The organism is Paenibacillus sp. J2TS4 (assembly GCF_018403245.1).
GTDB lineage: Bacteria > Bacillota > Bacilli > Paenibacillales > NBRC-103111 > Paenibacillus_L.
In genome coordinates this window covers 1-115343 of sequence record NZ_BOSH01000017.1, presented here as the reverse complement: position 1 = coordinate 115343, position 115343 = coordinate 1, and the positions used below count along the sequence as shown (strand labels likewise).

Here is a 115343-nt window from a genome sequence, read left to right as displayed (position 1 = left end):
CCGTCGTTCGGGAGGAGCGAATAAGACTGATCACCTCGTCCAGGTGATCAAGGGCAATCCGCAGCCCTTCCAGAATATGCGCACGAGCCTCTGCCTTGCGCAAGTCATACTCGGTACGACGGCGTATGACCTCTTGCTGATGAAGCAAGTAGTAATGGAGAACCTCTTTAAGATTTAAAATCTTAGGTTCTTTATTGACAATCGCCAGCATGATGATCCCGAAATTACTTTGCATGGCGGTATGCTTGTACAAATTGTTCAGCACGACATTCGGATTGACATCCTTGCGCAGCTCAATAACGATACGCATGCCGTTCCTGTCTGATTCATCCCGCAGATCGGTAATTCCGTCGATTTTTTTGTCGCGGACCAGCTCTGCAATATTGACGATCAACCGGGTTTTGATTACCTGATAGGGCAGCTCATTTACAATAATGCGGGCCTTCCCGTTATTTTCTTCTATGGTCGCCTTGGCACGCATAGTAACCGAGCCTCTTCCGGTAGAATAAGCTTGCCTGATTCCTTCTCTACCGAGAATATAGCCTCCCGTCGGGAAGTCGGGGCCTTTAATATACTCCATAAGCTCTAATGGCATAATATCCGGATTTTTAATGAGCGCCTGAACGCCTTCTATGACTTCACCGAGATTATGGGGAGGAATAGCGGTAGCCATTCCGACAGCGATTCCCGAGATGCCGTTAACCAGCAGGTTGGGAAAACGTGAAGGCAGCACGGCCGGCTCCTGCTCTTCCCCGTCATAGTTCGGTACAAAATCAATCGTTTCTTTGTTAATATCCCGCAGCAGTTCCATCGCTATTTTAGACAAGCGGGCTTCGGTATACCTCATGGCCGCTGCGGAGTCCCCGTCTATGGAGCCGAAGTTTCCGTGGCCATCGACCAACATATAGCGCAAGGAGAAATCCTGGGCCATCCGGACCATCGTCTCATATACAGCAGAATCTCCGTGGGGATGGTATTTACCGATAACCTCCCCAACAATTCTGGCCGATTTCTTATATGGTTTATCGGGCGACATGCCCAGTTCCGACATCGCGAACAAGATTCTGCGGTGAACCGGCTTCAACCCATCTCGAACATCGGGCAGCGCACGGCTGACGATGATACTCATCGCATAGTCCATGAACGATTCCCGCATTTCCGAGCCGATATCTCTTTCTTTAATTTGAGGTTGCATCTCTTCGGCCATCGTATACCTCCTGATCGTTCTACAAAAGCAGGCCAACAAAAGCTTCGCCCGATTTTATCCATCCATCCTATTATATTACTTTCGCCACTTTTGCACAATTAAACGCTTGAAGCCCCACCTTAGTATCCCTTAACGAAAGGCGGCTTTTATCTTAAAAAAGAAGGCTCCGTACAGACACAGAACCTTCCTTTCGGAATGAATCGGCATGGAGTTGTTAAACATCCAGATTGGTCACGTATTTAGCGTGCTCCTGAATGAAATCTCTCCGCGGCTCGACATTATCCCCCATTAGGGTGTCGAAGATACGGTCCGCTTCAATGGCATCCTGGATGTTCACTTGGAGCAATGTCCGGCTTTCAGGGTCCATCGTGGTCTCCCACAATTGGGAAGCGTTCATTTCGCCCAAACCTTTGTAGCGCTGAACGTTCACTTTGGCGCCTTCGCCAAATTCCTGCATGATTTCGTCCCGCTGCTTGTCATTGTATGCATAGCGGGCTGTCTTGCCGCGCTCCAGTTTGTATAAAGGCGGCTGAGCAATATAAACATAGCCGGCTTCTATCAACTTGCGCATGTAACGATAAAAGAAAGTGAGCAGAAGCGTCCGGATATGCGCCCCGTCGACATCGGCATCGGTCATAATAATCACTTTGTGATATCGCGCTTTGGTAATATCGAATTCCGTTCCAATCCCGGTTCCAAGAGCCGTTATGATCGCGCGAATTTCAGCATTGGACAGGATGCGATCCAATCGGGCCTTCTCGACGTTCAAAATTTTCCCGCGCAGCGGGAGAATAGCTTGAAAATGTCGGTCCCGACCCTGCTTGGCGGAGCCTCCGGCGGAATCGCCTTCGACGATAAAGATTTCGCTTATGGACGCATCCTTGGAGGAGCAATCCGCTAATTTTCCTGGCAAGGAGCTGACCTCAAGCGCACTCTTCCTCCGGGTCAATTCTCTCGCTTTACGCGCGGCTTCTCTGGCTCGGGCTGCCTGGATCCCCTTCTCCATAATTTTCTTGGATACGCCGGGATGCTCTTCCAGAAATTCCTGCAGCTTCTCCGAGAAGAGAGATTCCACAATCCCGCGCACCTCGCTGTTGCCCAGCTTGGTCTTGGTCTGTCCTTCAAATTGCGGCTCGGGGATTTTAACCGAAATAATCGCTGTTAATCCTTCACGGACGTCGTCCCCCGTCAAGTTGGAGTCATTCTCCTTAAGTGAACTCGACTTGCGTGCGTAATCGTTAAGAATTCGGGTTAAGGCGCTCTTGAACCCGGATTCGTGCGTTCCGCCTTCGTGAGTATTAATGTTATTGGCAAAAGAATATATATTTTCGACATAGCTGTCGTTGTACTGCAGCGCAATTTCCACCTGGATATTGTCTCGGGTTCCTTCCGTATAGATCGGCGGTTCATGCAGTGCTTCCCGGTTCCGGTTCAAATATTCGACGAATGAAATAATTCCCCCGTCATACTTGAATGTATTGGAGGCATCTGTCCGCTCATCGAACAGATTGATCTCGATCCCTTTATTAAGAAAAGCCAGCTCCCGAAGTCGCGATTGTAGTATTTCGTAATCATATTCGACGGTTTCCGTAAAAATTTCCGGATCGGGCAGGAAAGTAATCTTCGTTCCTGTTTCTTCCGTTTCTCCGACCACTTTGAGATCGTATTGGGGGATACCGCGTCTATATTCCTGCACATGAATTTTTCCTTTTGTTTTGACCTGAACCGTAAGATGAGTGGACAGGGCATTAACGACCGACACCCCGACTCCGTGCAATCCGCCAGATACTTTATATCCGGAATCGTCCCCGCCGAACTTACCGCCGGCGTGAAGCACCGTCAGCACAACCTCGACTGCGGGCTTCTTCATCTTGGCTTGTTCCCCTACAGGAATTCCGCGTCCATTGTCAGTCACTGAAATGCTGTTGTCTTTATGAACGGTAACATCAATTCGGGTACAGTAACCGGCCAAAGCTTCGTCAATACTGTTATCGACGACTTCCCATACCAAATGGTGAAGACCTCTGCTGCTGGTGGAACCGATGTACATCCCTGGACGTTTTCTGACCGCCTCCAGTCCTTCCAGTACCTGTATCTGATTCTCGTCATAAGTATTTGAATTCAATGACATTACCCTTCACCTACTTTTCTTATTTCCGGACAATAAAGGTTAATTAACCTGTAATTGACTTGCTCTTTTGTTTAAAGTAGCGGACGAAATAGGGGAATAATAAACTTTATAAGCGGTAACAACCAAGGATTTGCTTTCTTCCTCGCCGATCACTTCGATTTTTTTGGTTTTCATAGCGTGAGCGACAAATTGTTTGGAAATTTTAGAATTTTTTTCGATCGAGAGGTCAAAAATGGCTACTAGCTCAACCGCTCGAATAATCTTTTCCCCGCCCAAATGAATGAACATAACGATCAACCCCCATTCGGATAGTAATCGATGGAATAGGTTCATAACGTATCCGAGACAACCCCGTTCTTAACATGGAAAATAGCCGCATCCGACAGTTTGTCCATATTGACACTGTCCAGAGCCGTCGTCGTGATAAACGTCTGAACTTTATCCTGGAACGTCTCAATCAATTGCGTCTGCCGGTAAGGATCTAATTCCGACAGGACATCGTCCAGCAGCAGAATGGGGTATTCTCCAAGCTCTTCGCGTATCAGCTCGAGCTCGGCCAGCTTAAGGGAGAGAGCGGTCGTTCTTTGTTGCCCTTGCGAGCCGTACACTTGAACCTCTCTGCCGTTAATATAAAACCCCATATCATCACGATGAGGCCCGATCAACGTCGCGCCGCGCCTTATTTCCTGTTCTTTCATCTGTGATAACTTTATCATAAATCGGTCCAATAGAATAGTTTCCTCTTCCGGATCGTTAGCTTCTATCGAGGGCCGATACTCGATTTGCAGCTTTTCCACTCCATTCGTAATGCCCGAATGAATAAATTCCGCCCATTTTTGCAGTTTTTTTATAAAGCTTTGCCGTTTTTTAACAATTTTAGTACCATACTGCGCCAATTGCTCATTCCATATTTCCAGCATCGATTCGGAAACGTCCGGCTTGCCCCATAATTGCCTCAAGTAATTGTTTCGTTGGTTGAGAACTTTTTGATATTGATTCATCTCATGCAAATATCCAGGGTGTACCTGGCCGATTTCCATATCCATAAACCGGCGCCGGATTCCGGGAGCTCCCTTAACAATTTCCAAATCCTCAGGGGCAAACATAACTACATTCAGCGTACCGATAAAGCCGCTTAATTTTTTCTGCTCCAGTCCGTTTATTTTGGCTTTCTTCCCTTGAGACGTAACGGACAGGCTCAGCTTGCACAAGCCATACTTTTTGTCCACTTCAGCATACAATTGAGCGTATTCCTCATTCCAGCGGATCAGCTGCTTATCCTGATGGGTCCGATGGGATTTAGACAAAGCGAGCACATAGATCGCTTCCAGCAAATTCGTTTTGCCCTGGGCGTTCAGCCCCATAAAAATATTGACATTATGGGCCGTATTTAATTCGATTTCTGCGTAGTTTCTATAATTTTTAAGAGCCAGCTTTTTAAGAAGCAACTTTTTTCCTCCTAAGAGTTTTGCGGAACAAAACTCCGTTTCGTAAGGAAGAACGCTCCCTGATCCTTTCTTCCATTCTGAACGAAAGGGATACGGAGCGTAACTCTCACCTGTTTATACGTTGGGATGATTCAGGATCGGACGACTTGAAATGTGCCGCATCCGTCCACTTGGACGATATCGCCGGGAACGAGCTTTTTGCCTCTGCGGTTCTCCATTTCTTGGTTAACCCGTATTGTAGTCTCCTGGAGGAAGATTTTGGCGTGTCCTCCCGTGGATACACAATTCGCCAATTTTAGAAACTGTCCCAGAGTAATATAATCCGTCGTGATAGAAATTGACTTCATTCTTCCGCACTCCTTTAATTTGTAGTCCGGTAGGGAAGGATGAGCTGGAGAATCTTAGTGCCGTCCTCCGGCTGAATCACTATCGGATTCATAGGACCGGTAAATCCGATACAAACGTTTTCGCAATCGATCACCTTTAATGCATCCAGCATGTATTTGGAGTTAAACGATATTTTCAAATAATCGCCGGAGTGATTGCTGATCGGTAGAGACTCCTTGACTTTACCCAACTCAGAGGAACTGGAAGAAACCTCGATGGTGCTATCTTCGTTCATGACCACTTTGACAATGTTGGTCTTGTCTTCTCTGGAAAGCAGATAGGCCCGGTCGATCGCATCCATTAACGATTTGGCGCGAATCGTCATTTGGGTCTGGAACTGCTGAGGAATCAGCTTGCTTGTATCGGGATAAGCGCCTTCCAGCACACGGGTGTAGAACAATACGTGGTTCAGCTTGAACAACACTTGGGTCTCAGAAATGACGATATCGACCAAAGTGCTTTGATCCGGCAATATTTTATTAAGCTCGCTCAAGGTTTTACCCGAAATCACTACATTCTGGAACTGTTGTTCGGGTGGGGTTTCCATTCGGGTTTCCCGAGTTGCCAGCCGATGCCGATCACAACCGGTTAATTTCAGGTTATTTTCGGTCAAAGACCATAATACCCCGGTTAATACGGGAGTGGTTTCACTTGTCGAAACGGCAAAAGAGGTTTGTCGAATCATCGATTTCAGCAGATCGCTGGCCATTGAGATAACTTTATGCTCATCAATACGGGGGAGAAGAGGATATTCCTCCGGATCGAATCCGACTAATTGAACCTCGGCTGTACCCGAACGAATGGTCGTTTGATGATGTTCGCCGGCTTCAATTTCAATCTGGTCTGACGGCAACTTGCGTACCATCTCTATAAAAAATTTAGCGGGAAGAACAATGCTTCCGGTATTTATCAAATCGACAATCTGGATATCATCTTCCTCCAAAGGTACGAAAGATTGGATGGAAATATCCGTATCGCTTGCCGTGAACGTAACTCCCTTTGGTGTTGCGTCTATTTTAATTCCGCTGAGAATCGGTATGGTCGTTCGGCTGGATATCGCTTTGGACACATGCTGAATCGATTCATTCAGCTGGTCTCTTAAAATCGTCAGTTTCATAATTTCACTCCCGGGTTCTTAAATTAAGAAACGGCTCATATCTTGTATTATATCAAACTCGAAAAAAGCCGACATGATTTACGCAGCTTCGGAAATAGAACGAATGGTGCACATTTCTATATTAATTATATCTTTTTCTTAGTAGTAATAGTAGTAGGCGGGCTGAATATGTGGATATGTGCATAAAAAAGACAAGAATCAAGCCTATCCACATGTGTATAGATTGTGCATAGGCTTAGTCGTTATTAACTAGGATTTTTAATTTTCTCGGTCAGGTTCGTAATGATTTTACCCAGATCCGGATCCTGCTTCAGTGTCATCGATATTTTGTCATGGGCATGAATAACAGTTGTATGGTCTCTTCCGCCGAAGGCTTCGCCGATCTTGGGAAGGGAATAATCGGTTAATTCCCGTGATAAATACATCGCTACCTGCCTTGGAAAAGCGACAGCTTTCGTACGTTTCCTCGCTTTGAAGTCCTCGAGTTTCAGCCCGTAGAACTCCCCGACCTTTTGTTGAATATCTTGTATCGTGATCACTTTGGGACGGGAGGAAGGGATAATGTCCTTCAACGCATCGGCCGCCAGCGAAACCGAGATATCCTCGTTGATCAGAGAGGAATAAGCAACGACACGAATTAATGCGCCCTCCAGCTCGCGGATGTTCGTATCGACATGGTTGGCAATATAGACCATAGCTTCGTTAGGGATTTCGAGATTTTCGGCCTTGGCTTTTTTGCGCAAAATCGCGATCCGGGTTTCCAGATCAGGCGGTTGAATATCTGTAATCAATCCCCATTCAAAGCGGGAACGAAGCCTTTCCTCCAACGTCGGAATTTCCTTCGGCTGCCGGTCGCTTGAGATGATGATTTGCTTTCTTTCTTCGTGCAGGGCGTTGAAAGTATGGAAAAATTCTTCCTGCGTCTGCTCCTTCCCGGCCAGAAACTGAATATCGTCAATGAGCAGAACGTCGATGTTCCGGTATTTGTTGCGGAAGCTTTCTCCCCGGTTATCACGAATAGCGTTAATAAATTCGTTCGTAAATTTCTCTGAAGAAATATAAAGTACCCGGGCATGCGGGTTATGCTCGAGCACATAGTGCCCGATCGCATGCATGAGATGAGTCTTGCCAAGTCCCACTCCTCCATAGAGAAAAAGGGGATTATACGATTTGGCCGGCGCTTCGGCTACAGCTAGCGATGCCGCATGCGCAAACCGGTTACCCGCCCCGATAACAAACGTATCGAACGTATATTTGGGATTCATCATACTGGCATAAGACCATTCTTCCTGGACGATGACTTCCGGCTGAACGGGCTGCACGGCCTGAGTAGACTGAGCTTGCGGCGGGGATTCGTCTTCGATAACGACTTCGACGACCACTTCTTTCCCTAAACATTCGTATACGGTTGCGCTGATCATTTTTGCATATCGGGTTTCGAGCCATTCACGAGCAAAAGTGTTAGGGGCGCATATAACAAGGAGGGAATCGGTAAATACTTTAGCCTTGGTCGACTTTAGCCACGTATCAAAACTTGGCTTGCTTAGTTTGGTTTGAATCTCGGTAAGTACTTGTTGCCATAAGTTGTTGACATGGCTTTCCACAAACGGTCACTCCTTTAAAAAACGTGGCGGCAGCCATTAGATGTATTGTCGAATCAAAGAACAATATGTCAATTATCCACAATATTAAGGGAATTAAATGGGTTATTGGGAAGGGTAAGTTAAAATTGTTCACAATATTATCCACAGCATGTTGATAATTCAATTGAAACTCATACATATCCACAACGGAAAACAATTTAAATATATCAAAAAGAGGGAAGTGTTTCAATGGGATTCCGTTTTTTATCCACAATTTCATAAGCCTGTGAATAGTTTTGGTGCACAAACCTGCAAAATGTTTATAAATTGTTGATATTTCGACAGCGTTTTCCGAAATCCGTTCTTTTTTTATTCACAGCTGTTTGCGGATGAAAATCACGATAATGTTCAGTTGACTTTTGGTGTCTGAGATGCTTTAATTATTAGAGGTATTTTTGGGATGTAATTCCTCGAGGGAGGTGCGATAGATGAAACCGACATTTCAACCGAACGTCAGAAAGCGTAAGAAAGTACACGGTTTCCGTAAGCGTATGAGTACGAAGAGTGGCCGCAAGGTAATTCAAGCTCGTCGCCAAAAGGGCAGAAAAGTATTAACTGCTTAAGTTAGAGACCACTTGCGAGTGGTCTTTTTTCCTGTTTAGGGCCTTATTTCATTCGTCTTCCTGGTAAGAAGGACAGAGGTTTTAAATGGTAAAAAGATGTTAAGCCTAGAATTAGGTGTAAAAGAGCGAGGCCGGAGCTTGAATGGGGATGGAGGAGTGCAGCAAGCGCAAGCCTGACCGAATCAAGCCTAGGTTTTTGAAAACGGGACCAGACCAGGTTAATATTCCGCGATCATTGGGGAGTTTGCAGTGCATAAACAGAATCGTTTAGCGAAGAGGGAAGATTTCAATAAAGTCTATCGGTGGGGCAAGTCGACTGCCAATCATCAGTTCGTGCTCTATCGAAGGAATAAGAGCACTCCGGATCCTCTGAGAGTTGGGGTATCGGTTAGCAAGAAGGTCGGGAATGCGGTGGTCCGCAACCGGATTCGCAGGGTGGTCAAGGAAATTATCCGTTTGAACCTGGACCGGATCGAAGGAAATTCGGACATTATTTTTATTGCCCGGAAACCAGTGGCCGAAATGAATTATGATGAAATTCAAAAAAGCTTGATGCATGTTATGAGAAAAGCAAGTCTGTTAAAAAAGAAGTAACCAATAAATATTTATTTGTTTTACAAATTATGATATATTGTCTAAAGCGAAATGTTCTTTAACAATGGGCAAATTCCGTCTTGGAACGTGTCGATTATCTCGACATGCCCTAAGATGAACAAGCCTCATCCTTAATAATAAGGTTAGGATTACGCTTCTAGTCAGTATTTTTTTTATAATAGAAAGTTTTGGATTGGATAACGAACGAATGGCGGACGTATACGAGGCCGGGTTTGGATCCCACAAAACTTCCGGGAGGATTTGATATTGATTCGTCGCTTCTATAAGTTAACGCCGCTGCTACTGTTGGTGCTGCTGTTATCTGCCTGTAGTCCGACGCAGTTCAGTCCCATCGACCCGAATAACGGGGTTTGGGACAAGTATTTTGTATACCCATTATCTACTGTTCTTGATTGGTTCGCTGATTTAATGTGGGGTCAATACGGTCTATCTATTCTCGTTGTGACCGTCATTATCCGGTTCCTTGTTTTGCCGCTCACCTTGAAGCAATACCGCAGCTCGAAGAAAATGCAGGAAATTCAACCGGAATTGCTGAAAATTAAAGAAAAGTATAAGGATAACGCGCAAAAACAGCAGGAAGAGACGATGAAGCTTTTCCAAAAGAACAACGTCAACCCGCTGGCGGGATGCTTTCCTTTATTGATTCAGATGCCGATTCTGATTGCATTGTATAATGCGATCATGCGTAATGGAGAGATTTCTAACCACTCCTTTCTGTGGATGCAGCTTGGCACGCCGGACCCATTCTACGTTTTGCCTGTACTGGCTGCTCTGACCACTTATTTGCAGCAAAAAGTCATGTCCGTACAGATGAATTCGCAGATGCAAGCTCTTTTATTTATTTTCCCGGTGCTTATTTTCGTAATGGCTATGAATTTCCCATCGGCTTTGCCGTTGTACTGGGTATACAGCAACATTTTTACCATCGTTCAATCCTACATTCTTTACAGACCATCTAAAAAATAGGGGTGGCCATCTCTAATGAAGAAGATTGTGGTTTCTGGAAAAACGGTTGATGATGCCATTGAACAAGGGTTAGGACAGTGGGAAGTAGCCGAGGACCGAGTCAAGGTAACGGTACTTGAGCAGCCTTCCAGAGGACTGTTCGGGTGGATTGGCGCTAAAGACGCCAAGGTGGAGCTTGAATTGATCCCGGATCCGTTAGAAGAAGCCTTATTATTCTTGAAGGATGTTTTCCGGACGATGAATGTGCAGATGGATGTGGACGTTCAATCCGGAAAAGACTTGACGACGTTTAATTTGAGCGGAGAAGAGTTGGGGATATTAATCGGCAGGAGAGGGCAAACTTTAGATGCTCTCCAATACTTGGTAAATATTGTGGCCAATCGGTATTCCAACACCCATGTCAAAATTGTGCTGGACGCTGAAGATTTCAGGAACCGCAGAAGAAAAACATTAGAAGATCTCGCTATGCGATTGGCCTCTCGGGTTATGAGAAGCAAGAAGGAAGTCATTCTGGAGCCGATGTCTTCCCTCGAACGAAAAATTATCCATTCCAGACTGCAGGATCACCCTTCGGTGAAGACTTATAGTAAAGGGGAAGAGCCGAATCGCAGAGTGGTGATCGCCTTAAAGTAGGAACGGTGCAATGACTTCACGCTGAATAGGGAGTCATTGCTTTTTTTCTTTGCCCCAAGTTTTTCTTAAATTTACAGAGCGCATGGGGAAAGTTCGGACCGAAAGGTTGAACGCTGGTGCATTAGGAGGTGCAAGGACATGATTAACGATACAATTGCGGCTGTTGCTACTCCGCTCGGAGAAGGGGGCATCGCCGTTATTCGCGTAAGCGGACCGGAGTCGGTCCAAGGGGTGGAACAGGTATTTGCATCCAAATCCAAATTGTCTCAGGTGCCGACTCATACGGTACATTATGGTTATATTCAAGACCCGGATTCCCGGGAGCGTATAGACGAGGTATTGGTAACGGTCATGAGAGCTCCTCGTTCTTTTACAATGGAGGATGTAGTCGAAATTGGTTGCCACGGCGGGCTGGTTTCTGTCAAAAAAGTGCTGGATTTGCTATTGAGACATGGGATTCGTCTCGCGGATCCCGGGGAATTTACGAAGCGGGCTTTTTTAAACGGCCGAATTGATCTTTCTCAGGCAGAGGCGGTGATCGATCTCATTCGCTCTAAATCGGATCGGGCCTATAAAATCGCTATGAAGCAAGCGGAGGGATCTCTTTCCCAGCAGATTAAGAAGCTGAGGAATGAATTGGTAGAGCTTATGGCTCACATTGAGGTCAATATCGATTACCCGGAGCATGATGTCGAGGAGATGACCAGTGCCTTTATTGTTAAAAAGTGTACGGACTCGATCTCAAAAATTGACGAGCTGTTGAAAACGGCGGAACAAGGGAAAATTATACGCGAAGGAATCGTCACCGCCATCGTCGGTCGCCCTAATGTCGGCAAATCATCCTTATTAAATGCGCTCGCTCAAGAAAATAGAGCGATTGTTACCGATATTCCGGGAACGACTAGAGACGTCATTGAAGAATATGTTACGATTAACGGGATCCCGCTTAAGCTGTTGGATACTGCGGGAATTCGCGAAACGTCAGATATTGTCGAACAAATAGGCGTCGAAAAATCACGAAGCGCGCTGTCGGAAGCTGACCTCATTCTGCTGGTGCTTAATGCGAGCGAAGAGCTTCATGATGATGAAATTCAATTGCTGGAGCAGCTTAAAGACCGACAGGTCATTGTGATTATTAATAAAATCGACCTGCCTCGCCAATTAAACTCCACTCTGCTTGCATCTTTCCTGGCGGAAGAACGAATAGTGTCGATGTCTGTCCAGGAAGATAAAGGAATGGAAGAACTGGAGAAGGCGATTGCCGCTATATTTTTCAGCGGCCAGTTGGAGTCTAATGATGCGACATATGTCAGCAATGTTCGTCATATTCATTTGCTCAAGCAGGCTAGAGTTTCTTTAGTGGAAGCGATGACGGCGGCGGAGCAATTCGTGCCAATCGATATGATTCAAATAGATGTGCGTAATAGCTGGGAGCAACTAGGGGAAATTATCGGCGATTCCATAGGTGAGTCTTTAATTGATCAAATTTTCTCGCAATTTTGTCTAGGAAAGTAACCGGCGGATTCATCCGGGATTGCAATTTATAAGGAGGTTGAAGAAGATGGGGTATAATGCCGGCGAATTCGATGTAATCGTAATCGGTGCGGGCCATGCCGGCTGCGAAGCGGCGCTTGCATCTGCCCGAATGGGCTGCGAAACGTTGCTGTTGACTATTAATTTGGACATGATCGCATTTATGCCGTGTAATCCTTCTATCGGGGGACCGGCCAAAGGGCATGTCGTTAGGGAAATTGATGCGTTGGGCGGCGAAATGGGACGGAATATAGACCGGACTTATATTCAAATGAGAATGCTGAATACCGGTAAAGGACCGGCAGTTCATGCACTAAGGGCTCAAGCCGATAAATTTCTGTATCAACAGACGATGAAAGAAACTCTTGAAAAGCAGGAAAGATTAACGCTGCGCCAAGGGATGGTGGAAGAGCTCATTGTCGAGGATGGCGAATGTAAGGGAGTTATTACGAAAACAGGCGCTCAGTATTATGGCAAAGCCGTCGTTCTGACGACAGGAACCTATTTAAGAGGAAAAGTCATCATGGGCGAGCTGATCTATGAGAGCGGACCGAACAATCAGCAGCCTTCGTTGAAGCTGTCCGAAAGCTTGAGAACATTGGGCTTTGAATTAGCTCGTTTCAAAACGGGAACTCCTCCGCGGATTAACAAGGAGACTATTGACTTTTCTAAAATGGATATTCAACCGGGAGATGAAAATCCGAGCCATTTTTCCTATGAAACGACAGAGGCGATTGAAGATCAGCTTCCTTGTTGGCTAACTTATACTTCTCCCGAAACGCATAACATTATAAGCAATAATTTGCACCGGGCGCCCATGTTCTCTGGGGCGATAGAAGGAGTCGGCACTCGCTATTGTCCATCGATAGAGGATAAGATTGTGCGGTTTGCCGATAAGCCCAAGCATCAGATTTTTTTGGAGCCGGAAGGAAGACATACGTCGGAGTACTACATTCAGGGACTCTCGACCAGCATGCCGGAGGATATTCAGATCCAAATGATCCGTTCCGTGCCGGGATTGGAGAAGGCCGAGATGATGCGGACCGGCTATGCGATCGAATACGACGTTATTGTGCCAAGCCAGCTATGGCCGACATTGGAAACGAAGCTTGTTCGCTCGTTGTTTACAGCCGGACAGCTTAATGGAACATCAGGCTATGAGGAAGCCTCTGCGCAAGGGATTATGGCAGGAATTAATGCTGCCCGCAAAGTAAAAGGGGAGGACCCCGTTATTCTGGACCGTTCCCAGGGATATATCGGAGTATTGATTGACGACCTGATTACTAAAGGAACTAACGAGCCTTACCGTTTGCTGACTTCGAGAGCGGAATACCGTCTGCTTCTGCGGCATGATAACGCTGATTTGCGCCTCACCCCGGTAGGGTATGAAATAGGGCTGATCTCGGAAGAACGCTATGCCCGTTTTACTCGGAAGAAGGAGCTTATTAGGCAGGAAATGCAGCGGTTAAAGGAAACGAAAATCCGACCGGAGCCGCATATTCAACAAATTTTGAGAGAAGCGAATACCGTTGAGTTGAATAACGCGGTAGAATTGATCACTTTAATGCGCAGACCGGAAATTACGTATGGCCATATCGAGGCTATTTCACCAGCTCCCGTTGAATTGCCGCAGGACGTTAAAGAGCAGGTGGAAATCCAAATCAAATATTCAGGTTATATCGAGAAGCAGCTATTGCAGGTTGAAAAGCTGAAAAAAATGGAGAAGAAGAAAATCCCGGAAGACATTATTTATGACGAAATCCATGGCATTGCCATTGAAGCCCGGCAGAAGCTCGCCAAGATTCGACCCCTCTCCATTGGTCAGGCTAGTCGAATATCGGGGGTATCTCCGGCGGACATCTCCATTCTGCTGGTATATCTGGAACACTATAATCAGGTAACGGCAGCGAGGTCGCAATGACGCAATTAGTGGGAAAGTTATTTGAGGAGAGGCTGAGGTCTCAAGGAATTGAGCTCACTCCAATGCAGATGGAGCAATTTGCGATTTATTATAAGGAACTGGTAGCCTGGAATGAGAAAATGAACCTGACCGGGATTACTGAACAAGATCAGGTGTACAATAAACATTTTTACGACTCCCTATCTCTAGCTTTCTTCTTGCCGATCCAGGAAGTAAAAACAATGGCCGATATTGGAGCCGGTGCCGGATTTCCCAGCATTCCGTTAAAAATTGCTTTTCCCCACTTGCAAGTAACGATCATCGATTCTTTAAAAAAGCGGATTACCTTTTTGGAACATTTGGCCAGGGAGCTTACTTTGACTGGCGCCACGTTCATCCATGGGCGTGCAGAGGAGTGGGGAAGAAAGAGCGGTTATAGAGACCAGTATGATCTAGTTACAGCGAGAGCGGTGGCCAGATTAAATGTTTTAAATGAATTTTGCCTTCCCTTTGTGCGTAAAGGGGGCTGGTTTGCTGCGATGAAGGGGGCCGACCCTAAAGAAGAAGTGGATGAGGCTCGGTTCAGCATGACTCAATTAAAGGCTAAGCTGGATCAGGTACACCGCTTTGAATTACCGGTGGAGCAGGCGGAAAGACATATCATCATCCTGCAAAAGACGGAAGGTACACCGGCGAAGTATCCTCGAGCTGCAGGTACGCCGTTAAAAAAACCACTCATCGCGCCATAATTCCATGTATAATAAACATTAGGCGTGATAACTTGCGACCAAATTCAAATTGTTCCACGTGAAACAATAAAATCATTGTCTGTCAGGCAGGATATTTCTTGTCCGTGGAGAATTTATTTAATAAGTGTGAGTTCAAATAAGTCAACAGCCTATACAGCAAAGAGAAAATGATACGAAGCTGAGAGAGCTTGCTTTTAAACCCGGTTATCCGTGGAAAACGCCCGTACGCTATTAGATAATAGTTTTCCTTCCTGAAAAAGATAACATAATATACAAAAGAGGGAGATTCATTTCCCCTGAAAAATTTTATTCGGAAGAAACTTATTTTGTCTGGGCAGCAAAAGGGTAGGGGGAGTTTTGATTTCACTATCGCTTCTCGGCTCATTTATCTTCTATAGACTTTTTTGAACCAACTCTATTGTGAAAGAGTTAGGTGGGTAATGACAGGATGAGGGAACAAATATCTAAGCTCTTTGGTTTCACGGAAAAGACGGCTGCCGATGAAGTGAAGCAGATTCCCGTTCAGGATATTATGCCTAGTCCTTATCAACCAAGGACAATATTTGATGAAGAGAGAATCGATGAGCTTCTCCAGACGATTAAAACCCATGGGGTCATACAGCCCATTGTTGTTAGAGAGCGCGATGGCAAGTATGAAATCATTGCGGGGGAACGACGCTGGAGAGCTGTCACCAAACTAGGCCTCGATACGATTCCTGCTATTATACGGCAATTTAATGATGCGCAAGCAGCCTCTATTGCTCTGATTGAAAATCTGCAGAGAGAAGGGTTAACCGCTATTGAAGAAGCGGTCGCTTATCAGAAGCTGATGGAGCTGCATCAGTTAACACAGGAAAGCTTGGCTCAAAGACTGGGAAAAAGCCAATCGACGATTGCCAATAAAATAAGATTGTTGCAGCTCAGTGAGCCCATCAAGGAAGCTCTTATGGAAAGGAAGATATCTGAACGCCATGCCCGCGCTCTGTTATCCCTGGACAGTGAGGAGCTTCAGTTAAAGCTGCTGAATGAAATCCTTACGAAGGATTTAAACGTTAAACAGACGGAAGCCAGGGTCAGCTATTTCAAAGAAGCGAATAAAGCTAAAAAGAGAAAACGAGTTACTTATTCGAAAGATGTCAGATTGGCGCTTAATACAATCAGACAGTCCGTCGACATGATTTCCAGCTCGGGTATGAATATTAGAACGGATGAAAAAGACTTCGAAGATCACTACGAAATTATCATATCCATTCCTAAACAATAAGAGCGTATGTTTCGAATAAAACTGCGGCGAAGGCCGCTTTTTTTGTCGGACAATCGTGCCGCTGGCAGGTTCAGCCTGTGGATTCATTATTAATTCGGCGTGGTGTGAATAACGATATTGAGGTGAACCAATGTGTCAAAAATCATTGCCATTACTAATCAAAAAGGAGGAGTTGGCAAAACAACCACCTCAGTAAACCTTGGCGCCTCTTTATCGGCGTTAGGCAAAAGGGTGTTGTTAGTAGATATAGATCCTCAAGGGAATACGACTAGCGGGATAGGCGTCAACAAAGCCGATGTCGTTAATTGCATATATGACATCATCATCAATGATGTGCACCCGAAGGACGCAATCCTGGATACGAACCTGCCGAATTTAAAAGTTATACCGGCAACGATCCAGCTGGCCGGTGCGGAAATCGAACTAGTACCGACCATTTCCAGAGAGGTGCGTTTAAAGAAATCTTTGCAGCTGGTTCAACATATGTTTGATTATATTTTAATAGATTGTCCTCCGTCTCTGGGGATGCTTACTCTTAACTCTTTGACGGCAGCAGATTCGGTTATTATTCCTATTCAATGTGAGTACTATGCTTTGGAAGGATTAAGCCAGCTGTTAAATACGGTGCGCCTGGTGCAAAAGCATTTGAACACTTCATTACAGATCGAAGGGGTTCTCTTAACGATGTTTGACGCTAGAACCAATCTCGGCATCCAGGTCATCGAAGAGGTTAAGAAGTATTTTCAACAAAAGGTATATCGGACTATTATTCCTCGTAATGTACGTTTAAGCGAGGCACCGAGTCATGGACAATCTATTATATCCTATGATCCGCGTTCTAAAGGGGCGGAAGTGTACATGGAATTAGCGAAGGAAGTGATTGAACTTGAATAAAAGACTTGGACGAGGGTTGGATGCATTAATTCCTTCCTTAAATATTAGTGACGATGATAAAGTAACGGAAATTCCCCTTACACAGCTTCGGCCTAATCCGTATCAGCCCCGAAAAACGTTCGATGAAGAAAGCATTCAAGAGTTAGCAGCTTCCATTAAAGAGCATGGTGTTATTCAACCGATTATTGTAAGAGTCGTATTGAAGGGATATGAAATTATTGCAGGGGAGAGGCGATTTCGTGCTTCTCAGCTTTCCGGACAAACGACGATTCCTGCTGTAGTAAAAAAATTCTCGGATCAACAAGTGATGGAAATAGCGTTGATCGAAAATATTCAGAGAGAAGATTTGAATGCGATCGAGCTGGCGCAAGCTTATCAATCATTGGCCGAACAGTTCTCGCTTACGCAGGAAGAGCTATCGATGAAGGTTGGAAAAAGCCGTTCTCATGTTGCCAACTTTTTAAGGCTGCTGCAATTGCCTGAGGAAATTAAAAAATATGTTTCACGTGGAACATTGTCTATGGGCCATGCCAGAGCAATCGTCGGAATAAAAAATGATAAACTGAAAAAAGAATTCGCCGAAGTGACGATAAGGGAGCAGTGGAGCGTCCGAGAACTGGAAGAAGCGATTCAAAAGCATGAAGAAAAATCTAAAAGCGAGACAAAGGCAAAGGTGAATAAAAAGAGAGATCCTTATATTCACCAAGTAGAGGAAACGCTGAGGGATTTTTATAAAACAACCGTAAAGATAAAACACTCCAACGATAAAGGGAAAATTGAATTATTATATTATTCAAAAGAAGATTTGGAGCGATTATTGGAATTGTTACAAGGAAAAACGTCATAACGTTGAGTAGTTGAGAGCATACCGCGTGTTTCCTTAAGGGTGACCCGATGAGGTATGCTTTTCTTGACTTCATTAAATTAGAGTCGCCTGATGTCATTGCTGTTGAAAGATGACATCTGGGAAATATAAATCGGAGCAAAGCCTATGAAGCTTCAAACTTTTTATTGGAACGGAAGAACAGAGTGTCACCGATACATAAGTAAATCTCGATATTCAGGGAGTTCAGAAAAAATGGACAAACTAGCCAATTGGTGATGCAGTCGGTTGTATGGGATATTATAATGGAATGGTAGGCAAATGATAGGGTGAAAAGCGATGGCTTGTGAAGCTCGGAAGGATTTCCTTCGAAGAAGAATGGAAAAGAACAGTGAAAGGGGGAGGGAAGGAATGTCCATTATATACTTGGATCATGCGGCATCTTCCTGGCCGAAACCTCCTGAAGTCATTCAAGCGATGACTAGCTGCATTGAAGAGACGGGGGCAAATCCTGGAAGAGGGAGCCACAGTATGGCGGTTAAAGCCAGTCGCATTTTGTTCGAAGGCCGAAGCTTGCTGGCCAGATTGTTCGGGATCGACAACCCGATTGATGTGGTGTTTACCTCTAATGCTACAGCGTCGTTGAACTTGGCCATTAAAGGGTTTGTTCGGGAAAAGGATCATGTGATCTGTACGCCGATGGAGCATAATTCTGTAAGAAGGCCGTTGGAGTATTTACGAAAAGAAAAGAAGATAGAGCTTACCTATTTACAAGCGGACGAAAAGGGAGAAATTTGCCTCGATGAAGCTGTTCGGGCCTTCCGTTCCAACACCACTCTCTTTGTGTGCAGTCACAGCTCCAATCTTCTGGGCACTATTCAGCCTATAGATAAATTTGCAGAAATGTGCAGGCGCAATGGAGTTAAGCTTCTCGTCGATGCCGCCCAAACTGCCGGAACTGTCCCTATTGATGTCCAAACGATGGGAATAGACATGCTGGCCTTTCCTGGGCATAAAGGTCTTCTGGGTCCGCAGGGGACAGGAGGGCTATACATTTCGTCGGAGATCGAGTTGGAGCCGATATTACATGGGGGGACGGGAAGCAGGTCGGAAGATATCGATCAGCCTTCCGTTAGACCGGATCGTTATGAAGCGGGAACGCCCAATACGGTTGGGGTAGCCGGGCTAAGTGCAGCGGTTAAGCTTATTGTTAGAGAGACAGTAGAAGCTATTCATACAAAGGAATGGACTCTCACTCAACAAATGATGCAAGGATTGCTGGAAATCCCCGGAGTGCGCCTGCTGGGGCCTGATCTGGGAGTCGATAAGACCGGGATCGTATCCTTTGTATTGGAAGGAGCCGATTCATCAGAGATTGCCTTTCAGTTGGATCGTAACTATCAAATTGCGGTCCGTTCCGGCTTCCATTGTACGCCCCTTGGCCATCAAACCGCCGGCACGACAACAACGGGAGCAGTCAGAGCCAGTGTTGGGTATTATTCGACAGCAGATCAGGTGAATTATTTAATTCAGGCAATGAAAGAGATAAGCCAATCGTATAAGTAGGCGGCCATGCAGGTACACTATAAAAATAATTAAATTAAAAGCCATTCGGTGGCCGAATTTGACTTGGTGCAGAGTACTAACCTACAGAAGCAGGAGAAAACATGGAAGACACGCTAGCCTGAGGAGCTATATACTCGGCACTAAAGAATTCAAAGCTCATGAAGTGGAGAAAGAAAGATGCTTCCAGGGCGAGTTTTGGCTTTGTATTCCTACCACCCGACGGCCCATCCAATAAATAAGGAATCTGTTGTTTCGGGGTCCCCGAAAAGTACCTGGAATAGCTTCGAAGCCCATCTTCACTTTTTGGGGAAGGAGTTATCGGTTGTTTCGGGGTCCCCGAAAAGTAATCGGAATTCACTACGAAGCATATCCTCACTTTTTGGGGAAGGAGTTATCGGTTGTTTCGGGGTCCCCGAAAAGTAATCGGAATTCACTACGAAGCATATCCTCACTTTTTGGGGAAGGAGTATGATGTTTGAAGCTTCGGAGGCACTTTCCTTCGGAACGGAATGATCGCTTTCTTTAGTGCCACTTATATAGCAGGCAACCATTGAGTTCGCTGGTTATGAGATTAGAAGGCCAGCTAAAAAGACCATACATTTATAAAAGGGGCAACAACTATGGAAATATTCGGGCTGGAGCCGGAGCTGTGGGAAAGTATCCAAGTGGTCGTCATCGGACTTATGTTTATTATCATTATGGCGATGTGGATTAAGCTGATCAGCATGAATAGGAAATATAAAAAAATGATGAGCGGGAGCAAAGAAAATCTGGAGCAGATGCTTCTGCAAATTCAAGAAAGCTACCGGCAAGCAGCGGCAGCTAGTGAAAACTATATGGAATCGATCCAACGACTTGAAAAAGAAATAAGAAGAATGAAAGGAAATGTAGAGGTGATTCGTTATAATGCCTTTTCCGATCAGGGGAGCGATATGAGCTTTTCGATTGCTTTTATGGATGAGGAAAAGGACGGTCTTGTTCTGACAGGGATTCACAGCAGACAGGAAAGCTATCTTTATGCCAAACCAATCAAAAAAGGGGAGCCTTCCTACAGCTTATCTCCGGAGGAAATAGAAGTTATTGATTTGGCAGTGAAAAAGGCGGGAAGGTAGCGGAAGCCGTTCTCTGTGAATGATTCAAGGACAGATGTATCGATTTGGCGATGACTTCGGCTAACATAGTAACGAGATGCAGTCGGGTATTCTGCAGTACAAAATATTCCATGAACCCTCCGACATTTACGATCCCGGTAATATGAATATTTCCGACGGGAGGCAGCTCTTTATTGACGCCTGCTCCGGGCTTGATAGGTCCGGAACCTACTTTAATGGAGCCAACGCTGGAGAGCTGTCCGAGACAAGCATCAATTCCTACAATGAACGGATTGTTATAGGTTTGTTCAATGGAGGATAAGGTTTCCGATAAGTTGAGGGCATGAACAGGTTCTTCTAATGTTCCGTAAACGGGATAATCGGTTAAATGGTAAGTTAGCAGCCTGGACCCGACTAATGGACCCAATGCATCGCCGGTTGAGCGGTCCGTTCCTATGCAGACGAAAACAATGGTTTGCTCAACGGGAACCTTCTGAAAGTAAAGAGAAAGCTTCGACGAGATCATCTGCGCTGATTGAGAATCCGTATAAGGGACGAGAATAGGACTGTCAGACGGATTCTTGTCCGCAAGGAAAGAAAATTTCATAGCGCCCTCCGTATCCGTTTTTTATCAAATAGAATTTTTAAATTCCGGGGCTCCCCGCAAAGTAACCGGAATAAGCTTCGAAGGCTAGCTTCACTTTGTGGGGTAGTTTTACTAGTATACGGTCAGAAATTACGGTTTATACATGTCGTTATAGAAACTAAGAGAATTTGCGGGAAAATGCTATAGACAGTATGAGAAAACTCTGAATATTTGGTGTAAACCAGGAAAGAAGGAAAGGATTAATCACTGATGGAACCGTTAATGGTGATTGCTTTTGATTCTACACAGCAGGCGTTGCGGGCGGAAATGCTTCTGGAATATGCGGATATTGAAATAGATATACGTCCGACTCCTAAAGAAATCACCGCAGGCTGCGCGTTATCGATCGAATTTGATTCATCCGAGCTTGAGCGAGTGAAAAATATAATAGCAGCCGAGAAAGTTGAAATTCGAGGAATTTATAATCAAATAGAAGGTAAGTATATTTCTGTCGATATGCCGGAAATGTAACGAACAGGGAGGACATCGCAGTGCTGAATTCTATAGTCGTTCAAGTAGCGCTTGCAGAAGACGTCAACACATGGCAAGAGGTTTATTCCCAGCTCGTCGATTGGTTCGCTAGTCCGGATACATGGACGCGGATTTCAATTACACTTATCAAAATCTTATTGATTATTATTCTTGGCAAAGTGATTAAAACTGTTACGAAGCGCATTGTCGATCGGTTAGTAAAGGAAAGAGAAAAAAGTCCACTGCGTTTTAACCAAAGAAGGGCTAAAACGTTAGGTAAATTAGTAGGAAATGTCATTTCCTACACCGTAAATTTTATACTGATTTTAATGATTCTTGGACAAATGGGTCTTCACCTGGGTCCGTTATTAGCGGGGGCCGGAGTGGTAGGACTGGCGATTGGATTTGGAGCACAAAGCTTGGTTAAAGATGTTATCACCGGTTTTTTTATAATCTTCGAAGATCAGTTTGCTGTCGGTGATGTGGTTCAAATCGGCAGTTATAAGGGAACGGTAGAGGAAATCGGGCTGAGGGTAACGCGGATTTCCAGCTGGACCGGTGAAATTTATATCATTCCCAATGGATTGATTGCTCAGGTTACGAATTATTCGATCCGCAATTCTATAGCTGTCGTCGATATTACTCTAGCTTATAATTCCGACGTAGATAAGGCGACCGAAGTATTACAGCAATCTCTTGTAGATATGCCAAGGGATCATGGAGAGATCGTATCGAGCCCCGAGGTTCTTGGTATGCAAACGATGGGGATGTCTGATTTATCTCTCCGAATTATTGCGGAATGCAAACCGAACAGCGAAGAGCAGGTAAAAAGAGAAGTGCTGGCCCTGATCAAAAAAGCGCTGGATGAGCATAAAATCGAAATAACCCGGCCGGCTTAAACATTCAGATGATGTGAAAGGAGAAGTGTGGGAGATGGAACGTAAGCAATATCAGCTTGGTGATGTCGTTCAGATGAAGAAGCAGCATCCCTGCGGGACTAATGAAATGGAAATTATTCGTATGGGAATGGATATCCGGATACGCTGTACGGGATGCAAGCATAGCGTGCTGGTACCCAGGGCGAAGTTCGAGAGTAAATTGAAAAAAGTGCTGCGGTCCAATCCGGTAGTTCAGGATAAAGACGAGTAACAACAGGATATTACCTCCTGAACTGTAGAGCCATAGCCAGATTAAACAATAATGGAGAGCAATAATTCAGTTGATTTCATCCTGTAATCTGTGGTACAATATTGCTTGTGCAAACGGAAAGGTACCCAAGAGGTCCAAGGGGGCTGACTCGAAATCAGTTAGGCGTCGCAAGGCGTGCGTGGGTTCGAATCCCACCCTTTCCGCCACTTAAGAAACTTCAGATCCATGGTTGGACACTACATAACAATCGTTGACTCAACGCCTTCTATGCGATCTCCGCAGGGGGGCGTTTTTTATCTCCTAACAGCCGATCAAGAAGATTGTATATTGCTGACCATCCCATAGCCTTGAGGTAAAAACAAGCGAAGCCCGGGAAAGGGCTGCATTAGCTTTTTTCCCGGGCTCTAAATACATACCGATCGACAATATAGCCCAGAAGAGCCCAGGATGCAATCGTTAACCCATAGGCCAAAAATAAATTAACATGGGCGATGTCTGTAAATAGCGGAATGACCCAAAGAGGAATGCTTAACGAAATTAGGATTAAGTTTTTGGGATCATAGCCGAGATAATGAATGAAGCAAATAACAACGGCAAGGATCGTAAATAGTAAAGTGACTGGTTTTCTCATGAGGATTCCCTCTTTATTGTTTTTTTCGTTTCCATTTGCGATTATGATTGGTCAGCTCCGGAAAGCGTTCCCCTTTTTGCAGTTCGACCATTTTGGGATCGTTGATGCCCATATGAAAGTCGTTTTCACCAACCTCAATGTACACTCCATTGTTAGGAGCGCGATCACCGGCGTTAAATTCGGTTCGTTCACCCATGCTATCACCTCCGAATAACCATAGTATCCACTAACCCTGGTTAGAGCATGTAAACGGGAGGGTTCCAAATACAGGGAAGGCCCCTAATAGTATTATGGAGCCAGGCTTTGGAATTCTGCAGAAGCTTCAGAAGAGGAAGGGCGGTTCTCTTGTAATTACTCGCAGCTTTTGGTATATTTATATGGTGCGAGTTTGAATTGGATTTCATCTTGCTCCTTGCTCTAGGCCGATTCTTCCTTCATAGAAGATTCCGCATAGCGCGGATAGGCTTGGGGCCGTTTAGTCCAAAAGGAGGTGAATTGACATGCGCAAATATGAAGTCATGTATATTCTTCGTTCCGATATCGAACAGGAAGCTGTTGAGTCCGCTATTTCGAAGTTCGAAAACATCATTAACAATGGTGGCGAGATCACGAAGAGCGAAGTAATGGGCAAACGCCGTCTTGCGTATGAGATCAACAAGTTCCGTGATGGAATTTACGTCCTGGTAAATTTCAACGCTACTCCGGAAGTAGTAGCTGAACTTGACCGTGTGATGAAGATTTCTGACGAAATCATTCGTTACCTGATCGTTCTTGACGAAGCGTAAGTTATTACTTTAGTCTGTTAGTGATACCAATGCGGAGATGTGGGGGAGGGAACAAGATTGTTAAACCGTGTTATTCTAATCGGAAGGTTGACCCGTGATCCTGAGCTGAGATATACCCCTACGGGCGTAGCGGTTACCCAGTTCACGCTAGCTGTCGATCGGCCTTTTACTAACCAACAGAACGAACGCGAAGCTGATTTTATTAACGTAGTGACTTGGCGGCAGTTAGCTGAAACCTGTGCCAATTATTTGCGCAAAGGACGGCTTACCGCTGTAGAGGGACGCATTCAGGTGCGCAACTATGACAATAACGAAGGTCGCCGGGTTTATGTGACGGAAGTGGTAGCCGATAATGTCCGTTTTCTGGAATCCCCTAACCGGGATAGCGGTGGAGCAGGGGCTGGAATGCGGGAGGATATGCCGCCCAGCAACAATAACCGATATAGCAGCCCGCGAGACAATCAAGAACCATTCTCCGACGGGAAACCGATTGACATTTCCGACGATGATCTGCCATTTTAATGAGAAAGGACTGAAAACCTAGATGACGACGACAAGAAAAGAAAACAGCGGCGAAGAGCGTACAGAGCGTCGTTTTTCCCGAGGCCGGGGAGGACGCAACAAGCGCCGTAAAGTATGCTACTTTACTGTTAATAAAATTAAACACATTGACTATAAAGATATCGAGACGCTGAAAAAATTCATTAGCGAGCGTGGAAAAATTCTTCCTCGCCGTGTAACCGGAACATCTGCTAAATATCAGCGGATGCTGACCATCGCAATCAAGCGTTCTCGTCAAGTAGCGCTGCTTCCTTACACGACAGAGTAAGAGCAGACGAACCAAAGAGCGACAGGGAATCTACCCTGCCGTTCTTTTTGATTTGTCCCATTGCTGCTTATCAGGTAAGATCCCACCTCTAATTAGAAAGCGACTCTATTCGTTTCTCGGGCTCCGCGCCGGAGCTTGTTTTTTTATACAATTCTTTAATAATGTCCTCAATCCTGGGCTCTCGGACCGTAAGATTATGGATCGGGAGAAGGTCGCTTAATTGACGAATCATAGGAGCGATCTCTGCATCATCCTCCACGCCGAACCAGAGCTCATTCGGTTCTACCTTGTCGGGTATCGGCCCCCTCCATCTGTCGGGTGACCAACCACTCGATTCGACGACGACATATTTTTTATCGCCAAAAGCACGGATCATCTCCAGAGAACTGCCGTCAAACAAAACTTTGCCGTGATCGATGAACAAAACCCGGCGGCACAGCTTCTCGATATCATCCAGATTGTGGGTCGTTAATAGAATCGTAATCTGCTTTTCCCGGTTAATCGTTTTCAGAAAATCCTGAATTTTTTCTTTGGCCAGCAAATCCAAGCCGATCGTCGGCTCATCCAAAAATAATACCTGCGGGTCGTGTAGGAGGGAGGCGGCGATGTCCCCTCTCATTCTTTGTCCGAGACTAAGCTGCCGGACCGGGGTGTGCAAGAAAGAATCGAGATCGAGAATGTCGCTGAACATTGCCATGTTGTGATTATATCGATCCTGCGGGATATTATAGATTTTGCTCAGCAAATAGAAGGAGTCTTTAAGCGGCAAGTCCCACCAGAGCTGAGTGCGCTGGCCAAAGACGACTCCAATATGTTTAGCGTGCTCTTTGCGCTGCTTATGGGGCTGCAAGCCCATTACCCGAACGGATCCGGAGGTAGGGACGAGTACTCCTGACAGCATCTTGATCGTCGTCGATTTGCCTGCGCCGTTCGGGCCAATGTAGCCGATAAATTCCCCTTTTTCAATCGAAAAGCTTACCTCATCCACTACGCGTTTGCGGCTTCCTCCTTGAGAAAACAACCTTTTTAACAAACGAAAGGATCCCTGGGCTTCTCCATGAACTTTAAATTCCCGGACGAGCCGTTCTACTTCAATAACAGTCATTTACGATCCGGCTCCTTTGTAATGATTTATCGCTTTATGCCAGACCCAAACCGTAAAGGCCAGCATAAGCAGGGCGATGACTGGGGTCAGGTAGATTAACAGCGGCGAGAAAGGAACTTGCTCTTTATTGTCAAAAAACAGATAAGACGGATAAAAGTTAATAAAAGCGATCGGAACAAGGAAGGTTAAAACGATCTGGATGACCCGGTTGTAGACGGTAAGCGGAAAGCGGGTAAATTGATCGAACAGCATCAGAATAATGCTTTGCAGTCCAGAGCCTTGCAGAGTCCAGAAAGCGGTGCAGCCCACCAAGGTATAGATCGACCATTCCATCACCACTCCGCATATAACAATAATCAGCAGGAGAAGCAGCTTGGGTCCCGTCCAGTCTGTAATATGGGAAGCGGAGTAAATTAAACCGACGAGGGCAGCGATCAAATCTCCAATGCCGGCAATTTGGAACCGAGTCGCAAAGAATTGGAACAATGGGTTAAGCGGTCGGACCAAATAACGGTCAAAAAATCCATCCCTGATTAAATAATCGATATTCCATATTTGCTGGAACGTAATAATAAATATGGAGTGGGGGAGTTTCCATAGACTGACGAGAAACACCAGTTCATACAAATTGTATCCGACAATAGTGGGAACCTGCCGGGTAATGATCCAAGTGAAGAAAATAGTCGCTATTCCCATTAGGGTGACGCTGAAGACGCCAATAAAGAAGTTAAAGGGATAGGCGGAACGGGATTTGATATTGGCCGCTTGCAGTATGCCGTATAGTTTGACGTATCTCCACATCGATAATTAACCCCCTGTCGTCAGCAGCATTCGATGAGCGCTCTTCATTCCCGCATATCCGATGGCGAACAGAATCAAGGCCCAGACCGCTTGAAACAACAGGTCGGGAATGATCTGACTGGCAGGGGTACGGCCTATAAACAGGGAGAGCGGAATGCTGTAAATGCCCTGAAACGGAAGCCAGCGAAGCGCTTGCGCAAGGAATTCCGGGAACAACCATAAAGGAACGAAGGAGCCGGAGCATAATTGAATAACAGTATCCTTGATGAAATCAAATCCCCAGATTTCTGTAAATATAAAAGCAAATAGGCCGACGATGAAGTCAATGGCATACGCCAGGAGGAAGGCAAGAAATACACTCAGTACAAAAGCCGCCGCTTGCCATCCGCCGGGCAAGGGGATGGGGTAAAAGAGAAGAATCGTTAGCGCCAGCGGGACAATGACAAAGCATAGTGAGAAAAGAAACAGGCCGGCTGCCTTGGATAGATGCATCCACTGAAAGCTCCAGGGCTTCTGTAAATCAAACACGATATCTCCCGTACGCACCCGATCGGATACGTCCCACACGGTGCCAAATGAAAGAAGCCTTCCGAGAATAACGGAAACCATGGCATAAGCAGCCATGGATTGGGCAGATACACCGGTAGCTTGATCCAGATGGGTTCCTTCCCTGTATATGACTAACCAAATCTCCCGCAGCGCTATGACCATCAGAATGGACCCGATGATGCGGAACAGGACATCCATTTTGTAGACTCGAGTATTTTTGAACGTAGTAAGGGCATACCAGGCATATTTGCTTAACATTATGAATTCCTCCAAATTAAGGAATATCCATTAAAAAGATAGACTTAATTCTATCAGGGTTCTGCCAAGTGTCAATGGAATTATTCCTTGTAATTAAAGTGGACTGAAGAGGGGAAATTTTTGGTTGCATATACCCTATTGCCAATATTACTAACCAGTGGTTATAATATAACCGATGGTTAGTTTTGATCATCTTTGAAAGGGTTTCGATGGATGCTTTCTTAAAGAGCCAGTGAAGAGATCGAGAGCGGGGATAACCCGCTGAGGAGGAATAGTCAAGATGAGTCGGCAGACTAAAAGATCGGAAGAGACGAAGAGAGCTATTTTGGAAGCGGCCGGAAGTCTTTTTGCAATGAAAGGGTATGAAACGGTAACGATGCGGGAAATTGCCCGGGAAGCGGGATGCTCGCATACGACGATTTATTTATATTTCGAAGATAAAGAGACGCTGCTCCACCATTTGGTGCTTCCTCCCCTGCTGCAGCTGACAGAGGAGTTCAAGCAGTTGTTGGCTAACGGGAGCTTGGAGCCGCTGCGTACGCTCATTCAGCTAAGTGAGAAGTTTATTTTATTTTGCATGCGGCAGCGGAATATGGCGGATATTTTTTTCGGAGTGAAGAGCGAAAGGGTGGATGAGCCGCAGCCGAAGCTGGAAATGAACCGGATTCGCAATGAACTGTTCTCGCTTATCCGGCAAGGCATAGCTTTGAACATACCGGAAGCGGATGCGGAGGAACTGCTTTCTTATGCGAGGATCTATTATTACATGATGCAAGGAATGGTGACGACCTATACGTATTCTGAGGAGCCTCTGGCGCAGCTGCTTACCCGGGTCATGCCTCTGGTCTCCCAAGGAGCGGAAATTTTTATAACCGGTATTCAAACCAAGCGGGGAGGAAATGAATAATGAAGACCGTACAACTATCACCTCATATTTGGAGATTAGGGAGCTGGATGGTTCTGCCGATGAATGTATGGCTAGTGCGGAGCGGGGATGGACTTATATTGATTGACGGCGGCATTCCTACGATGGCTAAAGGCATTCTGAGAACGATGGAACAGTTGAAGCTGCCGCTAAAAGCCATTCTGCTAACGCACGGGCATTCGGATCATGTCGGATCGGTTAACGAGATTGTTAAACAGACCTCTGCTCCCGTCTACCTGTATAAAGATGAAATTCCGTATGCAGAAGGGGAACTGCCTTATCCGGGCCGGAAGAAGGCTCAGAAGATGCTCGATAAAGGGCTGGCTTCACCGCTTCCGGAAGACTCTGAAGGCCATCTGCAGCCTTGGGATTCCTTGATTCCTATATGGACTCCCGGACATTCGCCGGGACATGTAGCATATTATCATAAAGAAGACGGAGTTCTAATCGGAGGTGATTTATTCACCACCCGTAAAGGCCGGCTGGCCCGACCGATCCCGATGTTCACGTCCGATATGAAGACGGCCGTTCGCAGCGGGGCGGTTATTAAAGACCTGCAGCCCAAGCTGTTGTCCATTTGTCACGGAAGCGATATTTCCCATCCTCATTTGCAATGGGAAGGCTACTGGGCACGCTGGTCTTGAGTTCATCCCGTTGACGAACAAACTCAAGCGCGGCTTGATTTTAAGATGCGGCGTCACTGGCGCCGCTGGCTTAGCAGGGGAACCGACGCAAACTTGCTTAACAAGAAGAGGCCATGCCAACCAGTTCCACAAAAGGATACGATGCGGAGGGAATAATAAAATTATGGTGCAAATCTGCACCCCAATTCTACTGTTCCAGCCATTTTTGTAATTATGGTGTAAAAATACACTCTATTTTCAAGTTTAGGTGAAAAACGACCGTTTCTCTTAAATTAGAGTGTACTCTTGCGCTTGAATCCCCATTTTCGGAAAAAAGTTGGATTTAAGAGGTACTTTTGTACTTCGATTCTATCCTATATGGCAGCTGCAAGATAACTGTGACATATATCTTTCACAAGTCGTCTATATAATTAAATCGGTTCAAAAAAGCAGGAGGAGGAACATGAAAAGAACAAAATGGATTGTTATTATTTCAATAGCTCTAACTGTCTTAGTTACTGGAAGCGCTTTGTATGCAAACAATATGCCTTCCATTGATGAAATGTTTATTGCAATTGATAATCAGGTGGAAAGTGCTCCTGATATAGTTATTGCTGAAGGCCCTGATTTTGAAGTATATTCTAAAGATTTTGCACTTTTCAAGGCAAATCTTGAGTTTAGCGAAAAAATGAATAGCGTAGAAATGGATAGGACTGACAAGGATATCATTGACGAAATCATTAAGGAGGCACTAGTCGTCAACCTAGCCAGAAAAGAAGGACTTTCCGTAAGCGGAGAGGAAATTGAGGAATATATTACTCAATTAAGAGGACTTGTAGATGATACTGAACAAGATCCTGTTATGAAGCAAATCAGAGATAACTTGGTCAAAATGTCAGGGTTACCAGAGGATGAATATTGGAAGAGTGAGGAAATAACCAAAAAATATGAAAAAGTACTATTAATCCAAAAATTCGTTAGAAAACTTGCGGAAGAAGGAAAAATAGAAACAGTTGACGATTTTTTGAATTTTAAGGAAAAATTGATTCATAACGTTAAAGCGGACATTATATATAACTCGGAAATTGAATAATTTTTAGGTTTTTATCAAAAGTTTTCCGCAAAAGAACCTCAGCAACCACTATGTGGAGCTTGGGGTTCTTTCTCGTACTGATTTTTTTAAGTTGTTGAAAATTGTAAATTACACTTTAAAGAGACATAGGTTGCTTACTAAGACAACTTTACAGATACCCCGTACTTTTGATATGGAGTGGATGGGGCAAATCCCTATCTACAATAGGTACATGAAGTTGTCCGTGATAAGAAGCCCCGGCTTCAACTCGCGATAGCGAGTAAGTGGGGGGTTCACGGAAGCATATTATGGGAAATAATACAGGTAACTAAAAATTAGAATAAAAGGGCTCAACATTGAAATCAGTGCTTGATTTTCTTTACCGCCATTCTAACTGGATTTTAGGGCAGGCAAGTTTTTCGGGATAGCCTGACTTAGTGGAGTGATGATCGGTTTTCCCCCCTTGTTTGATTGTTACTGCGATAATACATCAATTATGAAGCGAATGGAGAGGTTCGCAAGAAAAGCCTGCGAAAATACATGAATTCTCTGCCCAAATGGCTGAATCCCTACTTCTACAAGCAAAAAGATGTACTATTGCAGGCTTTAATCCAAGTACTGAAGTGTTCTCTCAGAAAAGATGCACTTCTGCAGGCTTTTGCAGGGGTTTGCAATCTTTTGCATAGCTGAACATTGCCAATCTTACAGCCTGAAAAGCCTGAAATGAATAATGATTTCCTAAAATCATTTCATCGGACAGACTACTAGTCGGCCAGCGACGATCTGTCAATGGTTGCCTGTCAAAGTCAAGCACTGATTATTGCTTTCAACAGACTTCTCTTTCTGTACTTCAAATTACATAATTTCCAATGTTTGAGCAAAGGAGGAGCACAGGAGGAATAAGGTACTATAACCGTGGCCGTTTATGGTATAATCAAGCGTAAAGTCGCTATGAAGGAGTGTTTTCTGTCCGGTGAATCGCACGAAACGAAGCAAATGGCTGCCCGTGATATGGATGATTGTCTATGTAATCGTTCTGTTATCCATTGTGACGCCGCTTAATTTCATCATGATTAATCTGATTATGATCCCGGTTCTTGCGCTCTATATGCACTTGGATTTTAAACGTTTTGCGCTGGCGTATTTAATCAGTCTTGGCGTTTATTACGGGCTCACCGGCGGTCTTGGCCTGGTCGTCGTTATAATTTCCCTGTTTTTTCTCCCACCGGTCCTCGCCATGGGGCATTTCTATAAGAAGAGGGCTCCGGCCAGAACGGCTGTCCTTGCCGGTACTTTTACTTTAATGGGAGAGCTGGTCCTTGGCCTGGTTGTGGGCAGATTGTTCGGATTCGATCCTATTGCCGAATTCGGGGCCACAGTAAGAGAGTATCTGGAGGCACTGCCGCCAACCGTTACGGAACAGTTGAATAAAGATTTTGTCGATGCGATGATTCGCTATATTACCCAAATGATTCCGTTTTTTATCGTTGCTTTTTCCGTTTATTACGTTATGATCACGCATTGGCTCGGCAGATGGTTTATCAATCGAAGCGGGGATATCGTTCCCGGTCTTCCTCCTGTGCGGACATGGAGACTGCCTAAATCGCTTGTCTGGTACTACTTGATCGTCATGATTCTTGACTTTACCATTCCGCACGACTCCAACTCGTTTCTGGTCATGATCTTGATCAATCTTTTTCCGTTGTTGAATTTAGCTTTTGTCGTTCAAGCTATTTCGTTTCTTCTGTACCTCGTCCATGTCAAAAGAAAAAGCAAAGCTTGGCCGATTCTCGCCGTCGCGCTTATGATTTTCGTCCCCGCCACACAGTATTTATTCAGTCTACTGGGACTGTTTGACGTCATGTTTCCTATCCGGGAAAAGATTGCTGACAAATCGTAAGGAAGAAAGAGGAGCGAAATCAGATGCCGAGGTTTCTATTCAAACGATGGCACGGGCTACATATGATATGGACGTTAGTCCTGGTTTTAATTCTTATTGGCGTGCTGCTGTATTATCAATGGTTAGTTGGTTTGATCGCATTGGTTCCGTTAGCCGGACTAATGCTGTATTCATGGAAGGCCGAGAAGGCGTTTCGTAAGGATCTGTATGTATATCTTTCGACGCTGTCTCACCGGATCAAGAAAGCGGGCAATGAAGTATTCAACCAATTGCCCATCGGAATCATTCTGTACAACGAAGAAGAGATGATCGAATGGCACAACCCGTTCATCTCCGTCATGCTGGAGAAAGAATCGGTGATTGGCGAGCCCTTGCTTGAGCTATTCCCTATGCTTAAGGATAAGGAAGGCGAGTTTGCTATCGAGCTGGGTTCGTCCACTTATCAGGTGACGATGAAGACAAGCGACAAGCTGATTTATCTGGAAGATGTAACGAATCAGTTGGCGTTGGAGCAGAAATACGAGGAAGAGAAGATCGCCATCGGCATTGTTATGCTGGATAATCTGGAGGAAGCCACCCAGGGAATGGACGATCAGACCCGCAGTGTCGTTCAGGCCAAGATTACCGGGGCGATCAACGATTGGGCGACCCGTCATGCCCTGTTATTGCGCAGGACATCCTCCGATCGGTTCCTGATCATCATGACTCAGAAGTCGCTGCGCAAGCTGGAGCATGGACGGTTTGAAATATTGGATGATGTGCGCGATCTCAGCGCCGACAACAAGGTTCCGTTCACGTTAAGCATAGGAGTGGCCTCGGAGGCAGACAGCTTGATTGAGCTGGGGAATTGGGCTCAGGCCAGCTTGGATATGGCGTTAGGCCGGGGCGGCGATCAGGTGGCTGTGAAGAGCGGTCAGAGGCTGTCCTTCTATGGGGGACGGACCAATGCGGTGGAGAAACGGACCCGGGTCCGGGCGAGAGTCATCTCCCACGCTCTCAGGGATCTGATCAGAGACAGCGACAAAGTGCTGATTATGGGGCACAAAATACCGGACATGGACGCTATTGGGGCGGCTATCGGAGTTCTAAAAGCGGTTCAGCTGAGCGGCAAGGAAGGCTATATCGTGCTTGAAGGCATCAATCCTTCCATAGAACGATTGATGGATGTCATTCAAGAGCACGAGAAAATTGTCAAGTGGTTCATCACGCCGGAAGAGGCCCTGCAAATGACCACTTTGCGTACGTTAGCGGTGGTAGTGGATACCCACCGGTTCTCTATGGTGGCGGAGCCGAAGCTGCTGTCTATGGCTCCAAGAATCGTCGTCGTCGATCACCATCGTCGCGGTGAGGATTTTATAAGCGACGCCGTTCTGGTCTATATGGAGCCTTATGCGTCCTCCACATGCGAACTGGTCACCGAATTGCTGCAATATTTCCACGACAGAATAACGCTCAATGCGGTAGAAGCGACCGCACTGCTGGCGGGAATGACGGTGGATACCAAAAGCTTCAGCATGAGAACAGGGGCGCGAACGTTCGAGGCAGCTTCCTTCCTAAGAAGAAACGGCGCAGATTCTGCGATGATCCATCGATTGCTTAAGGAGGATCTGGATGCTTATATTCAGAAGGCAGAGATTATCAAGCATGCCGAGATCCTATACGATCATGTGGCGCTGGCTGTTGCGGATAAAGACCGTCAATATTCCCAGTTGCTGATTGCCCAAGTAGCTGATACATTGATTAATATGACCGATGTTAAAGCTTCGTTCGTTATTTCGGAGAGGCCGGACGGTCTGATTGGGATCAGCGCCCGATCACTGGGACAGATGAACGTCCAGGTGGTTATGGAAAAGCTGGGCGGCGGCGGTCATTTGACCAATGCGGCCGTACAGCTCGATGGGACATTGGAGGAAGCGACCGCGCAGTTGAAGCAGGTGTTAAGCGAAATTGAAGCGGAAGAGGGGTTATTTGAATGAAAGTAATATTTCTGAAGGATGTCAAGGGCCAGGGGAAAAAGGGCCAAGTCAAAGAGGTCTCCGAAGGATATGCTAACAACTTTCTGATCAAGCAGGGATTAGCGGCTCCCGCAACGTCCTCTAATATGAAAGTATTGGATCAGCAAAAGCAGTCGGAGCAGAAGAAAAAAGATGAGGAGAAGGCCCAGGCCGAGCAGTTGGCTGCACGTTTGAACGAGATGACACTCCAAATGAAGGGCAAAGCGGGAGAAGGCGGGCGATTGTTCGGGTCGATCACGACCAAGCAAATTGCGGAAGAGCTGGAGAAGCAAAAAATCGTCATCGACAAAAGAAAAATGACGCTGGACGAACCGATTCGCTCCCTGGGAGTTACCCAAGTACCGATCAAGCTATATCCCGGTGTAACGGCTACTTTAAAGGTACAAGTAACGGAGGAATAATCCATGGAAGGCGAAATGCTGCTTGATCGAATTCCGCCGCAAAATTTAGAAGCCGAGCAGGCCGTGCTCGGCGCTATTTTGTTAGACAGCGATGCGCTGGTCACCGTGATGGAGAAGGTCGGCGCCGAAGACTTCTACAGCACGAAGCATCAGAATATTTTTGAAGCGATGATTGAACTGGCGGAAGCCAATGATCCCGTCGATCTCGTTACGCTGACTGTCAAGCTGCAGGATAAGCAGCAGCTGGAGCAGATCGGCGGGGTCTCTTACCTGACTCAGTTGGCCAATTCGGTTCCGACCGCGGCCAACGTAGACTACTACGCGCAGATCATCGAAGAGAAGTCATTGACCCGCAGACTGATCCGGGCAGCTACGCAAATCGCGAGCACCGGCTATTCGAGCGCGGAAGCGGTCGGAGATTTGTTAAGCGACGCCGAGCAGCGGATTATGGAAATCTCTCAGCGGCGCTCGAACACCGGCTTCATCTCGATCCGCGATGTGTTGATGGATGTATTCGAGCGGGTCGAATTTTTGTACCAAAACAAAGGGGGCACAACCGGGATCGCCTCCGGCTTCCGCGATTTGGACAAAATGACCTCCGGCTTCCAACGCTCCGATTTAATTATAGTGGCTGCCCGTCCGTCGGTCGGTAAGACGGCTTTCGCGCTGAACATCGCGCAAAATGTCGGCATTCGCGAAAAAGAGACCGTCGCTATCTTCAGTCTGGAGATGGGAGCGGCTCAGCTGGTTCAGCGGATGATTTGTGCCGAATCGAATGTGGACGCGGGCCGTTTAAGAACGGGGCATCTGGAGAATGATGATTGGGAGAAGCTGACCATGGCGATCGGCACGATGGCCGAAGCTGAAATCTATATTGACGATTCTCCTGCGGTCACGGTGGCGGACATTCGGGCCAAATGCCGGCGGCTGAAGAAGGAAAGAGGATTAGGCATGATCCTGATTGACTATCTCCAGCTTATTCACGGCCGGGGAAAGGGCGGGGATAACCGGCAGCAGGAAGTGTCGGAAATTTCCCGTACGCTTAAACAAATCGCACGTGAGCTGGACGTTCCGGTTATCGCTCTGTCGCAGCTTAGCCGGGGAGTCGAACAGCGTCAAGATAAACGTCCGATGATGTCGGACCTTCGGGAATCCGGTTCGATTGAGCAGGACGCGGATATTGTCGCTTTTTTATACCGCGACGATTATTACAATCAAGAGACCGAGAAGAAGAACATTATCGAGATTATTATAGCGAAGCAGCGGAATGGTCCGGTCGGCACCGTCGAGCTGGCCTTTTTAAAGCACTACAACAAGTTCGTAAGCCTGGACCGCTCGCATCAAGAACCGGTTCCTTCGGCGGCTGCGGTGCCCTTCTAAATGAAATTTATAGCGGTTATCCGAACGTTTTATATAGACAACCTCCTTAATGTTCGTGTATTTGATTGACTTTGGTATAGCGCGTTGCTAAACTGGAGATGCTGCATAAGTGAAGCGGCAAAATCAAAGATACGAATGTATCTAATGGAGGTTGTTTGGTTATGTCCACCGTCGTAGTCGTCGGAGCCCAGTGGGGAGACGAAGGAAAAGGGAAAATAACCGATTTCTTGGCCGAATCGGCCGAGGTGGTGGCTAGATATCAGGGCGGTAACAATGCTGGCCATACCATACTGATTGATCAGAAAAAGTATAAATTGCATCTGATTCCTTCGGGAATCTTCTATAGTGATAAAATTTGCGTAATCGGCAATGGAATGGTTATTAATCCGGCTGCCTTGATAGAGGAAATTCAATATATCCACGATCATGGTTTTTCCACAAGTCAGTTGAAGATTAGCGACCGTGCCCATTTAATTATGCCCTACCATATTCTGTTGGACGGACTGGAGGAAGAGCGCAAAGGTCCGAATAAGATCGGTACGACGCGCAAAGGGATCGGGCCTTGTTATATGGATAAGGCGGGAAGAAACGGCATTCGTATGGCCGATCTGATGGACGCGCCGCAGTTCGAGAGCCGGCTTCGGCATCTGGTGGCTGAGAAGAACGGTCTGATCGAACGGGTCTACGGAAGCAAAGGACTGGACGCGGACTCTATTCTGCAGGAATATTTGGGGTACGCCGAGAAGCTGAAACCTTATGTAACCGACACGTCGGTGGTGCTTAACGAAGCTATTGATTTGAACAAGAAGGTGCTGTTTGAGGGTGCGCAAGGGGTCATGCTCGATCTCGATCAAGGGACGTATCCGTTCGTTACGTCCTCCAACCCGACGGCTGGCGGGGTGTGCATCGGCTCCGGAGTGGGCCCGACCAAGATCAACCAAGTGATTGGCGTGGCCAAATCGTATACGACGCGGGTTGGGGACGGTCCTTTCCCCACAGAGCTGCATGACGTTACGGGAGATTACATTCGCGAGACGGGACACGAATACGGAACGACTACGGGCCGTCCGCGCCGGGTAGGCTGGTTCGACAGCGTGGTGGTCAGGCATGCGAGAAGAGTAAGCGGACTGACCGGCCTGTCTCTCAATTCTCTAGACGTTCTGAGCGGGTTAGAGACCGTGAAGATATGCACGGCTTATAAATATCGCGGTCAGGTGATAGACACCTACCCGGCCAATTTGAACGTACTGGCGGAGTGTGAAGCTGTATATGAAGAGCTGCCGGGTTGGCAGGAAGATATTACATCAGCGCGCACACTGGACGATCTGCCCGCGAATGCCAGAAGATATGCGGAAAGAGTGTCGGAGCTGACCGGGGTTCCGCTGGCAATTTTCTCCGTCGGCCGCAATCGCGAGCAGACGAATCTGGTCCGACCGATTTATAAGTAAACATGTATAGAAGCTTACAAATAGAGTCTGGAGAACTCCGAATGTTCGGGGTTCTTTTTTTTCGCTTGCGGTTATATCCGGTTCGGTTCCGTCAATACTGGAGGATAGACTATCCGTATGGACAGGAGGAAGGAATCTTGACTAAATTTATCATCGGCTTGAGCCGGACCTTATTAATTGCTGCGTTGGCGTCTGGATTTACGTTGTACTTTACATGGACGATTGTTCATACCTATGTCGATAAGCTGATTGCCAGCTTCAATCTTCCGATAGATGGCTCCCTGGTGCAATTTTCAGATTTAATCGGCAGCGTGGCCGGCGACCTGGATTCCATGACTTCCGGAACCGATTCCCGGAGAGAAGAAGCTAACGGCCCGGTTCCAAATCAACGGGGCGCTGCAGATTCAGAGGATGCCTCGACAAGGCAGGACGACGGAGCGGCCGGCTCGGATAACGAGGCTTTGCCGGTATTTGGTCAGAGCGGGTCAGGACAAGAGACCCAGGCCGGTAAACGGAATGTGATCATTTCCCCGGACGATTTATCCATAAAGAAAGATCAATTGAACGAGGAAGATAAGAAGAAAATTTTTTCGTACATGGCTAGCTTGCCTCCGGAGGATTTGCAGAAAATCTCGGTGATGATGGAAGGAGGGATTACAGAGGAGGAAATGACGGAAATTCAAAAGATTGTAGAAAAAACGCTAAAGCCGGAAGAATATAATCAATTGATGGATATTCTACAAAAATATTAAAATAACGGGAAAAAAACAGGGAACCGAGCAATATATATGGAATTACGACACGTCCGCGGGAGGGTAGGTTGAAAAAAAGCAGCAACCTGTGGTACAGTGTAAAAGAACTAATTTCCTTTATACTGTAATGTGCTGGTTTAATGGTTACAAATTGGTTAAAGTTTAATTCAGGACTTAAGAGGAGAGAATCATGACAGTATCCAAGATAACCCATTGGATCAGGCAAGGTCTGGCCCGTTTGCACAAGGCTGGCACCAAGTCCGGATCCAAGAGCTTGACTGGCAAGATCGATGCCATCTTGAGCGATCAACCAAATTCCACAGCTGCCTCTCAACAGGAATCAGCTTCCCTTATATCGAAGTCGAATAAACCGTCTGCAGATCATACAACCGTTCAGATGCCGATCGGCCTGATGGCTCGCCTGCGTCAATACCGGATTCAAATCGCTAAAGGCATTGGTGCTTTTGGATTGTTAGCCGGAATTACACTCGGCGGCAATCAGTACGTTCAGATGAATACGTTGGATGTTTATGACGTCTATATGGATAACGTAGAAATCGGAACGGTCAACGATCCTCAATTGATAGAGGATCTGAAATTGGAGAAATATAAGAAGCTGGAGCAAGCTTCACAAGATGTTCACATGGTGCTCAATACAGATAAGATTACCCTGAAGCAAGAAAGGGCTTTCAAGAAACCTTATGATAATGAGGGCACATTGCAGAAGCTGGATGAGCTGCTTGTTCCGGAAGCGGTCGGGGTCCAGTTGAAGGTGAACGGCGATCCGGTTGCGATCGTCAAGGATAAAGATACGGCCGAGGACATTTTGCAGCAAATTATGAGCAAATATACGGGCGAGCCGAAGAAGGAAGCAGGGAAAGTAAGCATATTGTCCGCTGAGGAAGACCAAGCGGCCTTGGCTCCAGGGCAAAGCGAGCTGCAGGAGGCGGAATTCCTGCAAAATGTCGAGCTTGTAACGATGAAGATTGAGCCGGAGGATGTCATGAAGCCGGAGGAGGTGGCTGCCACTCTGGAAACAGGGAACGCTACCCCGACGATGTACACGGTAGTTAAAGGCGATTGCGTCTCTTGTATCGCGCACCGGTTCAAAATATCCCAGGATGTAATTTACGATAACAACCCATGGATTGTCGATGACCGGATTACGGAAGGAGATACTCTCAATCTGACCGTCCTGCAGCCTAAGCTGTCGGTTAGAACCGTAGAGAAGCTAGTAGAGCAGCAAGAGGTGCAGTACGAAACCGAAGTGATCACGGACGATGAGATGAAGCTCGGCGAGGTAGAGACGATTACACCCGGCGTCAACGGGATGAAGCTGGTTACGTACAGTCTGACCAAGATTAACGGCCAAATGCATGAGGAAGAGATTCTGAATGAAGAGATGGTCATCGAACCGATCGTGGCCGTCGTTAAAAAAGGAACTAAGGTCATCCTGGGCGAAGGCAGCGGGAATTTTGCTTGGCCAGTCTCCTCCGCAAGTGTTTCCAGCGGATACGGTATGAGATGGGGGAAGCTGCATAAAGGAGTTGACCTAACGTCAAGCAAGAAGAATATTCTCGCCTCCGACAATGGTAAGGTAGAATCTGCAGGCTATAAATACGATTACGGCAATTATATTATTATAGATCATAACAATGGTTACAAAACGCTATACGGTCATCTGAGCAAGATTGATGTATCTGAAGGAGATATTGTGGAAAAAGGTGAAAAAATAGGCTACATGGGCAGCACCGGGGATTCTACGGGCGTTCACCTTCATTTTGAAATTATTAATAACGGTACGGTAGAGAATCCGATCAAATACCTTAACCAATAAATGGTTGCAAGGATTAGGCAGACAGGGACTTATACGAGTTCGCTGTCTTGCCTTTTTTTTGTTAGAATAAGAATAAAGCGATGAACACGTGAAAAGCTGATGATCGGCTTGCTCCGTAAATGTCGATAGAAAGTATGAGGTGAGCTTCGTTGTTTGGAAAAATATTAGTGGTGGATGACGAACAACCGATTGCCGATATACTGAAGTTTAATTTGGAGAAGGAAGGCTACGAAGTGATTTGTGCCTATGACGGGGGAACAGCGGTAGAACTCGCGCTCAAGGAAAACCCCGATTTGATTCTGCTTGATTTGATGCTGCCGGTTAAAGACGGGATGGATGTCTGCCGGGAAGTGAGGATTAAGAAGAACACGCCGATTATTATGCTGACGGCCAAGGACACGGAGCTGGATAAGGTGCTCGGCCTGGAGATGGGGGCCGACGACTACGTAACCAAGCCGTTCGGCACCAGAGAGCTGCTCGCTCGGGTGAAGGCCCATCTGCGCAGACAGTCCAAGAACGAACCGGAGAGTCCGGAAGCTGCGCAGAAGGAAGGTCTGCGCATCCATAAGCTGCTCATAGACAATGATATGTATGTCGTCTATAAAGACGGCGTGCCTCTCGATTTAACTCATCGGGAATTTGAATTGATTCAATATATGGCCCGGAATACGGGGAAGGTGATGACTCGCGAGCATTTGCTCCAGGCTGTCTGGGGCTATGATTACTACGGTGATGTGCGGACGGTCGACGTAACGATCCGAAGACTGCGCGAGAAGATAGAGGACGAGCCTAGCCGTCCGGAGTATATTACGACGAGAAGAGGGCTGGGCTACGTTATGAGGAACCCTAAAGCAGGGGGACTGTAAATGAAAGGGATCCGGTTCTTCCGAACGATTCAGATGAAGCTCATCATCATCTATGTGCTGCTCATCTTGTTTGCGATGCAGCTGATCGGTACTTACTTCATTAAGGCGACGGAAACGTCCTTCATGAACAATTTTACCGAATCCCTCAACTATCAAGCGATGTTATTGTCTGATCTGGTCAAGCCTGTTCTGCTGGATAATCAGGAGAACACGGATTCCGGCACGAAACCGGAGGATGGCAAGACGATTAGCGATAGGCTTAACCAAACCGTGAACAACTGGTACAAGGTTAGCAACGTCGAAATTCAGATTATTAATTCCAGTGGAACGGTCGTTAGCGCATCCGAGCAGTATCCGCGTTCCATTCTCGGGCAGAAAAATACTCAACAGGTCGTCAGCCGCGCGCTTCAGAATATTAAAGACAAAGATAATGAGCGGGTGCTGACGGACGTCGACGGGAAGCGGAAGAAAGCTATTGCCATGCCGATCACGGAGGAGAACAAGGTGATTGGCGCAGTCTATATTGTCGCTTCCATGGAGGATATTTTCGATACGACGAATCGAATTAACCAGATTTTCATTTCGGGAATCTTGATTGCGCTCGCGATGACGGCTCTTCTCGGCGTTATTCTTGCTCATACGATAACGAGTCCGATCAAGGAAATTACCAAGCAGGTATCCTCTGTCGCCCGCGGCAACTTCGACCAGCAGGTCAAGGTGTGGAGTCATGACGAAATCGGGCAATTGAGCCGTGCTTTCAACGATATGACGAATCGATTGAAGGAAGCTCTGGCTATTAACGAAGAAGAGAAGGAGAAGTTGGCCTCCGTCCTGACCAGCATGAGCGACGGGGTCGTCGCTACGGATGAATGGGATCGGGTGATCGTCATTAACCGCCGCGCCCGGGAAATGCTTAATCTGGACGATCAGGAGACCGATGGCCGGGACCTGTTTGACCTGCTGGGGATGCCTAAGCAGCTTGCCCTCTCCGGCGCCAGCGGCGAGGAGGTTACGAACCTGATCGAGATCTATCCTCAGGATGCCGAAGAAAGCCGTAAGGTTAGGGCAACCTTCACCCCGATTCATAGCAGGGAGAAGGGGACGACCGGGACGATTGTCGTGCTTCATGATGTGACCGAGCAGGAGGAGCTGGAGCAATCGCGGAGGGAATTTGTAGCTAACGTTTCCCACGAATTGAGAACGCCGCTGACAACAATCAAAAGCTATTTGGAAGCGCTGGATGACGGAGCGATTGATGACCCGCAGCTGGGACGGCGCTTTGTCGGGGTTACGCGCAATGAATCGGAGCGGATGATTCGGCTGGTGACCGATCTGCTGCACTTGTCCAGACTCGATTCCAAGCAGGCGATGCTCAAGAAGGAGCAGGTCTCGGTTACGGAAATGCTGGATGAGGTGGCGGACCGCTTTTCTTTTCAACTGCGGCAGCGCAGCATTGCCATCCAGATTATTATCGGGGAAGGAACCTCGCCAATATTATTGGATCGCGATAAAATCGATCAAGTGTTGGACAACCTGGTTTCCAACGCGATTAAATATACGGCGGACGGCGGTCAAATCCGGATTATCGCTGATCGTACACCGAATGAGATGCTGGAAATTAAAATCGCAGATAACGGAATCGGTATTCCCAAGAAGGATCTGGCCCGGATATTCGAGCGATTCTATCGGGTAGACAAGGCCAGATCGCGGAATATGGGCGGCACCGGACTCGGATTATCCATTGCCCGGGAAATTATTAAAGCTCACGGCGGGTACATTACGATTGAATCCGACTATAACGAAGGAACGACGGTCACTTTCACTCTGCCTTATATGGAGGAAGGAAGCGGAGCTAAACATGATGGAAAGAGCTAAATCGATTGCATTAGCCGTCCTAGTTGCCGCTAGCTTGGTACAAAGCTATTTGCTGGCCTATAGTTCGCCTAATTACGATCCGGTCAACCAAATGGAATATGTAGATTCGGGATTAACGGGCCCGTCTGCCGCCTTAGCTGATCTGATCCTTCCCGAGCAGATGATCCTTCATTTTGGAAATAAGAATCATACCGTCCTTCCGTACGGCCACCAGTTTTATAACATGGTTTACAACGACGTTGTTAAACAGCAGTCATTTGACGGCTTGCGGAGAAGCACCCCTTCTTCCAATTATTTGGATTGGGAGCTGATCCGGGATTCGAGGCCGGGCATTGAGATTCGTTTCAAGGAAGCTGTGCCGCTCGGGTCCTTGAAGAACGTCATGCAAATTAAAGAGGATTTAACGCTGGATGACACAGATATATCCAAAATTTGGATATATCTGAACAAGGAGGAGGTCAAGGTATACTTCTTTACGACCTCGCCCGGACTGATTCTGGAAGCTTCCAAAACCGACCTGACCGCTAAAGAGATAGAAAATAAAATAGGATTGGGTGCCTATATGCCCGCTTATTCTCCCAGTGAGCTCGGAGATTTCTATTTACCTGCTGCAGATCTGGATATGGTGCAGTACCAGGTGCCCTACAGTGTGTTTACTCAGGAGCAGCTCAAGCACAGCCTGTTTCCCGATCCGGGAATGGCCCGGTTCCTGTTTGAACGGGACGGGGCGCAAATTTATACAGACGGAAAGCGAGGGCTGCAGGTAGAGAATGATGGACGCTGGTTCAGCTACTCCGACCCTATCTCGGTGCCGGTCGAAAGCAAAGCGGATACGAAAGAGAACCTGGGCAATGCGGTCAAGTTTATTAACCGCAACGGGGGCTGGAACAACGGTTTTGTATACAGCCGAGTCAGTCCCAATCATGCCTATGGACCTCAGACGTTCGAGTTCAGGCAGTACATTGGCAGTTATCCGGTCATCAACACAGGGCAGAACAACTTTGGTTATATCAAAGCAGTGATGCAGCAGGGAGTCGTTTCTAATTACGAGCGATCAATGATCAATATGGAAGTCGAATTGGCCGAGAAAAAAGAAGCCCGTCTGCCTGGGGGGGAGTCCTTGACGTCTATTCTGGCTCGGAGCGGGTTGTCTCCCGAGGCGGTTTTTCCCGCCTATCGGGCAGTCCTGTCGGAGCAGGTTATCGACCTGATTCCGGTATGGGCGGTGGAACTGCCGGACGGCACCCATCAGTTTTTGCCGGTAACCGAGGATTTACCTGAAATTTAGCAGTTTGTCCGATGGACAGTTCGAGTGAGTACATGAAATTGAAAGCAAGATTGCACAGCGGAAGCGGTGTACAATGGCAATGCAGAACAGACCCCGCAGGGTCGGCGGACAAGGAGGGTGTCCATGGATTGGGGAAGAGCGAAAACGATTCTGATTCTGTCTTTTTTGTTTCTCAATTTAATTCTTGGCTACCAGCTATGGACTGCCCGGTGGGGTCAACTGGGATCCGAATCGGACACGGCCTTTATAATTGAAGAGACGAATAAGCTGCTCGCGAGCAAGCAAATTCAGTTGAGAGTAGAAGAGGTGCCGAAGGATGCGCCCAAGCTGAAAAGCTTTACGGTGCAGTTCGATGAGGCTTCCCGCAATACGGAAATTGAGCCATTGGACCGCCCGATTAAATTGTCCAGCCCTTTCACGAAGAGTTTCTTTCGGGAGCTAACGAATCGATCCTCGGTACGTCATGCGGATCAATATACTTATGATCCGATGCGAAGCCGTGATGGAATATATGTATTCAACCAGATGGTCGATAAAGTGCCGTTGTTTGACGTGACCCTGCAATTATATGAGGAGAACGGGCAAATTACGGGTTACAAACAAGCCTACGTTGAAGTACAATCAGGAGGAGAGCAGCAAGAACAGAAAGTGATTTCGGCCTATACCGCTATTCGCAGCCTGGCGGAAAATTATCTCGCCGAAGGAACGGTCATCGTCGATGTCAAGCTAGGCTATCACGGACCGAGCTTTGATTCGGAAACGCAGTACATGCTGCCTTTCTGGAGGATTATGTTGGAGGATGGCAATCCTTATTATGTTCAGGCTTATAATGGAGAAGTAGAGGAAGCCAAAGACAAGAAATAAGCTCGGTGATTTGGGCTGCGAATTGGATAAGAAATGGCAAGAAATAAAGGAGTAATTACATGGGATTGAGGTTTAGTATATTGGCGAGCGGCTCCACTGGCAATTCGATGGTCGTGACGAACGAGGAAACCAAGCTGCTGATCGACGCCGGATTAAGCGCCAAAAAAATAGAACAGCTGTTAGAGGAGCGGAATGTCTCTGGAAATGAGCTCGACGCTATTCTGGTGACGCATGAGCACTCCGATCATATTAAAGGCTTGGGGGCCCTCGCGCGCAAATACGATTTGCCGGTGTATGCGAATGAGAAAACATGGGAAGCTTTAAATAAGCAGATCGGGCAAATCGCCGAAGAAAATGTAAAGGTGATGGAGACGGGAAGCATGCTGGAATTCGATTCGATCCAGGTAGAATCGTATGCGATTTCCCATGACGCTGCGGAGCCGGTCGGCTATTGTTTCTACGAAGGCGAGCAGAAGCTCAGCCTGGCGACTGATTTGGGCTATATGAGCAGCAAGGTCAAGGAGCAGCTGTTGGATTCGGATGTCCTCGTTCTGGAGTCGAATCATGATGTCGAAATGCTGCGAATGGGGAAGTACCCGTGGAATATTAAGAGACGGATTCTAAGTGACGTAGGCCATTTGTCGAATGAGTCTGCCGGCGATGCGTTATGTGAGCTTGTGGGAGGCAGAACCAAACGGGTGTATCTGGCCCATCTAAGCCAGAATCATAACATGATCGATCTGGCGCGGATGACCGTAGGGAATATATTGGAGCAGAACGACATAATGCTAAAGGATCAGTCCCTTACTTTAAAGGATACTTATTTTGATCGTCCCACGGAATGGGATAGTCTGGATTAGGAATAACGGGGTCTAATTTCCGGGCCATCGCTTCAATTTCTTCTCGAGTGATCACTCCCTTGTCGATCAGCAGCTCGATAATGGAGCTTAGAACGAGAGTTTGCCGATAATGCTCTTCTTTAAGATCAGCGAGCTTGCCGATCAGATCGACTTCACTGAAGTGCAGGTTCATAACAGAGCTCCTTTCTAGTAATCTATGTTTTAGGTAACGATTAATACTATTGTAGGCTTGATGATTGAAAAACATTCCATGAGATTATTAAAATTCGGAATTAGAAGACCGGGAAAGAGGGAACCCGATGAGCTTGTTTAACGACGAATTCTATTCCACCAAAGTATCACGGTGGGCAAAGCAAGGCATGGAAGGCGGCCGTCGCTGGTGGCGCAATAGAGTCGTGCTGCTGATTCTTGCTTCCGCGTTGACGGGATCACTCGTCACCTTTTTCCTGATGACGGTTTTTACCAAGTCGGACACAGGCCAGCCACTGGCTGCGGGGCCTATCGAAGTGACCGAATTAAGCCGGGTGAAGGCGGTAGATAAAGTCAGTCCGACCGTCGTTAGCATCATCAGCTCGATTAAGGAAAAGAACGGCGAGAAAGTACGGGGAATCGGGATGGGCTCGGGTGTCATCTTTCAAAAGAACGGCAACCGGGCGTTAATCGTTACCAATAATCATGTCCTGGAGGAGGCCAGCTCGTTCGAGGTCGTGCTTCCTACGGGAGAGCATAAGCAGGCTAAGGTGATTGGCTCGGACTACTTGGCGGATCTGGCCGTGCTTGAAATCGATGCGGGCGGGATCAAGACGGTGGCGGAGTTCGGCAATTCCGATGATTTGAAATCGGGGCAAACCGCTATCGCAATCGGGAATCCTCTTGGGGGCCTGTCCCAAACCGTGACCGCTGGCATTATCAGCTGGCCGAGAAGGACCATTCCCGTCTATCCTGGTCATGACGGCGAGTACGAATGGGAGCTCGAAATGATCCAGACAGATGCGGCCATTAATCAAGGGAACAGCGGCGGGGCACTGGTCGATCTGGAGGGGCGAGTCATCGGGATCAACAGCTTGAAGGTGGCAGATACCGGAGTGGAAGGCTTGGGCTTCGCTATTCCGATCAATGAGGTGAAGACGGTCATTGACGAGCTGGTGGCACATGGAAAAGTGCTGCGGCCGTTCATCGGAGTATCGACCGTTAATCTCAGTTCGTTCAAGAGTGGATTGGAGCTGTTGAAGCTTCCCGAAGAGGTGAAGATGGGAGCTATCATCCTAGAGGTGCATGGGCCCGCCAAAGAAGCCGGATTGAAAACAAACGACGTTATTGTCGAAATGGATAATCAGCCGATTCATGGCACCCTCTCTCTGCGTAAATATTTGTATCAGAATAAACAAATTGGCGAAAAGCTGAATATTACGTACTATCGGAACGGCAAAAAATTGACCGTCACCATAACGCTCGCAGAGAATGACGAGTCGTGACGAACCTTAGCGAATATGGGTGAGATCTAATCAATGTATGTCGTATGCAAGGAACATTTGGAAATCGCCATCGACCGATTTGTCGATGAATACGAAGAGGCTCCGGACCTCTATGCTCTTGTGGAAGTTAGCTTCAAAGCATGGGAGCCCCCGCACGAATGTGAGGAGAAGGGTTGCAAGCATGAGGCTCTGTTCCTGGTTCTGTAGAAGTCCGGCGAATCAGGAACCTGCAAAGATACAGGTCTTTCGGGGCATTTTGATAAAATCAGCCATAGACATGCAAATGTGCAGGTGATTTGAGCGATTTGGCCGATTTCCACGATATTTCTGGTATCGACCTGCAGATTCGCTCGTCTTTTTCGGTATTCGCCGGAATTCTGCAAATTAACATGCATTTTTGCATGTCTTGTTGATGGAACCGTATAGGGGAATGGCGGATTTGAGGGAACTTTCAGCTTTTTTGTACTTTAAATTTGCTGAAACAGGGAAGAGGGCAGATCGGGAGTTTTTTTCATACTCCCTTTATCAACGGAGATGCAGTTACAAATTACAGTAGAATGGTGTCTTTGAATGGCCGCCGGGTTAGTCCTGGCGGTCTTGCTTATCCCTCTTCCGATAAGAGTTTTATCCCTTAAGAAAAAATACTTGGTGATACTATGTATTACGAAGTATTACTGTGGATGATTTTTAATATCGGAGGACTTATTCGCTGCCTAATAATACATAAGGATCCACAAGGAAGGGGCGCAAAATCTTATGCAAATACAGATTATTGCCGTTGGCAAGCTGAAAGAGAAATATTTGACGCAAGGAATAGCGGAATACTTAAAGCGACTCGGTCCGTATGCGAAGGTGCAAATTACGGAACTTTCGGATGAGAAAGCACCGGAGACAATGAGCGCAGCCGAGGAAGAGCAGGTCAAGGCGAAGGAGGGAGAACGCATCCTGGCGCATATCAAGCCCGATGCACATGTCATTGCCCTAGCTATTGAAGGGCAAATGTGGTCATCCGAGGAGCTGTCCTCGCAGCTTGACCAACTGGCCACCTATGGCCGGAGCCAGGTCACTTTCGTTATCGGCGGCTCCAACGGGCTCTCTGAAGCCGTCCTTAAACGTGCGAACCAGCACCTCTCCTTTGGCCGCCTAACCTACCCTCATCAGCTTATGCGCCTCATTCTCGTGGAGCAGATCTACCGGGCTTTTAAGATTATGCGGGGGGAACCGTATCATCGCTAAAGGTAAAATAAAAAGGGACTTCATCAAGTCCCGGAGGCTTTCGGTATGAGGTTCGTTGAGGCTTGCGAGCACCTCAGGCTCAAGTGGTGCTATGCAATTCAAAGACTGCGTTTCCGCTAGGCGACTAAGAAGGACGGCAGAATCCTTTTGAAGTGCATCGATAGTAAAATCGAAATGCAAGTTGATCTGGGTAATCTGCCGTCCGACCCGCCTTGGAGATTCATTGGTGATGTGGATGCTTTCGACCATTAATCGCAATAACGCCTTTTGTCCATCCGCATCGATCTTCATGAGGGCGTCCTGAATCAGCGTCAGCAGTTTTTGCAACGAATCGAAATCAACAGGCTTGTTCAACTGTTCATCCAGTTCAGTTTCAATTGATTCAAGCCTTTTTTGGAGTTGTTCCTGTCGGGCGTGCGTTTCTTTCAGGTCGTCTTTGAATATTGCCGCCAATTCAGGATCATTCAGAATATTGTCCTTGAGTTTCTGGAGTTTCTTACTATTGCTGTTTAACTCGGCAATAAGTGTTTTCTTTTCTCCCATGATTGGGGCCTCTGCATTTGAAAGCATGGCATTGATTTTATCGACCAGCTTCCTCAGAATGTCTGGACGCAATGCTACTTTTACAAGTTCATCAAGAACCTGTTGTTCGGCTACGTCAGCCCGCATCATGTTAGAGCGGCAAACGGTCTTCCCCTTGTTATGGAACTGGCCGCAAATGTAGTATGGATATGATTTGCCTCCTGCACCTTTGGAACGGGCAGGAACCATGCCATGACCGCAGACAGGACATCTGAGCAATCCGCTCAGAATGTATGGCTGATGGGAGCGGGACGGCTTATAAGAACGCCGACCAAGTTTCTGATGAACACTCTCCCATAGCTCCGTGGCAATTAGCGATTGATGCGTCCCGTCTACAAGCAGATAATCGGGGTTCTTTCCCTTGCGTCGTTTCTCAGACCAGTTTTGCAGTTGATTATACCGTATCTTTCCGATGTAGATGGGATTGTTGAGGATCGTCTTGATCCCGCAAATGTTGAAGGGTTTATCCATCTTGGAACGATAGCCTTCTTCATTCAGACGGCGGGTGATGGCTTTGAATCCGAGTCCCTGATTGGCATAATCAAAGATTTTGCGGACAATGACGGCTTCGTATTCATTGATGACAAGTTCCTTATCAATGTTGTCGTACCCCAGCACCTTTCCTCCGTTGTACTTGCCTTCCTTGGCTCGCTGTTCCATCCCAAGCTTCACTCGCTCGACAATGTTATTACGTTCAAGCTCAGCAAATGAACAGATCATTTGGAAAGCAGTCCGGCCAAAAGCTGTTGTCGTATCGAATTTCTCGTTCAGACTGATCAGCCTGACGTTGTTTCTTTCCAGTGTTTCGCTGATCTCCAAGGCATCTTTCAGTTTACGGGCCAGACGGTCAATTTTATAAATGATGACCACCCCGAACTTCTGCTGATTGGCATCCTTCAGGAGTCGTTTCATCTGCGGACGGCCTGCAATGCTTTTGCCGCTAGCACCTTCATCCACATATTCATCTACAATTTCAAGACCGTTCTGCTCCGCATACTTCCTGATTTCCGAGATTTGAGCAGCGATACTATACCCTTCTTTTGCTTGCTCTTCTGTACTAACACGGGCATACAGAGCCGCTTTCAGTTTGCTCATTGTTCGTCTTCTCCTTTGTTTTCGTAGTTGCTAATGAAGCTGGATTGATGATCGTTCCATGAAGCACGAGGGAAAACAGGAAATGCGTTCGGATGCTTGCCCATTTCATTGAACAGAGTACTGGCTTTGACTGCCGGATGCGGTTGATTGAACAATTCCTCGGATGCTTTAAGTGACTCCAGTTCTCCAATTATGCGGCTCAAGGAAGCGATGAATTGCTCTTTATCGAGAGGGCGAGAGGATTGGAGATCATGAATAAATCGCATCATCCCGTCTGTGAACGCCTGATAGACAATGGCACCGATATAAGACAGTGAGCTTTCCTCAGTTGATTCTGAAGCGGGTTCGCTTGGTTCCCCGATAGCTATCAACCGAAGTTCTCCTTGATAGAATTCATCCGCCAATGCGTCAAAAGGGATGCCTAAATCCTGCGTTATTTTGTAGATGAGCTGGTAAGCGGGTTTCTTGGAATCCCCGCGTTCGATAGAGATGATTGTCTGGTGACTGACACCAACACGTTCACTCATTGCCGTCGTTGTAAATGATTTGCTGGAGTGAAGCTTTCCGGCTTCCTTTCTGAAGAACTTTAATCGCTCACCAAGATCACTCATTTTCAGGTATTCAAATTCTTCACGTGTCAGAATGCGTCTGGGCATGGGAGTTCATCCTTTCTAATCGGGCAGGTTTACAGTGATTATAAACTCTGCTATGATGGTTTGCAAATATATAATTACAAATACTTAAATATAAATAATCTGGAGGTTGCTATGGACTTTATCCGCGATATTGGCATTGACCTGGACGAGATTGATGATGTGTTTGAGATCGTTCACGACAAGCGAAAGAAAGAACAAGATTTTATTGAGGGGCTTGCTCTGGCATTGAATCGCGTGTTGGATCACCCATCGGAAGCAGAAGATGAATCTCTAACAACTGGTCGAGAAGAATGACAACCGAGAGGGCTGAAACCCTTACCCCACAAGGCTTCAAGCCCTCTTGATACTTGAGGTGAAACCATCATGTTTTTGTACAACAGACACCGGGTAACGGCGATTCTAAACAGCGTTCCGGTCATTCAAAACCTCCTGTCAGTCGAAACGGATGAGAATTTCATCTGTCCCTATGACAAGCTGATTATTGGAGCGGGTGTCCTGCCGAGACAACCATTCATTGATCTTATTCGGCCCGCGAGGTTCCATGCCGATGACGATGATTCCTTCTGCCTGAACAAGCTGGTACATGACCTGTTCAGCGTGCAATGGTCACAGATGAATCCACTGGCCCCCGTGACTTCGATTATGCTGAATCCATGGAAGCACCGTCTCACACCCGATGCAGTGCTGGCTCTGGTCGATCTGGTGCTTGGCAACCATTATGACGCATACATCGTGAAGAGCGATGACAAAGTCGATTGTCTCCAGTTCATAACGTCGGAGGAGCTATCCAAGCGTCTCTACGTCGGCTATCAAAAGAAACCGCCGAATGATTATCGCAATCTTGGTCAGACCTTCCTGTATGGAAAACGGGGGTTGCAACAAGTCAAAAATTACGATAAGGCAGAAGAGCAGGGACTGGCTGATACCACATGGACACGTATTGAACGGACAAGAAGACAGAAGGACAAGCATACAAGGAAAACACTGCTTCAGTTCTTATTCGATGAGCGGGCGGATGCCATGAAGCATATGATCGTTGTAGACACTGACAAATTCAGCGGCAAAGATAAGATCATGCGGAGAATCAAAAAGTACGGCACGTTTCAGGAAGCATTCATGTCTCTTGATGCAGATGAGAAGAGAAAACTCAAGGCACACGAAGCGTTCAAGAAGCCGATCATTGATCTGGGTTCGACCTTCCGTACCGACCTCGATAAATGGATGTCCGGTTCCCCAAGGCTATACTTCACGTTCAAGAGTTATGCCTTGTTGAAAGCAAGCTGGAGCGGGAAAGACACGATAACTTACAGAACGGTGCGGATTGATCCGATAAATCTACATTGTACCAGAGCCCCTTTAGAACCGTATGTCGGCAAAGAGAAATACAGGCTGCGGCAAAGCTACTTTACCGATGTATGAAGTAGGCAAGTTGCAGGTGGGGCCGCGAGCGAAGCGAGCGGCCCCGTCTTTCCATCAGTATTCGCTTTGCACCCGAGTGTGTCGATGAGCCGCAGGAAGCCAGTCAAGGGCCGCAGGGGCGAACCCTTTACCCTTGAATGAGCGGTTCCCTGCGGCAGACACTCCTGCTTGCCCTTAGCGTCAGCTAAGGGACGCCGAACGGCGAGTGACGGGATGCAAGGGCGGTAGTCCTTGCGTTCCCCTCAGGGGCGGAGGGGTGGGTTTACTTGCATGATCGTTGGCGGGCCGCGAGCGATAGCGAGCGGCCTCCTTCACCCCACGTTCCTTATAATCGATGCAATTAACTCATACGCATGGTCTACATCAATCCTTGCTCTTTCATGGAGATGTAGCGACCGTCACCCAGCACCAGATGATCTAAAACTTCGATCCCGACAATGTGTCCGCTATCGACCAGCCTTTTTGTTATCTGGATGTCCTCCGGTGATGGAGTTGGATCGCCACTTGGGTGGTTGTGACAAACTAATACGGAAGCCGCAGATCGCTTTACAGCCGCTCTAAACACCATATGAGGCGTGACAATGGCGGCATTGAGCGAACCGATGGAAAGTGTCTCTGGTTGTCCTATGAGGCTATTCTTGGTCGATAAGAACAAGGCTGTGAAATGTTCTTGTTGCAGATACCTCATCTCTGGCATCAACAGTTCAGCCGCATCTTGCGGTCTGCGGATGATATTCGGCTCAGTACAAGCTGGCCTGCTCAATCTGCGTGCCAACTGCAAAGTAGCAATCACCTGCTTGGCACGTACTTTGCCAATCCCCTTAATGGACAGTAATTCATACTCAGTGATGTTCATCAATTCCTGCATGGTGGGAAAGCGTTTAAAGATTTCATCTACAATATAGGAGCCGGGCTTTTCAGCAATTGCATCACCAAGCAGTGATTTGATCATATTCAGTTCATTTACATGTTTCATAAGACTTTTCCTCCTGTAAACACAAATAGGAGAAGCCAGATTCGACTTCTCCCATTGCGAAATATGATATTGTTCGATAAGATAATGACAAGTAGTTTTTCTTTGAGTCGCCTCATATGCGGGCGGCTTTTTTTTCTATTTCCTCGATCTGCATGTTAATCAGGACGAGCTTCACAAGAGCCTGAGCATACTTTCTCCCGTCTTCTGATTCGAAACTGGCTTCACTGTCCATCATCTGCATGATGGCTTTTAAGCGAGCCTTCTGAGCCTTCAAATGACGAATCGTCTTCATACCCTTCACCTCCCTTCAAGGCAATAAAAATAGCCTGCTGTCGTCTCATGACGATGCGGCCACCTGTACGGTTCTTATGGAGGAACCGAATGCTTCTACAATTGATTTGCAAAAAGTTGAATAAACTAAACCTCCATCCGCACTGCGTATGGTTGAACAGCAAATTGGATCAGCGTTGTCACTTGTCCGTTATTCAAGGCGACGACAGCATATCGACCGGCATCCAATTGCACGCTGTAGATGAATCCCTTCTGCTCACAAAACCCTAAATACTCTTTGGAACTGTTGCTCTTGAATGATTGATAATTCATGGTTTGATCTTCCTCTCTGAATAAAGTTGTATTAAGCCTTGGCAATGCGATCACGATGCCGTTGTAACTGCTGAGGGAATTCCCGTTGAAAGTACGCGACCATCCAGCGAGCGGCGGTCTCATCATCGACTTGGTACATTCGGCGGCAGTAGGTGTACAGCACCGTCCCGGCCATGCGAATGCCTCCGTTCATGACCAACTGCTTCAACAGCTCCTGCATTTCCACGGGCAAACCTTTCTTGACTACCATCTGCATTCATCTCCTTTGTCCGGCATCATCTCACTGCCGGTGACTTGATCTCTGTCACGCAACGCCAATAAGCCCTCTCAACATGTGAGCGGGCAATCTTAAACAAAAAATTGCTATATTCTTGTCGCGGCGGTTTATCAGTGGCTTGATACCTCCGAAGCAAACAACATATGGAAGATGCGGATAGTAAAAAGGACTGCGATCTACTGTATCAACAGCAGAAAGCAGTCCTTATAAATAGGGGTAGGGCATGAAACGGCAGGCCACCCCTTCGTTAAAAGGGATGGTGGTACCGCCCGAAAATGTATGTAATTTTCCCCCATAAAGGGCCGATAATCAGAATTGAACGTTATCGCTTCTTTCGATCAATCGTGTTCAGAAACTCCCGGGCCATTTTTATCACAAAGTCCACTTCATCAGCATTGCGTTCACTCAATAATGCATTTAAATCCTCGATCTTGGTTCGAATCTCATCACTGCCAATCTGTACAGATAATTCATCTATATCCTGAAACAGGTGAATGGGTTTAACACCCAATGCACTGATGATTTTACCTAAAGATTCTAATGATATATTGCGAGTGCCTCTTTCTACGTCGCTTATATAGCTGAAGCTAAGACCGGATCGCTCCGCTAGCCGCTCTTGTGTCATTCCTTTGAGCTTCCGTATCTTTCGGATTTGCTCACCTACCATTATTATAAACTCCGCCATGCCATCACCTCTACTTCAGATTAGTAGACTGAAGACAAGACTTTTATCCTATCATAGTGACACAATATAACTTAACGTATAAGGGTAATTATAGTATAATAGGCCTGTCTGTATTCTTCCAAGATTCTACAATCTTCAACAAAGGAGGGCATCCACGGCAAAGCAGAGTACATATTGTTCTCAGAATACTCGAAGAATCTAAAATTATGATAGTCAAAGGAGGAGAAGCCCCATGTTGACGAGGAAACTCGTAACACTACTTATTACTGCATTATTAATGTTCAATTTGATTGGAACGGCATCAGCGGCACTGCCTGAATACGGGGAAGAATGGAAAGATACACCGAGCACTACGCCAACCGTGTCATTCACCGATCTGCAATCCACCCACTGGGCGTATAAGTATATTGCCGAAATGGTCAGCAGGAAAGTGATTGATGGTTATCCTGACAATAAGTTTCGTCCAAATAATACAATCAGCAGAGCTGAATTCGCAAAAATCATGGTGACAGCATCCGGCATTCAAGCAAAGAAGGTTAATTACTCATCATTCTCAGATGTCCCGGTTACAAACTGGGCTTCGCCATTCGTTGAAGCAGTCAAAGACTACATGACAGGTTATCGTACGGCAAACGGGCAATACATATTCAATCCATCTGCACCAGCTCTGCGGGAAGATATTGTCGTCGCTCTCGTTAAACTAAAAGGGTACGATGTTAACCGTTTACCGGATCACAGTACAATTGAAGCAATGTTTAAGGATTACGCTGGTATTTCTGAATCAGCAAAAGACTATGTTGCCGTCGCAGTTGAAAATGGATTGGTATCCGGTTTCCCGGATGAAACCTTCCGCCCGCAAGCAACAGTTACCCGGGCAGAAGCTACTGTAATGCTATGGCGTGCCTACCAATTCGGCAATGACAATAAAGGTGTAGGAGGCGGCGATTCATCGACCCAAACACCGACGCCAACGCAACCGCAACCGAATCAAACGACGAACCCTTCATCACCGAATCAGCCACAACAGCCGTCTTCAACAGAAAAATTTAGTGTGGATACTCTTGTTGGAGGGAACGGAGAAGGTGATGTGGATGGGCCAGTAAGGATAGCCAAAATCAATCAGGTTGACAGCATGGCGATTGATAACAGCAATAACATCTTCTTTCTGGACACCAAAATAAAAAAGGTTCGGAAATTCAATAACTCAAACGGCACTGTAGAGACGTTCAAAACGATGAATGCAGAATTTGACTGGAACCATCAAGATGGCACTACCGTGACACATTACGATCACACTGCATTTACACCAAATCTGTTGGGATTCAATCCTGCAAATAACAAGTTGTACCTTTGGGGAACGAGATGTTCGGTAGATATCACACCTGACAACAGCTGTTTTGGCGATTATTTCAGTACTATTCATGATATTAGCTCTGATGTTCAATTAGCTACATTCTCCTTCGCCCCTCAGCTTCATTGGAGTAAATTTATGAGATTCTCCGATCAGGGTGCGGTGATCTTTGGGGGTCATAATGTGACTCTTAGTTCCAGTATGATTTTTGAGGGCAATTTGGGAAAAGAAGCAGAAGTGATTGCCAACTCCAAAGATGGGACAGGAGCAAACCTGAGCTGGTTTAATGAAGCGATTGTAGATGCCATCGTGACACCAGACAGCCTGTATACCTTTCATACCGCCTATAAAGAATTAAGCAGAATAAAACTGTATCCTCGAAAAGTGGATTCGATTATCTCTTTCGGAAATATGAAATTCGATACCGTCACATCGCATAACGGCAAGTTCTATGTATCAAACGGTGCAACGATTTATGAGCTGACTACAGATGGAAAGCTGACTACGTTCATAAACGGGAATGACTTGGTCTACAATGACGGCAATCCGATTAAGAAAATCATGCATGTGGACTTTGATAGCAACGGCAACGTCATTGTGTACGACGATGACAACAAAGCAATTCGCCGAATCAATCTGTAAAAAAGATCATTAGCGAACGGGAGCCCAGTGCTCCCTTTGTTGTATGTTTACCTCAGGGAGGGACAAGATTTGAACAACAGCTATTATTGTAAAAAATGCCGAAGAGACCACAGTATCATGAGCACTGTTGGTGTTCGGCATCTCCACTACAATCTTTCTGAAAAAGGCATCTCCAATTTCATGAATATGTCTACAACGATTCCCACCTATGAAGTGGCCATAAACGGTATCCCGGGCGTATTTGAAGGCACCGATGCCTTTGTCCGAGAAGTGCAGATTGCTCAGACGTTGCAAGAAAAATTCCCGAATGTAGAAGCATTCAAAACGGTCGATGGTTTCAAAGAGTGGCTTGCAGAACAATTACAGGGAAGCAACAACGCCGCGGCAAATGCACTTAGCAAAATTCAAGGGGACGCCGCTGGAGAAGTAGATTTCATTCGCGAAATGCAAGGCAGTATCCGCAGTCTCTTTACGAAAATCGATTTCCCTCGTAATGCGGATGGCAGAATCATCAGCAATACCCCTGGCATAGATGCGATTGAAGTGAACCGTTTGACGGGAGAAATTATCAGGGAATATCAAGTCAAAACTCTTCGTTCGGCAGACAGTATTAACAGCACGATAAAGGACTTCCTTAACAATGACCATTACAAGTCTACAACTGTACTTGTGGGGCCGCAGGAACTGATTGATCGTGCTCACGAAATGGGGATTCCGAATCCTACGAAGGTCATGGGAACCCTCCAAGATAATCAGAGCTCAGCACAGGAACTGAGCAGTAAAGTTCTGAATGAACAACTGGCCGTCAGCATGACGCCGGGTGCAGTTGCTGAAAAAGTCATTGGCGGAGCGGCTATTGGAGCGGTTATTTCTGTTGGCATATCCAGCTTACTGACGTATATGCAATATAAAAGCGGAAAAATCACACTTGATGAGATGAAAAGGAAGATTGCTAAAGATGGAGTAAAGGGGGCTATTACGGGCGGAGCATTGGCTGGTTTATCGCTTTTCATTCCGGGCGGTATCATCGGTTTCGGTATTGGGTTTGTAGTCGGCACATCGCTCCGCCGCTTAATGGATGAGGCATACGATGACGGCATGTTTGGAGAGGTTCTAACTTCAACCAAAGCTGTCCACGCTAATGTCCAACTGTTAGCGGGCGGCACGGTCTATGTCGCTCAACTCACCGAGGTGAACGGACGAGCATTGGCAAGGGCCGTCTCGACTGTAGATGACATGAGTGCTGACCGAATGCAGGCCGATACCATCTACAACAGGGTGGAGCGGGACAGCAACAACGGTATGCGGATTGATTATAGCCAGCATGCAGACAGCATTCTATCCCGTTTTGACAGCTTGCGAGATCGCATGAAAGGAGGCGGTAACAGATGGAGTTAAATGAGCAAAAAGATATGATTAGGCTTCCAAATCAAAGGCAAATAAACGAAGCCGTACAAGAAAATCCAAGACTGGTTGATCAGACTCAGGTAAAAGCCATCGTACAACAATCGCTCTCGCAACTTTCTTCCATAGAGCATCGGCTAGACCGTTTGGAGAATCAAGGCGTGGTTGGTCGCGTTGTTGGTTCAATCACTGGCTCCACGAACCGAGAATTGATTACGCTCATGAGAGATTTAACGCAAGCTCAGCAGACGACAATCAAGCTTGTTCTGACACTGGCCGTATACCATGCTCAAAACATCGCTGTAATGGATGAAATTCTGGATGAACTGGACAAAGCAAAGGGAGTACATACGCGAACAGCATCCCACATTGAATTCCTGTACGAACAGGTGCAGATGATTCGCGACACTCGGAGATCGCGGGAAAAACCTGTGGCCGGAAGGTTGGGTATATGGGTTGCCATTGTTGCATTCTTATCTATGTTGATTTTCTTCTTTCTCAAATAGAATAGTTAATGAATGCTGAGCCTTCGGGGTCAGCTTTTTTGGTTACGTTACAATTTCGAGAAAATAACGATATATGATATAAGTAAGGATTGAGTTGGTGTAAATCACTCGCTTGAAAATGTAATTCATAGAATCATATGCGGATTGACTAATAATTGCGGAGGTACGGCGAGGAGATTTATTGAATTTGACAAATTCACTCCCAATTCACGTTACAAAAAGTAATCTCCTTCAATATATTTGTCACCAATGGTTGTTCCCATCTTTTTATTGTTGTAGCATATTGGTATACCCTGTAAATTTATATAACTATAGAAATAGGCCTTAAGTTGCTATAGAGATACAAGCACAGGAGGAAACCACTTGAGACTAGTTATTTCATCACACCATTTTGGTGATCAAGCTATACCATCTGAAATCGTTGAACCTATTATTTTGGCATTAAAAGATACTTTGTTTGAAGTAAGAAAAGGATCAGCGACAAAGCTAAGAAAAATCGTTTTAGAATTGCTGTTTAATTTGGTGTGGTCAGATAAAACCAGGATTGACTCTAGTAATGATATTACAATAACTTCAATGAAAGGGGATATAGGGCTTTGTCTTCAAACAGGAAATGTTAGTAGGTTTTATGCCGATATTTTAAAATTGCAGTCTTTATATATTAAAGATAAAGCATCATCTGCAATTTATATACTCCCGACCAAAAATGCATCTTTAAAAATGGGGAGTAACATTGTGAATTTTGAACGTCTCGTTGAGGAACTAAACTTATATAAGCACATTATAACAATACCCATACTAATTATTGGAATTGAATAGAGGAGGAATTACTATGGAATTCGGATGGCCGTTACCCAAAAGAGTTAGCTACCTTGAAGAATTAAGAAGAATCGATGATCCCAAAAAGCCTAAGTTCCCACTTGTATTTCAAAATGAACGACAGTTCTATACCATACACAAGATTCCTGTAGGGCTTCCTAAATATAGATTGGCAAATGGAAGAACACAGGCATCGCAGGAGAGTTTTCTTTCTAAAAACAGTTCTTCATACCCATCCGATTTTTTTGAACGAGATGAGGAGAATGTTGAAGCTCAAGAGATACAACATACATTATTAAAGGAATTATTAGGATCGAACGAAAAAAATATAATTAAATTTTTTAGAGAAAAAGATCAAGTTGAACCTTTAATTTTGACTCATACTGGTTTTGTTGTTAATGGAAATCGCCGTCTTTGTACATTTAGAGAACTATTAAATGAAGATGAAAACAAGTATCACAAGTTTCAACACATTGAAGTTATTATATTAGATCCATGTGAAGAAAAGGATATTGATGAATTAGAGGCCCGCTTGCAAATTGATACTGATATTAGGGCTGATTATAATTGGATATCCGAAGCGTGTATGTTGAGAAACAGGCACACAAAACATGGGTATACTATAGATAGACTTGCATCAATATACGGAAAGTCAAACTCTCAAATAGAAGATATTCTTGATACTCTTCACCATGTAGATATGTACTTGGAGAGCCAGGGAAAGTCAAAACAATACGAGCAAGTCAATAAGCAAGAGTTCGCTTTCAAACAGCTTAAAAAATCTAGAAACAAGGTAAAGGATCCTGACAAGAAGACAGTATTTACTTCTATTGCTTATACTTTATTATCGAATCCAACTGAATCGGGGAGACTTTGGGGAGCAATCCCTGCTGTCGAAGATAATCTTGATAAAATTATTACCGTCCTGCAAAACGAATTAGAGATTAACGGAAATATTGAAACTGATGATGATATAGAATTACTTGATGATGAGCAGAGTGAACTAGAATCTTTAATTATTGCACTGAGTGAAAAAGACAATAATGAACGTGTTATTGAAGTTGTGGATGATGTTATCAGAGAACAGAAAGAAACTGAAAGAGAAATTAAAAATAAGAAATTCGTTTTATCCCAAATTAATAAGGCTAATACAGCAATGAAAAATGCAATAGTTGGATTTAGCAATGAAACAGATACAACAGGGATATTATCTCAGCTTGATGAGTTGAAAGTATCGATTGAAAAACTGAGGGAGTTGCTAAATTAATGTTATTCATTGAATATCTGGAGGATTCACATAGTGCTCATTTGTCTATGGAAGAAGAGTCTTTAGCTTGGGGGGAAATCAGGCGAGTCTGCCAAGAGCGGGGCGATATCAACATATTTAGTGATCAAAGCCTCTCGATGCCATGGTGGGTATTCTTATCGGTTAGAAGATCAATTCGACTAGTAGCTGTTAAATATCACCTTCGTATAGAATTTTCACCTAGAGCCAAAGAACTTCTAGTTATAGCCAATACCAAACGCTCAAAATTTAAAGAGATTGATCGCGTTAGTCCAGTTTCAGAGGAAGAAATTTTAAATAAATTAAGTGAAGTAGGATTTAAACGAAAACTGACAAGTCACCAGTTAAGAAATGTGGCTAAGTTAGCTTCACTACCTGCGGCGGCGACATTTTCCGTACCAGGGGCAGGGAAAACTACGGAGGCACTAGCATATTACTATCTTAAAAAGGAAGAAAATTCAGTACTCTTCATAGTTGCACCTAAAAATGCATTTGCCGCATGGGATGAGCAGTTAAGTATATGTAAGCCGGACGCCCCTTCAATTGTCAGGTTGACAGGTGGTGAGCGTGCTATTGAAGTAGCACTCAAAAAAGCACCCGATAAAATGATAATAACATATCAACAATTACCACGAGTTATTAATTTAATATCGTCATATTTGTCAGGAAAGTCAGTAATCATGTTTTTAGACGAAAGCCATCGTATTAAAAGCGGAGAAGAAATTGTTACAGGAAAGGCAATATTATCTCTGTCTCATTTGCCGACAGAAAAGTTAATAATGTCGGGAACTCCTATGCCAAATTCACCGTATGATTTAGTTGCACAATTCAATTTTTTGTATCCTGAAATTGAAGTGGATGAAGAAAGTGTATTGGAAACAATACGTACGATTTATGTGAGAACAACCAAGGCAGAATTAGGCCTAAAGGAACCAAAATATAAAATAGTAACTATTCCAATGAGTGTTTCACAAAAAAAATTGTATGATCTATTGCGTTCTGAGGAAGCAAGACAGATTGAAAATCTGAGAGCTAATCAAAGAAATATGCTTCGAACAATGGGGAGAAGTGTTATTAGAATGCTTCAACTCACATCTAATCCGTCGCTAATACTGAAAAATATTAAGGGTCATGATGAGGTTATTTCAGAGATTATTGCAGAAGAAAAAAGCCCCAAAATAGAATATGTTTGTAATCGAGTTCGTCAATTGGCAAGGCAGGGTAAAAAGAGTATTGTCTGGTCAACATTTGTTGAAAACATTGAATTGTTAAAGGTAAGATTAGAAGATTTAGGGGCAGATTATATTCATGGTGGTGTAGATGCAGGCAGTGAAGACGATGATTTTACACGTGAAGGGAAAATAAAGAGATTTCATGATGATTCCAATGCCTTGGTTTTGATTGCCAATCCTGCCGCGGCAAGCGAAGGTATTAGTTTGCATACAGTATGTCACAATGCCATCTACCTAGATAGAAATTATAATGCGGCACAGTTTCTTCAATCAGTAGACAGAATACACAGACTTGGGCTACCAGAAGATGTTGATACAGAGGTTGAGATACTCATATGTCCTGATAGTATTGACGAGTCGGTTGAGAGAAGGTTAAAGATTAAGATCGATAGAATGTCCGAGGTTTTAAGTGATGATTCCATCAGAATTGAACCTGAATATGTGAGCCCAGAGAACTTTGAAGATTCCTTGTCTATCGAAGATATTAATGACTTTGTAAGACATTTGAAGGGGAGTTAAATGTCCATGTCCGTTTCAGTAGGGATACTATACTCTTCTCAAAGGTTAATAAAACTTGTACGAGAAAACTTATTAACAATAAATGAGATTTTAGAACAATTCACCAAAATATATGTAGCTAGCACTCCATATGTAATTGACATGTGTAAATCTTGTGGGTGGCTTGAAATTAGTCCATCAGGGTTCCTACAGGTCACAAGCAAAGGTTTAGAGATACTGGAAGCTCGATCAACAACCGAAAAGCTTAGAAATCAATTAAAACATTATATTTATACATCAAAACCCCGGTGGTCAAAAGTCCTTCATTATGGTCGCACTGAAGCTTTACAACACTTTCCTAAGGAAATTATACAGTGCTTTGAGGAAGCAGATCTACTTGGTGATTATAAGTTAGATGAATCTACGGTTTATTGGTGGGATATGCTGGGGACGTTCTCCAGAAGAGGACTTGAAGAGAAGAAGAGTTCAATAGGCAGAAGAGGAGAACTCCTTTCATTACAGTACGAAGAAAAAAGGCTCGGTATTACTCCTGTGTGGAAGTCATTTGAAAGTAATTTTGTGGGGTTTGATATTCTTTCAAAAGTAAGTGAATATGATGCCTCAAACTTAAGCATAGAGGTAAAGGCTACCATCAGTACTTCAGACAAGATTACTATCTTCATCACAGAGAACGAATGGAATGTGGCCTCGTTAACAAAAAACTATCTCTTTCACATCTGGTCTTTAACTCCTACTCCAGTGTTGTATATCTTAACTCCAGATTTTATTAAGTTGAGTATTCCTCATAATGAAGGTAACGGTAACTGGGAGACTGTAAGAATTGAATATGGAAAAGATGAATTGAAGCCATACAGAGAAATGGAGGGCATATAGCCCTCCGCACTAATTATCAAAATCGATCATATCAAATAGAGTATCTTCTTTTATTAATTCGTTTAAATAGGTCTTTTTCTCGTATTTAATTGCAGGGATGGCACTGTATTCCTGTTGTTCAATTCTTATATTACTTATCAATGGCGGTACGTCTTTATCAAATAGATTGAATAGTAATTCTCCAGAATTTAATATATTTAGAATTTCTTGTGCATTGATTTCTTTCTTGTAATCCTTTGTATTGCCGTTAACATATAGATATAGATTGTTATGAGGGTTTTGTGTTAGATAGTTTTGTAATTGAGCTATTGTAATTATCTGATTTGTGGTCAATAAACCGTATTTTGTGAATGGTGCTTTACTAGTAAGCTTATTAATATGGGTTACAAGAGCTTCGTAGTCTATAGTTTCTTCATTGATCACCATAAAGTAGTCTACTCTACCGATTTTTTGATCTTCTAGTGGTTCTGGCATTAAGTTATGAGCCAAAGCCACATTTAGGAGAATCGGACGAGTAAATTTATTTTTATTGTATGGTTCTGGAGATATCAATGGTCGTAACTTTTTAATTAATGCTTTTTGATATTTTAACACACGTAGCTTATAGATTGCCTCTCTCATTATTGCCTTCAGTTCAGTTTGATAATTATATTCTGCCTCAATATAAGGCCACTTATCAGCAATTAGAGGGAGCGTGACCTGTTCAAACACTTTTTTATAGTCCGCGTTTGTATCAAAGCCTATAAAACGTCTCCCCATTTTCTGTGCCACTGCAAGTAAAATGCCTGTTCCAGCATACGGATCTAACACCACATCGTTGGGGTTCGATGATAATAATAGTATCCGTGCCATCATTTCAGGAGGGAACGGACATGCATGACGAAACTCTTCTTCCCCAAACTCTTTCTTGTTCCCCCAACTACCTTGAGTGGGTATTGTGAACTTCCAAATGTTTTCTGGAACTTTTCCATCAGGGTTATATCTTTCGGGATAATCAATCCACCATTCCATAAGTTCATCTACAGTCTTAATACGATCGATGTAATAATTATATGAATCACTTTTGGTAAACATTAAAATGTACTCAAAGACATTTCTCATCTGGCCTTTTCGAGACCAGGGCAGAGTTTTGCCCTTGTCCCATATTATTGTATCTTGGTGAATCCATCCGATGGATTCTAATTCTTTGGATATATCATCCGGCAATCTAACCATCTTTCCATTACGTTTCATAGTATCGACAATGACAAATAGTGATGCATTCTCTTTAGATATATCATAAACACCTTCAAATGTTTTTTTTATATCAGCAAGATACTCGTCGTACGATTGTTTGTACCCTGTCTGGTCTTCAACATCTCCGTATTTCTTCATATTCCAATATGGTGGAGAGGTTACAATAAGATCGACAAAGGGTTTTTTCTTTGAAAAAATACTACTGATGTGAACAGAGCTTGTGTTCAAATACACATTCAATTTATTTTGATTAATTTTTATATTATCTTTGTCCATTGATAAGCTTCCTTCCTTCCTAGACACTACAAGCTTTATTATACCAACTATGTCAATCAAGATCTACAAATTGTCCGATTTTTATAGCTATGAAAAAAGACACCATTGTATCTTGGTGTCTAGACACAAAAATTTACTATTTTTCTTTCCCTTGAAGTATGTATTCCAGCGATAGAGACAAAATCCACAAGTTGCATGGTAAGCAACTGGCTAGGTTATTATAATGATGCAATCATTGTGCTTATAGTCCAATTACCTACTGAAATATCTTCAGTATGCCATGATATTTGTTTTGTGTATTCGTTTAGATCATCGCGTTTTTGAATCCAATTAATAGTCTCCTGTATTGTCCCATTTGAATTTCGTGAAAAAAACTCCTGCAAGGATAACCAATCAGTAATATTAACTTCTGGTATTGAAGATAATGGAATGGGGGTCGGCCAACGAAATAACAATAAACCATAAATGTTAATATTATTTTTCCCAAACAACTTTTCTAAGTATTCTTTGTTTGAAGATAATATGTCAAAGTACATTTTAACTTGTTTAATACCCTTTTTAGCTTCTGACATTTTATAAGCAACTTCTGAGGCCCCGAGTGGAGCAAGAAAATGTTTATAATCAAGGATTAAAAGATCATTATTTTTTTCATCAAAAATGAGTAGGTCTGGGGAAAGTTGTTTACCATTTATGGTAAGCTTTTTTTCCTTATAGGTAGTAAAGCCATATCTATTGAAGAAGGACTGAATTTTTAATAAGTTGGCCTGCTCTAGATCACATATAAGACGGTCATATATTTTCTTCTTATTCCCTTTATTCAACGCTCCAGTAAGCGATCTAGCCGGATTAATTCTAGCGATAAGTCTTGGCAATGTATAGATGTTGTTAAAAGATGCTATGAAAGGCTGATAAACTAACTTTGAGTGAAAATTACTAACATCGAATATTAAGTCTTGTAACATACTCTTTATTGATATTTTATCCACATCGCTCATTTCTGAAAGCCATGACACCATATCCCCTTCTGGCAAACAAACCGGACTTGAGCCAAATATATTTTCAGATCCGAACTTCTTATCATAATAATCTTCAACCCAGGTATAGTACGTAAAATTAATGAAAAGTGCTGTGAATAACTTTCTAAACTCTCCTAGTGTATAATCACCCAAGTTGGTGTTATAGGGTAATTCTGGCAAAATGGTGTTGCTCATCATTTTAAGTACTGCAGAGTGAGCAGAGGTACCTTTATATAAATTCCACGGTATCTCATAATTATCAATTTCGAAAGTGCATTTTTTGATCCACACTGGAAACCCTTCTTTTAATTCGACGTATGGGATAGAATCAATGTAGGTGTCCCAATGCTTTTTTTCGCTAACAGACTGATAAATAATAAATTTAATGTTAGCCTCTTCAGGTACTGCAAAACTTATATGTTTTTTTGTTTCATGAAGAGTTGCATGAATTAGTCCACGTGACCAAGCAACATAATTAATTGATATTTTACTATACTGAATTGCCCATCCAATAAGATTCTTTATTTCTGATTCCGCTTCATGAGATGTGTAAATAGAAGTAGGAAGAGTGATTGCGGGCTTCTTACTCAACCATCTAAAACAGTGCTCAACACCACTTATAACATGAGAATTAAGATAATTCCGCTGTAAATAATTTATTAATTTTAGTGAATTATCATTGTCAAGATCACGAATGAAATCTCCTAGAAATTTCAATAGAAGTGGGATAGTCAAATCATTTGCTCTGTAGATAATTTTATATTTTTTGTATTCTTCATCCACATATTCTTTTTCAATTTTCCTTATTATTCTTATATCTCTTTCGGTTAGCAAATTGTCCACCTCAGTTCTTTGTACAATATTTTGAAAATAAAAGGTGATCTGGAATGGGAAGGCACACGCTTGCAAAAGGTAAAGTAGTGCTCACGATTCTTAAGGAACTTGGTGAAGCACTAAACTACCATGTTGAGACGGAATACCCTGTAAAAAAAGGTGAAAATAAACAAGCAATAGATATAGCATGGTTTATTGATAACAACGATATCAAGTATCCAATAATGATTTTCGAAATTGAAAGTTATTCTGCCAATGGCTCATCGGCAAATCCAATGAAGATATACAGCAAACCCAATTATGAGTTTGAGAAGCCGTTGTTTTTCTTTCATGTTTTTGTGGATTCTGGGAACGATCCAGCAGTAATAATTGATCTGGAGCACCAATATGGAAGAAATAACTATAGGGTTTATGAAGTTAAGAAAGGTGATATTAACAAACTAATACTAGATGTAATATCTCAACATAGAAGAATAAACCAAGACATTAACATACATGATCTAATTGAATTGTTTACTTTTGAAAAAGAATGGGAGGACGTTAATATAACTAATATTCTTTTTCATTTAGAGGGTCTTTACAAGCATAAATGGAGTGAAATCTTGCCGGTCTATGCACATTTAGCTCAATATATCCCTTTAATGAATAGTGAATTTATACGATTTTTAGATAGAAAGATAACTGAGAATTTTGTTGATAATGACTTTTATGAAGATTATATAGCTTATCACTTTTCTTACGGAATTCACATGGCTATTTTAACTTGTATTAAAGGAAATAACCAGTATCTCTCCAGGTTAAAATGGTGGCAAGAGGATAGTAGTTATATGGAGAAAATAGGACCTTATTTCGGTTTAAGTAGAGAATATGATGATTTCATAGCATGTTATTCGGGTGCTTACTTTGGCATGTTAGCAGTCTTACTAAAAGAACAGCCAGATGGAGTAAAATATATACTGGAACAAAGCATTAAGATTTTGGGTAAGATGACGATGTACCCTGATAACATCATATTTTATAACGCTTTATGGGCGTTGCACATTTCAGCTACATCTGATACTTGTGAAACGGAATATAACTATATTAGAGAATACATAAATCAAAGAGGGGCATTAAATGAATATTGGATAATAGAGCCACCATCTGCATTAGGAGAAGCATATGACGAATATAAAAATCATTACAATGTATTCTCTTGCAAGTTCAAGTATATTCCAGATAGAGAAACGTTTATAAGAGAATATGTAAGAAGCGACATTTCAGATATTAAGAATTATAAACAAGATGCAGTTTCATTAGCAATTAAAATGCTTAGTAATCCAGAATGTTGGTTTGAACGGACAGAACGTATCGAAAGTGGTGGATGGTCATATAGTTGGGGTAATAGGCTAATCAACTGTTTGCATTTTTGTAATGTAAACAAGGAGTAAGAAAGCATACTCCTTGTTTACTGCATTTAGTTTACCCTATCAATAGATACGGTGAACCGTATCATAAGTGACGGCGAAAAATTGGCCTGGAATGCTCAAGGTAAGGGATGAGCTACCTAGGGGAAGATTTGTTCCGCAGACTAGCCCGTGCGGTCGGTTTCGATTTCCCATATGGCATGATCCCTCAAGTGCTTTGGGTCTTGCTGGGCTGAAACAAGTTTTAATGTATTGGACAAAGGAGAGAATCTGCTTTTTTGAAAAGAGAATGTGGTGGGAAATGCCCTTTCTTAACTTAATCGCTTAACGTCACATTTCTTACAAATGGAGAGTACTGGGATATCATGGTGATAAAGATAATAACCCATCACATTTTTTCGATAACAAAAATCGCACTCGTGTAAAGAAACCAATGGTTCCCATTCTCTTTGTTCTCTTGCTTCCTCTTTCCAACGTGCGTCCTCTTCAGCGAGAAACTTGGCGACGTCATCACTCCATTCTTTCATTTTATTCATAGCTTCCGGCAACGATTTCCAATAAGTAAGGTCGATATAGGGTTTTATCAATGTTTGCAAGTCAGGGTGAAGTGCACCATTTAATGAGAAATCCTCCGTGTTGTTCGATATAAAGTAAATTTTTCTAAAGAAGTTTTCATCGGCGTACTCCAGTGCACTTAGAAAAATAAGGGCATCTCCCATGCTTTTCTGCTTTTTATGAAAGGGAGCCTTACCTTGTAAAGATAACTCAATGGCTTTTGATTTCACATTTTTCGTGTCTTCTAAGGTAATAATCTTCGTATTTGCATGATAGAACAGCGATTCAATTCGATTGATTCGCTCTTGCTTACCGGGTTCTTCCTTCGCGTGATTGTTTGCTAAAGACTCTTTTACAGTCACCAAAGAAGCATATACATCGTCTAAAATCTTTATGAGGTTCGTGTCCTGTTCATTTCTCTTTACTCGATCTGCTAAACTTTGAAAGGATTTATGGATATTATTTATATCTCTTAACTGTTTATCGGTAGCCGTTTTTATACTCTCTTCTTTGTTCGATTTCCACTCATCAAGGATCTGTTCGGGCAGAACAAGTTCGATATTATCTGTTGCAACAAGGTTTTCTAAAAGCGAAAGAAGCTCTCCATTTCCTTCGGCTAAACTTATCCAATCACATGTATCAATAATGACACCAATTGAAAGTGTGTCTTGAAGCTCCATGGGCATATTCCTTTCCTTTAATTTTCCTAAATTAATAGTTCTACGGGTTTTAATCATTCTCCTGCTCAAGTTCTTTGCCGGATTTACAAGCTGGTTCTCATTAAGATGCTTCTTCATCAGGGGAAATAATTGCTTAACGGGCCCTTAAACCAAGTCTACCTAAGCCATATTAATTAATCTAAAATGATTAAATGATTATGGCGAGCCTATGGGCTTTCGGACAAAGGAAAAGCCCCTTTCTCAATTTCGGCAGAAAGGAATGCGATTAAAAAATGCTTTTCGGTCTCCTCGTTGAAGTAAAGCTCGACGCTGCCGACGCGCATCTTGTCGTCCAGAGTGATTCTCATTTCGACCAATTTGGGAATCGCCCGCCGTCCTATCCCGCACCGACAAGAAGCTCTCCTTCGGCTGCATGACCTATCCACACCAACTGATGCATGTGCTCTACTTGGAGCAGGTGTATCGGGCGTTTAGATTAATAGGGAAATCGTGCCATAAGTGACGGCGAAAAATTAGCTAGACATGGTTTTATTATTTGTTGATTCGTAGTATAGTATGGATGAATTGTTCATTTTCCCCGACCATTGCTTTACAGGCCTCCCGATATAACGGGCAGAGCGATTCCGTAGTTGGTAAGGTTCGTAAAGGGGTGGTGCGTATGGTAAAACAAACAGCAGAGTGGTTTGAAGGATTTAATATTACACTTCCCTTCTTCACGGTCAAGTTTAAAAAGCCAGCCAACAACGCTACGGGGGCGGGGAAAGTGAATTATTCATGATAGGGGTGGCCTCATTCGGCTGCTCCTATTTTCTTTATCAGATGACAATATTCCGGTGAGTCGTGAGTCTCGGTGCTGCCGATGCGCTTCTAATTAATTTAGGAATCACCCGCCGTCCTATCCCATACCCTGCAAGAAGCTCTCTTTCGGCCGCAGACCTATTCAATTGATGCATTGATCTCAGGACAATAGGAGGACAGCAGGAGAAATAGATTGTGGGAATATGTAACGATCTAAGTAAATAAATAATACTTTATGCTATACTTAATACAAATAAATCCATAAAAGTAATTGCGAAAAAGAGTTTTTGAATAGTATTCAAGGAGCCGCTTATGAAAAATAAAAAAAGAAAACAGAAAACGAAGATAAGACGGAACGAGAATGGTGCTACGCCACATGAGAATGAATTTGAAACAATATCAAAACTTCTAACTGAATATATAGCTAATAACCCCGAGATTGAAACAATCATAAAGAAAAAGCACGAACAAGCGGTTGATTATATTAACGTCCAACTCGAAAATGGATTAAATTTTCAAGTCGATGAACTCCTCCGGTATTTTTTAGCGGAATACAATAACAGAATATTTAATCATGGCGCATATTCTTTTCCGCCGTCGTTTAATGTTATGGAGGGGTTTTATAAATTTGTTCCAGAGTATTCCTTTTTTAAATTACTAGAAGAGCGTGATCACCTAATTTCGTTTTTAGAGTTCTTTGACTTTGTCACAGCTTCGGATGTCAAGCTGAGCAAAGATATTTTTAGTTCTATTGTTGAAGAAGGGGTTATCTATTCATATAATGCTGTAAATGATTTGGATGATATCACTTTTTCTAGTGGAGACTATTTTAGTGATGATAGTAAAGAATACGCCATAGGCGGGGCCTCTATTATTAGGCATGGAAGCGAGGTAAGCATACTATTCCTGGCTGGGGAAAAAGGGCTACTTACCGAAATTAATAAAAGCATAACTGATGATATAATTGTCGGAGTACATACACATGGTCGAGAAAATATAAAGCCTGTAGGCAATGTAGAAGCTGTTCCATTATTAGAAAATATAAATTTCTGGAAAACGTTGGTTATGACTAGAGTGGACTTAGATAACATGACATCCGGGTTTCGGTACATTCTGAAAGATGTCAATAACAGTTTTCTAACAGTAACTGATGATATATCGGTTTTCATGAATGAAGATGGTACTCTTATTAATTCAGATGCTGAATTTCAAATTAAAGAAATGATAGATAAAATGAACATCTATCATCCCTTGTTTGAAATATGCAAGACTCTACTATATTTACCACTTTATTTTGATACATACGGAGACTTAGTTGTTGAGGAGAGACACCAAACTAAATTAAATCAACGACCTCCTGAAGAACTACAGTATACGAATCATTTGTTGAAGCCAAAAGATAGAATAAAATATAGAACTGCGTCTGTATTAAGAAAAACCATTGATACACCTCCTCATCGAACTTACATTCGTACACCTGATATTAGATTTGATAAATCGGGATTTTGGAAGCAACTTAATCCGACGCAAATTGGTGCTGACAAACAAGGGAGGACTATTCATGGTCGGACTTGGGTTGAACAAACTTTAACTTGGTTAGAATCTTCAGATGGCAAAAATAACTCTTATCTTACTGCCCAAACAAAGAATGTGGTTCTAGATTCAACTAATGCAGGTGTTATTTATGTAATGCGGTCAGCTGCACATGAGAAAGACATTTTTAAGGTAGGATTGACTACAAGAACTGCTGAAATAAGAGCCAATGAATTATCTCGAACTACTGGCGCACCCGATAAATTTCTCGTTGTTCAAGAGTGGGACGTTAGTGATTGCTATCTAGCTGAGAAAATTATACACGAGCGGCTTTCCCCATACAGAATAAATCCAAGCCGGGAATTTTTTAAAGCTCCTTATAAGGAAATTTTGAAGATTATAGATGAAGTAATATCAAGTTTGGCTGAGTAAATTGTAAGCCCAAATCTCACTTGCAAAGGAGATTTGGGCTTTATGCGAATTTGATGGATTTTTTTATTCAGGCCAATAACTGTTCCAAGCTACCATGATCCCTTCCTCCATCTGCACCGTGGCATGTGTGTGACGTAGATCGTGGAATCGGATCTTCCTAACCCCGCTTCGCTCAAAGTGCTTGCGCCAAGCCAACACAAAGGAGAACGTCTAACACAGCGTTCTCCTTCATGTCACGAATGATTTTCCATTGCCTCCCTTGCTTCCATCTGTCCATACGCTTCACCCAAGCCAATCGAGCGGTAATACTCCCGTGTCACATCTTCCATCCGCTTCATAACAACTTCATGGTGCTCCACAGGGATAAACTCCAGGATAACAGCAACCACAGCCTGTTCCCTAGCGGCTTCTCTTAGTTTGATCTCTTCCAGTCCATAGTGCGTGTAGCCTCCAGCGCTCCCATTAGTGAGCTTGTGCTTCATCTCAATAGCCTTAATGGCGGTTACAGGGCTGATCACCTCCATCATGCTCAACGTTTCGAAGCCCTTCTGAATTACTTCGTCCAACAGTTCCATGTCGTGCCGGATGCGCTTCGCACTCTCTTGGTCGGCCAGTTCCTGATTTATCTTCACCTTGGTTTGAGCACGCTTCTCCTTGCGCTGCTGGTGAGCTTTTGTGTACGCCTTCTTCATCCCGTCCATCTTCCTCTCCATGCTCTCCTCATGAAGCTTGGGCTGGAGCAGTTCCATCGTGAATCCATTCGCAATCGCTTCGCTACGCCGCTTCATGTAAGAATACATGGTGGGAAGGCTGATCGGGAATCCATTGTCATTACACCATGCCACCAGTTCTTTCGCAGGAGTTTCATTGTCAATCATGTTGTCCAAGAATGGCCGTTCTTCCATTCCATCAACTGATTAATCTTCCCCGGCGCGTGTTTACTCGTCTCCTTGGCTTGTTCTTGTTTTCTTGCCATCATATTCACCCCATATCGAAATGCTGTATAGCCGTAATATACAGCTATGGCACATGATACTAACGTGGAGTAAGACTATAGTGGTTTTACAGGTTTGATCTACACGGAGAGGGTGAGTTTCGTGATGCTGTTTATGCGTTGTTGCCATAAAAAGAAAAGCTCACCCTATAATGTGCTAAGGTGAGCAGTAACTATGAAAGTGTTTTCATAAGTTCAGATCGCGATTTCGATTTTCTCCTGGTTCCGCGTAAGTTTCGGCTGGAATGATTCCACCGCCGCTGCAACGGGAGACGAGAAGAAATAGGAATCCACGTTTTCATCGAAGCTCAGTTCAATCGTCTCGATCTTCTTGCTTGTATTCATCGTAATTCGCTTGATGAACAGGTGCAACATCGTTTTTCGCTGTTCGAATGGTGCCGTGGTAAGTATCTGATTAAGTCCATGAATCAGTTCACGTACCTGCTCAAAAGCGACAGGAGACGTATTTCCTTCGGTTAGCTCCAGCTCCAATCTAGACTTTTCCGCTCGAAGCTTGATTAGATCGGCCTGAATCTCCTGTATTCTCTCAGTGATAGTTGACTTATCGATTTTATTTTGCTCGATTAAATCGAGATAGAGGCGCTTTTTGGACTCAGCCTGTTCTAATTGGCTCCTAATGTGCGATAGCTCGGATTGGAGCGGTATTGTTCGGGTGATAAGTTTGTGGTTAATTTTGTCCACGATGGCCCTTAGAATGCGCTCCTTGGACAATACTCGCGTTAACCGATTCATTACTTCTTCTTCGGCTTCCTGCTTGCGAATGCTATTGGCGGAGCAGACGCTACTTCCCTTACTTCGGAAGGCCCCACATGAGTAATACAGGCGATTCACATGCTCCCCGGTTTTGGTCTTGCTCCGAGTACGGCTTGCGACCATCGCCGCTCCACACTTCGGACAGCGGATTAACCCGGACAGCAAGAACTCACCGTCGAAGATACGGGATGGCGTGAACGATTTCTTCTGCAAAAGAAACTGGACCTTCTCCCATAATACATCGGAAATAATGGCTTCATGCTTTCCATCGGCAATAATCGGCTCAGCGCTCTTGCCTCGTCTACGCTTATCACTCCAGTTTTCATAGCGGTTGTAGCGGATTTTACCGTTATAAAATGGATTGTTCAGGATTTCCTTTATGGCTGTTGTGGAGAAGGTGTTACCTGTCTTCGTCTTGTAGCCGCTGTGGTTTAGCTCGTTGGCGATGCTTTTCAGGCCGCGTCCAATAGCGTAAAGCTCAAATATCTTTCGGACAATAATGGCCTCAGCTTCTACAATAATGACCTTTGAGCGCCCCGAAGGGTCGCCGGGGTCAGCGATAACCTGATACCCCAGCGGCAGTTTTCCATTGTGCTTACCTGTTTTAGCACGTTGTCTCATGCCCATTTTCACGTTCTCAACGATGGTATTTCGTTCAAATTCCCCAATCGCGCTCATCATTTGCAGGGTGAGTTTCCCGGTCGGTGTTTCCGTCTCGAAGTTCTCTGTGAAAGACCGGAACGATATGTTCAGCCGCTTAAATTGCTCAATGGTAGTAAGAAGATCCAGTGAGTTTCGAGCTAAACGGTTGATTTTCCATACTAAAACCTCCTGAAACAGGTTCTTTTCCGCGTCTTTCAGTAGTCGTTGTAATGCGAAACGGCCTTCGATGCTTGTACCGCTAATACCAGCGTCCACGTATTCCTCATGGATCTCTTTACCATACAATTTACAATAGTTACGAAGTGTGTCGAGTTGGGCTTCAATGGAATAACCTTGTTCGGCTTGTTCCTCGGTGCTGACTCGGGTGTAGATAGCGACTTTGACTGGCTTGCTGTTCATGCTGATCGTCCTTCCCACTAATGCTGATCTCCGGCCATGCTTTGCTTTAACTCCAATTCGGTTACTGCTGCCATCACTTGGAGGGCGAACTTGCCGATTGGTGTACTATTCTCGAAGTTCTCCGTAATGGATCGGAAGGTAATGTTACGTTCCTCCAGTTTACGAATGATACCCATCACATCGAGTACATTTCTTGCCAATCGATTGAGTTTCCACACAACCAGTTCCTGAAACTCCTGCTCTTCAGCGTCTTCCAGCAAGCGTTGAAGTGAATGGCGGCCTTCCATGCTAATCCCGCTAACTCCTTCTTCCACATACTCCACGTAGATTTCTTTTCCATGCGCTTCACAGTAAGCGCGCAATGCGTTAAGCTGCTTATCCAGCCCTTCCTGTTCTTGATTAACACGTGCATAGATGGCAACTTTCGTTTTATTTGTGGTCATTGTGATTACTCTCCCTTTTTATGGTCAGATAGTTAATTGCTTAATCGCCGCAGCACCTTGAATCTGTATTCCGGTTACATCGCGGTCAGGCGGTATGTGAATGCTTTGGATATACCCGCGCAGCAAGGCATTTCGCTTTCCCGCTTCGATGGCATGAAACGACTTAAACAGCGATTTTACTGCGCGGCGGACTTCTGTCAGCGATACAGTATTGCCTTCGAGTTTAGAGAGCTTCGATTCCAACTGATGCTTGTTCTCGTTCAGCACTGCTGTAGCTTGTTTCAAGGATTCGAGTTTCTCAACAAGCTCAGTGAGCTCTATGTGCTCTTCTTCGAATAGCTCGTAACAGCGCCGCAGCTGTTTTTCCAGTTGCTTTAATTTCACTATGTTCTGTGCTAGCTGTTCCCGTAATGGCGCTTCCGCTATCCGGCTCCTGCGGTTAATTCGGCTGACGATCTCGTTTAACAGGCGCTTGTTCGTGAGCATGTGTTGGAAGCGCGATATTGTTTCGTTTTCTACAGGTGAAGCGGGAATTGCATTCGCCTTACAAGCAGTCAAGCCTTTATTGCTGTAATTGCCACATACGTAATAGTGGTTCATGTGAACACTCCGGTTCTTCCGATACGCTTTCGTATGCGCTGGAACCATGCTGTATCCGCACATCGGGCATTTTAACAAGCCAGCCAGTGGATAATGCCGTTCAATGGTTTTCGTTGGTGGTCGTGATCGACTATTCAGAATCACTTGAACCTCGTTCCATAGCTCCATGCTGATAATTGGCTCGTGTGAGCCTTGTACAACCCGCTTCGAATGGTCGCTGGAAGCTCCAGTAAACTTTTCGTGGACGGTGTACTGAATATGGCCGATTCAGGCTTATATAGCTGATATTGTGCTGTTTGAACAATTTCAGCATCTTGAGCTGATCCACCAAGTTCCTCGCCAAGCGACTCAGCTTCCATGTGATGACGGTATGGAAGCGGCTTTGCTTCGCGTCAGCCAGCAGTTCAAGCATCGCGGGTCTACCGTCTATGGATTTACCTGAATACCCATCGTCAACATATTCCCGATATATGGATAGCTGATGTTCAGCGGCGTAAGCACGCAATTCTTCAAGCTGCCCATCGATGCTGTAGCCTTTTACTTGTTCCTCTGAAGAAACCCGGATGTAAATTGCAATTAGGTTCGTATTAACCACCTCCCAGTTTTTGGAAAATAATGGGTAATACGTTCAATCATAAGTGTAGCTCAAGTAAGCTTCAAATCGCATTTTCATGAGCTTTCAACAGGATAAACTTTAAATTTCTTAGGATACCACCCGCTTCTTGGAGCGGGTGGCAATATATTGATTTAGGTGATTCAAAGTTTCCTTGTAGTTTATTGGTGGTTTAAGTAAGGAAGGAGTAAGTCCGCGAGTAATTCGAGGATTTGTTCCAATTCTTGTTCTTCTTTTGTGCTGATCTCCATGTTTGCAACACCTTTCAAATTGTCACCGTGTAAATCGAAAGATCGTGCTGCGATAGAGTGATTACTGCTATAATGTGACCTTGATTTTTAAAGTTAAACTTCGCAGGTAAAGCCTGACCAAGTACTCCCTGAAACATTCACATGTAGTTGTGGAAGTACACAAAGCAACGTTTAAACGTTTGATCCTGCAAAGCAGCAAATATTAGAGAGGAATGTATGTTCCAGGCCAACTAACTAACTTCTCTTTTTTGTCTGGTTTTTCGAACTTTTCAAGTTCTTCCCGAGGAATAACTAGAACATTATCATCAGGGTTAAAGAATTTTGCATAAGCTGACTGTTCTTTAAGCTCTTTAAAGTCAGTTACTATCCGCAATACAATACTCCATAACCACTCCTTGTCGCGGAAAAATTGTGTGAATACTACATATTTGTCCTTTTCGGGTTGAACAATGTGGCAATCTCCAAATCTCATATAGACTTCCTTCATGAATTGAGTCGTCATCCCGTCCTGCGGCATATCTAAATAACCTATTATCAATTCATTTGAGGCTGCTTCATCGCCTAAGTCTTTAGTAATCGGAGGAATTAGCGTGTCGGATAAGGTTACTTTGGAGGAAGCATTATATAACCTTTTGGCTTCCCAGACTGGCATTTTGCAAAGAATCCCCCCATTACCTCTTTTAAGAAATTTCCTAATACTCTTGAACTTTGCATGACTAGTGGATTCATAAGACTCCATTAAATCTTTAAAGATGTTCCAGACAATATCCCTTAATAATGGGATGTCCTCAAATGCTCTGTTATAGAGGATGTAGCCCGAGTGCATTCTGCTGAATCCTGACCACATTTCCATTTGGTTTCCCAGTATTTGCGGGTACAGTTGGTATGAATCACGATCCTCAATTAGTCCGATGGCCTCATAATCCTTTCCCAATTCTCTTTTGATTGCTGATACATCAATATCATTCAGTTTCTTTTTTGTCATGAAGAGTATAAGTTTTTTCATGGAAATTTCCTCCTAAATGTTTTTTAACACCAGCATGAACCTGAGGTAACAGCGTCTATCCTCCGCATTAATAAGGTTACTCGTGCGCTCATATCCTTCCCTCTTCAATTTCGTCTTACATGATTGATTACTCCCATATTTGCTTGTTTCTATACATCCAGACCAACCACTTAATCTCTTTTGGACCTGTGGATAACTCATATCAGAACAGTAGTCTGTTCCGATTACCTATCTTTAAAATTTTTTATTTCGATACTTGATAAGTTTCGAGTTCAATATAGTCCAAATACTCCACAGGGAAGCGACGCGACCCCATTAGCTTCAGCGTGTGGCCCGAAGCGATTAACTCGGCTTTTAGTTCGTCATAGTCACCTTTAATCGATTGCGGTTCAATTAGGTTCTTGCTTCGAAGATACAGCCGCTTTCCATACGATCGTTCATAGGCCTTAAACTCCGACAAATTTTTCAGCAAGTAGTTTTGAAGCTTATTCCGTCGAGAGCCAATCGGCACGTAATAGACTTTCTTCACTTGAACACCCCCATGCCCTCAAATACGCTGAAATGATTTGAACGCTATTGGCATCTGTCGTGTTTGCCCGTTCGATGGTATTAAACTTTGGGCTTCTTTTCCCTATTGACGCTATTGAATTTTCAGAGTCCCCACTAGTTATGGGAGGAAGAACTCTTTTAGATGCATTTTCAATTTTGAAGTCATTTTCTTCACCCCTATAAATAACAGAATATTCGGAATAATATAACTATTAAGGTGACATGTATGTTCCTCTCCCCTCTAATATTGACCAAGTAAACGAACAATCCTCTGGCTTCGATTCCCTTCGAAGAGCCTGAAAACAGTTATATCATCAAATTTCAACGATTACTACCCCTAGAAATCTGACAACCCAAAAGTATTTTTTTACTCCTGAACATTCTGTGAATTTTCATGCTGATATCGCAATGTGGATAAAAGCAAAAATTTGAAAATATTGGAGAAAAAATTTGTATTTCGAACAAAACATGTCCCCCTGTTGAACTAAAATCTGTCTCTTGCCACATTCCGTCTATTCATTCTTCACGAGACACCATGAAAGTGAAAAGCCCCACTAGCGATAATCGGACTTAACCGTCCAATGTTTCGCCAGCGGGACATGTGATTATTATCCCAACAGAGTCATTATCGTAGAGATAAGATTGGTAAAAGGACGAGCGAAGCGAAGTCCTCCGAGCGTGAGCGAGGGGTGAGCATATAATTGCTCGCTTCTATAAATACTGAGAGAACCATGTATTCTGAACATTGCTCTCAATAGCGTCCCACAGGTTAATCTTCGAGCATCTGATGCCCATTCCGGATGATTATAGATGAAAATGGTGACAGGGTGTTTAATGATGGACCATTTCTATCGTCGTTCACTGGGAGAGATTTGTTCAGGTTACGGCATAATCGACCCGTACTAGTTGATTTAAACAGCAGTTACACCATTTAGCGCTGCAGGGAGACAGGAGAATTTCCCAGGCATAATAAACGCCCTGATGTGAACACGGGAGCGGATTCTTGTTAATTGCTGTCCGAAATAGGACGGTGTAATTGATTAAAACCAGGTGTGACTCCAGTGTGGATTTAACATTCGAATAATAGTGATTGGGTTACTGATAGGAAATAACTATAAGTACTATTTAAAAGTACAGCCCCTCTTATTTGAGATTGTTATCAAACAGTTCAAAGCGGGGTGGGCGTATTGTGAGTAAGCACAAGTTTTACAGGAAAAAAGCAATTATTTCTGGAAATCAAATAGAACTTCATGAACATGAGAATCCTGTCGTTTATGGGTTTACGGGGAAAAGGGGAGGAAGGACGGCAGGTGTATCGGGAAGTAGTCCGCGGTCAGGAGAATATCGAAAGCGGGTAACGAATAAAGCGAAGTATGATTTAATCCGCTTGGTAAATGTTAATTTTACTAGTGCTGGCATGGGAAGAACAGGGGATAGTTACAAGTTTATCACTCTCACCTTTCGGGAAGGTTCAATTTCAAACGTAACGGATGTAAAGCAGGCATATATTGAATTTAAGAAATATGCTCGTAAGTTACGGGAGGTATGTAGGAAGCAGGGGAGGGAGTTCAAATATATTACCGTAGTCGAATTTCAGGATAAGAATAAGCGAGGTGCAGTTCATTTTCATGCGATAATGGATATCCCGGTTATTCCGGTTACACGAGAAGTCGCTGAGGAATGGAAGCGTGAAGGGAAGTTACCACATGATTATAATGTCAAAACAAACCATTATGACATGTGGGGGCATGGTTCAGTAACGGTAAAAGCCATCAAAGAATCCAACCATAAGAAGGAAACAAGCAAGGTGATTGAAACATTAGATGTCGGGGAGTATGTGGCAAGGTACATGGTAAAGGATTTTGGAGATCCAAGACTTCAAGGGAATAAAGTATACTCTCCCAGTCAAGGTCTTAAGAAACCACAAGTAGTTTATGACACGGAGGCTGAACAAGCAGTTGAAGGGCTTGGAAAAGAAAATATGGTACGTGGAGGCAGCTACACCAACACGCACCATAATAACACCGTGAAATATGTGAAGTTCAATAAGCTAAAGACAAAATGAGTTCGGCATAACTCATTAATTAACATGATCCGGGAAGACTGGGTTATATTTTAAGTCGAGTTTATGTATGTAAGGGAGAGCGCCCCCTGTTGTGGCCGATTTATGGACATTAAACGTCCAAGTTTGGCCATAGGGGGCGCTTAAAGTTTATCGCTGTAGAAATATTTATTCTTGAGGAAAGACATGTTTTAGGCTGGTGACGAAGCCACGATTTTCCCAGTGTTTCACGAATTTTTCGGTACATTTGATTTCTATGCCGTTGCTGGGGTTTTTCATTACATACCCTTCACGCTCTTGAGATAGCTCATCAAGGAGCGTCTTTTCTTTTTCCATTTTTAAACCGCCTTTCTTGATATCTATTAGGTAATGAATTAACGTAAATATACTACGTAAAAGGAGTTTTTTCAATTAATATTACCGACTATATGGCTCTGCATATTGTTCCCATAACCCTCTACCCTTGAGTAGAGAGGTGGTAAAATGCCAGATTTACGTCATATAGTTGGAAAACGAATCAGAGCGATCAGAAAGGCGAAGGGACTTACACAGCTTCAACTTGCGGAGCTTTCAAACCTAGATGATGCTTATATAGGTGCGGTGGAGAGGGGAGAACGAAACTTCACCATAGATACACTTGAGAAAATACATACAGCGCTCCAAGTGGATGCAGCTGATTTATTTCGAAATGACACTATTAAAAACAAAAACGAGGCAGCGCGACGGCAAGCTACTGACGAGTTTATTGCAATGATAAGCAATCTGGATAGCGGTAATGTTGAGATCATAAAGCGGATTAATAAAGAACTGGTTCAAGCGTTTAAGAATGAGTAGAAAAGAAAAACCACCAACACCTTGATCTGCTCCCTGTCAAGTAGACAGTGGAAAAACAAAAAAACTTCCGATACCAATCATTGCTTATGGTTGGTGTCTTTTTTACACTGCTAAACCTTTAAGATACTGCCTGTATTCTAAGGGGGCCATGCTGTTCAATCTCTTCTGGTATCGCTTGTTATTGTAATAATTTATGTATTCTTTTACGGCAGCTTCTAATTCCTCGTACGTATGGAATCTATTTAGGTAATACATTTCAGATTTCATCATTCCCCAAAAGGATTCCATCGGCCCGTTGTCGATGCACCTAGACACTCTAGACATACTTTGTGTCATGCCCGCATCATCTAGTTTCTTCTTAAATATTTTGCTCGTGTATTGAAAGCCACGGTCACTATGAAAGGTAGGTTTCGCATCGGGATAGGTCTGATGTGCGATATCAAAGGTTCTAAAAACAAGTTCATTGTTGTTGAATTGCCCAAGTACAAAAGAAACAATACCTTTATCAGATAAATCAAGGATGGCACTAAGATAAGCTTTACTTTGTTGCCCATACTTCATTTCGGTTACGTCAGTAAGCCACTTCTCGCCGAATACATTGGATTCAAATTCTCTATTCAAGATATTCTCAGCTATAATTTCAGGCGTTGATTTGATGTAGTTTTTGCGCTTCTTACGGCATACCGATTTTAGATTGAGGATGTCCATGAGTCTGTAGATTCGTTTAAGATTCACGTTCAAATCGTGTTCTCGATTTAGTTTAAGAGTCATCTGACGATATCCGAGAATCCCGTTCCTTTCTTCATAGGCATCTTTAATCAGAGGAAGCAGAGTCTTATTGAATTTCTCATTATCGCTTTCTTTTCGGTTCAGCCATTTATAATATGAAGAGCGCTGAATACCAGCGATTTTACAAAGTTCTATGACGGGATATGAGTTCGTGTCACTCAACTCACGAATGGTAAGATAGATCGTCTCGTATCTTACTTGACTTAGAACCGCCTCCTTTCGATTTCGCCCAGCTTTTTTAAAAAATCAATCTCCATTTGTTTCCTTCGATTCTCAGCTTCAAGTAGCTTATTCTGCGCCCTCAGTTTCTCCAATTCAGACATCTCACCATCGGATTTTCTTTTCCCACGCTTATCCTGAAGCGCATCAACACCATGCTTAGAGTATTTATTCACCCATGAATACACCTGTTGATAAGATACCTGAAACTTCTGTGCAGTTTTGGCAAAATTGTTTTGATGCTCAATGCAGTATTTAACGATTTCAACTCTTTCATCATAAGTCGTGGATCTCCCTTTGGTCATGACTGGCACTCCTCCCGAACCAGAAGTTTTCAGGTTCTCATGACCATTATACTTTACAACCCAGTTCTGCAATTGTGTTTTTGATTTTAGGCCATACTTTTTGCAAATATCCCTGTAAAAACCGCTGCCCGAAAGGTAATCTTCGACTGCCGCTACCTTTAATGATGCAGGGTAGGAGGTGTTCTTTGATAAATTAAGTAATCCAGCAGGCCCTAAAGACTGATAATTATGGAGCCATTGCACTAAAGAGCTTGCTATATGTTTCAGAGAATCTTCCCCACGTAGATATTTTTCAACGGCTGCTATCTTCTCAGCTGTAGATAATTTCGATTTACGGGACATAAAAAAGCTCCTCCTTGTGGTAGACAGTTTTATTATTTCCACTGTCTACCACAAGGGGAGCATATCACCTTTCCCGGTTACTGGCGGTTTTGGTTTATCTGGATTCATTTAGGACGAGTGCCTTTACAACCGCCCTGGACACCGCTGATTACAGGGAATCACCCTGCAAGGTGACCTCCGTATTTACTCCGGTCCAGTAATCATACAGCTTAAGCAACCCTGCTTGATAAGAATCGATCACTTTATCGGTTAAAACATCATCAGCTGCTTGACTGCAGTAAAGCCTATCGAATTTTCCCCTTACTTCTTCCCATGATAACATTCGACCAGCCCTCCATATTGTATAGGTTCGGATTCGAGTAAAGCATAAGGGAGGAACCGAATTAATTACAAACCTGATTCCGGTGTATGATTCGGGAGGAGCTATGAAGAAATTGACCGTTTGCTTTGGTTCTCTTGGAATTTTACAGTAGTTCGGTAATCTCGACTTTGCAGAGCGTTTGGGCAGCAAAATGCAAGTTGCTTTTGAAGCCCGGAATGCCACCTCGCGGCACACTTAGGTACAAGTTTCACTACTTAACTCGGGTAAAAAATGTGGCTGTTACGTGCTGCGGTAGCCTGTTCATTTTATTAACGGGCAGGATAACTGAGCAACTGTGTAGAATTTTGTTGTATTAACCTATAATACAACTCGGAGGAGAAATAGAATGGGACGAATCATTTTAGTGCAACATTGCCAGTCAGAGCATCATATAAACGAAATGTCAGGGGGATGGACAGATACACCGCTCACAGAACTAGGAAGAAGACAGGCTGAGATTATCGCAAAAAAACTAAAAGACGGTTTAGACAGTAGTGAATACATCCTCTATTCTTCAGATTTATTGAGGGCATCACAAACAGCAGAGATCATAGGAGAACAATTGGGACTTGAAGTAAACATAAACATGGAACTTCGGGAAATCAACACGGGTATTGCGGCAGGTAAAACAAAAGAATGGGCGAGAGCTAACAGAAATCCGAGAACAGGCAGTAGCTTTGATTTGGACTATCAAGAATTTCAAAATGGTGAAACTTGGAGACAGTTTTATAAGAGAGTTTGTGACTGCTTGGAGTTACTATGTGAAACGAACGAGAAAAATTTACTGATCGTAACCCATGGTGGAACCCTAGCCTATATAACTGCATGGTGGCTACAATTTTCCGAACAGATGCTAGGAACTGCATATTTTTCTGCATCACCAGCTAGCATTTCTATATTGACCCGAAACGGTTTTAACCAGAATGTCTTAGAGGTATTTAATGACTCCTCTCATTTGTCTCTATTAAGCCAACGGGAAACGATAGTTGAATGACATACAATCAGGCCGCCAACTATTTCGACGGCCTTCTGCGCATTTTATGAAGGCTTGATGATAGCCCTTTGTATCGAGTAAAGGGCTGGGAATTATGTGCCGCGGCTGCTCCTCTTTGCATTTTTCGCCGATAGACCCGTTGAGCTGAACCGTATCATAAATGACGGCGAAAAATTTGATTGGGGAACAAGGCGGGGAGTGTTTTAGGAACTATTGGATAGAGTGATTTTGAGCCTATAAAATTGACTTTTTCATTTACATAATATTCCATTTATAATATAGTGTATCTAATTACATTAATTTCAAATGCGACGAAGAGGACAAGTAGATCCGGAAACGCCGTTCAGAGAACTGCCGGTTGGTGCGAGGCAGCGGATATCCGAATCAAAAAATCGCCTCTGAGCAGGCCCCCGAAATAATAGTAGGCGGGCCCGGGATTCTACCGTTACAAAGAAGCATCGTTGTTGGACGATGGCTAAGAGGGCGTTTTATGTAAACGTCAATCAGGGTGGTAACGCGGAGCAACTCCGTCCCTTATGGGATGGAGTTTTTTTGCGTTCTAATAATTAAATAAATGGAGGTATTGAAATGAGAAAAGTAATGGTTACAGAACGTTTGACATTGCGGCAACTTGAGCTTAACGACTCTGAAGCAATCGAAAAATTGGCTGGAGAAAAAGATGTAGCGGATACGACACTGAATATGCCTCATCCGTATCCAACAGGTTCAGCTACTACTTTTATCAAAGCAAGGCATGAGGCCGCAGTAAGAGGCGACGGCTACTCGTTCGCTGTAACTCTAACAGAAAGTGAGGATTTCCTCGGAATTGTTGGGTTACATGTAAACAAGACTCACAATATGGCAGAACTAGCATATTGGATTGGTAAACCATATTGGAGAAGCGGCTATTGCACAGAAGCTGCCGCACGGGTCGTTCAGTTTGCATTTGATGAGCTTGAGTTAAATCGGGTATTTGCCGCAGCGATGACGCGAAATCCTGCTTCGTATAAAGTTATGGAGAAAATCGGAATGAAGCATGAGGGAATCTTGCGCAGTCATATTCGAAAGGGAGACACTTATGAGGATCTAAGGTATTATGGACTTCTCAGAAGCGACGATCGGAACCAAGCCTAAGTCCAATTTCAGAGCCATCCTTAAGGGGTGGCTCTGAAGTGAATCTAGAAAATGCCGATACAGACAACGCGGAGAACCGTATCGCAGTAACGGCGAAATTTTAAGGCAAGGCACAAGCTAAAGAATGCCGAGATCGGACGTTGTCCCCCGATTCAAGAACGACGATGGAGCCGTGACTGACCAAGCGAAAATCGTCCTCAGCTCCAAGCCTTAGTTGGTTGAAGTAGTCCTCGACCTGATCAAGGAGCGCCGCCGGAAGTGACCTAACCCGGCGCAGAATGACAAGGTCCTGCTGTCTCTTGATGATCCATATTCATACATCCCTCCTAAAAATGACCCCTCGAAAAAGGGGTCTTGGTACTGGGTCAAAAATATGATATATGTAAGATATTGGATTTGATTCGGTTTTCAGAGAAACAAATCGGAAGAATCGCTCCAAAACAGGAGGTTACGTATGAGTTCTATTCTAAAAGTTATAGAAAAGCTAAAGTTGAACGTCTTGAATGTTGAAGATGTTCCAGAGTCATTTAGTTCTGATGTATACAAACTTACTCTTACCAGTGGAGAAAACGTTTTTGTGAAAATTCCATTTAACAAGGATAAACTATTCCGCGAATTTCAGATGCTTGAAACATTAAAGGGTGTAATACCTGTTCCTAAGGTATTGGACATTTGGTACGGGGATGAAAGTACTACTGGAGCATTGCTTCTTTCAGCAATTCAAGGTATGCCTTGTACAGGAGTCATTGATGAGAAACTCTCTTTTCAAATTGGCGTGTATCATGCTATGCTCCATGAGGTAAAAACTCCTGGGTATGGTTACCATGTAACCGATGGTTTTAAGTTACTTGACCAAAATAATTGGAGATTACATATCAAAAGTAATTTTGAAAAATGGAAAGAGCCATGCATAGAGATTCTCGACTCAAAATTGTATGAAAGATGTATTCTTCACTTTAATGGAGTTTTCTCTGCTTTACCGGATCCTGACGGACCATGCATTGTTCACATGGATTTTAGACCAGGTAATATATTGGTGAATGGTAACGAGGTTGCTGGCATTATTGATTTCGAGAGTGCCCGTGGTGGATCGTCGGAAATAGATTTTACAAAAGTCAATCGATATATTTGGGAAGTCAATCCGAGAACAAAGTTACCGTTCATTGAAGGATATCAATCGATTCGACCTATGTTGGCTCTGGAAAGAGTGCTGCCATTTTATGATATTTACGATGCTTTCAGCGCAGTTGTTTGGTGTAAAAACAGAGGAATTGAAAAAAATCAAACGTTCCTTCAGGAAAATATTCTTACTTTAAGGAATTCGGTGGGTTATTAAGTATAGTTGTTTAGATTTGATAGGGCAGGCCATCCCACAAAGGATGGCCTTTAAACTTGCCGTTACAGACAGCGCGGAGAACCTTATCATAAGTGACGGAGAAAAAAGTTGGTTGTGGGTATGACGGCGGAGTGGGGAGAAGACAGGGAATCTTATAAGGGTTGGGGAGTAAGAGTTGATATAGGGTCTTTCAAAACCTTTGTTTTAAGGCTTTTCTCACGAGTAAAACAAACTTACCATAATCCCCCAAATATATGATATCATTTATGTAGATAAGGTGTGAATTTGGATTTTATGAACTAGGAGGGCAAGAGTGGTACATATTAATTCATTTGTATCTAATACAGTTATATCAACTTCAATAGTTAATGATATTGTCAGTTCTATTAAAGGTTTAGGATATAGGTTACCTATTGAGGAAGCGAAAATAAACTACATAGAAGCATTAGGGTTTGCTTGCCCAAATTTTGAAACTGAAGACCTAATAGAACGAAGGTTTCTATATGATCTTAATTACCTTTATGGTTTGAATTCAAATCTAAATGTTAACTGGTCAGCATTTATAAAGTTATCGAATGATAGAGATTTTTGCATTTTTAAGGTAGTAGAAGAAGTTCATGATGTTGAAACTAGAAGATCAAAAACCAAAAGAAGTGTTAAGCTTGAGCTTACATTTCTCACACTAAGTGATTCGGGAGAAGAATGTGACAAAATTTTGAAGGGATTAAAAGAAAAGGGAATCGGTATAACTGAATGGACTAAAGTGATCATACGTAGCTCGAAATTTGATGAACTAAGTCAGAAATATGCGTCTCCTGTATTCTCGGAGAATGACTATGTAATAGCAAAAAAATTAAATGACAGTAAGTTGCTAAATATTTAATAGAGGCGCGGATGGTTTTGGGATGAAAATGATCTGCTCCGGGAGTAACGATCCCGAGATTGCCAAATCCCAAACCTGCGGTTATCCGGATAATGGTGCCGAGATTGCCCATATCCCCAGCAGGATGGACGAGGAGAATATGAGGTTTATCGGAAGCAAGCCTATCTGAATATTTGGAAAACACCCCAAACACAAAGCAATTTTCTTTCCGATCGACCTTGGCAAAAGCCTTATCCTGCTGGACAACTGGAATATGCTGCTGCTGGCAGAGGGTTTCAAGTACACTGCGATCCCGATAAGCAGAATGGACATAAACGACTTCTACGATCTCCGGCCGTGCCTGAATCACTTCAATAGTGGCGTATGCGCCAAGGGTATAGCTATAGTCCTGCTCTTTACGATATTGCTTTAATGAGAAATTTGTCATGCTTGTCATCGAAACCCGCTCCTTTATGAATTAATTTCATATAGGATGCAAAGTCTCTGGACCAACAGACCTAACTCAGGATGCCAATCTATTAGCTCCACACAAGGTTCAGGGTCTGTTTGCCCTTAAGACTTTGCGTGGAGCAGATCGAGTGTTACACCAAAATGAATAGCCAAAGGATTCACCCCCATTCTTAGTTTGCCTGATATTATTATATCACTATCGCAACTTAAGCACCTAATTAGAGGCAGGATGCTTCGATAAAGTAAAGGGTTATCGAAAATTAGTTTCGTTCGAAGAGGTGGCTGTCCGTTTTCTGGCAGCCGCTTGTTGAGCTAACGGGACACGATAGTTGAATCACCGACAACCAGGGCGCCGAGTACTTCGGTGGCCTTCCGTGCATGTTATTAGGCTTTATCATAGCCCTTGGATGGGGTATAAAAGGTTGGCAACTATGGGCCGCGGTGTAATTTTCGCCGATAGACCCGTTAAGCTGAACGTACCATAAGTGACGGCAAGTTTGAGTTGATGCTACGGATTGAAGATGGGATAATCGAAGCTTTCGGTGATGAATCCAAGGGAAGATCCTTCACAAGCCCAGTGTTGATCGCAACCTGGGGTTGCGGGGCCGCGCAACCAAAGCGGTCTTTACTTCTGCAAGCGGTTAATCCAATATAGGCTTATAAATTGCAGAAAGGCAGTTGCTGCTATGATCTTTGGGGAGAAGTTAAAAACGGAAAGAAATAAGAAAGGTTGGTCACAAGAAGAACTGGCCGAGAAGCTGTTTGTAAGCCGACAGTCGGTTTCGAAATGGGAGAATGGTCAAAACTACCCAGGCATTGAAATCATTATTAAAGTAAGCGATCTGTTTGGGTTAACTATCGATGAGTTATTAAGGAGTGACGAGGAGTTGACAAAAAAGGTGATAAAAGAAAGCAAGCAATTGGCCCACCCGAAATTAAAGTTTCTATTTGATGTCTTCGTTTTAGCAGGCCTTGCGCTGTTGGTGATCAAACTCGTTGTCCTCCTTCTGAACAAAGTAACGGCACTGGAGATTACATTGTATGGTGGGCCATTCTTTTGGAACTTCGGTTCTTTGATTTTAATGGTTGGCGGGGGAATCGGATCCAGCATGCTGAAAGAAAAATATAAACAAAACTAATCAGACGATAAAAGGTTCGCGGCTGGTCAAATGGAGGACCTGGATAATTAAAAACTTGCCGTTACAGACAGCGCGGGGAACCGTACCATAAGTGACGGCGAAAAATTTAATTGGGGAACAAGCGGGGAGTGTTGTAGGGACTGTTGGATAGAGTGATTTTGAGCCTCTAAACAAATCGATTTTTTAACGTAGTTGCTGAAAGTAGCCTTAGATCTGATAGAGGAGCGCCGCAGGAAGCACTTCCGCGCGACGCAAAATGACAATGTCCTGCTTCGTTTTGATGATTCTCAATATACATACCTCCTGAAAAAGGAAAATGACCCCTCGAAAAGGGGTCTAGGCTCTAGGTCATGAATATGATATTTGTTCAAAAAATCGCTTGAACCATTTTTAAGGCGGGAAATTACAGGAAAAACATCGAAAAAGAAGATAATCTGATGAAATGGAGGTTTTGAAATGGCATTCCCGACACATATCGTATCTGCAGGCGGAATTGTAGAAGATGGAAATGGAAATATCCTATTAGTAAAAGCCCATGACGATGGATGGGTAAACCCTATTGGAAAAGCGGTTACTGCACAGAAGCGGCCGCGAGGGTCGTTCAGTTTGCATTTGATGAGCTAGGGTTAAATCGGGTATTTGCCACAGCGATGACGCCTGCTTCGTATAAAGTGATGGAGAAAATGGGAATGAAGCATGAGGGGATTTTGCGTCATCATATTCGAAAGGGAGACGCTTTTGAGGATCTGAGGTATTATGGACTTCTCCGAAGTGACGATCGGAACCAAGCCTAAGTCCAATTTCAGAGCTATCCTTAAAGGGTGGCTCTGAAGTGAATCTAAAAACTTGCCGATACAGACAGCGCGGAGAACCTTATCACAAGTGATGGCGAAAAATTTTACGCCAAGTTTATCGTTCCAACAATTCTGCACCAAATGGGTGATCCACGATGTACCTCCAGCTTCCGTCGGTTTGTTTTCGTACAATTTCCGAAGTGTGACCTTGCATTTGAATCGGACTATCGTTCGCATCCATGGTATGAAGGACGAAATGCGCACGCAGCAAAGCGATATTTTCAAAAGGGACACAGTAAATGTTCTTGGAAATCATGTGGCCTTGCAGTTGCAGTAGATCCTCAAGGGTTTTGCGAATATTTTCAATTCCTTTGTCCTGGCTGCCGGTCGGGTTAATCAGAATGCCGTCTGGTTCGTACAATGAGAGCAGGTTGTTTATATCGCCGGAGTTGTAGGCTTCGGCAAATGCATCTTCCGGATTTGTGACCATGCTACTTCCCGCAGGGAACTTCATAAAGATCACCTCTTTCCGTATAATGGGGTTATATAGGTTAGCTTATATGAACTTTCGCCATAAATGAAGTACGCAGAAAAAGATGACAAAGTCATAAAAACTTAACCATGCGGAGGTAAAGATGCCCTATCCTTCGATTTTCTCCCCGAATCCCGCTCGGGACACCTGCTGGATACAAGCAATCACTCTGCAGGGGGATTTCCATATTTATTCCAGCAATCATACAGCTTAAGCAACCCTGCTTGATAAGAGTCGATCACTTGATCGGTTAAAACATCATTAGCTGCCTGACCGCAATAAGCCTATCGAATTTGCTCCTTACTTCTTCCCATGATAACATTCGCCCAGCCCTCCATATTGTATAGGTTCGGATTCGAGTAAAGCATAAGGGAGGAACCGAATTAATTACAAACCTGATTCCGGTGTTATGATTCGGGAGGAGCTATGAAGAAATTGACCGTTTGCTTTGGTTCTCTTGGTATCTTACAGTAGTTCGGTAATCTTGATTTTGCAGAGCTTTAGGGCAGCAAAATGCAAGTTACTTTAGGGGCCGGCAATGCCGCCGCGTGGCACACTTAGGCGCATTTTCCGCTGCTTAACTCGGGCTAAAAAGGTGGTAATAATGTGAAACGGCGCTTGTTCATTTTGTTAAGCTAACTGGCAGAATAATGGAATATTTAATATTGTGTTATAATAAATCAATTTAAAATATGGAGGAGCTTTTATGACAATAGGATCACAGAACGATATTGATGGTCTGAAGGAAATTGGCAAAATCGTTGCATTGACGATTAATGAAATGAAAAGTCACGCACGTGTCGGAATTACGACAAAGGAATTGGATGAGATTGGAGGACTGTTTTTGAAAAGGCATGGGGCTGTGCCTGCACCTAAGACAACTTACAATTTCCCCGGTAATACTTGTATTAGTATTAATCACGAAGTTGCCCACGGAATACCGGGAAATCGAATCATTCAACCGGGCGATTTAGTAAACATCGATGTTTCGGCAGAATTGGGAGGCTATTATGCGGATGCGGGACATTCTTTTCCGATCCCTCCATACAAGCCATCCTTAATGCGTCTGTGTCAATACTCACACCATACGACGATGAAAGTCATCTCATCCCTTAAGCACGGAGTAAAATTGAACGAAGTCGGAAGGATTATTGAAAGCGAGGCTAAAAAAGGCGGCTATAATGTCATTAGGAACCTGTGTAGCCACGGTGTTGGGAAATCCCTGCATGAGGCTCCCAATGATATTTTACCGTTTTATAACAAGCACGATAAACGGGTATTGAAAGAGGGTTTGGTCATTACAATTGAGCCCTTTTTATCTACAGGTGCAGGGTATGTCGTTGAGCAATCGGACGGATGGACTTTATGTGTACCTGACAATAGCCTTGTGGCGCAACAGGAGCACACCATTATCATTACAAAGAATCAGCCAATTATCGTGACTGCAGTATAGAGCATCAGAATTAATCCGCGCTAACGGGAAACGATAGTTGAATTACCAGCAAGGCCGCCGATCACTTTGACGGCTTTCTATGCATATTAAGAGAATGCAAGGTAAGGGCCTTGGGACCGAACAAAGAAGAGTGATCAATTATGCGCCGCAGCAGATTTTTCTCCTATGTTTATCATTGATTCAATACGGCAAGTCATAGCGATTTGAAATGAAGCTTTGTTATAATATAAGAAAAACGGAGTTGGTGCTGCATGTATCATTTATTAGTTGAAAAATAACGTTATTACCAGCCTATAAGAGCTCCGCCTTCTGCTAAGTCTGGACCAAAGACTTTAAAGAAGAGGAGCGGAATGGTTTTGAACAAGCGAAAATTGCCTTTGTGGCGTTTGCTGCTGGAACGGGGGTATTTTGAGAACCGGAAGCAAGCCGCAAGTTGGGTCATGTCGAATAAGGTGTCGATAAATGGGCGACCAGCTGCTTATGAAGGAGAACAGCTTAGAGATGATGTCGAGATAACTGTTAAAGGTTATGGACAGAAATATGTTGGAAAAGGCGGGCTCAAGCTGGAAGACGCCTTGGACCGTTTTCAAATCGATGTATCCGATAAAATTGCTTTGGATACGGGAGCCTCTACGGGCGGATTTACTGATTGCCTATTGCAGCATGGCGCCGCAAAAGTTTACGCTATCGATGTCGGATTTGGCCAACTGGCGGGTAAGTTAAGACTTGACCCGCGGGTCGTGAACATGGAAAATACAAATATCGGCGCCGTTGCGAAGCTACATCTACAGCCTGAACCAGAATTCGCTGCGTTGGATCTTTCTTATTTGTCTTTGAAACAGGCTATTCCGCTTGTGGTTCGTTTGCTTGAGCCAGCCAGCGAAATGCTTTGTTTGGTTAAACCATTATTTGAAGTTTCTGACCCGCAAATCCGCAGATCGGGGAAAATAGACCATCCGGGCATATATCGACAAATTTTAGAGGACCTCGTTCGTTTTACGGAAACTATCGGGCTTCACGCTTTGGGTATCACGCACAGTCCGGTTACTGGGAACAAAGGGACGAAAGAATTTTTCCTTTGGCTGGGTCTAGGCGAGTCTCCTGTAAAACGAAATATCCGAAAAGACATCGATGTTGCTATTAACGAGGTTGCGAAGCTAAAGGCGTATGGTAAATAAGACCGAAATTTTTCTTTGTTAGAGAGCACATGGCGATTCGAATTCTACAAAATGCGTGGACCAATCTACGTACGGATGGACGGTTGATATCCCAACATCATTAACTACATGTACGCTAAGTTTCTATAATGTTAGAGACTTGGCGTATTTTCTTATTCTAAGGATGTTTTTTTGTATTGGACTAATGACTTGTGCCCCTGAAACACAAAGGTTTTCGTACTAAAACTGGTAGCCTTTATACATAATGATGGACATTCTTGAGCACACCGCTGCCTAATTTTTGCCGATAGACCCGTTAAGCTGAACCGTATCACAAGTGACGGCGAATTAGTGGGAGGGACAATAGAACTGTAGAAGTGGTGGGGGAAGGTTCTATAGAAATATATCTATCACATCTCCGCTCCATGACGGCTCACTTGCCCTTCGACTCCGGTGGTTAAGCAAGAGCTTCCCCGTTGATTTTGACACCGTCCAGTATCGAATTCCCCCAAACAGGAAGCAAGTCTGTCTTTCCTACAAAACGGCTTCCAGCTAATGAGCTGTGATGAAAAACAGCCCCTGCAAAGCTGCATTCCTCAAACCGACAATACATAAACATTGTTTATGAGAGGGACTTCTATGTTAGCCGGTATGTGCATCCGAATAATTCCGCCTCCTTCATCCTGACTTTCGATGAAATCTCTAAACCTTCCGTTCTCCTCTAATCTTCTTTTTCCTTTTTGTGTTAAGTGAACACAAAATAATGTTTTTTCTTGACGCTTTAATTCCTCCACATCCCAGTTGAACACGGACTTCCTGTCTACATCCTCAAGACAAGAAACATTATCATTCAGACTTGCTGTCAAAATTCGATCCGCTCGAAATAATCTATACGCTTGCCTAGTAAAACAATATGCCGGACAGTACCAATAACCACGGTCAGAATAGAGCCCTATGGGTTGAATCTCTCGCGTATTCAGCTCGGTTTCACTTGAATTGTACTCAATCGTAACGGCAGATTTTATCATGATTGCTTGTAATAAAACGGTGAGGCATGAGACTGACATACTCCGGTTGGGGGACCAAATGGCTACTTTATCTTGTAATCGGTTAATTTGTTCCCTCACATCAGACGGCAAATAATGATAGAACTTATCTAGTGCCGATTCAGCTTGATCACCAAACGGAAGCGCACCAAAGTATCGCAGAGACTGGCCGGCGAAAAAAAACGCAATAGCCTCGCTTTCAGTAAAAGCAATTGGTGGAAGCAGACGTTCATTTAGAAGCCTGTAGCCGCCACCACGCCCTTGAATGGAATAAAGGGGTACCCCTAGTTCTCCCAGATCGTTTAAATCCCTGGAAATCGTTCGTGGTGAAACACCTAAATCCATCGCAAGCTCCGGAATGGTAAACGATTTTTTTGCATTAATGATCATAATCAATCGCAATAATCTTTGAGATTTATACATAAGCACTCATCCCTCATTTTTTTTATCATATCACATAAACATGCAAGTACCTGTCATGTTTATCGGATATTCTTGGTTTGTCAGGAGACAAGAATATCTTTCCAGGAGGGAATCAAAAAGTGATCGAGACAAACAAATTCGTTGAAAGGTATGCAGCGGTTTGGAATGAATCAGATGAGAGTGCCCGGCGTAAGGTTATTGCCGAACTTTGAGCCAGGGATGGTAACCATTTCGCTGAAGGAATTGAGGCAAAAGGATACGGCGAGATCGAAAGAAGAATCGCTAGTGCCCACGATGAATTTGTTAGAAAAGGGGGCAATATATTCGTCCGTGCAAATCTCTCTAAAGCACTTCAAAATGCTGTCGTGTATAGCTGGGATATGCTTCCGTCCCAAGGTGGAGAGGTCGTTGCAAGTGGGATCGTTTTTCTGATTTTAGATGACAATGGCCGAATTCGTGCAGAATATCAATTTTGAGCAAAAGGGGAGATTACCTGAATGATGAAGGATAATTATACAGGCCAGCCGAATGGAAGAGATGTGAAAACTTCGCTATGCAGTCGAGCCTTTCAGGCTTTTCGTTCCGCATTTGAAGATGGGGACACGACTGATTTCCTAGCACTTGCTACAGAGGATTTTCATTTCTCGATCCCATTGCCATACGATGATTGGAAAGATAAACAGGTTGGTAAGCAACGGTTTAAAGAACTGGTCAGGTTTGAAAGGGAAGTGCTGTGCTTAAAGCTTACTCCCCTTATTGAGCTTTACGATGTCCATTTTGGAGTCGTAGTTTTTCAGGCTGAGGGGACATTGAATAAACAAGCTTATCGCAATGAACTTACGGTAGTTTTCGAATTTGAGGGCGATCGAATCAAGTCATTCAAAGAATTTGTCGGCATGCCACTAAAAAGCTACGAGAATTAGACAAAATTCCGTTAGTAGCTCGATTACCAACGGGCAGTTTAACGTTATAACAGATTGGGGAAATTTGGTTACAATTACACTCACAAATTGTTATTATAAGAGGTATTACGTTGGGGGTGGGGATTGTGAAAACAATAAAGGTTTATCATTACGACGCATTTAGTAATATTCCTAATATGGGAAATCCTGCGGGGGTGGTATTAGATGGTGAAAATCTTACTGAAGAGCAAATGCGAGTAGTGGCAGAAAAAGTAGGATTTAACGAAACGGCTTTCCCACTTAAATCCGATATTGCAGATTTAAGAATACGTTTTTTTACTCCTGGTCATGAAATAAACCTTTGTGGTCACGCAACTATGGCAACTATCTATGCGTTGAAAACGAAAGGGTTGTTGGGTGATAAAATTGATCACACAATCGAAACAAAAGCAGGGAGTTTACCGATTAGTGTTAATTCAAACGATGGACTTTACATAACAATGAGGCAAGCAACTCCCCAATTTCAGGAATTTAAAGGCTCTCTTCAAGAATTGGCTCATTCGATGGGAATTGAAGAAGGTGATATTGAGACAGAACTCCCAACATTGTATGGAAGCACAGGGACTTGGACATTATTGATTCCAATAAAAAGTCTTTCGTCTTTTAAACGAATGAAACCAGACAACAAGCTGTTTCCGAACATTTTGAAGGAAATGCCTAGAGCGTCGCTTCATCCTTTTTGTTTAGAAACATACGATTCCAATGCACATATGCACGCTCGCCATTTTTCATCACCGTTTTCTGGTACAATTGAAGACCCCGTCACTGGCACTGCCTCTGGGGTAATGGGAGCTTATTATTCAAGATATATAAAGTCAGATTCTTTATTACATCTTTTGATTGAACAAGGTCAGGAAATCGGAAGGAATGGTAGCGTGAAAGTTACCGTAACAAATGGCAGTGACATAGAAGTTACGGGGAATGCTGTCTATGTAAAAGAGTTTGAGGTTTCAATTTAACCATATTGAACGGGCAGCTAAGTGCGATATAGAAATAGCAGATGTGCGGCGATTGTTTGACGGATGGGAGATCAACGTGTTGGCGGAAACGGACACGCACCGCTACGGGAAGCCGAAAATTTGCTGGGAGCTGGCGGCTTGCGTCCGCTGATGGCAGCCACGGGAGGAGAGCTGTGTGTGCCGGCGTGTGGAGGATAGCCAACTTACGTTGTGAACCCGGCCGTCTGGACAGCTAGTCTAACGCAGCTGGAAAAGGAGATTCAGTCCCTTTTGTGTATCGCTAACAGGTACGATAGTTGGATCACCGACAACCAGGCCGTCGAAGTAATCGGTGCCTCTCTTATGCATATTTAAAGAAGCAAGATCATAACTCATGGACTGGACAAAGATGGCGCCAACTATGGGCCGCGGCGGATTTTTCGCCGATAGCCCCGTTAAGCTGAACCGTACCACAAGAGACGGCAAGTTTTGGCGCCGCAGTTCGGATGCGATCGAGGATTTTATTTTGAAGGCCCCGGAGGTTATATGCTTATAGCGATTTGTAGTCTCGAATAATGACATCGATCACATGCTTTCCCCAATTCGAGGCTTCCGAGCGTGGTTCATTCCGAGCGTAGGTGATGAGTGCTTTCCACAAAGCCCAACCGCGTGCGCGATTAACAGTATCCTGGTCAAAGTTCAGGTTCAAGACAATGAAGCTAAGCATGAGGGGGATATCCGGAAGTTATGAAGAACGGGGAGAAAATTTATAATACCGCAGTTGAAGCGACTCTTGAAGTGATCGGAGGCAAGTGGAAGCCGGTTATTCTGTTCCATCTCACGTTTGGTAAGAAGCGCAATGGCGAACTTATGCAACTGGTGCCTGACATGTCGCAAAAGGTGCTGACCCAGCAGCTTAAGGAATTAGAGAAGGACGGGATCGTAAACCGTATTGTTCATAACCAGGTGCCTCCGAAAGTCGAGTATGAGTTAACGGACTTTGGGTGGAGTTTGAAAGAAATCTTGCACGCCATGTGCCGATGGGGTGATGTGTACATCGATAAGAAGTACGGCGCAAACGGCAAGATTCTTTTCACACCTCCAATGCCTGACGAATGATTAAGGAATGATCTTACGTCGCCGGAAGTCTTCAAATATATCTATAAACATCTTTTCCGTCTCGACAAAGTCATGGAAGCCAAAACGTCGGGCTTTAGAACCGTCAGCAAAGACATCGTAATCCCAACCAAAAACGAAGTCCCCGAAACGCCAAGATGACACGTCCTTATAACTGATTTTCTCCAATCCATATTTGTCGATCATGGCATTCCAGAGGGGTTCTTTGTCAGCCATAACCACCTCTAACGACATTGGTAACGGAGGGGCGGTCTCGATTTCGAAATAGGCGGCGATCTTCGGCCAAAGCTCATTCCAACGGAAGAGGTCGCCATTGGTAATATTAAAAGCCTGATTTGCGCAGCGTTCATCGGTGGCTGCCCATACGGTCGCACGAGCGAGCAAGTTCGCGTCCGTCATTTCCAGCAAGCTGTGGTACGCGCCGGGTTTTCCCGGAAAGCGGAGTGGCAAGCCGAGTTCCTTAGAAATGGAAGCATAGATGGCCATAACCATCGCTAAGTTCATCGGATTCCCTAATGCAAAACCGCAAACGACCGAAGGCCGCAGGGCCGACCACGTCCAGTTGCTTCCCAATTGCCGTTGTTCAAGAAATTGCTGTTGGTCGACATTGAATTCTGGCGGCATATGATAAGCATCCGTCTCCCGAGCCGGCGTCTTAAAGGGCCCGAGGTGCGCACCGTACACTTTATACCCTTGCATCAAACTGATATGCTGCAGGTTCGGAGCGATCGGTTCTATTGCGTTGACTACATTTACGAGCATGGAAAGATTGGGGGGCACAAGTTCAGCCCATGTAGATCGATCTTGATAGGCTGCGTAAAAGATATGTGTGACTGTGGTAAGGCTGCTTAACTTCTCACGGGTATCTTGTTCATCAAGAAGATCAACGGCTATATATCGTGTCCTACCTTGATTTTCTCCACCGCGCCGCGACACTCCGATAATATTCCATTCGGAAAGTGTGCTTAGATAATCGACGAGATTCCGTCCGATGACTCCGTTTGCTCCAACGACAAGGGCGGTCTGAGGTGACCGAGGGTTCTCAAGTGTCATTTGGCATTCCTCCTCTTCTTTTCTAATGACAATTGTGAGCTAGAAAAGAAAGGCTGTGAAGTACGCACTTTCAACTCATATAAGCACTTGAAAGTAACCATTGCATGCTCCATACATGTAAATCAGGGTAAATTGTCTCGATTGATCATATCTCGAGCGGTTTAAATGTCAATTTAAAGCATTCCTTAGTTTTTCTATACACTCAATTACGTGTAGGATGTTTGCTTCATCATTCATCGCATTTCTTGAATGTAGAAGTGCCGGTCTTAATGATTCAACGGAATTTCCAAATGGTTTCATCCAATCATATCTCGGAACCATCCAAAGATGAAAATGATGGTTGTAACAATGAGTGATTCAATGCGCGAAGAGTATAATCGGAGATTATTGACAACGCTTGCAACAAAAGAATCTGTTGAGAGGAATGTCGCTGAATCCGGTGGAAATATCGTGGGTAGTGTTCTATTGTATCATTCGACCTCTAGTGCAAGTGAAAGAGTAGTACGTTATCCTGGTTGGGCTGAGTTACGATTGCTTGCCGTACTCCCGTCGACACGTGGTCATGGAGTAGGAGCTTTGCTTGAAACAGGAATGTATACGACGCGCTCAAATTAATGACGAGAGGGCAATAGGATTGCATACAAAGGACGAAATGCATTCCGCTGTTCGCCTGTATGAGCGTCTTGGCTTTACTCGTTTTCAAGATCTTGATTTTAGTCCAGCCTCAGGAGTACTAATAAAGGGGTATGGCTATCATTTTGATAAGCGATAAGTCAGACAAATTAATGTTCGCTCATCCCGGACAAATTCAAGGAGAACAGCCATTATGGCATTCTCCTTTGCTGCCTCTTGTATTACTCCTCGATTGCCTCCCTCGCTTCCATCTGCGTAAAGGCGTCTAAGCCAATTACTCCTGACTTGACCCGATTTGAGCGGATTGCATTAATCGTAAAACTTACTCACCCTCATGACAGACAACAATATATCGATTGGTATGGAATACACTTTCCGCTACCGAATGATTATGCGGGTCAATAACGGGCAGGATTCTGGAATTTTATAGCGAATAAATAAATTCAAAGAAAGCTGCAGCCTCAATACTCGGAATGGATCTGAGAACCAGCAATGGCGATTATCGACAAAGAATTTGAGGTAACTCTCGTTCTAGGGGCAGGAAGGCGCAGCCAAGGAATGTCTTCAACGGAGAACGGCACGGAAGCGAGACGGGATGCACTGAAAACGCAAGTGATTATTGAGTAGGTCACAACGAAAGTAGCTATTTAGAAAAGGAGAATGTAGAATATGTTGAGCAAAAAAACGAATGATGCGGATGTGATCGGTTACTGTTGCTTGAGATTTCCAGTCACGGATTTGAAAAAGTCGGTAGATTTTTATTGCAATGTGTTGGGCTATGAATTGAATTCGGCAGATTTTCAGTTTGGAGAGGCACATCTTGCATTGAAAAATGGAAACGGTCCGGGTATTTTTTTAATGGAAACCAAACCGGAAGATGTCACACAATTGAAGTTTGTATTTCCTCGTTCATTCTTTATCACAAACAGCACGGGACACGTGACGATGGTTGAGTTATTAACGAATGATTTGCTTGCGTTGCATGAACGGATTAAACAAGCTGGAGCCCATATTGATAAAGAACCTGTTTTTACTAATGATTTCGGTTATTTCACCTTTTATGATCCGGACGGGCACTATATTCGGGCGGTCGAAGAAAAATAACTTTATGGCTGTTGCAATTCGGGAAAAGATAAAAAGAAAATACAGCAAATGGATAATAAGTTGCTAAAACACAATGAGGTTTTTGCGAAAAAATGAACAGCACCCTCTAAATGGATGGAGAGGTGCTGTCTGTCATTTGAATGCCTAGATGAAATGTTGCATGAATGATTGTTTTGCCCGCTTTAATATTCGCCTTTAATTACAAAAAACGAGCCCCGAATGGTTCCAGCCAGTTTAGACTTCTGCCTGGCAAACTTAAACTTGCCTTCTAACTCCTTGGGTACCTCCATCCCCTCGGAAAGTTTAAAACCAACGGCCCGCTTCTTAGGGTCATCCACCGTATACAAGACGTTGACCCCTAGACCATCCTCATAGAAGACAAAGGCCCATTGGATATTATCCACTTGAAAACGCGACGTTTCTAAAGGTTTGGCCGCAAACTCAATATCACGTTCTTCTGTCAAAATTCGGTTCACATAATCAAGCGTTTCCTGGCTTTCGCTAGCTGGGACAACCGTAAATTCATGCTTATATTTGTTCATAAAGTAACGGGCTTCATTAGCACGTAAACCGGCAAGCGCTTCTGCCACGGGGGAAGACTCTAAACCTACTGTAGATACATTTTTGAAATCAACGATATAGGACACTTCCATCCCCCTCTTATCTCTTTATTTTCTAACTACAGGAATCCACATTTCACCATATACCAGCCCGTTTCGCTGCCCCATCTCAACCGTTGCGTTGGGGCCGCCAACATAGGCAAAATTCTGTGCTTCTGGCAAAACTTGACCAAAGGCAATGCCAGTAAGCCTATTACTTAACTCTTCAGCCGTCTTCCCTTCCCCTTTAACAACTAGGTATTCCCCTTTAGGGAATTGAATAACTCTGGATGCTTCTGGTATCGATGCTTCTGTCATGACGCCAGCATAATGCATCATCTTGTTATTCACCGCTTCGTTCACGGCAAAAATGTAGTCATTTGTGGCTATGGCTTTTAAAGCATCCAGTCTTCCATCTTGTTTGACGGCCGACCAAAAGTCTGCCTTTTCCTTGTTTATACCAGCAAAGTCTGTGTAATGGCTCTTAAGCTCGGTTCCAATACCTAAAACGGTGAAGCTGTCTTTTTCTTCCAGGATATAATCTGCCATATTCAAAACCTTCCTTTTTTTAAATTTATCAAATGACTTTTTTTCTTCACTTGATGGTTATATAATAACTCTAAATCATGTCAAAAAATGATACTGTTTAGGAGTCCCGATGAAAAAAGTTGAACGGATTAATACCATCATGAGGTATATTAACAACCGCTCCCACTTTACAATTTCTGAAATCATGCGAGAATTTAACATTTCTCGTTCGACAGCAATTAGAGATATCAGAGAAATTGAGGCCATGGGGATGCCGCTTGTCGCTGAAGTTGGAAGGGATGGGGGTTATTCTGTCATGTCCAACTCTGTCCTGCCCGTTGTTCGCTTTACTGATAATGAGGTCAAAGCTCTTTTTATTGCCTTTATGGCCACAAGAAATCAACAGCTCCCTTATCTAAAGAGTCGTCAGTCATTAGCTGAAAAATTATTAGGCCTCATCTCGGAAAACCAGCAGGATGACCTTGTTCTTTTAAATCAAATCTTGCTTTTTGAAGGGACCAACCCCAATAATCCCGACCTGCTTGAGCTTTCGGATCTCCCCGATCCCATGCTAGAAAAACTCATCCAAATCCTTCTGTCGGACAGCTATTTATGGATTACCACCAAAGAAGAGAAGGTAATAAAGTCTTATCCCATTTATCTCTTGCACCTTTATCATGAAAAAAGCCATTGGCTGATTGAAGGCTTTGACTTAAAGGAAGAAAAGAAGAAGATTTTTCCCGTCGATCATCTCACCAATGTAGAACCATACCCTGCGAAAAAAAGAGTAAGTAAGAAAAAGATTTTAGAAAAACTAAGTAAGCAGGAAGAAATCATTAACCTCGTCCTTGAACTTGGTCCACAGGCGGTTGCCCAGTTCAAAAAACACCATCCTTTAAAAATTTCAATTGCCTATACGAATCCTTACCAAACTACAGCCATTATAAAGACTTTTGTCAACGTCCATAATTCAGAAGAATTGACCGAAATAACAAATTGGCTACTTTTCCTGGGTGGGGATATTAAGGTCAGGGAAATGCCAAAAAAAGTCTTGGAAGGTTTACAAGAGATATTATTTCTATACTGCCCATAAGCAGTGCCAGCTAAAACCTCTAAATTTTGAGGTTCAAACCTGTATTTTGATACTGGCAAACATGATATTTCTGTGCATGGATTGCAAGGCTTCATTTTCAGCACTCCATATAATTAATTTTGAAAGGATGATCTGTATGGATTGGCTGAAACGCATGAACAATGCAATGGAATACGTAGAAACACACCTGTCTGAAACGATCGACTACGACCAAGTGGCTAGAATTGCCTGTTGCTCTACTTACTTTTCAGCGGATGTTATTCGGCGCAGGCGGCTCACCCTTGCCGCATTTGAACTGCAAAATAGTGGTATAAAGGTCATCGACGTGGCATTCAAGTACGGTTACGAATCGCCTGGCATTTTCCAGGGCATTCAAAAAAATGCACGGTGTGATGCCAATGTCAGCGCGCGACAAAGGCGTTTCACTCAAGGCCTATCCTCGGGTATCCTTTCATATTTCGATTCGAGGAGATGTGGAGATGAATTACAAAATCGAGGAAAAACAAGGTTTTGAAATGTTCGGCGTTTCAATTCTGGTCAATGCCGATGGCGAGAATCCATTTATTGAAATACCTGAATTTTGGACCAAGTGCTCTTTGATCTGAAAATCAGTAGTAGCGCTGAATATAGAAGGGTATCCGATTGGTTTGAAGTGAGGAATTTACTGACACATAATTACGGAACCGCTGAGACGGACGAGGAATTTAACAAGATTTTCAAAGTGGATATGAATTTTGATCACGAAGTGAATATGATTTTTGTAAGCATGAACGATTGCTTAAGACTTCTTAAGGACTTAGAGGCATTTTCTTTATTTATGTTTAATCGGTTGGAATCAGTTGGTGTTGATTCTGATGAGCTTTGATGAAGATTTAAATTAAAGGCTTGGTTAGATTGTAATTAATAGTTTTTGATGAAGATAAGGGGCTTTTCCGGGCAAAGGAAAAGCCATGCTACTGGTTCAGCTAAAGGGGTACGCTTAAAAATACTTCACGATCTCCTTGTTAAAGGCGAGTTCGATGTTGGCCGACCCGATAAGAAGCTGTCGTTCGAACCGCATGACCTTCGTACTCGATCGTCAGCTCCGTGATGTCTGCCGGGTCGTAGACAACGTCCACCGTACATTCCATGAAGGGAAGGCCGACTTCATATTGCGTTTCATAATGCTGATGCATCCGGATTTGTCAACTTTAGGCTTTTCTATCATTCGACTGTTTTTCTCCAATTTGAGCAAGAAGGTAATCCATTGCAAATTTATCGAAATTGAATACAGTCCTTGTCACTTTTTTAGAGAAATACTGAAGTAAAGGATCCAAGTGTTTCATTATTTCTTTGCGATCTGGCTGAATTGTTGCTGTGTCATCCGCTATTTTCAACCTCACCTCTAATAGGGCAAGCCTGTACATACTAACAATCATTTCTGAAATCCTTTTATCCACAGCGGATTCAAAGTTCTTATCTTTTTCATTTTTTATGACATTACTTACATAAGGAAAAGTAATCAAATCTACTATTTTCATAAAAGAGACTTTTGCTGGACGAACTCTTTCCAAACCGAGATATGCTTGAAATAATCCATACTCAATATCCATATTCGTATTTACTTCACCAACAATGCTTTTCGCTTTTTGAAAATGTACACGTGCTTTGTCGTATTCTTCTATTTTTAAATACGCATCCCCTAACATGCAATGTGAATCAACTGCTTGGAATATTGAGCCTTCTCCGTGGATAGATTCCAAATGATAAATTGCTTCTTCGTGTCTTTGAAGACCACTTAAACATAAAGCCGTTATGTAATGATACACATACTTGAAACTTTTAATTTCTTCGGTAATTTTTTCAGGATTGATGTTATTGATTACTTGATATGCACCTTCAAAATCATTGAAATCCATTAGGTTAAAAGCCCATATGAAATATGAAGGTATAAGCATTTCACTCTCTTTTATTGATTCTGGCAGTGTTGATAATAAATCTCTTGCATTATCATATTTTGAATTCAAAATCATTGCCGATAGTAATTTACTTGAACTCTCTTCGGTAGGAGTGGGATATAACTTGTTGATATATTGAATAAATTCAGGAAGATATTTGTCATGTTTTTCTTGAAGTAATGCGTAAAGAACATCGATTTTTAGTTCAATTAAGGGTTCTAGAGTTGGAGCGATTCGTAACCCTTCCTCAATAGCCGTTTTTGCTTTTTCTTTATGACCAACTTCAAAATAACATTTTCCTAACCAATAATACGCATATGGAAAGCGAATAATCTCTTCCCGACTCCTTACAGCTCTTTGATAATATTTACTCGCTTCTTCTGGATCCTGGTAATAACGATAATAAACCATCCCCATAGCACATAAAGTTTCAAATAGTTCTGGATTAGCCTCTAATGCTTTTTGATACATCTCGATTTCTTTTTCATGCTGGTGAGCAATGCCATAAGCTGTTCCAAGGTTCTTCATGATTTCTGCATTATCAGGCAACATCTCAAATGCTAGTTCGAAATATTCAATACAGGAATTAATATCACTCTGAGAATCAATAATCGAAAGATACGATGTTCCCAAATTATAATATATCAACCCTATGGTGTTGTCCTTCGAATCGTTCAACGTATGTATAGAAAGTTGCTGTTCAAAGCAGTCAATCCCTAACCGTACTAACGCTCGGTTTCCTTCCTTGGCACCTTTTTCAGAATAAATAGACCCTTTTTGACCTAAGATACTTGCTGTAAATGCATCACTAATATCATCAGTCACTTTATCTTCGATTTTAAATATACATTCCAATGCCAAATCATAATTGAATTGATTGTAATAAATGCCTGACTCTAAAAATAAAAGGGATATATACTGCTCCGTTGTGAGATGTGTTCTTAACGTTTCGTGAATCGTAGCTAGACATAAAGAGTAGTTTCGTTCTTCATAAAGCTGAACGCAAAGATTGCAGTAGTAGGAGAAATCTTTCACCACTTCGACAACCTCTGCTTTACTCTGTTCAGACACCGTTACCTTTTGCTTGATTATTTCAATATCTTTTTGCATTGAGGGAAGTAAAGATATAACTTGCAAGATTTGCTCCATCTTTATATCGCCCCTCAATTGCAAAAATTCCATAGACTTATTATCGTTTGTCTGAGTGAGTATGTAATATTTCTGTGAGTTTAAAATAACTTTTTCAACAAGCGATATTTTCTCATAATCGGTTAAGTGGTGATTTGAGAGAATAAAATACCTCTCAATTTCTTGGGCTAATTCCTTCGCATCACAGGTGTGAAATCCAAACAATTTGTTCTCGGCATATTTCTTCTCAAAGAACTTCCTTAGTTCTCTTTCCTCCCAATAAACAGATTCACTAAGATCGTCCTGTTCTACTTTTGTTGTTAAATAGTCCCTATACTGCTCTGCTCCTTTTTTTAGCGATTTGATTACTAACTTTATGGTTTCAGTCTGTGGATTCTTTATTCTGTTCCATAATGTCATTCCACCTCTGATAATTCCGCTAACTGTTGTTCCTATGCTGCTCATCACATTCACCTGCCATTTTTACTTTTCCTAATTATATTATAGCAGTTTGTAATGGCATTCTGTTTGAAAGGCCATTCCATAGCATTTTTAATTTTGTTCTCCATTTCCAACTTCGCTAAATCACTCTTACAATAATTAATGGCAGCATAAAAATATCTTTAAAATACTCGTCACGAAATTGCGAGCGAAGCATTTCGAGGGAAACATCAATAAAACGCAATACTCGTTTTAACGAGTTTTCTCCTGAATCGTTCAAAATTTTTAACTCAAAGTAGCAAACAGTTTAAAAAGTGAACCGTAACATAAGTGGCTGCGAAAAATCGGGGTTGTTGGTATGGCGGGGGAATGTTTAAGAGCGTGATATAAAGACCTTTGTAACTGCTAAACTAGAATTAACGGATTCCGCTAAATAAGAATGAACAAAACTTACCATACCCTTCCTATTAAGCTATCATAGAACTGGTAATTCTAGCATCGGGGGGAAGCGGTATGAGGAAAGAAGAAAGGTGGCCTATGTACTTCGCAATTCAGGAACAAAAAAGATTAGGATTGAGGAAATCGCAGGTTGCGCGTAACTTGAATATATCCAGGAATTCGGTGATTAGTTTTGGAACATGACGGTAGACGAGTACAAACAGTTTATGAATGGACTCGAAACACGATCAAAGAAGCTGGAGTCGTTTGAAGCAGAGATCGTTAGCTGGTTGCAAATATCCGGATCTCTCCGCTGCTCAGGTCATGGACTGGCTGAAGGAACGTCATGAGGGCATGGAGATCGCTGAGAGTACCGTTCGAAGCTATGTGCGAGGCTTGAGAATGGAATATGGAATCCCAAAGGCGATACGAATAAGACAATACGAAGCGGTGGAAGAACTCCCGATGGGCAGGCAGATGCAAGTAGACTTCGGGGAAACCAAGCTCAGACATCCAGACGGCCATTTGGTCAAGCTATGGTTCATCACCTTTGTCTTGTCTCATTCGCGACACAAATTCGCACTATGGCAGGACAGACCGTTTACAACAGTAGATGTCGTTGACGCCCATGAACAGGCCTTTGAGTTCTATGGCGGCCTCCCGGAAGAAATTGTTTACGACCAAGACCACTTGTTATTAACCAGTGAGAACCATGGTGATCTCATCTTGACGCATGAGTTCGCGAAGTATGTGGAAGAGCGCGCCTTCCGTATTCATATGTGTCGCAAAGGTGATCCGGAAAGCAAAGGCAAAATTGAGAATGTGGTGAAATACATCAAACGTAACTTTGCCCGGCATCGTTCATTCACGAATATAGACAAACAATGAAGAGTGCCTGGCTTGGTTAACCCGTACAGGAAACGCCAAGATGCATCATACCACCAAAAAAATACCGGCCGAAGTGTACGCTTTAGAAAAAGCGCATCTCCGCCCAGTCCAGAAAAAATAGAAAAATTGAGTAACTCAAGTATAACAAGGACGGTGCGGAAGGACAACACCATCTGGTATGAATCGAACCGGTATAGCGTTCCGATCGGCACGTATGACAGAACTGACAAAGAAGTCGCTGTACGGGTTACAGAAGACAACAGACTCATCATCTATGAAGAAGACTCGGGACACATCCTGGCAGAGCATACACTGTGCCTCCATCGCAAGGGCGAGCTTATTCGCAACAATAATCATGGTCGAGACCGGACAAAAGGCGTTCAGGCTTATGTCGATCATGTCGTTCAACGGTTCACGGATGCGAGCGAAGCCCGGCGTTACCTAGAGGAAATTCGCAAACAGAAACCGCGATACATTCGAGATCAGTTGCAAGCGATTGAGAAGAGCGTTACCGTAGCTGGAACTAAGGCGGCTGACCAAGCTCTAGCCTATTGCTTAAAGAATAGCCTATACCGTGCTGCAGATTTTGCAGATGCTGTGAGCCACTACAAGGACAAGGCGCAACAGCAAGCGGTCGAGAAGCCGACTCAAAGCGACTTAAAGCTACTCGTTCAAGTGGATGCCGCTAAGCTGAAAGCCAAACCCCAAATACGGGAGTTTAAGACTTACGAACGCATCTTGGGAGGTGGATAGAAGATGACAACATCCACAGGTGACCTGAAACAATGGCTGAGCACGCTCAATATGACCGAGGCGGCACACATCTTGGAGGATAGTCTTTTGGATGCACAATCCAAGGACTGGAGCTGTGGGCAATTTTTGCACCATCTCCTCAAACATGAGTTGCGGCGGCGGGAAGAAAAGCAACGGGCCAAACGGATGAAATGGGCTGCATTCCCTTTCATAAAATCGCTGGACGAGTTTCGATTGGAGGAACAGCAATCCCTCAGCAAGCGCCATATAGAGCAATTGCGGGAGTTGCTGTGGCTCGAGCACACCTACAATTTAATACTTTTGGGCCCGCCTGGGGTCGGAAAGACTCACCTGTCAGTGGGGCTGGGAATCGAGGCGTTGGAGCGAGGACATCGGGTCAGTTTCGTCGCGATGGATACCTTGATCCATTTACTCAAGACACATGAGATTGCGCGGACGTCGCAGACCCGGATGAAGCGTATTCTGGGATCCGATCTGGTGATCATCGATGATCTGATGTTCATGGCCATGGAGAAAAGTGAATCGAATTTATTCTTTCAGTTTGTGAACAAGCTCTATGGTCAAGCATCGATCATTCTGACCTCGAACAAGGGGCCGGAGGATTGGGGTGAACTACTCGGTGATCCGGCCATCACGACCGCCATTCTCGACCGGATCTTACATAAGAGCGAGGTCATTCAGTTGAGCGGAGACAGCTTCCGCCTCAAGTATCGAGAAACCATATTTGGAAATGTCTAGGTGTTGAAAGTTATTTAGCGGAATCTGCTCAAAAGTACTTGACGGTTACAACCTTGAGTTTTAGGAGTTTGGAGTTCTTGCTGATCAGAGTATCATCGCAATATTTTATGTTGTAGTATAATTAGGAAGGATTAGGTAATGGTTTCGTATATAGGTCTATACGGAAGTATTTATGAAGTTCGTGAATAAGACGTTATCTACAATTCTCGAGTGCAAGTCAAGAGCGTTACTTTTTTTATTTCATTTTCGTATTCCCCCTTATGAAAAGTGGGGATACAAGTTAACAATACAACAAATCTATAAACTGATTATTGAGGGTGGAGCGAGTGGCAGACAACAACTTTTTACTTGCAAAGTTTGGAAAACGAGAGCATTTAGAGATGTTATCTGAAGGATATGTTTATTTTAATTCAATTTCTAAGTATCGAAATGATACATCAAATTATCGTGGGGATGAAAATGAAGGGAAGATCCCAATAGATCCAATATGTATTCAAATATTAGATAAAAATGGTCAGAATATTTTTGAAAAAATACCTCGACCTGATAGTGTTAAACTATCTCATGTGGATGACGATGGAATCTTAATATTCTGCACAGCTATGATAACAGAAGAGATTTTATACAATGAAGGAAGCCATTACGTTTTCAATAATGAGTTCAAAGCCGCAATAAAAGATTTTGGCGAGCATGTATTATTATTTAATTCTGGAGAGTTTTTATCAAAACTTAGCAAAGCGCAATTATATGCAAATCCTAAATTTGGTTACATTAGCGGTCCAATTATATACAGAGATTTAAATGATTATTCAAATCCAAATATAAATGTGTATAACCTAACAAAAAGTGTTTTTGATCCTCTTTTTGTTAAGAGCGAACAATACAAAATGCAAAATGAATGGAGGCTTATTGTCGATGGCTCTGATAATTACCTTCCTACAAATGCAGATGGATCATATATTATAAAGATTGAAAAGTTGGAATGGGCTAATATATTTGATATAGAAACATTTCTAGAAATTTTCCAATACACACCTTAAAACCATCTGGTTGAAACCTTGCAACAGCAGGCTAGCTGGGCAATTCAGTAACCTGACTTGAAAAATAGAAAAACATCGCTTCGTTTGGTAAAGTGAGAGTATCGAGCTTCCACTACCACAACAGAAGAGGTGTCTTCCATCATGATAAACGATCAGCCGGGTCTTAATCAACTGCCAAACGAATTAAAGTCTGCCTTTCAAGAACTGAATATCCTGAAATTCTTGAGACAAGCCGGATTTCGCAAACGGCTTGGCCTCAGTTGTGCCTATCTGTTTCAACTCGTTTTCGTGCTGTTGTTTCATCAGAGGAATTGGTTTCGCCTGCTTGAGAGCAGCAAAGGCGACTCCTTTCCAGGCAAGGATGCCGTGTATCGCTTCCTCAATCACACCGGCTTTGCCTGGCGCCGCTTCCTGACGTCGCTTGGGACGGCTACCGTACAGAAGGTAGATGCCCTGACCTCAGCGGATCGCGACTCCGTCTTCATCGTCGACGATTCCATGTTTGAACGAAATCGCAGCAGAGCAGTCGAACTGCTTGCCCGTTTCAAGGATCATGCGACTGGAACATTTTACAAGCGGTTTCGCATGCTTACACTGGGATGGTCAGACAGCCATACCTTCGTGCCGCTGGATTTTTCGCTGCTGAGTTCCAGCAAATCGGCCATGAATGGAACCATCGACAAACGATCGCACGGCTACAAACGCCGGCAGGAGGCGCTTTTGCCGGCTCCGCAGGTCATCGTGTCCATGCTGGATCGGGCGCTAAAGGCTGGGGCCACGGCTTCTTACGTCTTAATGGACAGCTGGTTTACCTATGCGCCGCTTATTGGCGAAATCGTGGCTCGCGGCCTGGATGTGATTGGCATGGTCAAGAATGACAACAAACGTTTCCTTATTCAAGGCCAGAAGCTGTCGTTGAAAGAATTGTACACGGCGGCGTCTCCTGTCGCGAGCAAGAAGCGCGGCATTCTTCGTTCCATCCAGACCGAGCTTCCTTCAGGTATCCGAGTTCGAGTTGTGTTCGTTCGCCATCGCTCGAAGAAAAACGAGTGGCTGGCGATTTTGACGACTGATCTTACGCTGACCGTAGAAGACATCATCCGGATTTACGCGATCCGCTGGGACATCGAGGTCTTCTTCAAGTGCATCAAATCGCTGCTTCGCCTGCAAAAAGAGTTTCAAGGCCGTTCCTACGATTTGCTAATCAGCCACTCGACGTTGTGTTTTCCCGCTACATCCTGCTGGCGTGGCAGCATCGGAAAAGCACGGATGCGCGTTCCTTTGGCGGCTTGTTTTATTTCCTGTGCGACGAAGTCGGTACGCTGGATTGGGTCGTTGCCCTGCAACAGTTGCTGGATTTAATCAACGAAGTAGCCAATAAAGCCGGAAGGAGCTTTCCGCTCTTATGTTTGCCGATTTCATGCTACGAAAGTTGAGTTAGAAATACAAAACCACCTTATTCTAAGTGAATAAGGTGGTTAGGGACTTTTAGCAAGCTGCAATAGCTTGACACGCCGTCTTGGCTCATCGTTATTGTATACATCAATTTTAACATATATTCTTAGTTTAATCAATTTATTTTATATCCATTCTTCAACATTTTCATTACCCATTCTTTCCAAAAAGGATCTTGCAATATTACCACTGCCATATTTAATCTCATTATTCCAAAAACTCCAGATCAATGCTTTAATGTCTCGTAAGTCAGCAAAGCACTTTAGAACCTTTAATACGTCGTATAACTTTATAATGTACTGAGACCTAATTGGAGTTAATTTTAATTCTGATATTAGCCGAGCATTTATTTTTAAATTTTTTGGAGTTCGGAAACGACTAATTAATTCAAAATGAGCACAAGTGTTTCGCAACTCTTTAATAATCTCTAAAGTATTTAGGAACTTTTCTTTATCGTTGGGCTTTAAATTAAAGTCTCTTAACACCGCGTCTAAAGTGCGCTTTTTCAATCCATACATCAGTATAATTACGTCATTCAGCATCAGAGTTTTTATCACAACCCAAAAAGGAGGGTTATTATATGCATCTACATACGGAAATTTGATTTTACATTCATCAATGTAGTCCAATCCAAGAATATTTATATTAGATATGTCTATTGGAAGTGAAATGGTTGATCCTGAAGTCCGACTAATTCCATGTAGTGATGCTAATAATACTGCCTGTTTTGAATTTTTGAAAGTATAGGTTCCGTCTCTAACCTCTCTTATCGAAGTAGATCCAAATCTTCCGGAAAAGATGCCTTTCAACGTTGTCTTGTCATTTGAATAAGTTACATCCCCAATAAACTTTCCTTTAAATCTCCCCGAATACTTATAATCCTTCCTAAGCAGTTTATGGGTTTTTCCTGGATTGCTCTGGTTGTAAAAAAAATTGACATATTGCTTAGGGCCGTCAGTTCTTCTTGGCACATTATAATATGTGCAGTCAATATAATTATTATTCTCCGCCAATGTAGAACAATGATTTTTACAAAAATGATATGCAATAGAGGTTTTTAATTTCGTCTCGAATTCTGATATTTTTTGAAATATTAAACTTGAAAGCTGCCTGTCAAAATCATGCAACCTAAGAAAATTATCAAAGGATTTTTTAGTGTACTGTTTGGGCGAATTTTTCGAATCATCAAGCAAAAGTGTTTCAAAACCATTTATAAGATTAAAATAGTTTTTTTCCATGAGATGTTTTCTAGCAGTATCTAGGTTATTAAAGATCAGCCCTCTGTCTTTTAATAACCGGATTTGATTAGTAATTAAATTAAATTCTTTGTCAGTTGGCAACGAATCCCCCCTCCCGTACTTCATTTTTTTCTATATATTTCCGATAATATCACATTCTGGTCCTTAAAGGTTCCTTGAAAAAGATAGCAGCTAGTTGTTAATAGCTCAATTTTCGCAGAGCGAAAATCAGCTTGTAACCTTGTGGTGACTGGAGCGGGAAGAGATCAGGTACCTTACTTGAAGAATATAAAAACACCACTTTTGGTAAAGTGAGAGTGTCCAGCTACCACTATCAGACCGAAGGCGTGTCTTCCATTATGATAGACCATCAGCCTGATTTGAATCAACTGCCAAAAGAATTAAAGCCTGTATTTCAAGAACTGAAAGTCATGAAATATCTGCAATGAGCAGGGCTCCGTAAGCGATTTGGCTTTAGCTGTGCCCGGCTGCTTCAACTCGTCTTCGTCCTCTTATTCCATCAGAAGAACTGGTTTCGCCTGTTCGTTAACCTAACGGGAAAAGATAAAATTCAGCAGAAGGCCGCTGATTACTTCGATGGCTTTTTGTGTATGATGTGGAAGCTCGATAAAAGGGATGACCTTTAGTTGCAAGCAACTGGCAGGATGTTTAATTAAAGACGTTTTTTATTGACCGCAATCCATTGGTTTCGATTAGAATAGGATAACATTACCTTTGGAGTGTGATCGAGGGATAATATGGATAGGAAGATTAAACAGCTATTCACTCGAGATATATTGAGACAAGCCGCGAACGTTATGGTATACGCGAAGACTCAATGATCGATTTAAATGGGTTTCAAAACTTCGTTTATTCTGGGTTGGTCGGAGATCGTGAAGTTATTCTAAGAATTGCCCATATCACACATCGGAATGAAACATTAACGAAAGCGGAATTAGATTTTATCATGTTTTTGGCGGAGTCTGGTGTAAAAGTAGCTAGACCGATTCCGTCTTTAACCGGTGATCTTTTTCATACAATTGACGATGCTTTTGTTGTGACAGCCTTTGAGAAAGCCCTTGGCAGAAATGCAAAAATTGCCGAGGAGAGCAATACTTTTTATGAGAATATAGGTCAATTGGTTGGAAAAATACATAAGCTTTCACTTCACTATACCCCCCAACATTTACGCTATGAATGGAATGACAATGCTTTATTAGCTTCATTTAAAAACTATTGTCTGTCAGAATTATACAACAGTTTCGACCGACTTACGTTGCGCTACCCATATCGGTATGCCACCTGAAAAGCACGAAATGGATATCTATATTCCAATCGAACCGGTCATTACAGAAGCCAAAGAAATTATTGAACTACAACCGTACCGAGCAGCTTATTACAAAGCTTTGGCAGAAAGGGGAGAAGATGGCATGAAGTAAAGAAAGAAGCATTTGAAGTCATGATCGCCTGGGTACTTACGCAAGGGTTTGATCACTCTGAGTTGCGGATTCGTGCACATAATAATGGCGGTGCAACGGAAGAGGACTTTTTTTACGAGGTTTACATGGACGTTAGCGGAAAAGATGTGTCGATAACAGAGGACTCACTGATTAGCCTAGTAGATTGTGAAGGAGGATTGTTCGTCGTCATTCCTGCACTTCATCGTATGCTCGAGCCGACAGGGAAAGCATTTTGCGAATGGTTTGAGCAGCAAGAGAAATATATGATGACGGGTAAATGGTTCGAGGAATTTTTAATTGATGACGGCAAAGTGACTTTGGGAACACTCATCAGGATTCATTTTGGCGCGAAAGAGATCACTTGACACAACTGAACTAATGAAGTCACGACAATGTGTATCCGAGAACAGTATTGGTGATTAAGTTAACGGAAACGATAGTTGAATCGCCTACACTATAAGTGATGGAGTAGAATTTGGGCTTTAATACTTAGCAGTCCCCCCCTCTTTCGGGGGCCGGCCCGGCGTTGCCGAGGTCGCGGATGTTGTCTCCTGCTTCGAGGTACTAAGCATGGTTAGGATATATGCCTAAGATTCTATTGGACTCAGTTTTTAAGCTAACGGGAGGTTAGTGCGAACAAAGTGGAGCAGGCGTTATTCTGATGAAATATGCCTGGAATGTTGAATACAAGAAATTAACAAAAAACGCCACATACATTGTGGCGTTATCTCTATTAGACATAATTTAAGCAAGGGCACTGTTTCCAGATCCTTACAATAGTATTATAAACGACGGAAAAACATAAGTCTACATTATTTTGGAAATATTGTTATTGTGCTGTGATAATGTCATCCCATAACTGTTCTGAGATAATGTCACTATGGGACAGGAGAAGATTACATTGAGCAGAGCAGAACTGAAGAAGATCTATGTGGTGGAGAAAATTATCGATG

The 115343-nt window shown here is 43.7% G+C and carries 113 protein-coding genes, 1 tRNA gene, 6 pseudogenes and 1 other annotated feature (1 of these 121 running past the window's edge); of the genes and pseudogenes, 77 read left to right on the top strand and 43 right to left on the bottom strand.

Annotation, left to right across the window (positions count from 1 at the left end; all coding sequences use genetic code 11):
* From gyrA to dnaA, 7 genes are all read right to left on the bottom strand, one after another.
* Window positions 1-1207, bottom strand: partial view of a DNA gyrase subunit A gene (gyrA, locus tag KJS69_RS25895; RefSeq protein WP_213586704.1) — the 5' portion only. It extends 1319 nt beyond the left edge of the window; only the first 1207 of its 2526 coding nucleotides appear in the window; it begins with the start codon at window positions 1205-1207; the stop codon falls past the left edge of the window.
* A gap of 214 nt (window positions 1208-1421) precedes the next feature.
* On the bottom strand, window positions 1422-3338 hold the full coding sequence (gene gyrB, locus KJS69_RS25890) for a DNA topoisomerase (ATP-hydrolyzing) subunit B (RefSeq protein WP_213586703.1): 1917 nt from the start codon (window positions 3336-3338) through the stop codon (window positions 1422-1424).
* A 39-nt stretch (window positions 3339-3377) separates the two neighbouring features.
* Complete coding sequence (gene remB / locus KJS69_RS25885; protein WP_213586702.1) at window positions 3378-3626, bottom strand: extracellular matrix regulator RemB; 249 nt, start codon at window positions 3624-3626, stop codon at window positions 3378-3380.
* Between the two features lie 41 nt (window positions 3627-3667).
* The gene (recF, locus tag KJS69_RS25880) at window positions 3668-4786 is read right to left on the bottom strand and encodes a DNA replication/repair protein RecF (RefSeq protein ID WP_213586701.1); all 1119 of its coding nucleotides are present in this window, start codon (window positions 4784-4786) and stop codon (window positions 3668-3670) included.
* 131 nt (window positions 4787-4917) lie between these two features.
* The gene (gene yaaA, locus KJS69_RS25875; protein WP_213586700.1) at window positions 4918-5133 is read right to left on the bottom strand and encodes a S4 domain-containing protein YaaA; all 216 of its coding nucleotides are present in this window, start codon (window positions 5131-5133) and stop codon (window positions 4918-4920) included.
* Window positions 5134-5147: 14 nt separating this feature from the next.
* Complete coding sequence (gene dnaN, locus KJS69_RS25870; protein ID WP_213586699.1) at window positions 5148-6290, bottom strand: DNA polymerase III subunit beta; 1143 nt, start codon at window positions 6288-6290, stop codon at window positions 5148-5150.
* A gap of 245 nt (window positions 6291-6535) precedes the next feature.
* Complete coding sequence (gene dnaA, locus KJS69_RS25865) at window positions 6536-7894, bottom strand: chromosomal replication initiator protein DnaA (RefSeq protein WP_213586698.1); 1359 nt, start codon at window positions 7892-7894, stop codon at window positions 6536-6538.
* A gap of 467 nt (window positions 7895-8361) precedes the next feature.
* Here dnaA and rpmH point away from each other — a divergent pair, with 467 nt between their 5' ends.
* From rpmH to KJS69_RS25805, 12 genes are all read left to right on the top strand, one after another.
* Window positions 8362-8496 carry a 50S ribosomal protein L34 gene (gene rpmH, locus KJS69_RS25860; RefSeq protein WP_213586697.1) on the top strand — a complete coding sequence of 45 codons (135 nt, stop codon included), beginning with the start codon at window positions 8362-8364 and terminating at the stop codon, window positions 8494-8496.
* A 249-nt stretch (window positions 8497-8745) separates the two neighbouring features.
* Complete coding sequence (rnpA, locus tag KJS69_RS25855; protein ID WP_213586696.1) at window positions 8746-9090, top strand: ribonuclease P protein component; 345 nt, start codon at window positions 8746-8748, stop codon at window positions 9088-9090.
* A 267-nt stretch (window positions 9091-9357) separates the two neighbouring features.
* A complete protein-coding gene (gene yidC / locus KJS69_RS25850) occupies window positions 9358-10077 on the top strand; it encodes a membrane protein insertase YidC (protein ID WP_213586695.1) in 720 nt (239 codons plus the stop codon).
* 15 nt (window positions 10078-10092) lie between these two features.
* Window positions 10093-10710 (top strand): RNA-binding cell elongation regulator Jag/EloR, encoded by a 618-nt coding sequence (gene jag / locus KJS69_RS25845; RefSeq protein ID WP_213586694.1) that lies wholly within the window; start codon window positions 10093-10095, stop codon window positions 10708-10710.
* A 138-nt stretch (window positions 10711-10848) separates the two neighbouring features.
* Window positions 10849-12225: a tRNA uridine-5-carboxymethylaminomethyl(34) synthesis GTPase MnmE gene (mnmE, locus tag KJS69_RS25840; RefSeq protein ID WP_213586693.1), complete on the top strand. Its 1377-nt coding sequence runs from the start codon at window positions 10849-10851 to the stop codon at window positions 12223-12225.
* A 46-nt stretch (window positions 12226-12271) separates the two neighbouring features.
* Window positions 12272-14164 (top strand): tRNA uridine-5-carboxymethylaminomethyl(34) synthesis enzyme MnmG, encoded by a 1893-nt coding sequence (mnmG, locus tag KJS69_RS25835; RefSeq protein ID WP_213586692.1) that lies wholly within the window; start codon window positions 12272-12274, stop codon window positions 14162-14164.
* A complete protein-coding gene (rsmG, locus tag KJS69_RS25830) occupies window positions 14161-14892 on the top strand; it encodes a 16S rRNA (guanine(527)-N(7))-methyltransferase RsmG (RefSeq protein WP_213586691.1) in 732 nt (243 codons plus the stop codon). The genes mnmG and rsmG overlap by 4 nt, the downstream gene beginning before the upstream one ends.
* Window positions 14893-15340: 448 nt before the next feature.
* A complete protein-coding gene (gene noc, locus KJS69_RS25825) occupies window positions 15341-16156 on the top strand; it encodes a nucleoid occlusion protein (protein WP_213586690.1) in 816 nt (271 codons plus the stop codon).
* A gap of 132 nt (window positions 16157-16288) precedes the next feature.
* Window positions 16289-17050, top strand: coding sequence for a ParA family protein (locus KJS69_RS25820; protein WP_213586689.1), 762 nt, complete (start codon window positions 16289-16291; stop codon window positions 17048-17050).
* Window positions 17043-17897, top strand: a complete 855-nt coding sequence (locus tag KJS69_RS25815; protein ID WP_213586710.1) for a ParB/RepB/Spo0J family partition protein — start codon at window positions 17043-17045, stop codon at window positions 17895-17897. Before KJS69_RS25820 ends, KJS69_RS25815 begins: the two co-directional genes overlap by 8 nt.
* Before the next feature lie 387 nt (window positions 17898-18284).
* Entirely contained in the window at window positions 18285-19439 is a 1155-nt protein-coding gene (locus KJS69_RS25810) for an aminotransferase class V-fold PLP-dependent enzyme (RefSeq protein WP_213586688.1), read from the top strand.
* A 620-nt stretch (window positions 19440-20059) separates the two neighbouring features.
* On the top strand, window positions 20060-20551 hold the full coding sequence (locus tag KJS69_RS25805) for a DUF4446 family protein (RefSeq protein WP_213586687.1): 492 nt from the start codon (window positions 20060-20062) through the stop codon (window positions 20549-20551).
* On the opposite strand, the gene yyaC is transcribed toward KJS69_RS25805, so the two are convergent.
* A complete protein-coding gene (gene yyaC / locus KJS69_RS25800) occupies window positions 20517-21137 on the bottom strand; it encodes a spore protease YyaC (RefSeq protein ID WP_213586686.1) in 621 nt (206 codons plus the stop codon). The genes KJS69_RS25805 and yyaC overlap by 35 nt on opposite strands.
* 249 nt (window positions 21138-21386) lie before the next feature.
* Between yyaC and KJS69_RS25795 the strand changes: the two genes are divergently transcribed.
* The 4 genes from KJS69_RS25795 to KJS69_RS25780 all read left to right on the top strand — a co-directional run bounded on the left by KJS69_RS25795 (window position 21387) and on the right by KJS69_RS25780 (window position 23002).
* A complete protein-coding gene (locus KJS69_RS25795) occupies window positions 21387-21647 on the top strand; it encodes a putative Se/S carrier protein (protein WP_213586685.1) in 261 nt (86 codons plus the stop codon).
* 20 nt (window positions 21648-21667) lie between these two features.
* Window positions 21668-22546, top strand: coding sequence for a mechanosensitive ion channel family protein (locus KJS69_RS25790; protein WP_249730708.1), 879 nt, complete (start codon window positions 21668-21670; stop codon window positions 22544-22546).
* A 34-nt stretch (window positions 22547-22580) separates the two neighbouring features.
* On the top strand, window positions 22581-22796 hold the full coding sequence (locus KJS69_RS25785; RefSeq protein ID WP_213586684.1) for a DUF951 domain-containing protein: 216 nt from the start codon (window positions 22581-22583) through the stop codon (window positions 22794-22796).
* 115 nt (window positions 22797-22911) lie between these two features.
* Window positions 22912-23002, top strand: a tRNA-Ser gene (locus KJS69_RS25780).
* A gap of 179 nt (window positions 23003-23181) precedes the next feature.
* Here the strand turns inward: KJS69_RS25780 and KJS69_RS25775 are convergent.
* Both KJS69_RS25775 and KJS69_RS25770 read right to left on the bottom strand, forming a co-directional pair.
* Window positions 23182-23427, bottom strand: coding sequence for a hypothetical protein (locus KJS69_RS25775; RefSeq protein ID WP_213586683.1), 246 nt, complete (start codon window positions 23425-23427; stop codon window positions 23182-23184).
* Between the two features lie 13 nt (window positions 23428-23440).
* The gene (locus KJS69_RS25770) at window positions 23441-23623 is read right to left on the bottom strand and encodes a YjzC family protein (RefSeq protein WP_213586682.1); all 183 of its coding nucleotides are present in this window, start codon (window positions 23621-23623) and stop codon (window positions 23441-23443) included.
* Between the two features lie 304 nt (window positions 23624-23927).
* Between KJS69_RS25770 and rpsF the strand changes: the two genes are divergently transcribed.
* The 3 genes from rpsF to rpsR are packed head-to-tail and all read left to right on the top strand — an operon-like array spanning window position 23928 to window position 25041.
* Complete coding sequence (rpsF, locus tag KJS69_RS25765; protein WP_213586681.1) at window positions 23928-24212, top strand: 30S ribosomal protein S6; 285 nt, start codon at window positions 23928-23930, stop codon at window positions 24210-24212.
* A gap of 57 nt (window positions 24213-24269) precedes the next feature.
* Window positions 24270-24734, top strand: a complete 465-nt coding sequence (ssb, locus tag KJS69_RS25760; RefSeq protein WP_213586680.1) for a single-stranded DNA-binding protein — start codon at window positions 24270-24272, stop codon at window positions 24732-24734.
* Between the two features lie 22 nt (window positions 24735-24756).
* On the top strand, window positions 24757-25041 hold the full coding sequence (gene rpsR, locus KJS69_RS25755) for a 30S ribosomal protein S18 (RefSeq protein WP_213586679.1): 285 nt from the start codon (window positions 24757-24759) through the stop codon (window positions 25039-25041).
* A gap of 88 nt (window positions 25042-25129) precedes the next feature.
* Here the strand turns inward: rpsR and KJS69_RS25750 are convergent, their stop codons facing one another.
* The 3 genes from KJS69_RS25750 to KJS69_RS25740 are packed head-to-tail and all read right to left on the bottom strand — an operon-like array spanning window position 25130 to window position 27754.
* Window positions 25130-26146, bottom strand: coding sequence for an ABC transporter ATP-binding protein (locus tag KJS69_RS25750; protein WP_213586678.1), 1017 nt, complete (start codon window positions 26144-26146; stop codon window positions 25130-25132).
* Complete coding sequence (locus tag KJS69_RS25745) at window positions 26147-26947, bottom strand: ABC transporter permease (protein ID WP_213586677.1); 801 nt, start codon at window positions 26945-26947, stop codon at window positions 26147-26149.
* 6 nt (window positions 26948-26953) lie between these two features.
* Window positions 26954-27754, bottom strand: coding sequence for an ABC transporter permease (locus tag KJS69_RS25740; protein WP_213586676.1), 801 nt, complete (start codon window positions 27752-27754; stop codon window positions 26954-26956).
* 280 nt (window positions 27755-28034) lie between these two features.
* Between KJS69_RS25740 and KJS69_RS25735 the strand changes: the two genes are divergently transcribed.
* The 15 genes from KJS69_RS25735 to KJS69_RS25665 all read left to right on the top strand — a co-directional run bounded on the left by KJS69_RS25735 (window position 28035) and on the right by KJS69_RS25665 (window position 45860).
* The gene (locus tag KJS69_RS25735; RefSeq protein ID WP_213586675.1) at window positions 28035-28661 is read left to right on the top strand and encodes a TetR/AcrR family transcriptional regulator; all 627 of its coding nucleotides are present in this window, start codon (window positions 28035-28037) and stop codon (window positions 28659-28661) included.
* Window positions 28661-29323 carry an MBL fold metallo-hydrolase gene (locus tag KJS69_RS25730; RefSeq protein WP_213586674.1) on the top strand — a complete coding sequence of 221 codons (663 nt, stop codon included), beginning with the start codon at window positions 28661-28663 and terminating at the stop codon, window positions 29321-29323. Before KJS69_RS25735 ends, KJS69_RS25730 begins: the two co-directional genes overlap by 1 nt.
* A 442-nt stretch (window positions 29324-29765) precedes the next feature.
* Complete coding sequence (locus KJS69_RS25725; RefSeq protein WP_213586673.1) at window positions 29766-30395, top strand: SurA N-terminal domain-containing protein; 630 nt, start codon at window positions 29766-29768, stop codon at window positions 30393-30395.
* Window positions 30396-31347: 952 nt separating this feature from the next.
* Window positions 31348-32274 carry a DUF2232 domain-containing protein gene (locus KJS69_RS25720; protein ID WP_213586672.1) on the top strand — a complete coding sequence of 309 codons (927 nt, stop codon included), beginning with the start codon at window positions 31348-31350 and terminating at the stop codon, window positions 32272-32274.
* Between the two features lie 23 nt (window positions 32275-32297).
* Window positions 32298-34250, top strand: a complete 1953-nt coding sequence (locus KJS69_RS25715; protein ID WP_213586671.1) for a DHH family phosphoesterase — start codon at window positions 32298-32300, stop codon at window positions 34248-34250.
* A complete protein-coding gene (gene rplI / locus KJS69_RS25710) occupies window positions 34247-34690 on the top strand; it encodes a 50S ribosomal protein L9 (protein ID WP_213586670.1) in 444 nt (147 codons plus the stop codon). The genes KJS69_RS25715 and rplI overlap by 4 nt, the downstream gene beginning before the upstream one ends.
* Window positions 34691-34693: 3 nt before the next feature.
* On the top strand, window positions 34694-36070 hold the full coding sequence (dnaB, locus tag KJS69_RS25705) for a replicative DNA helicase (protein ID WP_213586669.1): 1377 nt from the start codon (window positions 34694-34696) through the stop codon (window positions 36068-36070).
* Between the two features lie 161 nt (window positions 36071-36231).
* A complete protein-coding gene (locus KJS69_RS25700; protein WP_213586668.1) occupies window positions 36232-37518 on the top strand; it encodes an adenylosuccinate synthase in 1287 nt (428 codons plus the stop codon).
* A 137-nt stretch (window positions 37519-37655) separates the two neighbouring features.
* Window positions 37656-38270, top strand: a complete 615-nt coding sequence (locus KJS69_RS25695) for a hypothetical protein (RefSeq protein WP_213586667.1) — start codon at window positions 37656-37658, stop codon at window positions 38268-38270.
* A 190-nt stretch (window positions 38271-38460) separates the two neighbouring features.
* A complete protein-coding gene (locus KJS69_RS25690) occupies window positions 38461-40107 on the top strand; it encodes a M23 family metallopeptidase (protein WP_213586666.1) in 1647 nt (548 codons plus the stop codon).
* 149 nt (window positions 40108-40256) lie between these two features.
* Entirely contained in the window at window positions 40257-40973 is a 717-nt protein-coding gene (yycF, locus tag KJS69_RS25685; RefSeq protein ID WP_213586665.1) for a response regulator YycF, read from the top strand.
* The gene (walK, locus tag KJS69_RS25680; RefSeq protein ID WP_213586664.1) at window positions 40974-42848 is read left to right on the top strand and encodes a cell wall metabolism sensor histidine kinase WalK; all 1875 of its coding nucleotides are present in this window, start codon (window positions 40974-40976) and stop codon (window positions 42846-42848) included. It abuts the gene before it with no gap.
* Window positions 42832-44136 (top strand): YycH family regulatory protein, encoded by a 1305-nt coding sequence (locus KJS69_RS25675; RefSeq protein ID WP_213586663.1) that lies wholly within the window; start codon window positions 42832-42834, stop codon window positions 44134-44136. The genes walK and KJS69_RS25675 overlap by 17 nt, the downstream gene beginning before the upstream one ends.
* Before the next feature lie 123 nt (window positions 44137-44259).
* Window positions 44260-45000, top strand: coding sequence for a two-component system regulatory protein YycI (gene yycI / locus KJS69_RS25670; protein ID WP_213586662.1), 741 nt, complete (start codon window positions 44260-44262; stop codon window positions 44998-45000).
* A gap of 59 nt (window positions 45001-45059) precedes the next feature.
* Entirely contained in the window at window positions 45060-45860 is an 801-nt protein-coding gene (locus tag KJS69_RS25665; RefSeq protein ID WP_213586661.1) for an MBL fold metallo-hydrolase, read from the top strand.
* Here the strand turns inward: KJS69_RS25665 and KJS69_RS25660 are convergent.
* A complete protein-coding gene (locus KJS69_RS25660) occupies window positions 45805-46032 on the bottom strand; it encodes a hypothetical protein (protein WP_213586660.1) in 228 nt (75 codons plus the stop codon). The genes KJS69_RS25665 and KJS69_RS25660 overlap by 56 nt on opposite strands.
* Window positions 46033-46159: 127 nt before the next feature.
* Between KJS69_RS25660 and KJS69_RS25655 the strand changes: the two genes are divergently transcribed.
* The 3 genes from KJS69_RS25655 (at window position 46160) to rlmH (ending at window position 48571) form a co-directional block, all read left to right on the top strand.
* Complete coding sequence (locus KJS69_RS25655) at window positions 46160-47335, top strand: S1C family serine protease (RefSeq protein ID WP_213586659.1); 1176 nt, start codon at window positions 46160-46162, stop codon at window positions 47333-47335.
* A 33-nt stretch (window positions 47336-47368) separates the two neighbouring features.
* Window positions 47369-47542: a CxxH/CxxC protein gene (locus KJS69_RS25650; protein WP_213586658.1), complete on the top strand. Its 174-nt coding sequence runs from the start codon at window positions 47369-47371 to the stop codon at window positions 47540-47542.
* A gap of 549 nt (window positions 47543-48091) precedes the next feature.
* Entirely contained in the window at window positions 48092-48571 is a 480-nt protein-coding gene (gene rlmH, locus KJS69_RS25645; RefSeq protein ID WP_213586657.1) for a 23S rRNA (pseudouridine(1915)-N(3))-methyltransferase RlmH, read from the top strand.
* Here rlmH and KJS69_RS25640 read toward each other — a convergent pair.
* Both KJS69_RS25640 and KJS69_RS25635 read right to left on the bottom strand, forming a co-directional pair.
* Window positions 48479-50248: a recombinase family protein gene (locus tag KJS69_RS25640; RefSeq protein WP_213586656.1), complete on the bottom strand. Its 1770-nt coding sequence runs from the start codon at window positions 50246-50248 to the stop codon at window positions 48479-48481. The genes rlmH and KJS69_RS25640 overlap by 93 nt on opposite strands.
* Window positions 50245-50904 (bottom strand): helix-turn-helix transcriptional regulator, encoded by a 660-nt coding sequence (locus KJS69_RS25635; protein WP_249730707.1) that lies wholly within the window; start codon window positions 50902-50904, stop codon window positions 50245-50247. Before KJS69_RS25635 ends, KJS69_RS25640 begins: the two co-directional genes overlap by 4 nt.
* A 111-nt stretch (window positions 50905-51015) precedes the next feature.
* On the opposite strand from KJS69_RS25635, the gene KJS69_RS25630 reads away from it, so the two are divergent.
* Together KJS69_RS25630 and KJS69_RS25625 are read left to right on the top strand one after the other, a co-directional pair.
* The gene (locus KJS69_RS25630; protein WP_213586655.1) at window positions 51016-51198 is read left to right on the top strand and encodes a hypothetical protein; all 183 of its coding nucleotides are present in this window, start codon (window positions 51016-51018) and stop codon (window positions 51196-51198) included.
* A gap of 69 nt (window positions 51199-51267) precedes the next feature.
* Window positions 51268-52323: a hypothetical protein gene (locus KJS69_RS25625; protein WP_213586654.1), complete on the top strand. Its 1056-nt coding sequence runs from the start codon at window positions 51268-51270 to the stop codon at window positions 52321-52323.
* 358 nt (window positions 52324-52681) lie between these two features.
* Here the strand turns inward: KJS69_RS25625 and radC are convergent, their stop codons facing one another.
* From radC to KJS69_RS25600, 5 genes are all read right to left on the bottom strand, one after another.
* Entirely contained in the window at window positions 52682-53299 is a 618-nt protein-coding gene (gene radC, locus KJS69_RS25620) for a RadC family protein (RefSeq protein ID WP_213586653.1), read from the bottom strand.
* Window positions 53300-53411: 112 nt separating this feature from the next.
* Window positions 53412-53591 (bottom strand): hypothetical protein, encoded by a 180-nt coding sequence (locus tag KJS69_RS25615; RefSeq protein ID WP_213586652.1) that lies wholly within the window; start codon window positions 53589-53591, stop codon window positions 53412-53414.
* Between the two features lie 125 nt (window positions 53592-53716).
* Entirely contained in the window at window positions 53717-53902 is a 186-nt protein-coding gene (locus tag KJS69_RS25610; RefSeq protein WP_213586651.1) for a hypothetical protein, read from the bottom strand.
* A gap of 31 nt (window positions 53903-53933) precedes the next feature.
* Window positions 53934-54152: a hypothetical protein gene (locus KJS69_RS25605; protein WP_213586650.1), complete on the bottom strand. Its 219-nt coding sequence runs from the start codon at window positions 54150-54152 to the stop codon at window positions 53934-53936.
* 349 nt (window positions 54153-54501) lie between these two features.
* Complete coding sequence (locus KJS69_RS25600; RefSeq protein WP_249730706.1) at window positions 54502-54846, bottom strand: helix-turn-helix domain-containing protein; 345 nt, start codon at window positions 54844-54846, stop codon at window positions 54502-54504.
* Between the two features lie 250 nt (window positions 54847-55096).
* On the opposite strand from KJS69_RS25600, the gene KJS69_RS25595 reads away from it, so the two are divergent.
* From KJS69_RS25595 to KJS69_RS25565, 7 genes are all read left to right on the top strand, one after another.
* Window positions 55097-56857 carry an S-layer homology domain-containing protein gene (locus KJS69_RS25595; protein ID WP_213586648.1) on the top strand — a complete coding sequence of 587 codons (1761 nt, stop codon included), beginning with the start codon at window positions 55097-55099 and terminating at the stop codon, window positions 56855-56857.
* Between the two features lie 69 nt (window positions 56858-56926).
* Complete coding sequence (locus KJS69_RS25590; protein WP_213586647.1) at window positions 56927-58255, top strand: hypothetical protein; 1329 nt, start codon at window positions 56927-56929, stop codon at window positions 58253-58255.
* Window positions 58246-58767 (top strand): hypothetical protein, encoded by a 522-nt coding sequence (locus tag KJS69_RS25585; protein ID WP_213586646.1) that lies wholly within the window; start codon window positions 58246-58248, stop codon window positions 58765-58767. The genes KJS69_RS25590 and KJS69_RS25585 overlap by 10 nt, the downstream gene beginning before the upstream one ends.
* 363 nt (window positions 58768-59130) lie before the next feature.
* Complete coding sequence (locus tag KJS69_RS25580; protein ID WP_213586645.1) at window positions 59131-59586, top strand: BglII/BstYI family type II restriction endonuclease; 456 nt, start codon at window positions 59131-59133, stop codon at window positions 59584-59586.
* Window positions 59587-59599: 13 nt separating this feature from the next.
* Complete coding sequence (locus tag KJS69_RS25575) at window positions 59600-60853, top strand: hypothetical protein (protein ID WP_213586644.1); 1254 nt, start codon at window positions 59600-59602, stop codon at window positions 60851-60853.
* Window positions 60853-62622, top strand: a complete 1770-nt coding sequence (locus tag KJS69_RS25570) for a DEAD/DEAH box helicase (protein ID WP_213586643.1) — start codon at window positions 60853-60855, stop codon at window positions 62620-62622. Before KJS69_RS25575 ends, KJS69_RS25570 begins: the two co-directional genes overlap by 1 nt.
* A gap of 6 nt (window positions 62623-62628) precedes the next feature.
* Entirely contained in the window at window positions 62629-63495 is an 867-nt protein-coding gene (locus tag KJS69_RS25565) for a protein NO VEIN domain-containing protein (RefSeq protein ID WP_213586642.1), read from the top strand.
* A gap of 9 nt (window positions 63496-63504) precedes the next feature.
* On the opposite strand, the gene KJS69_RS25560 is transcribed toward KJS69_RS25565, so the two are convergent.
* Window positions 63505-65007, bottom strand: coding sequence for a DNA methyltransferase (locus KJS69_RS25560; protein WP_213586641.1), 1503 nt, complete (start codon window positions 65005-65007; stop codon window positions 63505-63507).
* Between the two features lie 218 nt (window positions 65008-65225).
* Window positions 65226-66857 (bottom strand): hypothetical protein, encoded by a 1632-nt coding sequence (locus KJS69_RS25555; RefSeq protein ID WP_213586640.1) that lies wholly within the window; start codon window positions 66855-66857, stop codon window positions 65226-65228.
* Between the two features lie 53 nt (window positions 66858-66910).
* On the opposite strand from KJS69_RS25555, the gene KJS69_RS25550 reads away from it, so the two are divergent.
* A complete protein-coding gene (locus KJS69_RS25550; RefSeq protein WP_213586639.1) occupies window positions 66911-68287 on the top strand; it encodes a hypothetical protein in 1377 nt (458 codons plus the stop codon).
* 287 nt (window positions 68288-68574) lie between these two features.
* On the opposite strand, the gene KJS69_RS25545 is transcribed toward KJS69_RS25550, so the two are convergent.
* A complete protein-coding gene (locus KJS69_RS25545; RefSeq protein ID WP_213586638.1) occupies window positions 68575-69555 on the bottom strand; it encodes a PIN domain-containing protein in 981 nt (326 codons plus the stop codon).
* 307 nt (window positions 69556-69862) lie between these two features.
* On the opposite strand from KJS69_RS25545, the pseudogene KJS69_RS25540 reads away from it, so the two are divergent.
* Together KJS69_RS25540 and KJS69_RS25535 are read left to right on the top strand one after the other, a co-directional pair.
* Window positions 69863-70000 (top strand): annotated as a pseudogene (locus KJS69_RS25540) (23S rRNA (pseudouridine(1915)-N(3))-methyltransferase RlmH); the annotation flags it as partial.
* Between the two features lie 608 nt (window positions 70001-70608).
* Window positions 70609-72261: a GIY-YIG nuclease family protein gene (locus KJS69_RS25535; protein WP_213586637.1), complete on the top strand. Its 1653-nt coding sequence runs from the start codon at window positions 70609-70611 to the stop codon at window positions 72259-72261.
* A 233-nt stretch (window positions 72262-72494) separates the two neighbouring features.
* On the opposite strand, the gene KJS69_RS25530 is transcribed toward KJS69_RS25535, so the two are convergent.
* The 7 genes from KJS69_RS25530 to KJS69_RS25500 form a co-directional block, all read right to left on the bottom strand.
* On the bottom strand, window positions 72495-73148 hold the full coding sequence (locus KJS69_RS25530) for a hypothetical protein (protein ID WP_213586636.1): 654 nt from the start codon (window positions 73146-73148) through the stop codon (window positions 72495-72497).
* Between the two features lie 302 nt (window positions 73149-73450).
* Window positions 73451-75091: a recombinase family protein gene (locus KJS69_RS25525; RefSeq protein WP_213586635.1), complete on the bottom strand. Its 1641-nt coding sequence runs from the start codon at window positions 75089-75091 to the stop codon at window positions 73451-73453.
* 17 nt (window positions 75092-75108) lie between these two features.
* Window positions 75109-75534 (bottom strand): recombinase family protein, encoded by a 426-nt coding sequence (locus KJS69_RS25520; RefSeq protein WP_213586634.1) that lies wholly within the window; start codon window positions 75532-75534, stop codon window positions 75109-75111.
* Between the two features lie 24 nt (window positions 75535-75558).
* Window positions 75559-76302 carry a recombinase zinc ribbon domain-containing protein gene (locus KJS69_RS25515; protein ID WP_213586633.1) on the bottom strand — a complete coding sequence of 248 codons (744 nt, stop codon included), beginning with the start codon at window positions 76300-76302 and terminating at the stop codon, window positions 75559-75561.
* On the bottom strand, window positions 76265-76729 hold the full coding sequence (locus KJS69_RS25510; protein WP_213586632.1) for a recombinase family protein: 465 nt from the start codon (window positions 76727-76729) through the stop codon (window positions 76265-76267). Before KJS69_RS25510 ends, KJS69_RS25515 begins: the two co-directional genes overlap by 38 nt.
* A 471-nt stretch (window positions 76730-77200) precedes the next feature.
* Window positions 77201-78004, bottom strand: a complete 804-nt coding sequence (locus KJS69_RS25505; RefSeq protein ID WP_213586631.1) for a hypothetical protein — start codon at window positions 78002-78004, stop codon at window positions 77201-77203.
* 244 nt (window positions 78005-78248) lie between these two features.
* The gene (locus tag KJS69_RS25500; RefSeq protein WP_213586630.1) at window positions 78249-78533 is read right to left on the bottom strand and encodes a hypothetical protein; all 285 of its coding nucleotides are present in this window, start codon (window positions 78531-78533) and stop codon (window positions 78249-78251) included.
* Between the two features lie 1209 nt (window positions 78534-79742).
* On the opposite strand from KJS69_RS25500, the gene KJS69_RS25495 reads away from it, so the two are divergent.
* The gene (locus tag KJS69_RS25495) at window positions 79743-80618 is read left to right on the top strand and encodes a rolling circle replication-associated protein (RefSeq protein ID WP_213586629.1); all 876 of its coding nucleotides are present in this window, start codon (window positions 79743-79745) and stop codon (window positions 80616-80618) included.
* 165 nt (window positions 80619-80783) lie between these two features.
* Here the strand turns inward: KJS69_RS25495 and KJS69_RS25490 are convergent, their stop codons facing one another.
* On the bottom strand, window positions 80784-80951 hold the full coding sequence (locus KJS69_RS25490) for a hypothetical protein (protein ID WP_213586628.1): 168 nt from the start codon (window positions 80949-80951) through the stop codon (window positions 80784-80786).
* 147 nt (window positions 80952-81098) lie between these two features.
* On the opposite strand from KJS69_RS25490, the gene KJS69_RS25485 reads away from it, so the two are divergent.
* Window positions 81099-81449, top strand: a complete 351-nt coding sequence (locus tag KJS69_RS25485) for a helix-turn-helix domain-containing protein (protein WP_213586627.1) — start codon at window positions 81099-81101, stop codon at window positions 81447-81449.
* A gap of 102 nt (window positions 81450-81551) precedes the next feature.
* On the opposite strand, the pseudogene KJS69_RS25480 reads toward KJS69_RS25485, so the two are convergent.
* The 3 genes and pseudogenes from KJS69_RS25480 to KJS69_RS25470 all read right to left on the bottom strand — a co-directional run.
* Window positions 81552-82427 (bottom strand): annotated as a pseudogene (locus KJS69_RS25480) (IS3 family transposase); the annotation flags it as partial.
* Window positions 82428-82441: 14 nt separating this feature from the next.
* Window positions 82442-83104, bottom strand: coding sequence for a helix-turn-helix domain-containing protein (locus tag KJS69_RS25475; RefSeq protein WP_213586625.1), 663 nt, complete (start codon window positions 83102-83104; stop codon window positions 82442-82444).
* A gap of 148 nt (window positions 83105-83252) precedes the next feature.
* Window positions 83253-83426: a hypothetical protein gene (locus tag KJS69_RS25470; protein WP_213586624.1), complete on the bottom strand. Its 174-nt coding sequence runs from the start codon at window positions 83424-83426 to the stop codon at window positions 83253-83255.
* A 385-nt stretch (window positions 83427-83811) separates the two neighbouring features.
* On the opposite strand from KJS69_RS25470, the gene KJS69_RS25465 reads away from it, so the two are divergent.
* The 8 genes from KJS69_RS25465 to KJS69_RS25430 all read left to right on the top strand — a co-directional run bounded on the left by KJS69_RS25465 (window position 83812) and on the right by KJS69_RS25430 (window position 90195).
* A complete protein-coding gene (locus KJS69_RS25465) occupies window positions 83812-84459 on the top strand; it encodes a histidine phosphatase family protein (protein WP_213586623.1) in 648 nt (215 codons plus the stop codon).
* 302 nt (window positions 84460-84761) lie between these two features.
* Window positions 84762-84997 (top strand) — a binding site (T-box leader).
* A gap of 50 nt (window positions 84998-85047) precedes the next feature.
* Window positions 85048-85593, top strand: coding sequence for a GNAT family N-acetyltransferase (locus KJS69_RS25460; protein WP_213586622.1), 546 nt, complete (start codon window positions 85048-85050; stop codon window positions 85591-85593).
* A 454-nt stretch (window positions 85594-86047) separates the two neighbouring features.
* Window positions 86048-86929, top strand: coding sequence for a phosphotransferase family protein (locus KJS69_RS25455; protein WP_213586621.1), 882 nt, complete (start codon window positions 86048-86050; stop codon window positions 86927-86929).
* Window positions 86930-87242: 313 nt separating this feature from the next.
* Window positions 87243-87812 (top strand): hypothetical protein, encoded by a 570-nt coding sequence (locus tag KJS69_RS25450; protein ID WP_213586620.1) that lies wholly within the window; start codon window positions 87243-87245, stop codon window positions 87810-87812.
* Between the two features lie 22 nt (window positions 87813-87834).
* Window positions 87835-87981: a hypothetical protein gene (locus KJS69_RS25445; RefSeq protein WP_213586619.1), complete on the top strand. Its 147-nt coding sequence runs from the start codon at window positions 87835-87837 to the stop codon at window positions 87979-87981.
* 967 nt (window positions 87982-88948) lie between these two features.
* Window positions 88949-89401, top strand: a complete 453-nt coding sequence (locus KJS69_RS25440) for a helix-turn-helix domain-containing protein (protein WP_213586618.1) — start codon at window positions 88949-88951, stop codon at window positions 89399-89401.
* 456 nt (window positions 89402-89857) lie between these two features.
* On the top strand, window positions 89858-90025 hold the full coding sequence (locus KJS69_RS29855) for a hypothetical protein (RefSeq protein WP_249730710.1): 168 nt from the start codon (window positions 89858-89860) through the stop codon (window positions 90023-90025).
* Window positions 89947-90195: a GNAT family N-acetyltransferase gene (locus KJS69_RS25430; RefSeq protein WP_213586617.1), complete on the top strand. Its 249-nt coding sequence runs from the start codon at window positions 89947-89949 to the stop codon at window positions 90193-90195. Before KJS69_RS29855 ends, KJS69_RS25430 begins: the two co-directional genes overlap by 79 nt.
* Window positions 90196-90310: 115 nt before the next feature.
* On the opposite strand, the gene KJS69_RS25425 is transcribed toward KJS69_RS25430, so the two are convergent.
* The gene (locus tag KJS69_RS25425) at window positions 90311-90709 is read right to left on the bottom strand and encodes a YybH family protein (protein ID WP_213586616.1); all 399 of its coding nucleotides are present in this window, start codon (window positions 90707-90709) and stop codon (window positions 90311-90313) included.
* 724 nt (window positions 90710-91433) lie between these two features.
* Between KJS69_RS25425 and map the strand changes: the two genes are divergently transcribed.
* A complete protein-coding gene (map, locus tag KJS69_RS25420; protein ID WP_213586615.1) occupies window positions 91434-92180 on the top strand; it encodes a type I methionyl aminopeptidase in 747 nt (248 codons plus the stop codon).
* Between the two features lie 356 nt (window positions 92181-92536).
* The gene (locus KJS69_RS25415) at window positions 92537-93358 is read left to right on the top strand and encodes a TlyA family RNA methyltransferase (RefSeq protein ID WP_213586614.1); all 822 of its coding nucleotides are present in this window, start codon (window positions 92537-92539) and stop codon (window positions 93356-93358) included.
* A gap of 575 nt (window positions 93359-93933) precedes the next feature.
* On the opposite strand, the gene KJS69_RS25410 is transcribed toward KJS69_RS25415, so the two are convergent.
* Window positions 93934-94806: a helix-turn-helix transcriptional regulator gene (locus tag KJS69_RS25410; RefSeq protein WP_213586613.1), complete on the bottom strand. Its 873-nt coding sequence runs from the start codon at window positions 94804-94806 to the stop codon at window positions 93934-93936.
* Between the two features lie 497 nt (window positions 94807-95303).
* Between KJS69_RS25410 and KJS69_RS25405 the strand changes: the two genes are divergently transcribed.
* From KJS69_RS25405 to KJS69_RS25395, 3 genes are all read left to right on the top strand, one after another.
* Window positions 95304-95729: a nuclear transport factor 2 family protein gene (locus KJS69_RS25405; protein ID WP_249730705.1), complete on the top strand. Its 426-nt coding sequence runs from the start codon at window positions 95304-95306 to the stop codon at window positions 95727-95729.
* 125 nt (window positions 95730-95854) lie between these two features.
* Window positions 95855-96727: a PhzF family phenazine biosynthesis protein gene (locus KJS69_RS25400; RefSeq protein ID WP_213586612.1), complete on the top strand. Its 873-nt coding sequence runs from the start codon at window positions 95855-95857 to the stop codon at window positions 96725-96727.
* Window positions 96728-97453: 726 nt separating this feature from the next.
* Window positions 97454-97825: a winged helix-turn-helix transcriptional regulator gene (locus KJS69_RS25395; RefSeq protein ID WP_213586611.1), complete on the top strand. Its 372-nt coding sequence runs from the start codon at window positions 97454-97456 to the stop codon at window positions 97823-97825.
* Here the strand turns inward: KJS69_RS25395 and KJS69_RS25390 are convergent, their stop codons facing one another.
* Window positions 97826-98896 carry an SDR family oxidoreductase gene (locus KJS69_RS25390; RefSeq protein ID WP_213586610.1) on the bottom strand — a complete coding sequence of 357 codons (1071 nt, stop codon included), beginning with the start codon at window positions 98894-98896 and terminating at the stop codon, window positions 97826-97828. It abuts the gene before it with no gap.
* A gap of 327 nt (window positions 98897-99223) precedes the next feature.
* On the opposite strand from KJS69_RS25390, the gene KJS69_RS30370 reads away from it, so the two are divergent.
* The 3 genes from KJS69_RS30370 (at window position 99224) to KJS69_RS25380 (ending at window position 100633) form a co-directional block, all read left to right on the top strand.
* Entirely contained in the window at window positions 99224-99511 is a 288-nt protein-coding gene (locus tag KJS69_RS30370; RefSeq protein ID WP_213586609.1) for a GNAT family N-acetyltransferase, read from the top strand.
* Between the two features lie 510 nt (window positions 99512-100021).
* Window positions 100022-100156: a hypothetical protein gene (locus KJS69_RS30055; RefSeq protein WP_283777485.1), complete on the top strand. Its 135-nt coding sequence runs from the start codon at window positions 100022-100024 to the stop codon at window positions 100154-100156.
* A 42-nt stretch (window positions 100157-100198) separates the two neighbouring features.
* Window positions 100199-100633, top strand: a complete 435-nt coding sequence (locus KJS69_RS25380) for a VOC family protein (RefSeq protein WP_213586608.1) — start codon at window positions 100199-100201, stop codon at window positions 100631-100633.
* A gap of 182 nt (window positions 100634-100815) precedes the next feature.
* On the opposite strand, the gene KJS69_RS25375 is transcribed toward KJS69_RS25380, so the two are convergent.
* Window positions 100816-101280, bottom strand: coding sequence for a phage tail protein (locus KJS69_RS25375; RefSeq protein ID WP_213586607.1), 465 nt, complete (start codon window positions 101278-101280; stop codon window positions 100816-100818).
* Window positions 101281-101301: 21 nt separating this feature from the next.
* Window positions 101302-101781 (bottom strand): GyrI-like domain-containing protein, encoded by a 480-nt coding sequence (locus KJS69_RS25370; protein ID WP_213586606.1) that lies wholly within the window; start codon window positions 101779-101781, stop codon window positions 101302-101304.
* 109 nt (window positions 101782-101890) lie between these two features.
* On the opposite strand from KJS69_RS25370, the gene KJS69_RS25365 reads away from it, so the two are divergent.
* Together KJS69_RS25365 and KJS69_RS25360 are read left to right on the top strand one after the other, a co-directional pair.
* Entirely contained in the window at window positions 101891-102853 is a 963-nt protein-coding gene (locus tag KJS69_RS25365) for a helix-turn-helix transcriptional regulator (protein ID WP_213586605.1), read from the top strand.
* Between the two features lie 136 nt (window positions 102854-102989).
* Window positions 102990-103446, top strand: a pseudogene (locus tag KJS69_RS25360) (helix-turn-helix transcriptional regulator); the annotation flags it as partial.
* Window positions 103447-103911: 465 nt separating this feature from the next.
* Here KJS69_RS25360 and KJS69_RS25355 read toward each other — a convergent pair.
* Both KJS69_RS25355 and KJS69_RS30505 read right to left on the bottom strand, forming a co-directional pair.
* Window positions 103912-104054: pseudogene (locus KJS69_RS25355) on the bottom strand (transposase); the annotation flags it as partial.
* A complete protein-coding gene (locus KJS69_RS30505) occupies window positions 104044-105201 on the bottom strand; it encodes a tetratricopeptide repeat protein (protein WP_483874566.1) in 1158 nt (385 codons plus the stop codon). The pseudogene KJS69_RS25355 and the gene KJS69_RS30505, both read right to left, overlap by 11 nt.
* A gap of 1863 nt (window positions 105202-107064) precedes the next feature.
* On the opposite strand from KJS69_RS30505, the gene KJS69_RS29845 reads away from it, so the two are divergent.
* The 5 genes and pseudogenes from KJS69_RS29845 (at window position 107065) to KJS69_RS25330 (ending at window position 111673) form a co-directional block, all read left to right on the top strand.
* Window positions 107065-107685, top strand: a complete 621-nt coding sequence (locus KJS69_RS29845; RefSeq protein WP_249730703.1) for a DDE-type integrase/transposase/recombinase — start codon at window positions 107065-107067, stop codon at window positions 107683-107685.
* Between the two features lie 153 nt (window positions 107686-107838).
* Window positions 107839-108438, top strand: coding sequence for a hypothetical protein (locus KJS69_RS29840; RefSeq protein WP_249730702.1), 600 nt, complete (start codon window positions 107839-107841; stop codon window positions 108436-108438).
* A gap of 3 nt (window positions 108439-108441) precedes the next feature.
* Window positions 108442-109197 carry an IS21-like element helper ATPase IstB gene (gene istB, locus KJS69_RS25340; RefSeq protein ID WP_213586603.1) on the top strand — a complete coding sequence of 252 codons (756 nt, stop codon included), beginning with the start codon at window positions 108442-108444 and terminating at the stop codon, window positions 109195-109197.
* Window positions 109198-109523: 326 nt separating this feature from the next.
* Complete coding sequence (locus KJS69_RS25335; protein WP_213586602.1) at window positions 109524-110237, top strand: hypothetical protein; 714 nt, start codon at window positions 109524-109526, stop codon at window positions 110235-110237.
* 141 nt (window positions 110238-110378) lie between these two features.
* Window positions 110379-111673, top strand: a pseudogene (locus KJS69_RS25330) (IS4 family transposase).
* 144 nt (window positions 111674-111817) lie between these two features.
* Here the strand turns inward: KJS69_RS25330 and KJS69_RS25325 are convergent.
* Window positions 111818-113032, bottom strand: a complete 1215-nt coding sequence (locus KJS69_RS25325) for an Abi family protein (RefSeq protein ID WP_213586601.1) — start codon at window positions 113030-113032, stop codon at window positions 111818-111820.
* 257 nt (window positions 113033-113289) lie between these two features.
* Here KJS69_RS25325 and KJS69_RS30500 point away from each other — a divergent pair.
* The 3 genes and pseudogenes from KJS69_RS30500 to KJS69_RS25315 all read left to right on the top strand — a co-directional run.
* Window positions 113290-113523: pseudogene (locus tag KJS69_RS30500) on the top strand (IS4 family transposase); the annotation flags it as partial.
* A 245-nt stretch (window positions 113524-113768) separates the two neighbouring features.
* Entirely contained in the window at window positions 113769-114236 is a 468-nt protein-coding gene (locus KJS69_RS25320) for a phosphotransferase (protein WP_213586600.1), read from the top strand.
* Between the two features lie 153 nt (window positions 114237-114389).
* Window positions 114390-114755: a hypothetical protein gene (locus KJS69_RS25315; RefSeq protein WP_213586599.1), complete on the top strand. Its 366-nt coding sequence runs from the start codon at window positions 114390-114392 to the stop codon at window positions 114753-114755.
* Window positions 114756-115343 lie beyond the last annotated feature (588 nt).

Bases quoted from the DNA above. Each gene is read 5' to 3' on its own strand.
- KJS69_RS25390 (WP_213586610.1), bottom strand. From the start codon at position 98,896: ATGACACTTGAGAACCCTCGGTCACCTCAGACCGCCCTTGTCGTTGGA.
- KJS69_RS25750 (WP_213586678.1), bottom strand. From the start codon at position 26,146: ATGACTGTTATTGAAGTAGAACGGCTCGTCCGGGAATTTAAAGTTCAT.
- KJS69_RS25535 (WP_213586637.1), top strand. From the start codon at position 70,609: ATGAAAAATAAAAAAAGAAAACAGAAAACGAAGATAAGACGGAACGAG.
- map (WP_213586615.1), top strand. From the start codon at position 91,434: ATGACAATAGGATCACAGAACGATATTGATGGTCTGAAGGAAATTGGC.
- KJS69_RS25460 (WP_213586622.1), top strand. From the start codon at position 85,048: ATGAGAAAAGTAATGGTTACAGAACGTTTGACATTGCGGCAACTTGAG.
- KJS69_RS25575 (WP_213586644.1), top strand. From the start codon at position 59,600: ATGGAATTCGGATGGCCGTTACCCAAAAGAGTTAGCTACCTTGAAGAA.
- KJS69_RS25700 (WP_213586668.1), top strand. From the start codon at position 36,232: ATGTCCACCGTCGTAGTCGTCGGAGCCCAGTGGGGAGACGAAGGAAAA.
- KJS69_RS25545 (WP_213586638.1), bottom strand. From the start codon at position 69,555: ATGATTAAAACCCGTAGAACTATTAATTTAGGAAAATTAAAGGAAAGG.
- KJS69_RS25525 (WP_213586635.1), bottom strand. From the start codon at position 75,091: ATGAACAGCAAGCCAGTCAAAGTCGCTATCTACACCCGAGTCAGCACC.
- KJS69_RS25445 (WP_213586619.1), top strand. From the start codon at position 87,835: ATGAAAATGATCTGCTCCGGGAGTAACGATCCCGAGATTGCCAAATCC.
- KJS69_RS25515 (WP_213586633.1), bottom strand. From the start codon at position 76,302: ATGGAGCTATGGAACGAGGTTCAAGTGATTCTGAATAGTCGATCACGA.
- KJS69_RS25725 (WP_213586673.1), top strand. From the start codon at position 29,766: ATGAAAAGAACAAAATGGATTGTTATTATTTCAATAGCTCTAACTGTC.
- jag (WP_213586694.1), top strand. From the start codon at position 10,093: ATGAAGAAGATTGTGGTTTCTGGAAAAACGGTTGATGATGCCATTGAA.
- KJS69_RS25505 (WP_213586631.1), bottom strand. From the start codon at position 78,004: ATGAAAAAACTTATACTCTTCATGACAAAAAAGAAACTGAATGATATT.
- KJS69_RS25470 (WP_213586624.1), bottom strand. From the start codon at position 83,426: ATGTTATCATGGGAAGAAGTAAGGGGAAAATTCGATAGGCTTTACTGC.
- KJS69_RS25615 (WP_213586652.1), bottom strand. From the start codon at position 53,591: ATGAAGACGATTCGTCATTTGAAGGCTCAGAAGGCTCGCTTAAAAGCC.
- KJS69_RS25405 (WP_249730705.1), top strand. From the start codon at position 95,304: ATGATGAAGGATAATTATACAGGCCAGCCGAATGGAAGAGATGTGAAA.
- KJS69_RS25740 (WP_213586676.1), bottom strand. From the start codon at position 27,754: ATGTTAAGCAAATATGCCTGGTATGCCCTTACTACGTTCAAAAATACT.
- KJS69_RS25585 (WP_213586646.1), top strand. From the start codon at position 58,246: ATGGAGTTAAATGAGCAAAAAGATATGATTAGGCTTCCAAATCAAAGG.
- KJS69_RS25485 (WP_213586627.1), top strand. From the start codon at position 81,099: ATGCCAGATTTACGTCATATAGTTGGAAAACGAATCAGAGCGATCAGA.
- KJS69_RS30370 (WP_213586609.1), top strand. From the start codon at position 99,224: ATGAAAATGATGGTTGTAACAATGAGTGATTCAATGCGCGAAGAGTAT.
- rpmH (WP_213586697.1), top strand. From the start codon at position 8,362: ATGAAACCGACATTTCAACCGAACGTCAGAAAGCGTAAGAAAGTACAC.
- KJS69_RS25675 (WP_213586663.1), top strand. From the start codon at position 42,832: ATGATGGAAAGAGCTAAATCGATTGCATTAGCCGTCCTAGTTGCCGCT.
- KJS69_RS25565 (WP_213586642.1), top strand. From the start codon at position 62,629: ATGTCCGTTTCAGTAGGGATACTATACTCTTCTCAAAGGTTAATAAAA.
- KJS69_RS25410 (WP_213586613.1), bottom strand. From the start codon at position 94,806: ATGTATAAATCTCAAAGATTATTGCGATTGATTATGATCATTAATGCA.
- KJS69_RS25440 (WP_213586618.1), top strand. From the start codon at position 88,949: ATGATCTTTGGGGAGAAGTTAAAAACGGAAAGAAATAAGAAAGGTTGG.
- KJS69_RS25610 (WP_213586651.1), bottom strand. From the start codon at position 53,902: ATGAATTATCAATCATTCAAGAGCAACAGTTCCAAAGAGTATTTAGGG.
- KJS69_RS25810 (WP_213586688.1), top strand. From the start codon at position 18,285: ATGTCCATTATATACTTGGATCATGCGGCATCTTCCTGGCCGAAACCT.
- KJS69_RS25465 (WP_213586623.1), top strand. From the start codon at position 83,812: ATGGGACGAATCATTTTAGTGCAACATTGCCAGTCAGAGCATCATATA.
- KJS69_RS25785 (WP_213586684.1), top strand. From the start codon at position 22,581: ATGGAACGTAAGCAATATCAGCTTGGTGATGTCGTTCAGATGAAGAAG.
- KJS69_RS25745 (WP_213586677.1), bottom strand. From the start codon at position 26,947: ATGTGGAGATACGTCAAACTATACGGCATACTGCAAGCGGCCAATATC.
- KJS69_RS25635 (WP_249730707.1), bottom strand. From the start codon at position 50,904: ATGCCCAGACGCATTCTGACACGTGAAGAATTTGAATACCTGAAAATG.
- KJS69_RS25650 (WP_213586658.1), top strand. From the start codon at position 47,369: ATGTATGTCGTATGCAAGGAACATTTGGAAATCGCCATCGACCGATTT.
- KJS69_RS25795 (WP_213586685.1), top strand. From the start codon at position 21,387: ATGGAACCGTTAATGGTGATTGCTTTTGATTCTACACAGCAGGCGTTG.
- mnmG (WP_213586692.1), top strand. From the start codon at position 12,272: ATGGGGTATAATGCCGGCGAATTCGATGTAATCGTAATCGGTGCGGGC.
- KJS69_RS25775 (WP_213586683.1), bottom strand. From the start codon at position 23,427: ATGAGAAAACCAGTCACTTTACTATTTACGATCCTTGCCGTTGTTATT.
- KJS69_RS25520 (WP_213586634.1), bottom strand. From the start codon at position 75,534: ATGACCACAAATAAAACGAAAGTTGCCATCTATGCACGTGTTAATCAA.
- rpsF (WP_213586681.1), top strand. From the start codon at position 23,928: ATGCGCAAATATGAAGTCATGTATATTCTTCGTTCCGATATCGAACAG.
- KJS69_RS25370 (WP_213586606.1), bottom strand. From the start codon at position 101,781: ATGGCAGATTATATCCTGGAAGAAAAAGACAGCTTCACCGTTTTAGGT.
- KJS69_RS25560 (WP_213586641.1), bottom strand. From the start codon at position 65,007: ATGGACAAAGATAATATAAAAATTAATCAAAATAAATTGAATGTGTAT.
- yycI (WP_213586662.1), top strand. From the start codon at position 44,260: ATGGATTGGGGAAGAGCGAAAACGATTCTGATTCTGTCTTTTTTGTTT.
- KJS69_RS25655 (WP_213586659.1), top strand. From the start codon at position 46,160: ATGAGCTTGTTTAACGACGAATTCTATTCCACCAAAGTATCACGGTGG.
- yyaC (WP_213586686.1), bottom strand. From the start codon at position 21,137: ATGAAATTTTCTTTCCTTGCGGACAAGAATCCGTCTGACAGTCCTATT.
- KJS69_RS25455 (WP_213586621.1), top strand. From the start codon at position 86,048: ATGAGTTCTATTCTAAAAGTTATAGAAAAGCTAAAGTTGAACGTCTTG.
- KJS69_RS25605 (WP_213586650.1), bottom strand. From the start codon at position 54,152: ATGGTAGTCAAGAAAGGTTTGCCCGTGGAAATGCAGGAGCTGTTGAAG.
- istB (WP_213586603.1), top strand. From the start codon at position 108,442: ATGACAACATCCACAGGTGACCTGAAACAATGGCTGAGCACGCTCAAT.
- KJS69_RS25730 (WP_213586674.1), top strand. From the start codon at position 28,661: ATGAAGACCGTACAACTATCACCTCATATTTGGAGATTAGGGAGCTGG.
- KJS69_RS25595 (WP_213586648.1), top strand. From the start codon at position 55,097: ATGTTGACGAGGAAACTCGTAACACTACTTATTACTGCATTATTAATG.
- KJS69_RS29855 (WP_249730710.1), top strand. From the start codon at position 89,858: ATGGCATTCCCGACACATATCGTATCTGCAGGCGGAATTGTAGAAGAT.
- KJS69_RS25640 (WP_213586656.1), bottom strand. From the start codon at position 50,248: ATGAGCAAACTGAAAGCGGCTCTGTATGCCCGTGTTAGTACAGAAGAG.
- remB (WP_213586702.1), bottom strand. From the start codon at position 3,626: ATGTTCATTCATTTGGGCGGGGAAAAGATTATTCGAGCGGTTGAGCTA.
- KJS69_RS25715 (WP_213586671.1), top strand. From the start codon at position 32,298: ATGCCGAGGTTTCTATTCAAACGATGGCACGGGCTACATATGATATGG.
- KJS69_RS25665 (WP_213586661.1), top strand. From the start codon at position 45,060: ATGGGATTGAGGTTTAGTATATTGGCGAGCGGCTCCACTGGCAATTCG.
- radC (WP_213586653.1), bottom strand. From the start codon at position 53,299: ATGAAACATGTAAATGAACTGAATATGATCAAATCACTGCTTGGTGAT.
- walK (WP_213586664.1), top strand. From the start codon at position 40,974: ATGAAAGGGATCCGGTTCTTCCGAACGATTCAGATGAAGCTCATCATC.
- KJS69_RS25805 (WP_213586687.1), top strand. From the start codon at position 20,060: ATGGAAATATTCGGGCTGGAGCCGGAGCTGTGGGAAAGTATCCAAGTG.
- yaaA (WP_213586700.1), bottom strand. From the start codon at position 5,133: ATGAAGTCAATTTCTATCACGACGGATTATATTACTCTGGGACAGTTT.
- KJS69_RS30505 (WP_483874566.1), bottom strand. From the start codon at position 105,201: ATGGTTTATTATCGTTATTACCAGGATCCAGAAGAAGCGAGTAAATAT.
- KJS69_RS25770 (WP_213586682.1), bottom strand. From the start codon at position 23,623: ATGGGTGAACGAACCGAATTTAACGCCGGTGATCGCGCTCCTAACAAT.
- KJS69_RS25630 (WP_213586655.1), top strand. From the start codon at position 51,016: ATGGACTTTATCCGCGATATTGGCATTGACCTGGACGAGATTGATGAT.
- dnaN (WP_213586699.1), bottom strand. From the start codon at position 6,290: ATGAAACTGACGATTTTAAGAGACCAGCTGAATGAATCGATTCAGCAT.
- gyrB (WP_213586703.1), bottom strand. From the start codon at position 3,338: ATGTCATTGAATTCAAATACTTATGACGAGAATCAGATACAGGTACTG.
- KJS69_RS30055 (WP_283777485.1), top strand. From the start codon at position 100,022: ATGGCGATTATCGACAAAGAATTTGAGGTAACTCTCGTTCTAGGGGCA.
- KJS69_RS25425 (WP_213586616.1), bottom strand. From the start codon at position 90,709: ATGAAGTTCCCTGCGGGAAGTAGCATGGTCACAAATCCGGAAGATGCA.
- KJS69_RS25395 (WP_213586611.1), top strand. From the start codon at position 97,454: ATGAAGAACGGGGAGAAAATTTATAATACCGCAGTTGAAGCGACTCTT.
- KJS69_RS25550 (WP_213586639.1), top strand. From the start codon at position 66,911: ATGGGAAGGCACACGCTTGCAAAAGGTAAAGTAGTGCTCACGATTCTT.
- KJS69_RS25475 (WP_213586625.1), bottom strand. From the start codon at position 83,104: ATGTCCCGTAAATCGAAATTATCTACAGCTGAGAAGATAGCAGCCGTT.
- KJS69_RS25380 (WP_213586608.1), top strand. From the start codon at position 100,199: ATGTTGAGCAAAAAAACGAATGATGCGGATGTGATCGGTTACTGTTGC.
- KJS69_RS25735 (WP_213586675.1), top strand. From the start codon at position 28,035: ATGAGTCGGCAGACTAAAAGATCGGAAGAGACGAAGAGAGCTATTTTG.
- KJS69_RS25490 (WP_213586628.1), bottom strand. From the start codon at position 80,951: ATGGAAAAAGAAAAGACGCTCCTTGATGAGCTATCTCAAGAGCGTGAA.
- rplI (WP_213586670.1), top strand. From the start codon at position 34,247: ATGAAAGTAATATTTCTGAAGGATGTCAAGGGCCAGGGGAAAAAGGGC.
- KJS69_RS25690 (WP_213586666.1), top strand. From the start codon at position 38,461: ATGACAGTATCCAAGATAACCCATTGGATCAGGCAAGGTCTGGCCCGT.
- rpsR (WP_213586679.1), top strand. From the start codon at position 24,757: ATGACGACGACAAGAAAAGAAAACAGCGGCGAAGAGCGTACAGAGCGT.
- KJS69_RS25315 (WP_213586599.1), top strand. From the start codon at position 114,390: ATGATCGCCTGGGTACTTACGCAAGGGTTTGATCACTCTGAGTTGCGG.
- KJS69_RS25365 (WP_213586605.1), top strand. From the start codon at position 101,891: ATGAAAAAAGTTGAACGGATTAATACCATCATGAGGTATATTAACAAC.
- KJS69_RS25625 (WP_213586654.1), top strand. From the start codon at position 51,268: ATGTTTTTGTACAACAGACACCGGGTAACGGCGATTCTAAACAGCGTT.
- dnaB (WP_213586669.1), top strand. From the start codon at position 34,694: ATGGAAGGCGAAATGCTGCTTGATCGAATTCCGCCGCAAAATTTAGAA.
- rlmH (WP_213586657.1), top strand. From the start codon at position 48,092: ATGCAAATACAGATTATTGCCGTTGGCAAGCTGAAAGAGAAATATTTG.
- KJS69_RS25570 (WP_213586643.1), top strand. From the start codon at position 60,853: ATGTTATTCATTGAATATCTGGAGGATTCACATAGTGCTCATTTGTCT.
- KJS69_RS25430 (WP_213586617.1), top strand. From the start codon at position 89,947: ATGGGTAAACCCTATTGGAAAAGCGGTTACTGCACAGAAGCGGCCGCG.
- KJS69_RS25600 (WP_249730706.1), bottom strand. From the start codon at position 54,846: ATGGTAGGTGAGCAAATCCGAAAGATACGGAAGCTCAAAGGAATGACA.
- KJS69_RS25320 (WP_213586600.1), top strand. From the start codon at position 113,769: ATGATCGATTTAAATGGGTTTCAAAACTTCGTTTATTCTGGGTTGGTC.
- mnmE (WP_213586693.1), top strand. From the start codon at position 10,849: ATGATTAACGATACAATTGCGGCTGTTGCTACTCCGCTCGGAGAAGGG.
- rsmG (WP_213586691.1), top strand. From the start codon at position 14,161: ATGACGCAATTAGTGGGAAAGTTATTTGAGGAGAGGCTGAGGTCTCAA.
- KJS69_RS25660 (WP_213586660.1), bottom strand. From the start codon at position 46,032: ATGAACCTGCACTTCAGTGAAGTCGATCTGATCGGCAAGCTCGCTGAT.
- noc (WP_213586690.1), top strand. From the start codon at position 15,341: ATGAGGGAACAAATATCTAAGCTCTTTGGTTTCACGGAAAAGACGGCT.